At 67.2% G+C, this 115,343-nt stretch carries 108 protein-coding genes and 2 tRNA genes (1 of these 110 running past the window's edge); 73 read left to right on the plus strand and 37 right to left on the minus strand.

The features are described from left to right. A protein-coding gene (locus OHA70_RS24975; RefSeq protein ID WP_328321669.1) for an ABC transporter permease crosses the window boundary here: on the minus strand, nt 1-2,536 show its 5' portion. 569 nt of this gene lie to the left of the window's left edge; 2,536 of the gene's 3,105 nt are visible here — the first part of the coding sequence; the start codon lies at nt 2,534-2,536; its stop codon lies off the left edge, out of view. 136 nt (nt 2,537-2,672) lie between these two features. Here OHA70_RS24975 and OHA70_RS24980 point away from each other — a divergent pair, with 136 nt between their 5' ends. The 3 genes from OHA70_RS24980 to recO are packed head-to-tail and all read left to right on the plus strand — an operon-like array spanning nt 2,673 to nt 5,294. Further along, nucleotides 2,673-3,662, plus strand: coding sequence for an aldo/keto reductase (locus OHA70_RS24980; RefSeq protein WP_328321671.1), 990 nt, complete (start codon nt 2,673-2,675; stop codon nt 3,660-3,662). Beyond that, nucleotides 3,659-4,486 (plus strand): SDR family oxidoreductase, encoded by an 828-nt coding sequence (locus OHA70_RS24985; protein WP_328321673.1) that lies wholly within the window; start codon nt 3,659-3,661, stop codon nt 4,484-4,486. The genes OHA70_RS24980 and OHA70_RS24985 overlap by 4 nt, the downstream gene beginning before the upstream one ends. A 49-nt stretch (nt 4,487-4,535) precedes the next feature. Next, nucleotides 4,536-5,294, plus strand: a complete 759-nt coding sequence (recO, locus tag OHA70_RS24990) for a DNA repair protein RecO (RefSeq protein WP_328321675.1) — start codon at nt 4,536-4,538, stop codon at nt 5,292-5,294. Between the two features lie 486 nt (nt 5,295-5,780). Here recO and OHA70_RS24995 read toward each other — a convergent pair whose 3' ends face one another. Both OHA70_RS24995 and OHA70_RS25000 read right to left on the minus strand, forming a co-directional pair. Further along, the gene (locus OHA70_RS24995) at nt 5,781-6,782 is read right to left on the minus strand and encodes a hypothetical protein (RefSeq protein ID WP_328321677.1); all 1,002 of its coding nucleotides are present in this window, start codon (nt 6,780-6,782) and stop codon (nt 5,781-5,783) included. Further along, nucleotides 6,776-7,381: a hypothetical protein gene (locus OHA70_RS25000; protein ID WP_328321679.1), complete on the minus strand. Its 606-nt coding sequence runs from the start codon at nt 7,379-7,381 to the stop codon at nt 6,776-6,778. Before OHA70_RS25000 ends, OHA70_RS24995 begins: the two co-directional genes overlap by 7 nt. Nucleotides 7,382-7,574: 193 nt before the next feature. Here OHA70_RS25000 and OHA70_RS25005 point away from each other — a divergent pair, with 193 nt between their 5' ends. From OHA70_RS25005 to OHA70_RS25015, 3 genes are all read left to right on the plus strand, one after another. Next, nucleotides 7,575-8,336: an isoprenyl transferase gene (locus tag OHA70_RS25005; protein WP_328335208.1), complete on the plus strand. Its 762-nt coding sequence runs from the start codon at nt 7,575-7,577 to the stop codon at nt 8,334-8,336. An 80-nt stretch (nt 8,337-8,416) separates the two neighbouring features. Further along, nucleotides 8,417-8,674 carry a hypothetical protein gene (locus tag OHA70_RS25010; protein ID WP_328321681.1) on the plus strand — a complete coding sequence of 86 codons (258 nt, stop codon included), beginning with the start codon at nt 8,417-8,419 and terminating at the stop codon, nt 8,672-8,674. After that, on the plus strand, nt 8,671-9,558 hold the full coding sequence (locus OHA70_RS25015) for a hypothetical protein (RefSeq protein WP_328321683.1): 888 nt from the start codon (nt 8,671-8,673) through the stop codon (nt 9,556-9,558). Before OHA70_RS25010 ends, OHA70_RS25015 begins: the two co-directional genes overlap by 4 nt. Before the next feature lie 15 nt (nt 9,559-9,573). Here the strand turns inward: OHA70_RS25015 and OHA70_RS25020 are convergent, their stop codons facing one another. The 4 genes from OHA70_RS25020 to OHA70_RS25035 all read right to left on the minus strand — a co-directional run bounded on the left by OHA70_RS25020 (nt 9,574) and on the right by OHA70_RS25035 (nt 13,230). After that, complete coding sequence (locus OHA70_RS25020; RefSeq protein WP_328321684.1) at nt 9,574-10,218, minus strand: response regulator transcription factor; 645 nt, start codon at nt 10,216-10,218, stop codon at nt 9,574-9,576. Further along, nucleotides 10,218-11,435: a sensor histidine kinase gene (locus OHA70_RS25025; RefSeq protein ID WP_328321686.1), complete on the minus strand. Its 1,218-nt coding sequence runs from the start codon at nt 11,433-11,435 to the stop codon at nt 10,218-10,220. The genes OHA70_RS25020 and OHA70_RS25025 overlap by 1 nt, the downstream gene beginning before the upstream one ends. Nucleotides 11,436-11,512: 77 nt before the next feature. Then, on the minus strand, nt 11,513-12,343 hold the full coding sequence (locus OHA70_RS25030; RefSeq protein WP_328321688.1) for an ABC transporter permease: 831 nt from the start codon (nt 12,341-12,343) through the stop codon (nt 11,513-11,515). Next, complete coding sequence (locus OHA70_RS25035; protein WP_328321690.1) at nt 12,343-13,230, minus strand: ABC transporter ATP-binding protein; 888 nt, start codon at nt 13,228-13,230, stop codon at nt 12,343-12,345. The genes OHA70_RS25030 and OHA70_RS25035 overlap by 1 nt, the downstream gene beginning before the upstream one ends. A gap of 128 nt (nt 13,231-13,358) precedes the next feature. On the opposite strand from OHA70_RS25035, the gene OHA70_RS25040 reads away from it, so the two are divergent. Continuing rightward, nucleotides 13,359-14,453, plus strand: a complete 1,095-nt coding sequence (locus OHA70_RS25040; RefSeq protein WP_328321692.1) for an S-(hydroxymethyl)mycothiol dehydrogenase — start codon at nt 13,359-13,361, stop codon at nt 14,451-14,453. After that, nucleotides 14,453-15,058 (plus strand): MBL fold metallo-hydrolase, encoded by a 606-nt coding sequence (locus tag OHA70_RS25045; protein ID WP_328321694.1) that lies wholly within the window; start codon nt 14,453-14,455, stop codon nt 15,056-15,058. Before OHA70_RS25040 ends, OHA70_RS25045 begins: the two co-directional genes overlap by 1 nt. A 97-nt stretch (nt 15,059-15,155) precedes the next feature. Here the strand turns inward: OHA70_RS25045 and OHA70_RS25050 are convergent, their stop codons facing one another. The 6 genes from OHA70_RS25050 to OHA70_RS25075 all read right to left on the minus strand — a co-directional run bounded on the left by OHA70_RS25050 (nt 15,156) and on the right by OHA70_RS25075 (nt 20,089). After that, a complete protein-coding gene (locus OHA70_RS25050; RefSeq protein ID WP_328321696.1) occupies nt 15,156-16,133 on the minus strand; it encodes an aldo/keto reductase in 978 nt (325 codons plus the stop codon). 73 nt (nt 16,134-16,206) lie between these two features. After that, on the minus strand, nt 16,207-16,695 hold the full coding sequence (locus OHA70_RS25055; RefSeq protein WP_328321698.1) for a MerR family transcriptional regulator: 489 nt from the start codon (nt 16,693-16,695) through the stop codon (nt 16,207-16,209). A 46-nt stretch (nt 16,696-16,741) separates the two neighbouring features. Continuing rightward, nucleotides 16,742-17,137, minus strand: a complete 396-nt coding sequence (locus tag OHA70_RS25060) for a Fur family transcriptional regulator (protein ID WP_328321700.1) — start codon at nt 17,135-17,137, stop codon at nt 16,742-16,744. A 233-nt stretch (nt 17,138-17,370) separates the two neighbouring features. Then, nucleotides 17,371-18,375, minus strand: a complete 1,005-nt coding sequence (locus tag OHA70_RS25065) for a metal ABC transporter permease (RefSeq protein ID WP_328321702.1) — start codon at nt 18,373-18,375, stop codon at nt 17,371-17,373. Continuing rightward, nucleotides 18,372-19,124 carry a metal ABC transporter ATP-binding protein gene (locus OHA70_RS25070; RefSeq protein ID WP_328321703.1) on the minus strand — a complete coding sequence of 251 codons (753 nt, stop codon included), beginning with the start codon at nt 19,122-19,124 and terminating at the stop codon, nt 18,372-18,374. Before OHA70_RS25070 ends, OHA70_RS25065 begins: the two co-directional genes overlap by 4 nt. Next, nucleotides 19,121-20,089, minus strand: a complete 969-nt coding sequence (locus OHA70_RS25075) for a metal ABC transporter substrate-binding protein (protein ID WP_328321705.1) — start codon at nt 20,087-20,089, stop codon at nt 19,121-19,123. The genes OHA70_RS25070 and OHA70_RS25075 overlap by 4 nt, the downstream gene beginning before the upstream one ends. Before the next feature lie 52 nt (nt 20,090-20,141). Between OHA70_RS25075 and OHA70_RS25080 the strand changes: the two genes are divergently transcribed. From OHA70_RS25080 to OHA70_RS25120, 9 genes are all read left to right on the plus strand, one after another. Further along, nucleotides 20,142-21,461 (plus strand): YibE/F family protein, encoded by a 1,320-nt coding sequence (locus OHA70_RS25080; protein WP_328321707.1) that lies wholly within the window; start codon nt 20,142-20,144, stop codon nt 21,459-21,461. A 139-nt stretch (nt 21,462-21,600) separates the two neighbouring features. Continuing rightward, the gene (locus tag OHA70_RS25085) at nt 21,601-22,722 is read left to right on the plus strand and encodes an inositol-3-phosphate synthase (RefSeq protein ID WP_328321709.1); all 1,122 of its coding nucleotides are present in this window, start codon (nt 21,601-21,603) and stop codon (nt 22,720-22,722) included. Then, nucleotides 22,716-23,603, plus strand: a complete 888-nt coding sequence (locus tag OHA70_RS25090; protein WP_328321711.1) for an SCO3242 family prenyltransferase — start codon at nt 22,716-22,718, stop codon at nt 23,601-23,603. The genes OHA70_RS25085 and OHA70_RS25090 overlap by 7 nt, the downstream gene beginning before the upstream one ends. Next, complete coding sequence (locus tag OHA70_RS25095; RefSeq protein ID WP_328321713.1) at nt 23,600-24,424, plus strand: sugar phosphate isomerase/epimerase family protein; 825 nt, start codon at nt 23,600-23,602, stop codon at nt 24,422-24,424. Before OHA70_RS25090 ends, OHA70_RS25095 begins: the two co-directional genes overlap by 4 nt. Continuing rightward, nucleotides 24,421-24,990 carry an EboA domain-containing protein gene (locus tag OHA70_RS25100; protein WP_328321715.1) on the plus strand — a complete coding sequence of 190 codons (570 nt, stop codon included), beginning with the start codon at nt 24,421-24,423 and terminating at the stop codon, nt 24,988-24,990. Before OHA70_RS25095 ends, OHA70_RS25100 begins: the two co-directional genes overlap by 4 nt. A gap of 11 nt (nt 24,991-25,001) precedes the next feature. Next, complete coding sequence (locus tag OHA70_RS25105) at nt 25,002-25,853, plus strand: TatD family hydrolase (RefSeq protein ID WP_328321717.1); 852 nt, start codon at nt 25,002-25,004, stop codon at nt 25,851-25,853. Continuing rightward, a complete protein-coding gene (gene eboE / locus OHA70_RS25110; RefSeq protein WP_328321719.1) occupies nt 25,850-26,998 on the plus strand; it encodes a metabolite traffic protein EboE in 1,149 nt (382 codons plus the stop codon). The genes OHA70_RS25105 and eboE overlap by 4 nt, the downstream gene beginning before the upstream one ends. Next, nucleotides 26,995-28,374, plus strand: coding sequence for an alkaline phosphatase family protein (locus tag OHA70_RS25115; protein ID WP_328321721.1), 1,380 nt, complete (start codon nt 26,995-26,997; stop codon nt 28,372-28,374). Before eboE ends, OHA70_RS25115 begins: the two co-directional genes overlap by 4 nt. Beyond that, nucleotides 28,374-30,518 (plus strand): autotransporter-associated beta strand repeat-containing protein, encoded by a 2,145-nt coding sequence (locus OHA70_RS25120; protein ID WP_328321723.1) that lies wholly within the window; start codon nt 28,374-28,376, stop codon nt 30,516-30,518. The genes OHA70_RS25115 and OHA70_RS25120 overlap by 1 nt, the downstream gene beginning before the upstream one ends. Here the strand turns inward: OHA70_RS25120 and OHA70_RS25125 are convergent. After that, a complete protein-coding gene (locus OHA70_RS25125; protein ID WP_328321725.1) occupies nt 30,510-31,505 on the minus strand; it encodes a LacI family DNA-binding transcriptional regulator in 996 nt (331 codons plus the stop codon). The genes OHA70_RS25120 and OHA70_RS25125 overlap by 9 nt on opposite strands. A gap of 227 nt (nt 31,506-31,732) precedes the next feature. On the opposite strand from OHA70_RS25125, the gene OHA70_RS25130 reads away from it, so the two are divergent. The 4 genes from OHA70_RS25130 (at nt 31,733) to manD (ending at nt 36,687) form a co-directional block, all read left to right on the plus strand. Next, nucleotides 31,733-33,499, plus strand: a complete 1,767-nt coding sequence (locus OHA70_RS25130; RefSeq protein WP_328321727.1) for a discoidin domain-containing protein — start codon at nt 31,733-31,735, stop codon at nt 33,497-33,499. Between the two features lie 8 nt (nt 33,500-33,507). Continuing rightward, nucleotides 33,508-34,770: a DUF1996 domain-containing protein gene (locus tag OHA70_RS25135; RefSeq protein WP_328321729.1), complete on the plus strand. Its 1,263-nt coding sequence runs from the start codon at nt 33,508-33,510 to the stop codon at nt 34,768-34,770. A 134-nt stretch (nt 34,771-34,904) separates the two neighbouring features. After that, the gene (locus OHA70_RS25140) at nt 34,905-35,468 is read left to right on the plus strand and encodes a DUF305 domain-containing protein (RefSeq protein WP_328321731.1); all 564 of its coding nucleotides are present in this window, start codon (nt 34,905-34,907) and stop codon (nt 35,466-35,468) included. Nucleotides 35,469-35,481: 13 nt separating this feature from the next. Next, nucleotides 35,482-36,687, plus strand: coding sequence for a D-mannonate dehydratase ManD (gene manD, locus OHA70_RS25145; RefSeq protein WP_328321733.1), 1,206 nt, complete (start codon nt 35,482-35,484; stop codon nt 36,685-36,687). A gap of 32 nt (nt 36,688-36,719) precedes the next feature. On the opposite strand, the gene OHA70_RS25150 is transcribed toward manD, so the two are convergent. Next, nucleotides 36,720-37,031, minus strand: coding sequence for a DUF6703 family protein (locus OHA70_RS25150; RefSeq protein ID WP_328321734.1), 312 nt, complete (start codon nt 37,029-37,031; stop codon nt 36,720-36,722). Between the two features lie 100 nt (nt 37,032-37,131). Between OHA70_RS25150 and OHA70_RS25155 the strand changes: the two genes are divergently transcribed. From OHA70_RS25155 to dusB, 4 genes are read left to right on the plus strand one after another with little or no spacing between them, the layout of a single operon-like run. After that, entirely contained in the window at nt 37,132-37,428 is a 297-nt protein-coding gene (locus OHA70_RS25155) for an antibiotic biosynthesis monooxygenase family protein (RefSeq protein ID WP_328321735.1), read from the plus strand. Between the two features lie 46 nt (nt 37,429-37,474). Beyond that, on the plus strand, nt 37,475-38,860 hold the full coding sequence (locus tag OHA70_RS25160; protein WP_328321736.1) for a glycine--tRNA ligase: 1,386 nt from the start codon (nt 37,475-37,477) through the stop codon (nt 38,858-38,860). A 2-nt stretch (nt 38,861-38,862) separates the two neighbouring features. Next, nucleotides 38,863-39,564, plus strand: a complete 702-nt coding sequence (locus OHA70_RS25165; protein ID WP_328321737.1) for a hypothetical protein — start codon at nt 38,863-38,865, stop codon at nt 39,562-39,564. 1 nt (nt 39,565) lies between these two features. Next, entirely contained in the window at nt 39,566-40,687 is a 1,122-nt protein-coding gene (dusB, locus tag OHA70_RS25170) for a tRNA dihydrouridine synthase DusB (RefSeq protein ID WP_328321738.1), read from the plus strand. Between the two features lie 230 nt (nt 40,688-40,917). Here dusB and OHA70_RS25175 read toward each other — a convergent pair whose 3' ends face one another. Then, a complete protein-coding gene (locus OHA70_RS25175) occupies nt 40,918-41,919 on the minus strand; it encodes an alpha/beta fold hydrolase (protein ID WP_328321740.1) in 1,002 nt (333 codons plus the stop codon). Nucleotides 41,920-42,041: 122 nt separating this feature from the next. On the opposite strand from OHA70_RS25175, the gene ligD reads away from it, so the two are divergent. Beyond that, nucleotides 42,042-43,016, plus strand: coding sequence for a non-homologous end-joining DNA ligase (ligD, locus tag OHA70_RS25180; protein WP_328321742.1), 975 nt, complete (start codon nt 42,042-42,044; stop codon nt 43,014-43,016). Nucleotides 43,017-43,040: 24 nt separating this feature from the next. On the opposite strand, the gene OHA70_RS25185 is transcribed toward ligD, so the two are convergent. Further along, nucleotides 43,041-46,346, minus strand: coding sequence for a hypothetical protein (locus OHA70_RS25185; protein ID WP_328321744.1), 3,306 nt, complete (start codon nt 46,344-46,346; stop codon nt 43,041-43,043). 50 nt (nt 46,347-46,396) lie between these two features. Next, complete coding sequence (locus OHA70_RS25190; RefSeq protein ID WP_328321746.1) at nt 46,397-46,969, minus strand: TetR/AcrR family transcriptional regulator; 573 nt, start codon at nt 46,967-46,969, stop codon at nt 46,397-46,399. Nucleotides 46,970-47,320: 351 nt separating this feature from the next. Between OHA70_RS25190 and OHA70_RS25195 the strand changes: the two genes are divergently transcribed. Further along, the gene (locus OHA70_RS25195) at nt 47,321-47,701 is read left to right on the plus strand and encodes an alpha/beta hydrolase fold domain-containing protein (protein WP_328321747.1); all 381 of its coding nucleotides are present in this window, start codon (nt 47,321-47,323) and stop codon (nt 47,699-47,701) included. Between the two features lie 89 nt (nt 47,702-47,790). Here OHA70_RS25195 and mug read toward each other — a convergent pair whose 3' ends face one another. The 4 genes from mug to OHA70_RS25215 all read right to left on the minus strand — a co-directional run bounded on the left by mug (nt 47,791) and on the right by OHA70_RS25215 (nt 50,166). Further along, the gene (gene mug / locus OHA70_RS25200; protein ID WP_328321748.1) at nt 47,791-48,300 is read right to left on the minus strand and encodes a G/U mismatch-specific DNA glycosylase; all 510 of its coding nucleotides are present in this window, start codon (nt 48,298-48,300) and stop codon (nt 47,791-47,793) included. A 511-nt stretch (nt 48,301-48,811) separates the two neighbouring features. Continuing rightward, complete coding sequence (locus OHA70_RS25205) at nt 48,812-49,507, minus strand: hypothetical protein (RefSeq protein ID WP_328321750.1); 696 nt, start codon at nt 49,505-49,507, stop codon at nt 48,812-48,814. Next, nucleotides 49,507-49,791, minus strand: a complete 285-nt coding sequence (locus OHA70_RS25210; RefSeq protein WP_328321752.1) for a hypothetical protein — start codon at nt 49,789-49,791, stop codon at nt 49,507-49,509. The genes OHA70_RS25205 and OHA70_RS25210 overlap by 1 nt, the downstream gene beginning before the upstream one ends. A gap of 48 nt (nt 49,792-49,839) precedes the next feature. Beyond that, nucleotides 49,840-50,166, minus strand: coding sequence for a hypothetical protein (locus OHA70_RS25215; protein ID WP_328321754.1), 327 nt, complete (start codon nt 50,164-50,166; stop codon nt 49,840-49,842). Nucleotides 50,167-50,255: 89 nt separating this feature from the next. Here OHA70_RS25215 and OHA70_RS25220 point away from each other — a divergent pair, with 89 nt between their 5' ends. From OHA70_RS25220 to OHA70_RS25265, 10 genes are all read left to right on the plus strand, one after another. Next, nucleotides 50,256-50,813, plus strand: coding sequence for a hypothetical protein (locus OHA70_RS25220; protein ID WP_328321756.1), 558 nt, complete (start codon nt 50,256-50,258; stop codon nt 50,811-50,813). 10 nt (nt 50,814-50,823) lie between these two features. Then, nucleotides 50,824-52,005 carry a serine/threonine protein kinase gene (locus OHA70_RS25225; protein WP_328321758.1) on the plus strand — a complete coding sequence of 394 codons (1,182 nt, stop codon included), beginning with the start codon at nt 50,824-50,826 and terminating at the stop codon, nt 52,003-52,005. Nucleotides 52,006-52,056: 51 nt separating this feature from the next. Further along, entirely contained in the window at nt 52,057-52,788 is a 732-nt protein-coding gene (locus tag OHA70_RS25230) for a Clp protease N-terminal domain-containing protein (protein WP_328321760.1), read from the plus strand. Nucleotides 52,789-52,798: 10 nt separating this feature from the next. Next, nucleotides 52,799-54,088 carry a serine hydrolase domain-containing protein gene (locus OHA70_RS25235; RefSeq protein ID WP_328321762.1) on the plus strand — a complete coding sequence of 430 codons (1,290 nt, stop codon included), beginning with the start codon at nt 52,799-52,801 and terminating at the stop codon, nt 54,086-54,088. Between the two features lie 135 nt (nt 54,089-54,223). Continuing rightward, a complete protein-coding gene (locus tag OHA70_RS25240) occupies nt 54,224-55,621 on the plus strand; it encodes an ATP-binding protein (protein ID WP_328321764.1) in 1,398 nt (465 codons plus the stop codon). Nucleotide 55,622: 1 nt separating this feature from the next. Further along, a complete protein-coding gene (locus tag OHA70_RS25245; protein ID WP_328321766.1) occupies nt 55,623-57,587 on the plus strand; it encodes a VWA domain-containing protein in 1,965 nt (654 codons plus the stop codon). A 254-nt stretch (nt 57,588-57,841) separates the two neighbouring features. Further along, on the plus strand, nt 57,842-58,588 hold the full coding sequence (locus OHA70_RS25250) for a class I SAM-dependent methyltransferase (protein ID WP_328321768.1): 747 nt from the start codon (nt 57,842-57,844) through the stop codon (nt 58,586-58,588). Nucleotides 58,589-58,903: 315 nt separating this feature from the next. After that, nucleotides 58,904-61,570, plus strand: coding sequence for a pyruvate, phosphate dikinase (gene ppdK / locus OHA70_RS25255; protein ID WP_328321770.1), 2,667 nt, complete (start codon nt 58,904-58,906; stop codon nt 61,568-61,570). A 40-nt stretch (nt 61,571-61,610) separates the two neighbouring features. Then, the gene (locus OHA70_RS25260; protein WP_328321772.1) at nt 61,611-62,405 is read left to right on the plus strand and encodes a class I SAM-dependent methyltransferase; all 795 of its coding nucleotides are present in this window, start codon (nt 61,611-61,613) and stop codon (nt 62,403-62,405) included. A gap of 151 nt (nt 62,406-62,556) precedes the next feature. Next, nucleotides 62,557-62,829, plus strand: a complete 273-nt coding sequence (locus tag OHA70_RS25265) for a YciI family protein (RefSeq protein ID WP_328321774.1) — start codon at nt 62,557-62,559, stop codon at nt 62,827-62,829. Nucleotides 62,830-62,852: 23 nt separating this feature from the next. Here the strand turns inward: OHA70_RS25265 and OHA70_RS25270 are convergent, their stop codons facing one another. Next, nucleotides 62,853-64,082, minus strand: a complete 1,230-nt coding sequence (locus tag OHA70_RS25270; protein ID WP_328321776.1) for a hypothetical protein — start codon at nt 64,080-64,082, stop codon at nt 62,853-62,855. A 149-nt stretch (nt 64,083-64,231) separates the two neighbouring features. On the opposite strand from OHA70_RS25270, the gene OHA70_RS25275 reads away from it, so the two are divergent. Next, the gene (locus OHA70_RS25275) at nt 64,232-65,758 is read left to right on the plus strand and encodes a helix-turn-helix domain-containing protein (RefSeq protein ID WP_328321778.1); all 1,527 of its coding nucleotides are present in this window, start codon (nt 64,232-64,234) and stop codon (nt 65,756-65,758) included. Here the strand turns inward: OHA70_RS25275 and OHA70_RS25280 are convergent. After that, complete coding sequence (locus OHA70_RS25280) at nt 65,723-66,580, minus strand: alpha/beta fold hydrolase (protein ID WP_328321780.1); 858 nt, start codon at nt 66,578-66,580, stop codon at nt 65,723-65,725. The two genes, OHA70_RS25275 and OHA70_RS25280, sit on opposite strands and share 36 nt — an antisense overlap. Nucleotides 66,581-66,681: 101 nt before the next feature. On the opposite strand from OHA70_RS25280, the gene OHA70_RS25285 reads away from it, so the two are divergent. Next, entirely contained in the window at nt 66,682-67,314 is a 633-nt protein-coding gene (locus tag OHA70_RS25285; protein WP_328321782.1) for a TetR/AcrR family transcriptional regulator, read from the plus strand. Nucleotides 67,315-67,595: 281 nt separating this feature from the next. Here OHA70_RS25285 and OHA70_RS25290 read toward each other — a convergent pair whose 3' ends face one another. Together OHA70_RS25290 and OHA70_RS25295 are read right to left on the minus strand one after the other, a co-directional pair. Next, a complete protein-coding gene (locus tag OHA70_RS25290; RefSeq protein ID WP_328321784.1) occupies nt 67,596-68,855 on the minus strand; it encodes an MFS transporter in 1,260 nt (419 codons plus the stop codon). 101 nt (nt 68,856-68,956) lie between these two features. Further along, nucleotides 68,957-69,538 carry a winged helix-turn-helix domain-containing protein gene (locus tag OHA70_RS25295; RefSeq protein WP_328321786.1) on the minus strand — a complete coding sequence of 194 codons (582 nt, stop codon included), beginning with the start codon at nt 69,536-69,538 and terminating at the stop codon, nt 68,957-68,959. A gap of 86 nt (nt 69,539-69,624) precedes the next feature. Here OHA70_RS25295 and OHA70_RS25300 point away from each other — a divergent pair, with 86 nt between their 5' ends. Together OHA70_RS25300 and OHA70_RS25305 are read left to right on the plus strand one after the other, a co-directional pair. Then, complete coding sequence (locus tag OHA70_RS25300; RefSeq protein WP_328321789.1) at nt 69,625-70,275, plus strand: RibD family protein; 651 nt, start codon at nt 69,625-69,627, stop codon at nt 70,273-70,275. Between the two features lie 176 nt (nt 70,276-70,451). Continuing rightward, complete coding sequence (locus OHA70_RS25305) at nt 70,452-71,693, plus strand: deoxyguanosinetriphosphate triphosphohydrolase (protein WP_328321791.1); 1,242 nt, start codon at nt 70,452-70,454, stop codon at nt 71,691-71,693. Between the two features lie 49 nt (nt 71,694-71,742). On the opposite strand, the gene OHA70_RS25310 is transcribed toward OHA70_RS25305, so the two are convergent. Then, a complete protein-coding gene (locus OHA70_RS25310) occupies nt 71,743-72,432 on the minus strand; it encodes a FadR/GntR family transcriptional regulator (RefSeq protein WP_328321793.1) in 690 nt (229 codons plus the stop codon). A 135-nt stretch (nt 72,433-72,567) separates the two neighbouring features. On the opposite strand from OHA70_RS25310, the gene OHA70_RS25315 reads away from it, so the two are divergent. From OHA70_RS25315 to OHA70_RS25335, 5 genes are all read left to right on the plus strand, one after another. Further along, entirely contained in the window at nt 72,568-73,809 is a 1,242-nt protein-coding gene (locus tag OHA70_RS25315) for an NAD(P)/FAD-dependent oxidoreductase (protein ID WP_328321795.1), read from the plus strand. A gap of 530 nt (nt 73,810-74,339) precedes the next feature. After that, a complete protein-coding gene (gene dnaG / locus OHA70_RS25320) occupies nt 74,340-76,250 on the plus strand; it encodes a DNA primase (RefSeq protein WP_328321797.1) in 1,911 nt (636 codons plus the stop codon). Nucleotides 76,251-76,334: 84 nt separating this feature from the next. Next, a complete protein-coding gene (locus tag OHA70_RS25325; protein ID WP_328321799.1) occupies nt 76,335-77,219 on the plus strand; it encodes a sigma-70 family RNA polymerase sigma factor in 885 nt (294 codons plus the stop codon). Between the two features lie 50 nt (nt 77,220-77,269). Continuing rightward, complete coding sequence (locus OHA70_RS25330) at nt 77,270-77,812, plus strand: hypothetical protein (RefSeq protein WP_328321801.1); 543 nt, start codon at nt 77,270-77,272, stop codon at nt 77,810-77,812. Nucleotides 77,813-77,905: 93 nt separating this feature from the next. Continuing rightward, nucleotides 77,906-77,978, plus strand: a tRNA-Asn gene (locus OHA70_RS25335). Between the two features lie 133 nt (nt 77,979-78,111). On the opposite strand, the gene OHA70_RS25340 is transcribed toward OHA70_RS25335, so the two are convergent. Then, entirely contained in the window at nt 78,112-78,273 is a 162-nt protein-coding gene (locus OHA70_RS25340) for a hypothetical protein (protein WP_328321803.1), read from the minus strand. A gap of 105 nt (nt 78,274-78,378) precedes the next feature. On the opposite strand from OHA70_RS25340, the gene OHA70_RS25345 reads away from it, so the two are divergent. Continuing rightward, nucleotides 78,379-78,452: transfer RNA gene (locus OHA70_RS25345), tRNA-Ile, on the plus strand. A 194-nt stretch (nt 78,453-78,646) separates the two neighbouring features. Continuing rightward, nucleotides 78,647-80,176 (plus strand): GntR family transcriptional regulator, encoded by a 1,530-nt coding sequence (locus OHA70_RS25350; protein WP_328321805.1) that lies wholly within the window; start codon nt 78,647-78,649, stop codon nt 80,174-80,176. Nucleotides 80,177-80,461: 285 nt separating this feature from the next. Here OHA70_RS25350 and OHA70_RS25355 read toward each other — a convergent pair whose 3' ends face one another. Next, the gene (locus OHA70_RS25355; protein WP_328321807.1) at nt 80,462-81,676 is read right to left on the minus strand and encodes a Fic family protein; all 1,215 of its coding nucleotides are present in this window, start codon (nt 81,674-81,676) and stop codon (nt 80,462-80,464) included. Nucleotides 81,677-81,845: 169 nt separating this feature from the next. On the opposite strand from OHA70_RS25355, the gene OHA70_RS25360 reads away from it, so the two are divergent. Together OHA70_RS25360 and OHA70_RS25365 are read left to right on the plus strand one after the other, a co-directional pair. Beyond that, nucleotides 81,846-83,780: an ATP-dependent nuclease gene (locus OHA70_RS25360; protein WP_328321809.1), complete on the plus strand. Its 1,935-nt coding sequence runs from the start codon at nt 81,846-81,848 to the stop codon at nt 83,778-83,780. Between the two features lie 1,129 nt (nt 83,781-84,909). Beyond that, a complete protein-coding gene (locus tag OHA70_RS25365; protein WP_328321811.1) occupies nt 84,910-85,602 on the plus strand; it encodes a hypothetical protein in 693 nt (230 codons plus the stop codon). 145 nt (nt 85,603-85,747) lie between these two features. Here OHA70_RS25365 and OHA70_RS25370 read toward each other — a convergent pair whose 3' ends face one another. The 3 genes from OHA70_RS25370 to OHA70_RS25380 form a co-directional block, all read right to left on the minus strand. Further along, nucleotides 85,748-86,560, minus strand: a complete 813-nt coding sequence (locus tag OHA70_RS25370) for a hypothetical protein (RefSeq protein WP_328321813.1) — start codon at nt 86,558-86,560, stop codon at nt 85,748-85,750. A 53-nt stretch (nt 86,561-86,613) separates the two neighbouring features. Next, complete coding sequence (locus OHA70_RS25375) at nt 86,614-87,873, minus strand: hypothetical protein (protein WP_328321814.1); 1,260 nt, start codon at nt 87,871-87,873, stop codon at nt 86,614-86,616. A 142-nt stretch (nt 87,874-88,015) separates the two neighbouring features. Then, a complete protein-coding gene (locus OHA70_RS25380; protein ID WP_328321816.1) occupies nt 88,016-88,357 on the minus strand; it encodes a GntR family transcriptional regulator in 342 nt (113 codons plus the stop codon). Nucleotides 88,358-88,472: 115 nt separating this feature from the next. On the opposite strand from OHA70_RS25380, the gene OHA70_RS25385 reads away from it, so the two are divergent. From OHA70_RS25385 to OHA70_RS25490, 22 genes are all read left to right on the plus strand, one after another. Further along, nucleotides 88,473-88,721 carry a helix-turn-helix domain-containing protein gene (locus tag OHA70_RS25385; RefSeq protein WP_328321818.1) on the plus strand — a complete coding sequence of 83 codons (249 nt, stop codon included), beginning with the start codon at nt 88,473-88,475 and terminating at the stop codon, nt 88,719-88,721. Between the two features lie 104 nt (nt 88,722-88,825). Further along, nucleotides 88,826-89,224, plus strand: coding sequence for a hypothetical protein (locus OHA70_RS25390; protein ID WP_328321820.1), 399 nt, complete (start codon nt 88,826-88,828; stop codon nt 89,222-89,224). After that, nucleotides 89,221-89,742, plus strand: coding sequence for a Pycsar system effector family protein (locus tag OHA70_RS25395; protein ID WP_328321821.1), 522 nt, complete (start codon nt 89,221-89,223; stop codon nt 89,740-89,742). The genes OHA70_RS25390 and OHA70_RS25395 overlap by 4 nt, the downstream gene beginning before the upstream one ends. Beyond that, nucleotides 89,739-90,434, plus strand: coding sequence for a hypothetical protein (locus tag OHA70_RS25400; protein WP_328321824.1), 696 nt, complete (start codon nt 89,739-89,741; stop codon nt 90,432-90,434). Before OHA70_RS25395 ends, OHA70_RS25400 begins: the two co-directional genes overlap by 4 nt. Further along, nucleotides 90,431-92,668, plus strand: a complete 2,238-nt coding sequence (locus tag OHA70_RS25405; RefSeq protein ID WP_328321826.1) for a type IV secretory system conjugative DNA transfer family protein — start codon at nt 90,431-90,433, stop codon at nt 92,666-92,668. Before OHA70_RS25400 ends, OHA70_RS25405 begins: the two co-directional genes overlap by 4 nt. Further along, a complete protein-coding gene (locus OHA70_RS25410; protein WP_328321828.1) occupies nt 92,665-93,246 on the plus strand; it encodes a hypothetical protein in 582 nt (193 codons plus the stop codon). The genes OHA70_RS25405 and OHA70_RS25410 overlap by 4 nt, the downstream gene beginning before the upstream one ends. After that, a complete protein-coding gene (locus OHA70_RS25415) occupies nt 93,243-93,911 on the plus strand; it encodes an RRQRL motif-containing zinc-binding protein (protein WP_328321830.1) in 669 nt (222 codons plus the stop codon). Before OHA70_RS25410 ends, OHA70_RS25415 begins: the two co-directional genes overlap by 4 nt. Further along, entirely contained in the window at nt 93,908-94,096 is a 189-nt protein-coding gene (locus OHA70_RS25420) for a hypothetical protein (protein WP_328321832.1), read from the plus strand. Before OHA70_RS25415 ends, OHA70_RS25420 begins: the two co-directional genes overlap by 4 nt. Next, nucleotides 94,096-94,845, plus strand: a complete 750-nt coding sequence (locus OHA70_RS25425) for a hypothetical protein (RefSeq protein ID WP_328321834.1) — start codon at nt 94,096-94,098, stop codon at nt 94,843-94,845. The genes OHA70_RS25420 and OHA70_RS25425 overlap by 1 nt, the downstream gene beginning before the upstream one ends. Then, on the plus strand, nt 94,842-96,278 hold the full coding sequence (locus tag OHA70_RS25430; protein ID WP_328321836.1) for a DUF2637 domain-containing protein: 1,437 nt from the start codon (nt 94,842-94,844) through the stop codon (nt 96,276-96,278). The genes OHA70_RS25425 and OHA70_RS25430 overlap by 4 nt, the downstream gene beginning before the upstream one ends. 238 nt (nt 96,279-96,516) lie before the next feature. Further along, nucleotides 96,517-101,172: a MobF family relaxase gene (gene mobF, locus OHA70_RS25435; protein WP_328321838.1), complete on the plus strand. Its 4,656-nt coding sequence runs from the start codon at nt 96,517-96,519 to the stop codon at nt 101,170-101,172. A 25-nt stretch (nt 101,173-101,197) separates the two neighbouring features. Further along, on the plus strand, nt 101,198-103,300 hold the full coding sequence (locus OHA70_RS25440) for a hypothetical protein (RefSeq protein WP_328321840.1): 2,103 nt from the start codon (nt 101,198-101,200) through the stop codon (nt 103,298-103,300). Nucleotides 103,301-103,816: 516 nt separating this feature from the next. Further along, nucleotides 103,817-105,448, plus strand: coding sequence for a DNA cytosine methyltransferase (locus tag OHA70_RS25445; RefSeq protein WP_328321842.1), 1,632 nt, complete (start codon nt 103,817-103,819; stop codon nt 105,446-105,448). 80 nt (nt 105,449-105,528) lie between these two features. After that, on the plus strand, nt 105,529-105,804 hold the full coding sequence (locus OHA70_RS25450; RefSeq protein ID WP_328321844.1) for a hypothetical protein: 276 nt from the start codon (nt 105,529-105,531) through the stop codon (nt 105,802-105,804). Continuing rightward, nucleotides 105,801-106,070, plus strand: coding sequence for a hypothetical protein (locus OHA70_RS25455; RefSeq protein ID WP_328321846.1), 270 nt, complete (start codon nt 105,801-105,803; stop codon nt 106,068-106,070). The genes OHA70_RS25450 and OHA70_RS25455 overlap by 4 nt, the downstream gene beginning before the upstream one ends. A gap of 77 nt (nt 106,071-106,147) precedes the next feature. Further along, entirely contained in the window at nt 106,148-106,984 is an 837-nt protein-coding gene (locus tag OHA70_RS25460) for a hypothetical protein (RefSeq protein WP_328321848.1), read from the plus strand. Nucleotides 106,985-106,986: 2 nt separating this feature from the next. Continuing rightward, entirely contained in the window at nt 106,987-107,343 is a 357-nt protein-coding gene (locus OHA70_RS25465) for a hypothetical protein (RefSeq protein ID WP_328321850.1), read from the plus strand. Beyond that, nucleotides 107,340-107,561: a DUF3970 family protein gene (locus OHA70_RS25470; RefSeq protein ID WP_328321852.1), complete on the plus strand. Its 222-nt coding sequence runs from the start codon at nt 107,340-107,342 to the stop codon at nt 107,559-107,561. Before OHA70_RS25465 ends, OHA70_RS25470 begins: the two co-directional genes overlap by 4 nt. Nucleotides 107,562-107,596: 35 nt before the next feature. Next, nucleotides 107,597-108,484 carry a bifunctional DNA primase/polymerase gene (locus OHA70_RS25475; RefSeq protein ID WP_328321854.1) on the plus strand — a complete coding sequence of 296 codons (888 nt, stop codon included), beginning with the start codon at nt 107,597-107,599 and terminating at the stop codon, nt 108,482-108,484. Between the two features lie 794 nt (nt 108,485-109,278). After that, nucleotides 109,279-109,515 (plus strand): hypothetical protein, encoded by a 237-nt coding sequence (locus OHA70_RS25480; RefSeq protein WP_328321856.1) that lies wholly within the window; start codon nt 109,279-109,281, stop codon nt 109,513-109,515. Next, the gene (locus OHA70_RS25485) at nt 109,515-109,811 is read left to right on the plus strand and encodes a hypothetical protein (protein ID WP_328321858.1); all 297 of its coding nucleotides are present in this window, start codon (nt 109,515-109,517) and stop codon (nt 109,809-109,811) included. Before OHA70_RS25480 ends, OHA70_RS25485 begins: the two co-directional genes overlap by 1 nt. Nucleotides 109,812-109,819: 8 nt before the next feature. Continuing rightward, nucleotides 109,820-110,200, plus strand: coding sequence for a hypothetical protein (locus tag OHA70_RS25490; RefSeq protein ID WP_328321860.1), 381 nt, complete (start codon nt 109,820-109,822; stop codon nt 110,198-110,200). Here OHA70_RS25490 and OHA70_RS25495 read toward each other — a convergent pair. From OHA70_RS25495 to OHA70_RS25505, 3 genes are all read right to left on the minus strand, one after another. Next, entirely contained in the window at nt 110,197-110,424 is a 228-nt protein-coding gene (locus tag OHA70_RS25495) for a hypothetical protein (protein ID WP_328321862.1), read from the minus strand. The genes OHA70_RS25490 and OHA70_RS25495 overlap by 4 nt on opposite strands. Nucleotides 110,425-110,780: 356 nt before the next feature. Then, nucleotides 110,781-111,974: a M48 family metalloprotease gene (locus tag OHA70_RS25500; protein ID WP_328321864.1), complete on the minus strand. Its 1,194-nt coding sequence runs from the start codon at nt 111,972-111,974 to the stop codon at nt 110,781-110,783. 71 nt (nt 111,975-112,045) lie between these two features. Then, a complete protein-coding gene (locus OHA70_RS25505) occupies nt 112,046-112,480 on the minus strand; it encodes a hypothetical protein (RefSeq protein ID WP_328321866.1) in 435 nt (144 codons plus the stop codon). 84 nt (nt 112,481-112,564) lie between these two features. Here OHA70_RS25505 and OHA70_RS25510 point away from each other — a divergent pair, with 84 nt between their 5' ends. Then, complete coding sequence (locus OHA70_RS25510) at nt 112,565-113,599, plus strand: hypothetical protein (RefSeq protein ID WP_328321868.1); 1,035 nt, start codon at nt 112,565-112,567, stop codon at nt 113,597-113,599. Nucleotides 113,600-114,012: 413 nt separating this feature from the next. On the opposite strand, the gene OHA70_RS25515 is transcribed toward OHA70_RS25510, so the two are convergent. Beyond that, nucleotides 114,013-114,684 carry a hypothetical protein gene (locus OHA70_RS25515; protein WP_328321870.1) on the minus strand — a complete coding sequence of 224 codons (672 nt, stop codon included), beginning with the start codon at nt 114,682-114,684 and terminating at the stop codon, nt 114,013-114,015. A 9-nt stretch (nt 114,685-114,693) separates the two neighbouring features. Continuing rightward, nucleotides 114,694-115,140, minus strand: coding sequence for a hypothetical protein (locus tag OHA70_RS25520; RefSeq protein WP_328321872.1), 447 nt, complete (start codon nt 115,138-115,140; stop codon nt 114,694-114,696). Nucleotides 115,141-115,343: the final 203 nt, after the last annotated feature.

A 115,343-nucleotide genomic window follows, 5' to 3' on the forward strand; every position in this document is an offset into this window, starting at 1 on the left:
CGGTACTCGTATCGGCCACGCTGCCGCCCAGCCGGCGTACCGTCTCCAGATCGACGACCGCGGTGTGCTCGCTGTAGCGCGGGATGGCGGTGCGCAGCCGGTCGAGCCTCTCGACCGGGAACGCGAGCCCGTCCAGGCCGGGCACGGTCTGGGAATCGCTGACCACGTACTCCGGGCTGATCAGCGCCGGTACCGCGATCGGGATCCTGGTGGTCTGGACATCCAGATCGCGGCCGATGCTGGTGATGCCGAGGACCAGGCCGTTCGGCGGGCCGTCGGACGCGGTGATGGTGCCCAGGTTGACGGCGTCGCCTTCGGTCTGGTCGGGCGCGTTCCAGTTGCCCGACTTGCCGAGCGGGATCGACGGCTGGAGGTCGGTGGCGACCTTGTCGATGGTGATCTCGCCGCGGATACCGGCCGAGTCGCTCAGCTCGCGGCCGACGCCCAGCCGGATCAGGTCGCAGGTCTCGGGGCAGACGATCTGCTGGCTGAGCTCGATCGGTTTGCCGGCCACCAGCTGCATCGGCTTGAACTCGACCAGGAACCGGGAGCCGGTCTGATGGCTGAAAAGCGTTGCCTGGAGCACGACGGACTTGGCCGGCGGGCCGACTTCGGCCTCCTGGCCGTCCCCGGTGGGTGGCACGTAGGTCTGCATCGCGCCGGGCGTCGCGGTGATCATCAACCGCCCGCCCTTGACCGTGATCGGCGGCGGCTCGGTCGGGGCCTTCAGCCGGCGGAAGCCGTCGGCGTCGGTCAGTTTGTCGCCGTGGAAGGCCACCCGCTGGTAGCTGTCCGGCTCGATCATCAGCGTGCGCAGGCCGTCCGGGTTCGACGGGGAGGAGAGCACGACCGGGGTCATCCAGCGCCGGTCGTGGTCGATCTTGTCGATCGCGGTGCTGAAGTCGGAGAAGACCCGGACGTCCATCGACAGCACGCCGTCCGCGCCGACCTCGTACCCGGCGCGGAAGTCGCGGTTGCGGTCGGCAACGGATGACGCCTGGCCGGCGAACGAGACCAGTGCCGTCGCCACGGCGACCACCGCGACGATCCGGGTCACGGCCGGTCGCCGAGCTACCTGCAGAGCTCCGAGCGCCAGACCGAGCTGACCGCGGCGGAGCGCCTGCCTGCTGATCAGGCCCGCGGTCGGGAGGAGGAGGTGGGCGAAGGTGAGGCCGACTGCCAAGGCGAGCAGGCTTGGCGTCAGTACCGGCAGTGGACCTCGGCCACCACCGGTCAGCGCGCCCAGCAGCCCCGCCGACGCGATCACGATGACGATGACGTCGATCAGGCCGATGGTCCGGCCCCGGCGCCGCGGCACGATCCGCCGGAGCAGCGTCGAGATCGGCTGCTTGATGACCGCCCGGATCGTCCAGGCCACCACTGCGAGTCCGACGAGGGCCGCGAGGGCAGTAGCCGCCGGTACTGTCCAGGGCAGCTCTATTGGCGCCCCACCGTTCAGCCAGGTACTCCGAACCACCAGCAGCAGCCCGAAGCCGACCAGTGCACCAAGCAGCGTGCCGACCAGCACCGGCACCGCCAGCTCAGTGGCCAACGACCGACCGGTACGCCGGGCGCCGGCACCGCGCAACCGGGAGATGGCCAGCTCCGGCCGGCGCTGGTCGACAACCGCGGCCAGCGCAAGGGCGAGCACCACGACGCCGAACAGGGCCACCTGGACCATCACCAGCGGGATGATCGTGGCGGCCTGCTTGCGCTCGGCGGTGATCCCGTCGATGACGCCGGACAGTGAGGAGGTGTTGGCTGCCGCGAGTTCGGCGCCCTCGACGTTGGAGTCCTCGGTCGCCTGCCGGAGCCGGGCCAGGTCGTCGACCCGGACAGTGCCCGGCAGCGGGTGGACGTCCACCGTCGAGTGAGCGCCCCAGACGCCCTTCTCCAGGGTGTCCCGCGTGGTGAAGATGTAGTCGGAGGTGGCCGGCCGGGTTTCGCTGGCCGGCAGCGAGTGGCCCGTCGGGCCGAGTCCGTACCAGTACCGGTCGTTGTTGTCGGCGCGGTAGATGCCGACTACGCGGAGTGTGCCGCCACCGGCGTACTTGCTGGCTTGGGCGTTCAGGCGGGAGCCGATGGCGGCGCCGAAGTTCTGCACGTCCTTGGTCGAGACGGCGGCCTCGTTCGGGGCGCTCGGACAGCGGCCTTTCGTCAGTACGAGCTTCTCGCAGTAGCCGTCGCGCCAGGCCACCTTGCCGGTCTGATCCGGCTTGCCGAGACCCCAGCCGACCTCGACCGACATGCCGTAGAGCGGTGGACTGAACAGTCGCCGCAGATCCTCGGGGATCAGGGTGGCGATGCGCTCGGGGGCCATCGCGGCGTTGGGGCCGCTGACCAGCGGTGGCGGGCTCGCCTCCAGTTGCCAGCTGGCCGACAGCCACTGGCCGGCCAAGGTCTCCGTGGTGACCGTCTGCTCGACCGCGCGGGAGAACCACGGCGCGAACGCCGCGCAGGCGCCGATCAGCACGCTCACCCCCGCGAGCACCAGCATCTGCGACCACCGGTACCGCAACGCTTGCCTGATGAACATCAGTGGCCCACCCCTAAGCCGTTCCACCCCTTGGACAACGATTCACTTCCCGGCCGAAGATACGGAAAACCGGGGTCGGCCAGCCCGTCAGAGGCCAAATGACACAGAGTCGTTACTGCGGTATAGGTTTTCCGGTATGCGTGAATCCCAGCTCGGAGAACTGACCGTTTCCAGCCTCGGCCTCGGCTGCATGGGGATGTCCCAGTCGTACGGCGTGCAGGCCGACGACGCGGAGTCGATCGCCACCGTGCACGCTGCGATCGACGCCGGCTGCACCTTCATCGACACCGCCGACGTGTACGGCGACGGGGCGAACGAGGAGCTCGTCGGGCGGGCGCTGGCCGGCCGCCGGTCCGAGGTGGTACTGGCGACCAAGTTCGGGTTCCAGCGCTCGTCGACGGATGCGGCGACGCCGACGGTGGTGAACGGGCGGCCGGAGTACGCGGCGACCGCGCTCGACGCGTCCCTGCGGCGGCTCGGGGTCGATTACATCGATCTGTGGTACCTGCACCGGCGCGACCCGGAGGTGCCGATCGAGGAGACGGTCGGGGCGATGGCTTTGGCGGTCGAGGCCGGCAAGGTTCGCTACATCGGGTTGTCGGAGGTGTCGGGGGAGACGGTGCGGGCGGCGCATGCGGTGCACCCGATCAGCGCAGTACAGAGTGAGTGGTCGTTGTGGACGCGCGACCCGGAGACCGGCGTACTGCCGACGCTGCGCGAGCTGGGGATCGGGTTCGTGCCGTTCAGCCCGCTGGGGCGTGGCTTCCTGACCGGGCAGATCACGTCGCCGGATGACTTCGAGCCGGACGACATGCGGCGTGGGTTGCCTCGGTTCAGTGGGGAGAACTTCCAGCGCAATCTGGATCTGGTCGCTCGTGTGCGGTCGCTTGCTGCTTCGAAGGGCGTGCTGCCGAGTCAGCTGGCGCTGGCCTGGTTGCTTGCTCAGGGCAATGATGTCGTGCCGATCCCGGGGACGAAGCGGCGGAAGTACCTGGCTGAGAACCTTGGGGCTGTTGACGTTTCGCTGAATGCCGACGAGCTGGCGGCTTTGGATGCTGCCTTCCCGCCGGATGCGGTCGCGGGGGATCGGTACGCGCCGAGCGGGATGAAGCAGGTCGGCAAGTGATCGGGGTTACCGGGTCGACCGGTCAGCTCGGCTCGCGGATCGCGCGGCTGCTCGCGGCGGACGGGGTACCGCAGCGGCTGATCGTGCGGGATCCGGGGCGGGCGCCTGCACTGGCTGGGGCTGAGGTGGCGCAGGCGGCGTACGGGGAGCACTCCGCGCTGCTGGACGCGCTGGATGGGGTCTCGACGCTGTTGTTGCTGAGTGCGACGGAGTCGGCCGATCGGGTTTCCTTGCATAAGGCAACGGTTGATGCGGCGGTGGCGGCTGGGGTTGAGCGGATCGTTTATACGTCGTTCGTGGGGGCGTCGGCGTCGGCGACGTTTACGTATGCGCGGGATCACTGGCACACCGAGGAGCATGTGCGGTCTACCGGTGTCGACTTCACGTTCTTGCGGGACAACTTGTACCTCGACTTCCTGCCCGGGTTCGTCGGTGAGGACGGGGTGATGCGCGGGCCGGCGGGGGACGGGCGGGTTGCGGCGGTTACGCGTGACGATGTCGCTGAGGTGGCGGCTCGGGTGCTGGTGTCGTCGCAGCACTCGAGGATGACTTATGACCTCACCGGGCCGTCGGCGTTCACGTTGACCGAGGCGGCGGCCTTGATGAGCGCGGCGTGGGGGCGGTCGGTGCGGTACGAGCCGGAGACGCTTGACGAGGCGTATCGGTCGCGCGAGGGGTTCGGCGCGGCGCCGTGGGAGGTGGCTGGGTGGGTCACGTCGTACGCGGCGATCTGCAGCGGCGAACTGAGCGGCGTGAGCAGCGCCGTGGAGGACATCACCGGCCATCCGGCGGTGGGTCTCGCCGACTACCTCGCCAAAGCCTGAGCCGGGGTTGTCGCGGGGGTTTGTCGACGGGACCTGAGATAATGGCTGGATGCCGCTCTATCGTGACGAGGCGATCGTGCTCCGGGTCCAGAAACTGGGCGAAGCCGATCGGATCGCCACGCTCCTGACCCGCAACCACGGCAAAATCCGCGCGGTAGCCAAGGGTGTCCGCCGGACCTCGTCCCGCTTCGGCGCCCGCCTGGAACCCTTCAGCCACGTCGACCTACAACTAGCGACCGGCCGCACCCTGGACGTAGTCACCCAGGCAGTCTCGATCGCCGCCTACGGCGAAGGCATAGTCAGCGACTACGCCCGCTACACGACCGGCACCGTCTTGCTGGAAACCGCCGACCGCCTGGTGGTCGAAGAAAAAGAACCCGCCACCCAACAACACCTTCTCCTAGCGGGTGCCCTAAGAGTCCTCTCCGCCGGCGACCGCACTCCCGGCCTGGTCCTGGACTCTTTCTTCCTACGCTCCCTAGCCATCTCCGGCTACGCCCCGTCCTTCGACGACTGCGCCAAATGCGGCGAACCAGGCCCCCACCGAGCCTTCAACTCCGCCGCCGGCGGCATGGTCTGCAGCACCTGCCGCCCACCAGCCTCCACGATGCCCGCCCCCGCCACAGTCACCCTCCTAGCCGCCCTCCTAACCGGCGACTGGCCCACCGCAGAACGCACAGACCCCAAAACCCGCCGAGAAGCCTCCACCCTGGTAGCCGCCTTCACCACCTACCACCTAGACCGCCTACGCTCCCTCCGCCACCTAGACCTAACCCCCACCACCACCCCCCAACTAAACCTCGGCTAACCACCCCGCACTCCAACAACCGGCCCCCACCCCTGGAAGCGTCGACCGCGGCAGCCGACGATCACGGGAAGCGCCTGCGCCGTCCAACTGGCAGCAATCAACATGGGCGTAGTGCTGGTGAGCGGTTGGTCGCAGGGCTCGGGTGGATATCCCGCCCTCGAGCGAACTGCTGCAGCCTGTGAGAGCCAGCAAAGAGCCCACCTGTACTCCGACGAGCAGCCTGCGCCCGATCACGTGTCAGCAGCCGAGCGCGGGAGCCGACGATCGCCGGGAGCCGACGATCGCCGGGAGCTGCTACCCCGTCCACCCGGACGCAGCCGACGCGGGTGCGCTCTTGCTGCTGATTGGCGCTGGCCAGCTGTTGGTCGGAGTGCTCGGGGTGGGCGTGCCGGCCTCGTGTGAGCTGCCGGGCCGCGAGAGCCAACAAAGGGGTCACCTGTACGGAGAGATCCCGTACGCCGATGAGCAGCGTGCGCCCCGCCACGGTCAGCAGTCGCCGGCCGCCGGGGCAGATGGTTGCGTGCTTCCCGGATCCACCAGGACCGGGACTGCCTCACCGATCCGCAGTTGCGTGGCCGCCTGCTGGGACATGTTGATCTGGCCGGTGTCGCCGAGGGTGCTCTGCCAGGTGATGGTCCACTCGGCGGTCGCACTGACCGGGTACTGACATTTCGGCTGCTCGTGTGAGGTCTTCCGGTACCGGTGACCGCAGTCTGGCGAATCGGCAATCCCCTTCGCCTTGCTGTACGGAGTACCGGCGCCCTCGCACCGGACCGTGTTCCCGTCACCCATCTTCCAGTCGACGGCCTTCACAACCCCCGTAGCCGTCACCCGAAGCCCAGGCACCTCAGCCGACTTCGTAATCGGCCCAAACGTGTTCTCAGACTTCTCCACCCACAACCACACCGGCATATTCACCAACCCAACCTGCCCAACCCCAGGCGCACTCCGCACCTGAGGCGCCTGCAGATTCATCAGCGCGATCGCGCGGTAGGCCAACGTCAACGGATCAGTCACCACCGTGTCGGGAGGACCAGGCAACCAAACGAATCTGGTCACCAGGTGCTTTCCCTCGTCATACCCCTGTTCGCGGACACAAGCCCAGATTGCTCCGTCGGTATGGCCTTGCCAGACGGGATCGGTAAACGGTGGCTGCGGATCCCATCGCTTCAGATAGCACTGCTCGCTGTTGGACCAGTTGCCGAGTTCGGCGTCGGAGCAAGCCTGCGGAGCTCCACCGTGATTGCAGACCCTCTTGACTTGCTTTGCGGGGGTGCCGGGCTTGGTCTTGTCTTTGCCGTTGCCCTTTTCATAGCTGTGCAGAACCCAGATGCAGACGTCGCGCTGTTCGTAGCATCGGAGAACGTAGGTGCCCGGACCACCTGGCTTCGGAGGAATGACCGGCGTGGCGCTGGCTGGTGTCTGAACTGTGAGCAGGGCGCCGAGCGCCAGTATGACCAATCCCAGGTAGCGGGATCGGCTCAGCATGGGCCCGTGCCCTTCTCGTCGATGACGAACCACTTCTTCGTGGTGCTTCCCGCAGCGGCCGCGAATACGAGCTTGGCTGAGAATGTGCGTCGGGTGGCGCTGCTGGCGCCGATCGGCACTGGCTTCTTGGTGGACTGGAAGCGGATGACTGTTTTGGACGAGTCGATACAGGTCACGAGGTCAACCTCGGGCTGCGGGTTGTCCAGCTTGACGCTCTTGACCGTGAGCGACGCGATCTTGGTCGAACCCGTTTGATACCAGCCACTGTCGCGCAACGACCGGACATCTCCGATGACCGCTAGCAGCCAACTACCACCGAGTCCCGCGGCTTCCAGCGGAGCTCGACTCGAAGCGGCGGTGTTCGCCATCACTTGGTCGATTGCCGCCCGGGCAGCCCTGTACCGGGCGGTGGCGGCGGTGATGGCTGCTTGTTCTTCGGGGGTGTAAGCGGGTGTTGACGGAGCTGTTGGGGTGGGGGTTGGGGGTGTTGACGTGGGGGCTGTGTTGGGGTGACCGGCTTCGGGGGAGTTGTTGCAGGACGCCAGGGTGAGGGTGGCGCAGAGGGCAACGGTGGTGATGAGAAGCGGTCGGGGGTGCATGCGGGGAGGGCTCCGATCGTGGGTTGCGGGCGGTACAAGGGTTGCATACGGAGGGTGGTCGGGGTGGGGGTTATCCACAGGGGTGCAGGAAGTTGCAGCCGTGGGGTTTGGGAGGATTTGGGGTATGTCGCCTATTGGTCGTCGTCGGGTTCGGGTTGGGGAAGGTCGGCGGGGGGAGGTGGTGGCTCCTGACATGCATCCGTCGGGGGCTCGGCCGCCGGCGATACCCAAGGAGCTGGTGCCCAATCACGTGGCGATCGTGATGGATGGGAACGGGCGGTGGGCGAAGGCTCGCAATCTGCCGCGGACCGAGGGGCACAAGGCGGGGGAGGCTTCGCTGCTCGATGTGATCAAGGGTGGGATCGAGATCGGGGTGAAGTACCTGTCGGCGTACGCGTTCTCGACGGAGAACTGGGCCCGGTCGCCTGATGAGGTGCGGTTCCTGATGGGGTTCAACCGCGATGTGATCCACCGGCGGCGCGATGAGCTGGACGCGATGGGTGTGCGGGTGGTGTGGTCGGGGCGGCGGCCGCGGTTGTGGAAGAGCGTGATCGACGAGCTCGAATCCGCGCAGGAGCAGACCAAGAACAACGACACCATCACGCTGCAGTTCTGTGTGAACTACGGCGGGCAGGCGGAGATCGCCGATGCGATGCGGTCGATCGGCGCGGAGGTTGCCGCGGGCAAGCTCAACCCGGACCGGATCACCGAGAAGACGATCGCCAAGCATCTCTACAACCCCGGGGTGCCCGAGGTGGACCTGTTCGTCCGGTCGTCGGGGGAGCAGCGCACGTCCAACTTCCTGGTCTGGCAGCTCGCGTACGCCGAGATGGTCTTCCTCGACACGCTGTGGCCCGACTTCGACCGCCGCGACCTCTGGCGCGCGATCGAGCTCTACGCCCAGCGCGACCGTCGCTACGGCGGCGCCATCCCCAACCAGGTCGAGCAGGCCTGACAGCAGCCGGTACTAGGCAACAGCAGCCGGTACTACGTAACGCCCGTGAGCCCGCCGAGGTCTAGGCTCGCCAATCGACCGTGGATGTCGTCCAGGAGGAGTTGCCGACCGTGCAAGAGCAACCGCAGGCACTGGAGCGCGAGTTGCGGGCCGCCCAGGCGCAGATCCGCGACGTCGGATCCGTACTACGGGACGCACTCGCCGAAGACGACCGCCTGGCCGCACTCGCCGCCACCCCGCCAAGCAACATTGCGCAGGGCAACGGCGCGCCGGGTGATGGTGCCCGGCGACACAGTGCGCCGGATGAAAGCGGGCAAGCGGAGGGTGGCTGGCGATGACGGTGGCGGAGGATCGGCAGCAGGCTGCGAACCTGACTGATCAGACGGCGTCGGCGCTGGTGGCGGCGCGGTCGGCGATGATGGCGGCGAGGGATGCGACGGCTGACTTCGATCGCTTGCTCGAGGCAAGGTTGGAGGAGGCGGGGAATTTGGGCGTACCCGCCCAGAGGGCTCGTGAGAGCGAGTACGCAGGCAGGCTGGCCGATAGCCCGGGAGCTCGTGACAATGCCACCGACGACATCCGCAGAGCGCTCTACAGCGCTGGACTGACCAGTGATCAGCTCAACGGCCGGCTCCAGCGGGACATCGGTCAGCTCGAGCAGATCGGGGACGACCTCGATCGGAGTTCGCGGGCGCTCACGCATGGGAAGAGCTCCCTCGACGACCTGGAGCAGTTGCCCGTCGAGCGCGATGAGCAGACCGGCGAGCCGACCCCGGAGGCCGCCGAGCAGCTCAGGCAGACGTCGATCCTGCGGCAGCGCGTCAGCACGATGGAGAACTCGATCGGCACCGCCAGTACTGGAGTGAAGAACGCCGAGACGCAGCTGAAGGCGGCCCGCGAGACGGCCCGTCGTCTGGTCCACGCGCCGCCGAGCGTCGGCACCGACGGCCGGATCTCCAACGCGATCGAGCAGACCCGCGAGGAGCTCGGCAGCAACCTCCGGTCCGCTCGCCAACGGCTGGACGGCGCGAACCAGGATCTCACCGCCGGCCGCCCAGCCGCCACAGAAGCCGCCCAGCGCAGCATCGATCTGGCCAACGCGACCCGGGCCGGCCTCAACCCGACCCCACCCTCACACGACGGTCCGCCCGGAGGCCCCTCCGGGTCGGACCTGAGCCGCCGCCTCAACGGCCCCTCCCAAAACCCAACCCTCGAACGCTAGCCGCGTCGGGCGCGGTCAGCGGCGGGGTGAAGGAAGCAGACCTCGTTCGATGGCGACCGTGACGGCGCGAGTGCGGTCGTCGACGTCGAGCTTGGTGAAGAGGCGTTGGAGGTGGGTTTTGACTGTTGCCTCGCCAATGAACAACTCGCGACCGATTTCGGCATTGCTGAGGCCTCGGGCGACGGCGGCGAGGACCTCTAGTTCGCGAGGGGACGGCTGGACCGCGGCGGGCGTGGCCGGAGTACGGAGTCTGGACATCAGGCGGGCTGCGACCGGCCCGGCCAGGACTGTTTCGCCGCGGGAGGCTGCCCGGATCCCGTCCAGCAGTTCGGCGTGCGGTGTGTCCTTGAGGAGATAGCCGGCGGCGCCTGCCTCGACGGCGTGCAGGATGTCGGTGTCTGTGTCGTACGTCGTCAGCACCAGCACCTTCGTCGCCGGGTAGCCCGAAACGATCGCGCCCGTCGCCGACACCCCGTCGCGGCGCGGCATGCGCAGGTCCATCAGTACTACGTCCGGCCGGGTCGACTCGACCAGCGTGAGGGCCTCCTCGCCGTCAGCCGCCTCGCCGACCACCTCGATGTCGTCGGTCACCGCGAGCATCCCGATCAGCCCCGATCGGACGACCGGGTGGTCGTCCACCACCAGCACCCTGACCGTCATCAGCCCTCCTGCCCCGTCGCCGGAATGAGTACCTGCACCCGCGTACCACGCCCCGGCGCGCTGTCGACCGACACCGTGCCACCGGACTCCTCGACCCGCCCCCGCATCGCCGCCAACCCATACCCACCCGAGCTCGCGGACGGCGTGAAACCGGCCCCGTCATCAATGATCTCGATCGCCACGCCATCAGCCGACATCCCAAGCAGGATCCGCACCCGCGTGGCCCCAGCGTGCTTCCGTACGTTCGCCAGCGACTCCTGAGCCGCCCGCAACAAAACCACCTGCTGCCCCTGAGGCAACGCAGCCACCTCGTCATCAGCCATATCCAACGACACCTGTACGTCCACGCCGGTCTCAGCCGCGAACCGCTCACCGTGCCGTTGCAGTACTTCGGCCAGCGTCGCCCCACTCAACGCGACGGGCGTAAAGGCCGCCACCAAAGCCCGAGCCTCAGCCAAATTCTCGCGGGCCGTGTCCTCGATCGCCGCCAACCGTCCGGCCGCAGGTTCGACCGCACCCCGCGAGAGCTCGACCGCAGCCGTCTGCGAGAGCATCACGATGCTCGTCATCCCCTGCGCGAGCGTGTCGTGGATCTCGCGAGCCATCCGCTCCCGCTCCGCCATCACGCCGGCCGTGTGGTGCGCCTCGGCCAACTCGTCCCGTGCTGCCTCGAGTTGCTCGATCAGGTCGGCCCGCTGCTGGCTCTGGGTGATCACCTTGTCGATCCAGATCCCGAGCAGCAGGCTGACGACCAGGCTGATCACCATCCACGGCAAGATGTCCCAGAAGGCGTCCATCGTCCAGCCGGCCGCCCAGAGCTGGGCCGTGCCGACCGCGAACAGCAGCAGGAAGCTGAGCGGTACCGCATCGTGCATCCGGTCGCTCAGCAGCCAGATCTGCGGCGAGACGATGAACAGGATGAAGACCGACGGCGGGAAGAGCGCGACGGCTCCACTGACGCAGGCGATCATCACCGCGCGGTACAGGTGGGCCTGCCACCGGCTGCGGGAGATCATCGCCGGCATCGCGAGCAGCCGGTAGGACAGGGCCAGTACCGCGACCAGGGCCAGATAGGCGATCCGCCGCGGGGTGGTCAGCTCGGAGGAGAAGAGTGCGGTGATCGCGGTGACGCCGAGCAGCCCGTAGAAGACGATGTGCCAACCGATCAGGGTGCGCACCCAGACAGGCTGGTCCGCCTTGCTACCGGAGAGCTCCATGCGCACCATCTTCCTCCAGAACCACCGGAGGTCGCTCAAGGCGCCTCCGGCAGTCGCGGAGAGAGGGGTGCCGAACATCAGCCGGCGTCTCGCCGGGTCCAGCGGAACACCCGCTGGGCGACGATCAGGCCGACCACCAGCCAGACCGCCAGGACGATCGCGCCGAGGCCGAGGTGCCAGGACTGGCCGGGCTCGGTCTGGACGAAGTCGTCCGGCAGGAAGACCGAGCGCATCCCCGAGGCCAGCCACTTCAGCGGGAAGATCGACGCGACACCGCGCATCCAGCCGGGCAGGCTGCTGTAGACGAAGTACACACCGGACATGAACTGCAGCAGGAGTACCACCGGGGTGACGACCGCGGAGGCCGCCTTGCCGGACTTCGGTACGACGCTGAAGGCGATCCCGAGTACCGACCCCGACGCGGTACCGAGCGCGAAGATCCACAGGAAGTTGAGCCACTTCGACGGCTCGGTCGGCAGGTCGACGCCGAGCAGCAGCCCGGAGATGGCCAGCAGCAAGGCGATCTGAGCGATCGAGGTGATCAGGACCTGGCCGATCTTGCCGATGAAGTAGGACTGCGGCGGCATCGGCGTACCGCGCAGGCGCTTCAGCAGACCTTCGTCACGCTCCAGCGCGATGCTGATCGCGAGCGACTGGAAGCTGCTCAGGAAGATGCCGGAGGCGATCATCCCGGGGGTGAAGTAGGTGGCCGCGTTGACGCCCTGGCCGAAGTCGGTGTCGCCGAAGACGGCGGAGAAGATGGCCAGGAAGATGATCGGGAAGAAGAAGGTGAAGATCAGCGCCTCCCGCTCCCGGAAGAACTCGCGGACCTCGAGCTTGGTGCGGGCCAGGCCGACCGCCATCGTCGACGGCAGCGGCTTGTTGGTGACGTTGTGCGAGGTGGCCATCAGAGTGCTCCAGCTTCGATCGCTTCAGCCTTGGCAGCGGCCGTAGCCGAGATCAGGTCCAGGTAGATGTCTTCCAGGCTCGGCCGCCGTACTTCGAGCTCCGGTACTTCGCCGTCGAAGCGGGCCATCAACGCCGCCACCTCCGCCGTCGGCCGGTCGGTGCGCAGCTCGTGCTGGCCGTCCGCGTCGGACCAGGAGACCCTTGCGGTCCGGGCTCCACGGCCGCCGAGCGTTTCCGGCGTACCGACCTCGATCATCCGTCCGTCGGCGATGACGCCGACCCGGTCGGCCAGGTGCTCGGCCTCGTCCAGGTAGTGGGTGGTGAGCAGGATCGTCGTACCGCCGGTGCGGAGGTTCTCGATCAGCGTCCAGAACTGCCGGCGCGCCTCGGGGTCGAACCCGGTGGTCGGCTCGTCCAGGAACAGCAGCTCCGGGTTGCCGATCACGCCGAGCGCCACATCGAGCCGGCGACGCTGACCGCCGGACAGCTTGCGCGGTCGGGTCTTGCGCTTGTCCTCGAGCCCGACGGCGGCGATCACCTCGTCGGGGTCGCGCGGGTTGGGGTAGTACGAGGCGTAGTGCCGGACCAGCTCGGAGACCGACGACTCGGCTTCGTCGCGCGAGGTCTGCAGCACGATCCCGATCCGGCTCCGCCACAGGCGGTCGGCGTGAGCCGGGTCCGTACCCAGCACGCTGATCTCACCCTCGTCTGCACGGCGGTACCCCTCCAGCACCTCCGTGGTCGTGGTCTTGCCGGCGCCGTTGGGGCCGAGGAGCGCGAACACCTCACCGCGGAGGATGTCCAGGTCGCCGCCACCGACGGCGACCTTGTCCGGGTACCGCTTGACGAGTCCTCGGACCCGTACCGCGAAGTCTGTCTCTGTCATGGCTCAAGCTTCCCGTCCGGAGGGGGTTCCGGAGGAGCATCGGACGACGGACCGGCTGTCCCCCGACCGGTGGACAGACACTCGTAGTACGGGGTGCTTACGGCAGTTTTTCGGGTTAGCGTCTGGGCATGAGTCAGACCGTGCGTGGAGTCGTCGCCCTGAGCAAGGGCGCACCCGTAACCATCGAAGAGATCACCATTCCCGACCCCGGCCCGGGCGAGGCGGTCGTGAAGGTCCAGGCGTGCGGCGTCTGCCATACCGACCTGCACTACCGCGAGGGCGGTATCAACGACGAGTTCCCGTTCTTGCTCGGCCACGAGGCCGCCGGCATCGTCGAGTCGGTCGGCGAGGGGGTGACGGACGTCGAGCCTGGTGACTTCGTCGTCCTGAACTGGCGCGCCGTCTGCGGCAACTGTCGGGCCTGCCTGCGCGGGCGGCCGTGGTACTGCTTCAACACCCACAACGCGAAGCAGAAGATGACCCTTGCCGACGGCACCGAGCTGTCGCCCGCGCTGGGCATCGGCGCGTTCGCCGAGAAGACGCTGGTCGCGGCGGGGCAGTGCACGAAGGTCGACCCGGCGGCGAAGCCCGAGGTGGCCGGCCTGCTCGGCTGTGGCGTGATGGCCGGCCTCGGCGCTGCGGTGAACACCGGCAACGTCGGTCGTGGCGACACCGTCGCGGTGATTGGTTGTGGCGGTGTCGGTACTGCGGCAGTCGTGGGCGCCCGTCTCGCCGGGGCTGCCCGGGTGATCGCGCTCGACATCGATCAGCGCAAGCTGGACGTCGCGGCCGAGCTGGGCGCGACGCACACGATCAACTCGAAGGGGCTGGACCACGACGGTGTCGTCGAGGCGGTCCAGGAGCTGACCGGTGGGTTCGGCGCGGATGTCGTGATCGACGCGGTCGGTCGTCCGGAGACGTGGAAGCAGGCCTTCTACGCGCGCGACCTCGCCGGGACCGTGGTGCTCGTCGGCGTACCGACGCCCGAGATGACGCTCGACATGCCGCTGCTCGACTTCTTCGGCCGGGGCGGCTCGCTCAAGTCGAGCTGGTACGGCGACTGCCTGCCGTCGCGTGACTTCCCGTTGCTGATCGACCTGCATCTACAGGGGCGGTTGCCGCTGGACCGGTTCGTGTCCGAGACGATCGCGCTGGACCAGGTCGAGGCGGCCTTCGACAAGATGCACCACGGCGACGTCCTGCGATCGGTGGTGCTGTTCTGATGCCGGCCCGGATCGAGCGGGTGATCACGTCCGGCACGTTCAGCCTCGACGGCGGCACCTGGGACGTCGACAACAACGTCTGGCTGGTGGGCGACGACGAGGAAGTACTCGTCATCGACGCCGCCCACTCGGCCTCCGCAATCGTCGAGGCGGTCGGTGATCGCCGGGTGGTCGCCCTGGTCTGCACGCACGGCCACAACGACCACATCAACGCAGCGGTCGACTTCCGCGACGCCACGAAGGCGCCGATCTGGCTCAACCCGGCCGACCGCATGCTGTGGGACGCCGTCTACGACGTCTCACCCGACCACGACCTAACCGACGGCACGACCTTCGAGGTAGCCGGTACGACGTTGCGCGCGATCCAGACTCCAGGCCACAGCCCCGGAAGCACCTGCCTGTACGCCGAAGACCTCAACTCCGTCTTCACCGGCGACACCCTCTTCCACGGCGGCCCCGGCGCCACCGGCCGCTCCTACTCCGACAAACCCACCATCCTCGACTCCATCACCACCAAACTCCTGACGCTCCCGCCGGACACGGTGGTCCACACCGGCCACGGGGACACCACCACCATCGCGGCGGAGGTCGACAACATCAGCTGAAGGCGACCGCCAGCCCATCAATGGGCGCAGCTGGAGAGGCGGTACCGCGGGAGAGCTCGGTCTGGCGGCGCGATTGATGGCGTGGCGGTGCGCCTCGTTACACAGCCGGGGTGGTCCCCGCGACCCAATCCATGTCCGGGTAGCGGGTGCCCACCGGCTGGAGCTTGGAGAGGGAGGCAACGTCCTCGGGGGAGAGCTCGACCGCGAGGGCGCCTGCGTTCTCCTCCAGGTAGGTGCGGCGTTTGGTGCCTGGGATCGGGGCGATGTCGTTGCCCTGGGCAAGGAGCCAGGCGAGGGCGACCTGGCCGGGGGTTGCGTGGTTGCGAGCTGCGATGGTGCGGATCTGCTCGACCAGGGTGAGGTTGGCTTCGAGGTTCTCGGCGTCGAAGCGGGGGAGGGTCTTGCGGAAGTCGTTGTCCGCAAGATCTTCCTGGCCGACGATCCTGCCGGTCAGCATGCCGCGGCCGAGTGGGCTGTACGGTACGACGCCGATCCCGAGTTCGCGGCAGACCGCCAGCACCTCGGCCTCGATGTCACGGCTGAAGAGTGAGTACTCGCTCTGGACCGCGGCGATCGGATGCACGGCGTGCGCCCGGCGAATCGTGTCCGCGGACGGCTCGGACAGACCGAGGTGCTTCACCTTGCCCGCCTCGACCAGCTCGGCCATCGCGCCGACGGTCTCCTCGATCGGTACCGAAGGATCGGCGCGGTGTTGGTAGTACAGGTCGAGGTGGTCGACGCCAAGGCGGCTCAGCGAGGCATCGATCGCCGACCGCACGTACGTCGGTGAGCTGTCGAGCCGGATGAGCTTGTACGTCGCCGGGTCCATCACGATGCCGAACTTGCTGGCCAGCACCACCTCGTCGCGCCGGCCCGCGATGGCCTTGCCGACCAGCTCCTCATTTGAGCCGGCGGCGTACATGTCAGCGGTATCGAGGAAGTTGATGCCGAGGTCGAGCGCACGCCGGAGGGTGGCGATCGACTCGGTGTCGTCACCGGGTCCGTAGCCGAAGCTCATCCCCATGCAGCCGAGTCCGAGCCGGCTGACGTCAGGTCCATTGGTACCGAGAATCACAGTTTCTCCTCGTGGAAGGCATGGCTCCGCCCACCGACATCCACAGGAATGCAGCCAGGCGTCGAGCGAAGGGTTAGGGAGTGCAGTCGCCGCCGTACGTGGCGATCTTGTAGTCGGTGACCGCGAGGGCCGCCTGCAGTTCGCGCAGCCGGCGCTGGATCGTGGCCCGGTGCTCCAGCATCAGCGCGAGCCGCTGCGGGGCAGTCGACTCGCCCTGGTACACCAGCTCCATGTAGTGGCTGATCGTGCCGATCGACATGTCCGACAGCCGCAGCCGGGTGATGAACACGATCCGGGCGAGAGCCTGCCGGTCGTACTGCCGGTAGCCGGCCTCGTCCCGCCCGGCGGTGATGAGGCCTGCGCGTTCGTAGTACCGGAGGGTGTGGGCGGTGAGCCCGGTCGCCGCGGCGGCCTCGGCGATCGTCAGGACGTCGGGGAGTTCATCCGGGAGCTCGAGCAACTGCAGCAGCTCGGGGTCCATCGGCGACAGCTGCGGGGTCTCGTAGCGCTCCGCGAACGCGTGACGGCGGTCGGAGGAGCTGAGGACACCCGTTGTGTTCATGACTACGAACGTACGGGTTAGAGCGCGCTCTAACGCAAGCCCCGGGTCAGGCGGGTTGCTGGCAGTCGGAGCAGGTGCCGAAGATTTCGAGGGTGTGGCTGACGTCGGCGTAGCCGTGTTCGGCGGCGACCTTGTCGGCCCAGCGCTCGACGGCAGGGCCTTCCACCTCGACGGTGCGGCCGCAGTTGCGGCAGACGAGGTGATGGTGGTGACCCTTCGAGCAGCGCCGGTACGCCGTTTCGCCGTCGGCGGTGCGGAGTACGTCGACCTCACGGGAGTCGGCGAGAGCCTGCAGGGTCCGGTAGACCGTGGTCAGGCCGACGGCCTCACCAGCGCCCCGGAGTTCCTGGTGGATCTCCTGGGCCGTCCGGAAGTCGTCGAGATTGTCGAGCGCGGAAGCAACCGCCGCGCGCTGACGGGTCGAGCGTGTTCCGATGGCCACCGTTCCTCCTGTCATCCCTTGCACCGTGATTTCCGCGGTAACTCGCCAATTCTCTCAGAAGTCAACAAGTAAGTCGCCCGGGGTGAGGATCGCTCGGCGCTTGCGGCGCCCAGGCACGCACCTCGCGGCACTGGCGAAGCATCCACGATGCTCCGCATCGAGGACGCTCCTCCAGCACCGCGATGCACGCACCTGGACACCGCAATCACTCGAGCGCTCCCCACCCCGGGCGACTAGTGCTCATCCCAGTGGTCTCCGTGTGCCGCGTGGAGGTGTCCGTCGTGGACGTAGTCGACGTGATCGCCGTGTTCGATCTTGGGGTGACCGCATTTCGGGTCGTGGGCGTGCTGGTGGGCGGTGCTCACGACGTGCGGTTCCGGGACCGGGAGATCGATCTCCGGCTCCTCATCGGTGAGGGGAGCGAGGACGCCGCGGCGACGGCGTACCAGGGTGCCGGCGATCGCGGCTACGACGAAGCCGGCCAGGGCCAGGACGACGATCGTGGCGCCGGGGGCGACGTTGGCGTTGTACGACGTGATGATGCCGGCCAGACAGGCAGCGACTCCGATGGCACAGGCGGTCACGAACGTACTCCGGAACGACCGCGTGAACTGCTGAGCCGTGGCAACCGGCACCACCATCAGCGCACTGACTAGCAGCAGCCCGACAGTCCGCATGGCGACCGTGACAGTCACCGCGGCCATCACTGCGATCAGCAGGTTCAGCAACTGCACCCGGAGACCAGTGACGCGAGCGAACTCCTCGTCCTGGCACACCGCGAACAGTTGCGGGCCCAGCCCGATCGCCACGACCAGTACCGTCACAGCCAGCCCGACTACGACGTACAGGTCGGAGGGCGAGACAGTGGTGAGTGACCCGAACAAGTAGGTGTTCAGAGTCGCTGCGCCCTGCCCTGCCAGGCCTATCAGCAGTACGCCGCCCGCTATGCCGCCGTAGAAGAGCAGCGCCAGCGCCACATCCCCACTGGCCTTACCCCGCGCCCGGACGAGCTCAATAGCCGTAGCACCAGCGATAGCGACCAGTACTGCGGTGAGCACCGGCGCAGTCCCGGTCAAGAGCCCCAGCGCGACACCGGTGATCGCGATATGTCCGATCCCATCGCCCATCAACGACAGCCGCCGCTGGACCAGATACGTGCCGATCGCCGGAGCCGACAACCCAGTGAGCAGCCCGGCGATCAGCGCCCGCTGCATGAACTCGAGCTCGAACAACGTCATGACAGCCACCCCGGCTCGTCGTCGGACCCGTGCGGGTGGACGTGCGCATGCGTCTGCGAGGCGTGCGGCGGACCGTCGTACACGATCCGGCCGCGGCGCAGGACGACCGAGCGCTCGATCAGCGCGTCCATCGGGCCGAGGTCGTGGCTGACCATCACCACCGTCGTACCGCGCGACACCCGCTCGCGGATCGCGTCGGCGAAGATAGCTTGGCTCGCCAGGTCGACGCCGGCGGTGGGCTCGTCGAGGATCAGCAGGTCGGGATCCGAGACCAGTGCGCGGGCGATCAGCACCCGCTGCTGCTGGCCGCCGGAGAGTTCGGCGACGCCGTCCTTGCGCCGGTCGGCCATGTCGACGATCTCCAGCGCCTCGTCGATCGCAGCCCGGTCAGCAGCCGTCATCGGGCGGAACAGCTTCCGCTTCGAGAGCAGCCCGGACGACACAACCTCGGCCACGGTCGCCGGTACACCGCCTGCCGCGGTGATGCGTTGCGGCACGTAGCCGATCCGGTTCCAGTGACGGAAGCGCGGTACCGGCGTACCGAAGAGCTGGACCTGGCCACGAGCCGCGGGCAGCAGGCCGACGATCGTCTTGATCAGCGTGGACTTGCCTGAGCCGTTGGTGCCGAGCACGGCGACCACCTCGCCGGCCCGGATCTGCAGGTCGACGCCGCGCAATACGAGACGACCGCCCAGGTCCACCGACAAATCGGTGACCTGGACGGCCTCAGAGATTTGTGAAGATGTCACGCGCAGCTGTTCGCCTTCCGGAGCTCCTGCAGATTCTCGCGCATCAGCGAGAGATAGGTCTCCTGGGAGTTCCCGTCCGACAGGCCCTCGACCGGGCTCAGGACGGCGGTCTTGACGTGGACGTCGCGAGCGATCGACTCGGCCACCTTCGGGCTGACCAGTTCCTCGTAGAAGATCGTGGTGACCTGCTCCTTCTGCACGATCTCCTGGACCTCCTTGATCCGCGACGGGGTGGGCTCGGCGTCAGGGGTGAACCCGGCGATGCCGACCATCGTCAGACCGTACCGCTTCGCCAGGTAGGCGAACGCCTGATGGCTCGTCACGAAGGTTTTCAGTTTGCAGTCGGTCAGCCCGGTCTTGAACTCGGTGTCGAGCTTGCCCAGTTCGCCGAGCAGCGTCGCGGAGCGTTGCTTGTAGCCGTCCGCGTTGCCGGGGTCGGCCGAGACGAGCTTGTCCGTGACGGCCTGTACTACGCCCTTGTACCGGACCGGGTCGAGCCAGAAATGTGGGTCGAGGTCATCGGAGGTGTAGGCCGCGGGCTGGACGCTGTCGCTCGGAGTACCGGCTGCCTCGCCCTCGCCGTGCTCCTCGAAGTCGGCGCCGGTGGCCTCGAGCTGGGCGGCCGGCGCGATGTCGAAACCGGTGTCCTTCGCGTTCTGCGCGACCGCCTCGTCGACGGCCGGCTGCAAGTTCTTCTCGTAGACGACCAGCTTCGCCTGCGCGATACCGCCGACCTGCTTCGGGGTCAGCTCCAGGTCGTGCGGCTCGACTCCGGGCGCGGTCAGGGTGGTCACGTTCACGGCGTCGCCGCCCACCGAGCGGGCGATGAACTCCAGCGGGTAGAACGAAGCGACCACGTCCAGCTTGCCGTCGGAGCCGCCCGCGGCAGTGTTGCCGCAGCCTGCCAGAGTTACCACCGTGAGGGCGGCGAGCCCGGCGACGACAGCACGCATACTGGATCTCATGACAATCATTTTCATTTAAGTGGGGATGGTTGTCAAAACAGGGAGTGGATGAATGGCCAAGCGGACCGTAGGACGGCGGCGCGCCGACACCAAGCCGAACCGCGGGCGCCGGCTGGAAATTCCGCGCGGTCACGGCCATGGGCACGGTCACGGGCATGGCTCCGAGGTGATCGACACGTCGGTCGTCGACGCCGACGCGATCGTCGCCCGACGGGTCCGGATCGTGGTCGCGGCGGTGCTGATCCCGCTGATCGCGGCCGCCGTGATCGCCATGATCGTGCTCTGGCCGGGCGGTGACCTGAAGATCGCGGCGGCCGAGCAGACCGGCGCGAGCGGCACGGTCACCGCGCTCAAGGCCTGTCCCGAGACGCCCGCCGACTGCGACGAGGCGACGGTCAAGCTGCGCTCCGCGCCCGGCTCGGACAAGGGGCTGGAGGTGCCGGTCGAGGTCCCCAAGGGCAAGAACGCGGCCGTCCAGATCAAGGTCGGCGACCGGCTCATCCTCGGGGTCCAGAAGGGCGCCGCAATCGCGGATCGGTACCAGTACGTCGACCACGACCGGTCCATCCCGCTGGTCGCCCTCGCGGTGATCTTCGGGATCGCGGTGATCGCGTTGTCGCGCTGGCGTGGGGTCGCCGCGCTCGGTGCGCTCGGCATCACGGCACTGACGCTGACCCAGTTCATCTTGCCGGCCATCCTGAAGGGGGCGAATCCGCTGCTGGTGGCGGTGGTCGGCGGCTCGGTCATCATGGTGATAGCGCTCTATCTGACGCACGGGATCAACGCTCAGTCGTCGGTGGCGCTGGCGGGGACGATCGCCTCATTGGGGCTGACTGCGTTGCTGGGTTGGGTGTTCGTCAAGGTGAGTGCGTTCTCCGGGCTCGCCAGCGAAGGTGCGTCCGCGGTGAAGGCTTACGTGCCGGGGCTCGATCTCACCGGGTTGCTGGTCGCGGGCATTGTGATCGGCTCACTCGGCGTACTCGACGACGTGACTGTCACGCAGGCGAGCGCGGTCTGGGAGTTGTCGGCCGCCAACCCAGCGGCGAGCCGGGCGTCGCTGATCGGAGCTGGACTGCGGATCGGCCGGGCGCATGTCGCCTCCGTCGTGAACACGCTGGTGCTCGCGTACGCCGGTGCCGCGCTGCCGATCCTGATGGTCTTCGCGATCGGCGGGGTATCGACCGGGTATCTGCTCAGTACCGAGATCGTCGCGGTCGAAGTCGTCCGAGGTCTGGTCGGCAGCCTCGGCATCATCGCGGCCGTCCCGTTGACCACCGCGCTGGCCGCAATGGCTGTCGCCGATCGGTCGCGTGACCTGGTCGGCGGGCCGGAGTCCGTTGCCAGGGCAGGAGAATCTGCGGGATCCGCGTAATTTCAGACTTTGGCGGTTGCCCCAACAAAGTCCCCGGCAAGCTCTTCCCAAGCGGTCCTGAGGCGATCTAGAGTTCCGATCTGTCACGGACTGGCCGACCCAGATCACTGTCCGTGGCTGGACTCGTGAGGAGCCGCGGATGCGTCGACGCGTTGGTGTCTGGCTGTTCGGAGCAAGAGGATCGGTCGCGACCACGACCATCGCCGGGGCAGCGGCACTCCACCACGGAATCCCACCCGCCGGAGTAGTCACCGAACTCGCCGACTTCGCCGGTACGGACCTGATCCCCCTGGACGCCCTCGTCTTCGGCGGCCACGACGTAGTCGAGACTCCACTGACCAAACAGGTCGAACGCCTGATGGCCGGCGGCGTCCTCCCATCGGGCCTAGACCGCCTAATAGCCACCGAACTAGCCGAAGCAGAACGCAACATCGTGGTACTGCCGACCGGCGGTGCGCAGTCCGAGCTGGTTCATCGGATGGCTGAAGACATCCGCGCCTTCCGCCTGCGCAACGACCTCAGCCAGGTAGTCGCCATCAACGTCGCGTCGACTGAGGCGCCATACGAGGTGCCTATTTCCACCGCCGCAGAGTTGCGGGAGGCGCTGGCGCATCGGCAGGTACTGCCGGCTAGCTCAGTGGGTGCTTTGGCAGCGTTCGAGGCGGGTGCGGCGTATATCGACTTCACGCCATCGACCTCGATCCGGCCGGCCGCGGTGCGGGAGTGGGCGGTCGAGAAGGGCTTGCCGTACGGCGGGCAGGATGCAAAGACGGGGGAGACCCTGGTCAAGAGCGTGCTCGCCCCGATGTTCGCGGCCCGCGCCCTCCCCGTGCACGCCTGGTCCGGTACCAACCTCCTCGGCGGCGGTGACGGCGCGACCCTCGCCGACCCACGCGCCGCGGAGTCGAAGAGCATCTCCAAGGAACGTGGTCTCGCCGAAATGCTCGGCAACGTCGCAGGTGACGTCCACATCGACTACGTGGACGCCATGGGCGACTGGAAGACCGCTTGGGACCACGTGCTCTTCTCCGGCTTCCTCGGCGTCCGGATGACGCTGCAGTTCACCTGGCAGGGCTGCGACTCCGCCCTCGCCGCCCCGCTCGTACTAGACCTGGCGCGCCTCTCAGCCCTGGCCCTGGATCGCAACCACGTCGGCGCGATGCCCTTCCTCGGCTTCTACTTCAAAGACCCCATCGAGTCGACCGAACACTCCCTGGCCCGCCAGTACGACGAACTGCTCCGCTGGACCCGCTCATGCTGAGGCGCACCACGAAGCGCCCCCGCCTGGCCGACCTGGCCGAACTAGTACGAGCCCCAGCCGCCCTCACCGTCCCCGGCGACGTACTGGCTGGCGCAGTAGCCGCAGGCAACCTCCGCCCCACCCGCCTAGCCGGCCTGGCCGCCTCGTCGGTAGCCCTCTACTGGGCCGGTATGGCCCTCAACGACTGGTCCGACCGAGACCTAGACGCAGTGGAGCGTCCCGAACGCCCCATCCCGTCCGGCCGAGTCACACCCCGTACTGCGCTGTCCCTAGCCTCATCACTGACCGCAGCCGGCCTAGCCCTGTCGGGATTGGCTGGCGACCGCCACACCTTCCGTACGTCGGCCGCCCTCGCCGCAACCGCGTGGACCTACGACCTGAAGGCCAAGAACACTCCGCTCGGCCCAGTAGTCATGGCGGCAGCCCGCTCCCTGGACGTACTGGTAGGCGCAGGCAACAACCGCCGAGCCGCCCTCCCCGCAGCCGCCGCCATCGGCGCCCACATCCTCACCACCACCTACATCTCCCAAGGCGAAGTCCACGGCAGCACCCCCACCTCCTCCCGAGCCGCCCTAGCCACCACCACCGCAATAACCGCCGCCACCGCCCGCCCCGCCTCCACCTTGCCCGGCGCTATCGGGACCTTGCTCTCCGCGGCGTTCGCCGGACTCTTCGCTCGCTCGGTCGGGCAGGCTCAGCTAGTCGCCGCAGGCGACCCGAGCGCGGCGAACCTTCGCAAAGCCGTCGGGGCAGGGATCCACGGGCTGGTACCGCTTCAGGCCGCATGGTGCGCGCGCGGCGGCGCGCCCGCAGTAGGCGCGGGTCTGCTCGCCGCATTTCCGCTGGCCAAAGCCCTCGCCAGGAAGGTGTCGCCGACATGAGATTCGGTTACGGGACCAACGGGTTCGCCAACCACCGGTTGCCCGAAGCGCTCAAGGTGATCGCGGATCTCGGGTACGACGGGGTCGCGCTGACCCTCGACCACAACCACCTCGACCCGTTCGGCCCGGACCTTCGTCAGCGCACCGCCGAGGTTGGCAAACTACTTGCTGCCAGCAACCTTGCAGTGGTGATCGAGACCGGCGGCCGCTACGTGCTCGACCCGTATCGCAAGCACGAACCCACCCTCCTCCACACCCACGGCTCCGAGTGGCGGATCGCGCTGCTCGAACGCGCCATCGAGGTCGCCGCAGACCTAGGCGCCGAAGCAGTCTCCTTCTGGTCCGGAACCCTCCCGCCGGACGTGACACCCGAGCTCGGCTGGCAACGACTCATCGGCAGCTGCAACCAACTCGTCGCCTACGCCGCCGACCGAGGCGTCCAGCTAGCCCTCGAACCAGAACCCGGCATGCTCATCGACGACCTGTCCGGCTACCTCAAACTCCAGGCCGAGATAGGCAGCGAGACTCTAGGCCTAACGCTCGACATCGGCCACCTGGTCTGCAACGAGCCCCAATCCCCACCAGCCTGCATCACCGCCGCCGCCCAATACCTCGTCAACCTCCAGATCGACGACATGCGCCGAGGCGTCCACGAACACCTCGAGTTCGGCACCGGCGAGGTCGACTTCCCACCAGTCCTCCAAGCCCTCAAAGACATCCAGTACCAAGGCCTAGTAGCAGTAGAACTCCCACGCCACTCCCACGCCGCCCCCACCATCGCGCGCGACTCCCTCGAATTCCTCCGCAAGGCATCGGTATGACGCCCGCGATGGTTCTGGAGGAGCTGCTCCCGACAGCGGCTCGTGCCTGGCTGATCGAGGCCCGGCAACAACCTCTCTCTGTCGCCTTCCCCGCAGCAGCCCGCAAGGTCGGCCGTGACCGCTTGAGCCCGAGCTGGACCACCGACCAAGCAACCCGCGCGCTCCTTCTCGTCAAAGCGTCAGCAGCAGACGTACTAGACGTCTATCGGTACGGCGACGCCGTCGAGAAGTTGGCCGTACTGCATGCACTCTCGCTGGCCGACGTCGCGGACGCTCTTGAAGACCATGCTGTTCCGATCATCGAGGATGCGTTGCGGACGAACGACAAGCGGCTGGTTGCTGCCGCGCTCGGGCCGTACGCAACGCAGCACCTACCCCAACACGCCTTCCGGCATGCAGTGCTGAAGTGCGTGTTCGCCGACATCCCGCTGGCCGTGGTCGACGGCCTGCCGAAGCGGGTGGATCCGGAGCTGATCCGGATGATGACCGATTTCGCCGCCGAACGGAGCGCAGCCGGCCGGGCCATCCCAGCCGACTTGGAGGCGTACCTCAACAGCCCGCCCTAAGAGGTGTTGCTATGCGCATCTTCGATCCGCACATCCACATGACGTCCCGGACGACCGACGACTACGCCGCGATGGCGGCCCACGGAGTGCAGGCACTGGTGGAGCCTGCGTTCTGGTTGGGGCAGCCGCGGACCAGTGTCGGCTCGTTCGTCGACTACTTCGACGCGTTGATCGGCTGGGAGCCGTTCCGCGCAGCGCAGTACGGGATCAAGCATCACTGCACGATTGCGCTCAACCCCAAGGAGGCGAACGACCCGCGCTGCCGCGAAGTCCTCGCAGTACTGCCCCGGTACCTGGCCAAGGACGGCGTCGTCGCGGTCGGCGAGGTCGGCTACGACTCGATGACGCCCGAAGAGGACGAGGTGTTCAGCCACCAACTCCAACTGGCGAAGCAGTTCGAGCTGCCGGTACTCGTCCACACCCCGCATCGCGACAAAGCAGCCGGTACCACCCGCACGCTCGACGTCGTCAAGGAATCTGGACTCGCGCCGGAGTTCGTCGTGGTGGACCACCTCAACGAGGTGACGGTCAAGGAGGTCGCCGACTCGGGGTGCTGGATGGGCTTCTCCATCTACCCCGACACCAAGATGGACCCCGACCGTATGGTCGTGATCCTTCAGCAGTTCGGCACCGAGCGCGTGCTGGTCAACTCGGCCGCCGACTGGGGCAAGTCCGATCCGCTGCGCACCCACGCGACAGGCCAGGCGATGCTCGCCGCAGGCTTCACCGAGGACGACGTCGACCAGGTGCTCTGGCGCAATCCGGTCGCCTTCTACGGCCAGTCCCAACGCCTCGACCTCGGAGACACCACACCCGCCGACACCTTCGAGGGCAACTCGATCCTGCGCGGGGTCAAACCATGAGGTTCCGGCACCCCGACGGCTCGATCGTCCACCTCGCGTACTGCACGAACGTCCACCCCGCCGAGGACCTCGAAGGCGTCATCGCCCAGCTCGACGGCTGCTCCGCCCTGGTCCGCAAGGAACTCAACGTCCCGGTACTAGGCGTCGGACTCTGGCTCGCCAACACCCTCGCCGACCGCCTCGCCAAGTCGTCGGTCGCCCTCAACCACCTCCGCCGCGCGCTCGACCGCAACAACCTCGAGGTCGTCACGCTCAACGGTTTCCCGTACGCCGGGTTCCACGACCGCGTCGTCGGCAAGAAGGTCTACTCGCCCGACTGGACCGAGCCGGACCGACTGCAGTACACCCTCGACCTGGTCGACGTACTCGCCAAGCTGCTGCCCGCCGACGCGTCGTACGGATCGATCTCGACCCTGCCCCTGGCCTGGCGTACGCCGTGGGACCGGACCCGCGACGCCGCCGCCCGCGACGCCTTCAACCGCTTGGAACTCCGGCTCGCCAAGACGCAGGAGACCACCGGCCGCCGCATCCGCGTCGCGATCGAACCCGAACCCGGCTGCATCCTCGAAATGGTCCCGCAAGCCGCCGACTGGCTCACCCCGTACGCCGCTCAGTCGCTGGTCGGTCTCTGCCTCGACACCTGCCATCTCGCGGTGCAGTTCGAGCAACCGGCCGAGGCGTTCAGCACGCTCCAGCGGGCCGGCGTCGAAGTCGTCAAGAGCCAGGTCTCGGCTGCTCTGCATGTCCCGGACCCGGAAGATCCCGCAGCGCGCGAGCTGCTCAACGAGTTCGCCGAACCCAAGTTCCTGCACCAGACCCGCGAGTACGGCGGCCCCGGCATCGACGACCTCGACATGATCGACCAACTATCCGGGCACGCGTCCTGGCGAGTGCACTTCCACGTCCCCGTGCACGCAGCCCCACGTCCTCCACTGACCAGTACGACGGACGTACTCGAGGAGAGCCTGCAACACCTCGTCGGCGGACCGCATCCGCTGACCCATCATCTGGAGTCCGAGACCTACACCTGGTCCGTACTTCCCAGCGCCCCCAAGTCCACGCAAGAACTCGCCGAAGGCATCGCCGGAGAGCTCGGTTGGCTCCGCGACCGCCTGATCGGCCTCGGCCTGGAGGAAGTCAAGTGAGCAAGCAAGTCGTAGTCATCGATGTCGTCGGACTGACCCCGCGCCTTCTCCGTAAGATGCCCAGGTTGCGCCAGCTCCCGCTCAACCGCGAGCTGGGCACAGTACTGCCGGCCGTCACCTGCTCGGCCCAGGCGACCTTCCTCACCGGCACGATGCCGTCCGAACACGGTGTCGTCGGCAACGGCTGGTACTTCCGTGATCTCGGGGAGGTCTTCCTCTGGCGCCAGCACAACAAGCTCGTCCAGGGGGAGAAGGTCTGGGATGTCGCCCGGCGGGAGAACCCGCAGTACAAGGTGGCCAATGTCTGTTGGTGGTACGCGATGGGCGCGGACACGGATCTGCTCGTCACGCCGCGGCCGATCTACTACGCGGACGGACGGAAGGCGCCGGACTGCTACACGAGGCCGGTCGAGTTGCATGATCGTTTGACCGACAAGCTGGGTGCGTTCCCGCTCTTTCACTACTGGGGGCCGACGGCATCGATCAAGTCGAGCAAGTGGATCGTTGCCGCGTCGCGGCAGATCCTTGCCCAGGACAACCCTGACCTGCTCCTCACCTACATCCCGCATCTCGATTACGACCTGCAGCGGTACGGCGCTTCGTCGGTCGAGGCGACCCGCGCGGCGATCGAGCTCGATGCGGTACTCGCTCCGCTGCTCGACGATGCGGCGGCGAAGGGCGCGACGGTGATCGTACTGTCGGAGTACGGAATCACCGACGTCTCGCGACCGGTCGACATCAACCGCTTACTGCGGAGCGAAGGCCTTCTGGAGGTACACACCCAGGACGGCATGGAGTACCTCGACCCGTGGGCATCCCGCGCATTCGCGGTCGCGGATCACCAATTGGCCCACGTATACGTGAAGGACCCGGCCGACATCGATGCCGTCAGCAAGTTTCTCGGTGGGCTCCCGGGCGTCGCCGAAGTACTCGATGCCGAAGGCAAACGTGCCCATGGCCTGGACCACGAGCGCGCCGGCGAACTTGTCGCCGTCGCCGAGCCGGATTCCTGGTTCACCTATTACTACTGGCTGGACGACGCGAGAGCACCCGACTTCGCCAAGGGTGTCGAGATCCACCGCAAACCCGGCTACGACCCCGCCGAGCTCTTCTTCGACCCCTCCGACCGCTTCGTCAAACCCCGCGCGGCCTCGTACCTCCTCCGCAAGAAGGTCGGCCTGCGCTACGCGATGTCGGTCGTCCCGCTCGACCCGTCGATCGTCCGCGGCTCCCACGGCCGCCTGCCGTCCAACCCCGAGGACGGCCCGGTCTTCCTCAGCACCGACGCCGAGCTGGCGCCAGAAGGAAAGGTGGAGGCAACTACAGTACGAGACTTGTTGCTCAAGGCGGCAGGTCTAGGAGGCGCCGGATCGTGATGAACAGACGTCGCGCAGTAATGCTCGCGACGCTCGGACTGCTGGGCGCTCTGGTGCAGCCGGGGCCGGCGGTGGCCGTGGGAACCGGGGACATCACGGCCGAGATCATCGCCGGCCGGAACGTCACGTTGTCCGGCGATGCCGTCGTGAGGGTGCCGGCCGGCACGACGAAGTACGACGGCGTGATCACCGGCGAGGGCACGCTCCGGATCAGTGGGCGCGGCACCCTGATCCTCAGCAGGGACAGCGATTTCACAGTGCCGAAGGCCAAGCAACGGCAGGCCGTCGAGATCCTGGGCGGGAACCATCCGTACGTCGTGGTCAGGCACTCCGATCCGCCGGCCGTCATCGTCGATCGGGGTGCCACGCTCCAGTACGGGACGGGCGGCAGCACCGGGCTGATCGGGAGGTTTCCGTACAACACCCCGGGTTACCAGCTCAATCAGGACAACATCGAGGTCAACGGCACCCTGCGGCTGTCCCTCGTCCGGACCTTCAATCTCGGCACCATCAGCGGCTCCGGGCTGGTCAGCCAGCCACGCTTCCTGTGGGGCACGCTCGATCTCGCCGGGACCCACCCGTTCTCCGGTGTGATCGACAACGGGACCGGGACGGCCGCAGGCAAGCCCGAGTCCGCCGTGGCGCTGCCCAACGCCCGGGCCGTCGTCAACCAGGGCACCTGGACGATCGACACCCCGCTGGACCAAACCATCACACTGCGGCAGAACTTCTACCAGCGTGAGTACGGCAGTGACATCAACGTCCAGTCGCGCCCGGGCAGCAAGGTCGTGCTCACCGGGCAGTACAGCTATTCCGACCGCGGTGGCGACACCGATCCGTCGCTCAGCGACCCCGCCATCAACTGGCGGAAGATCGCGCACGACCTCAACAAACGGGGCACCAACATCAAGGGCGCCAACGTCCAGTGGGGTGACGGCTCCACGCACCAGATCTTCATGCCGGGCACCGCGGAGACCGTTTACATCAACTTGCTGGCGGCCCGGTCCCGTTCCAAGCTGGCCTTCGCCTACAACGGCCCGGTGACGCTGGGCGCCCCGATCGGCGGCGGCGTCTTCCACGACACGCTCAAGGCGCCAGGGGCCGGCGACATCGTGATCAAGTCGGTGCGGGGCAACGACGTGACGTTCGCGGCAGACCAGTACTACGACGGCTCCACGACGATAGAGAAGGGCGCGATCCTCCGGCTCGGCAGCGGGCGACCGGGCGGTGACGGCAGCCTGCTGACGAAGGCCGCGCTGTACAAGGTCGCCAACTTCGGTTCGCTGGTCGTGCAGAACACCAGGAAGACGACCTCGCTCTCGAAGATCAGCGGAAGCGGATCCTTGATCCAGGCCGGCGCAGCCACCACCCGCCTCACCGGAGCTCTCAGCTATACGGGGAAGACGACAATCTCGCAGGGCGTCCTTGCCCTCACCGGCGGCAGTCTGAAGTCCAGTACCGCCGTGGCGCTCACGAAGGCGGGCGCCAAGCTCGACCTGACCAAGGCGGGGAACCAGACGCTGCGCAACCTCACGATGCTCGGCGGTACGACGGTCCTGGCCGGCAGCGACTCGACTGTCACCCTGTCGCAGGCATCCACGCTCGCCGGCACCTTCAAGGGGGGCAAGCTGCTCAACACCGGCGTACTGGATGGGTCGTTCTCGGTGAACGGGGACTTCGCGCAAACCAGGAACGGCCGGTTGACGACCCGCGCGGACGGCAAGCCGCTGAACGTCACCGGCACGGTGTCACTCGCGGGGGCGCTTGCCCCAGTTGCAGGGGCCAAGCCTGAGCGCTCCGCCCAGGAGATCACCATCATCGACAACTCCGGTTCTGACCAGGTCGCCGGTACCTTCACGGGTCTCGCCGAAGGCGCCGAGGTGCCGGTCGGCGGCACGAAGTACGCCATCACCTACCGCGGCGGCGACGGCAACGACGTCACCCTGAAACCAGTGAAGGTGAACGCCGCCGTAGCAGTGCCGAACCAGCCAGCGGCAGAAAACATGCCCCAGGCAACCACTTCTCCGGCCGGCAACTCGTCTGTCTTGCGGACAGCAGGCCTTGCCACCGCGGCCGGGGCGATCCTTGGGCTGGGCCTGTTCCTCCTTCGCCGACGCCGTCGGCCATCCAGCTCTTCAGGCTGATTCGCGGAGGATCAGTTCGGTCGGCAGGATGACTGAGTCGGCGGAGCCATTGGCTAGGAGGTCGAGCAGGAGTCGGACTGTGCTTGCTGCTTGTTCGCCCATCGGGCTGCGGACTGTTGTCAGCGGGGGAGCGGTGTAGAGGGCTGCTTCGATGTCGTCGAAGCCGACGACCGCGACATCGTCGGGGACTCGGCGCCCTGCTTCGCGCAAGGTGCGCAGGGCGCCGATCGCCATCAGGTCGTTGGCGGCGAAGACCGCGTCGAGGTGCGGATCGTCCTGCAGGAGCTGGCGCATCGCGTCCGCACCGGAGATCCGGGTGAAGTCGCCCAGGGCAACGATCGATCGGCGATCGCTGTCCTGCAACGACTGCCGGTACGCGTTCAACCGCTCCTGCGCAGCCTGCATGTCGAGCGGCCCGGAGATGGTCGCAATCCGCTGCCGGCCCTGGTCGAGCAGGTGCTGCACAGCCTTCGTCGCACCGCCGACGTTGTCGTTGTCGACGTACGGCATCAACCCCGGCGTCGCGAGCCGCCCATGCGAGACGACCGGCAAACCAGTGCGAGCCAGTACTGCGGGCAGCGGGTCCGATCCATCCATCGACACGAGCATCGCGCCATCCACATGACCCGCTGCCAGGTACTGCTCGACCCGCGACCGGCTCTCGGCCGACCCCGCGAGTGCCAGCGACACCTGCTTGCCCGCAGCCTCCAATGCACGCGAAGCGGCTCGGACGACCATCGCGAACATCGGGTCGTCCGAGACCAGACCGGCCGGCGGATCGGAGACGATGATCGCGATCGTGTTCGTCTTCTGGGTGACCAGGTTGCGGGCCGCGCCGTTCGGCACGTAGCCCAGCTCGGTCACCGCGGCCATCACGATCTGCCGGATCTCGGGCGCGACGGTGGGCTCGCCGTTGATCACCCGCGAGACGCTCGACTTCGACACGCCCGCTCGCGCCGCGACGGCATGCAGAGTCGGTCGTCGCACGCGTACCCCCTCCGTGAACCCAGGCGTCGGGGAGCGCTCCCCACGACTGAGCATCCCGGCGGTTCCGGAACCTTGTCAAGGCGTACCCCAGTGTTACGTCAAGGTTGCGGCCGGGTGACTACGAGGTCTTGACACCGTTCCCTCAGCACGGTTTTCTCAGACTCAGGGAACGTTCCCCCGTCCCACTCTTGACTGCGCAGTTCATCGTCCCGCCCCAGGAGATGCCCATGCCGTCCCTTTCCCCACCCCTGCCCAGATTCCGAGCGCCAAGAATCAGAGCGCGCTTCAAGATCGCCGGGCTCATCGCGATTGCAGTCAGCTTCGTGGTCGCGCTGATCGTCAGCCCACCCGCCGGCGCCGCCGACACCTTGCTGTCCCAGGGCAAGACCGCCACCGCCTCCTCCACCGAGAACGCCGTCTTCACCGCCGCCTCCGCAGTCGACGGAGACGCAGGCACCCGCTGGTCGAGCGCGCACGCCGTTGACCCGCAATGGATCCAGGTCGACCTCGGCCAGACCGCCACCGTCAACCAGGTCGTCCTCAATTGGGAGACCGCGGCCGCGAAGGCCTTCCAGATCCAGGTCTCGGCCGACGGTACGAACTGGAACTCCATCTACACGACCATCACGAGCACCGGCGGCAACCAGACACTGACCGTCTCCGGCTCCGGCCGGTACGTCCGGATGCTCGGCACCCAACGCACGACCCAGTGGGGCTACTCGCTCTGGGAGTTCAAGGTATTCGGTACCATCTCAGGAACCGGCCCCGGCCCCGGCAGCAAGCTGCTGTCCTACGGCAAGACCGGCGCCGCCTCGTCGCAGCAGAGCGACGGCAACTGCTGGGAGTGCACCCCGGCTCGCGCGTTCGACCTCGACCCGGCCAGCCGCTGGGCGACCACGACCGACACCGGCTGGGTCGACCCGGGCTGGATCTCCGTCGACCTCGGCGCCACGGCCCAGATCGACAAGGTGATCCTGCAGTGGGATCCCGCGTCGGCGAAGTCGTACCAGATCCAGGTTTCCAACGACAACGTCAACTGGAACCCGATCTACACCACCACGAACGGCCCGGGCTTCAAGGAGACGCTCAACATCACCGGCACCGGCCGGTACGTCCGGATGTACGGCACCCAGCGCAATACGCCGTACGGGTACTCGCTGTGGGAGTTCCAGGTCTACGGCACCGGTGGTGCACCGACCACTCCGCCGACCCCGCCGGCCGACCCGGCGAACCCGCCGCAGCTGGTCTGGTCCGACGAGTTCAACGGCGCCAACGGCACCAAGCCCGACGCCAACAAGTGGCGCCCTGACCCAGGCAACGGCCAGAACGGCGAACTGCAGGTCTACACCAACCAGAACAACACGCAGATGGACGGCGCCGGGCACCTGGTGCTCGAGGCTCGTCGAGAGGTCACGCCGGGTTCGGCTTGCCCGATCGACCCGGTCAGCGGTAGCGGCACCTGCCAGTACACGTCCGCCCGGATGAACACCGGCACCAAGTTCGACACGACGTACGGCAAGATCGAGGCGCGGATCCAGGTGCCCAAGGGCAATGGTCTGTGGCCGGCCTTCTGGATGATGGGTTCGGACTTCCTGACCGGCCGTCCATGGCCCTACAACGGCGAGATCGACATCATGGAGATCCTCGGCCGGGAGACCACCAAGGCGTACTCGACGCTGCACGCCCCGGCCTACAACGGCGCCGGCGGGTACGGCGGTTCGTACGGCCTGCCGGGTGGCGCCGACTTCTCGGCCGGCTTCCACACCTGGACGATGCTCTGGAACAGCACGAGCATCACCTACCAGGTCGACGGCACCACGGTGTTCGTCGTCGACAAGGCCCAGCTCGAGGCGACCAGGGGGCCGTGGATCTACGACCACCCGTTCTACTTGATCCTCAACCTGGCCGTCGGCGGCGACTTCCCCGGCCCGCCCAACGCAGCGACGCCGTTCCCGGCCCGCATGCTCGTCGACTACGTGCGCGTCTACCACTAGGAGCTGCAGTGAAAGCCTCCAGTGTTCTCAGAATCAGTACTTTGTTCCTGACCCTCCTAGGCCTCCTCGCCGCCTATCTCGTGATCGTGAGCCGCCCGGCTCAGGCGGCCGAAACCCTGCTGTCACAGGGCAAACCGACGCTCGCCTCCTCGGTGGAGAGCGACGCCTTCCCCGCTGCCGCAGCGGTCGACGGTGACAACGGCACCCGCTGGGCGAGCAGCTTCGCCGACAACCAGTGGCTCCAGGTCGACCTGGGTTCGTCCCAGGCCGTCAACCGGGTCCTCCTCCGCTGGGAAGCCGCATACGCCAAGGGTTTCCAGCTCCAGACCTCCGACAACGGCACCAGCTGGACCACGATCCAGACCACCACGAACGGCACCGGCGGCGAGCAGAGTCTCGTTGTCAACGGCAACGGCCGGTACGTGCGGATCCTGGTCACCCAGCGCGCGACCCAGTGGGGCTCGTCGCTGTTCGAGTTCCAGGTGTACGGCGGTGCGCCGGGTGGCGGCCCGATCGTCCGGGTCGCCGAGTTCCTGGCCGACTGCGCGTACACGCACCGGCTGCCCGACGACCCGATCGTGTTCCCGAACATGCCGGGCGCCTCGCACATGCACAGCTTCTTCGGTGCGACCGTGACGAACGCGAACACCACCGTGCAGGACCTGGTCAACTCGCCGACCTCGTGCAACCCGGCCGAGGACAAGTCGTCGTACTGGGTGCCCACGCTGTACGTGAACAACCAGCCGGTCGAGCCGACCGGGACGACGTTCTACTACCTCGGTGAAGGCGTCCGGGACGACGTCATCGCACAGACCCAGCCGCTGCCGTTCGGGCTGCGGATCGTGGCCGGCAACGCGAAGGCGACCGGGCCGAACGACAACACCATCTCCCGCTGGTCCTGCCTGCATGCCGGTGACGCCGGCGCCGGGCACGACTTCATCAACTGTCCGGCCGGCACGATGCTGGAATCCTACCTGGACTTCCCGCAGTGCTGGAACGGGCGCGACCTCGACTCGCCCGATCACAAGAGCCACATGGCCTACCCGGTCAACGGCGAGTGCCCGGCCAGCCACCCGGTGCCGGTACCGAAGCTGCGCCAGGTACTGCGGTACCCGGTGAACGGTCCGACGGCCGGCTTCCGGCTCGCTTCGGGCGGCGGCTTCACCATGCACGGTGACTTCTTCAACGCTTGGCCGCCGGCCGAGATGGAGCGCCGCGTCAACGACTGCATCCGCCCGATCATCAAGTGCGGGGCCAACGGGCACCCGTAAACCCGGTAACAACCACTGACAGCCGGGCGGGTCCCCCGTCCCAGGACCCGCCCGGCCGCTGTTCGTAGTACCCGGATCTCTGCTTTGCTGGTGGGGAGCTCTCCACCGCCCCCGTATTTCGAGGAGTTCACCTCATGAAGGCCTTTGCCTGCGCAGTTCTGCTCGTCGCCTTGACCGGCTGTGGCGCCTCCGCTGCCAGTACGCCGGCCGCGCCGCCGCCGCAGCCGCCGACGGTCAGCAAGTTCGCGGTCAACCCGTCGTTCAACGCGACCGACCTGGCCTGGATCGAGCTGATGATCCCGATGGACGACCAGCTCCTGCGGGTACTCGGGATGGCGCAGAAGCAGGCCACCGACCCGGCGGTACGGACGTTCGCGACCCAGGTGAGCGCCGGGCACAAGACCGAGGTCGCCCAGTTCGTCGCCATCCGCACCCGGGCCAACTGGCCGGCGAAGAACCCGCACGAAGGCCATGACATGCCAGGCATGATGACCGAGCCGGAGATCGTCACCCTGGGCAAGACCAAGGGCGCCGCCTTCGACCAGCTCTTCGAGAAGAACCTCAAGGAGCACCTGGACCAGTCGATCGTGCTGGCCCGCAGCATCACCCTCGATGGCAAGGACGCCGAGACGAAGAAACTGGCCGCCTCGATCATGACCAGCCGGGCCGCCCAGCTGAAGCAGCTTGCGGCACTCTGACTAAAGTACTGAGGTGAAGATCGTCGACGCCTCAGTCATCGTCACCAGCCCGGGCCGGAACTTCGTCACGTTGCGGATCACCACCGACGACGGCGTGACCGGTCTGGGGGACGCCACCCTCAACGGCCGCGAGCTCGCGGTGGTCGGCTACCTGCGGGATCACGTCGCTCCGCTGCTCATTGGGCTTGATCCGCACAAGATCGAGGACACCTGGCAGTCGCTGTACCGCGGCGCGTACTGGCGGCGTGGGCCGGTCACGATGGCTGCGATCGCCGCGGTCGACGTGGCGTTGTGGGACATCAAGGCGAAGGTCGCGAACCTGCCGCTGTACCAGCTGCTCGGTGGTGCGAGTCGGGAGCGCGTACGGACGTACGGGCACGCCAGCGGGCGCGATGTACCGGAGCTGTTCGACTCGGTGCGGGCGCGGCTCGAGCAGGGGTACAAGTCGATCCGGATCCAGACCGGAATCCCTGGCCTGCAACGGGTCTACGGCGTCGGCGGCGAGCCGGACGTCACCCCGGACGGACGAGTGCGGCCGCTCGTGGAGGACTGGGACACTGCTGCTTATCTGCGGCACATGCCGACGGTGTTCGAGGCTGTGCGCAACGAGTTCGGTGCGGAACTGCCGTTGCTGCACGATGCTCACCACCGGCTGACGCCGCAGCAGGCCGCTCGATTCGGCAAGGACCTGGAGCCGTACGACTTGTTCTGGCTCGAGGACTGCACGCCCGCTGAGAATCAGGAAGGGCTGCGGTTGGTTCGCAGTCACACCACGACGCCGCTGGCCATCGGCGAGGTCTTCAACACGGTCTTCGACTTCCGGACGCTCGTGAACGAGCAGCTCATCGACTACGTTCGCGCCGCGGTCACTCACTTCGGTGGGGTCTCGCCGATCAAGAAGCTCTTCGACTTCGCGGCCCAGCAGCAGATCAAGAGCGCGATCCACGGGCCGGAGGACATCTCTCCGGTCGGGATGGCTGCCGCGATCCACCTCGACCTGGCGATCCACAACTTCGGCATCCAGGAATACGCCGGTTACACCGCGGCCACCGAAGAGGTGTTCCGGCACGCGTACACGTTCACCGACGGCCATCTCCACCCTGGCGAAGCCCCGGGGCTGGGCGTGGAGCTCGACGATGACCTGGCCGCCGCCCACCCCTACGCCCCGGCGTACCTCCCCGTGAACCGTCTGGCCGACGGCACGGTCCACGACTGGTGACGATCAGGCCCTGACGAGATCGGCAGCAGACCTCAGCTGTTCGCGATCCGCGAGGCGGCGAACAGGAGGATGACGAGGACCGAGAAGATCCGCATGCCGCGGGCTCCGGTGCTGACGACCGGCCAGGACAGGAAGCCGAGCCAGCCGAGGAGCAGGGCCAGCAGGATCAGGGCGGGGATGCCGACGGTGACCGGGGCGAAGACGCCGACCAGGGCGAGTACCAGGGTGATACCCGGCGGGGTCAGCTTCGGCATGGCGTGCAACCGGGCCACGATCGGGTAGCTGGCCTTGGTGATCCGTGCCCGGAGCGGGCTGACCGGCTGACTGCTGGGTGTGCTGCTCATTCGGCCATTGTTCCAGGCCGCCGGAGAAGCTTTGCCGGAGCGGGCCGTTCGAGCAGGGCCAGCGACTGGTGACCGGGCGTGACGCCGTACGCTGTCGCGGGTGTTCGTGGTGATCAGGTTCCGGGTCGAAGAGACCGCGCAGCCGGAGTTCATAGACCGGCTGGAGACCGCCGTCGAGGTGCTGTCGCGGCAGAAGGGTTTCGTCGCGGCCAGGACCGGGCGGAACGCCGATGAGCCCGACCTGCTCGCGCTGAGCATGGAGTGGGTGAACATCGGCAGCTACCGCCGCGCGCTCTCGCCGTACGAGGTGAAGCTGGCCGCCGTACCGCTGCTGTCGCAGGCAATCGACGAGCCGACGGCGTACGACGATCTCGCAGAGTTCGCGCCGCACCGCTGACCCGATAGCCTTGACCTTTGCCGTACCACCAATCTGGAGTCGAAAAGTGCCCGTGGATACCGTCGATGCCGTCGTCAGCCTCAGTAAGCGGAGAGGCTTTGTGTACCCGTGCGGCGAGATCTACGGTGGGACCAAGTCGGCCTGGGACTACGGCCCGCTCGGCGTCGAGCTGAAGAACAACGTGCGGACCCAGTGGTGGCGCTCGATGGTGACGAGCCGCGACGACATCGTCGGGCTGGACTCGTCGGTCATCCTGCCGACCCGGGTCTGGGAGGCGTCCGGCCACCTGCAGGAGTTCGTCGACCCGCTGACCGAGTGCCAGTCCTGCCACAAACGCTTCCGCGACGACCACCTGCGCGAGGAGTTCGCCGCCCGGAAGGGTCGCGACGCCGACGAGGTGAAGCTCGCCGAGATCCCGTGCCCGAACTGCGGCAACAAGGGCACCTTCACCGAGCCGCGGATGTTCAACGGCCTGCTGAAGACGTACCTCGGCCCGGTCGAGTCCGAGGAAGGCCTGCACTACCTGCGGCCGGAGACGGCGCAGGGCATCTTCATCAACTTCGCCAACGTGATGGGCACGGCCCGGAAGAAGCCGCCGTTCGGCATCGCGCAGGTCGGCAAGAGCTTCCGCAACGAGATCACCCCGGGCAACTTCATCTTCCGGACCCGTGAGTTCGAGCAGATGGAGATGGAGTTCTTCGTCGCGCCCGGCTCGGACGAGGAGTGGCACGAGTACTGGCTGAAGGCGCGCTGGGACTGGTACACCGGCCTCGGGCTGAACCCGGACAACATGCGGCTGTACGAGCACCCGAAGGAGAAGCTGAGCCACTACTCGAAGCGCACCGTCGACATCGAGTACAAGTTCCACTTCGGCGGCAAGGAGTTCGACGAGCTCGAGGGCATCGCGAACCGGACCGACTTCGACCTGTCCACGCACTCCAAGCACTCCGGCGTCGACCTGTCCTACTTCGACCAGGAGAAGGGCGAGCGCTGGACGCCGTACGTGATCGAGCCGGCCGCCGGGCTGACCCGCAACGTGCTCGCGTTCCTGCTCGACGCGTACACCGAGGACGAGGCGCCGAACGCCAAGGGCGGCGTGGACAAGCGGACGGTACTGCGCTTCGACCCGCGGCTCGCCCCGGTCAAGGCGGCCGTGCTGCCGCTGTCCCGCAACGCCGACCTGTCCCCGAAGGCGAAGGACCTGGCCGGCGAGCTGCGCAAGAACTGGAACGTCGACTTCGACGACGCCGGCGCGATCGGCCGCCGCTACCGCCGCCAGGACGAGATCGGTACGCCGTACTGCATCACCGTCGACTTCGACACCCTCGAGGACCAGGCGGTGACGATCCGTGAGCGCGACTCGATGAAGCAGGAGCGGGTCGCCCTGACCGAGGTGACCGGGTACCTCGCGCAGCGTCTGGTGGGTTGCTGACGATGCCTGCTTTGTCGTTGCGGGGGATCCTCACGCCGGGGCGCGCCAAGTTCGGCGTGGCCGTCTTCGGTCTGAGCGCGCTGCTGGTCTTCCTGGTGGCGGGCTGCTCGGACAGCTCACCGGACGCCGGGAGTACTCCCTCGACGACTGGTTCTTCGTCGACGCCGCCGCCTTCCAGTATTCCGACTGCTTCGAAGCCGACGCTGACCCCGTTGCCGACGCCGTCGAAGCCGTGGCCGACGCCATCGGTGAAGGGCGAGCCCGCGTCGGATGCTCCGCTGGCTCAGCGGATCCGCTTCGCGATCTCGAAGCAGGCGCAGATCACCGCCGGTAAGGCTGCGACGACGACGGTGAACTGCCCCGGGATCGACAAGGCGGAGACGGCCGGCAAGCACACGCTGACCTGCACGGTGACGTACGCGGGCAAGGCGTACACGGGTCAGCTGACGGTCGACGCGAAGCAGTACTCGGCGTCGTACAAGTTCACCTCCGATTCGGTGGCGATCGTTCGTGCGAAGGTTGTCGACGCTGTTCTGCGGACCGTGCCTGGTGCCGCCAAGGTCACCTGCACGATGGACGACGTTGCGGTCGTCAAGCAGACCTCGGACGGCATCGCATGTGACGTGACGACGACGGCGAACGCGGTCCAGCCGTACAAGGCGCAGGTCTCCGGCAACGGCCAGGTCCTGGTGGCGAAGGCCTGACATGTTGAAGCTCGGTGACCTGACGATCGATACGCCGGTGGTGCTCGCGCCGATGGCGGGGATCACCAATGCGGCGTACCGGCGGTTGTGTGCCGAGCAGGGTGCCGGGCTGTACGTGTGCGAGATGATCACGTCGCGCGGGATCGTCGAGGGGGACCAGAAGAGTCTGGACATGCTCACCTTCGATGAGCGCGAGACTGTTCGGTCGGTGCAGTTGTACGGCGTCGATCCGGTGTACGTCGGGCGCGCGGTGGAGCTGCTCTGCTCGGAGTACGGGGTGGCGCACGTCGACCTCAACTTCGGGTGCCCGGTGCCGAAGGTGACGCGCAAGGGCGGTGGCGGAGCCCTTCCGTGGAAGCGGAATCTGCTCGGCGCGATCCTCGAGGCGGCGGTGCGCGCTGCGACGCCGTACGGGATCCCGGTCACGATGAAGACCCGGATCGGCATCGACAGCTCGCACCAGACCTACCTCGATGCGGGCAAGATCGCCGAGGAGTCGGGCGCGGCCGCGATCGGATTGCACGGCCGTACCGTGGCGCAGGCGTACTCCGGCCAGGCAGACTGGACCAAGATCGCTGAACTCGTCGAACACGTCAGCATCCCGGTACTAGGCAACGGCGACATCTGGGAGGCGTCCGACGCCCTCCGGATGGTCGCCGAGACCGGTTGCGCCGGCGTCATCGTCGGCCGCGGCTGCCTGGGCCGCCCCTGGCTCTTCCGCGACCTGGCTGTCGCCTTCGATGGCGGCGAGGCGTTGAACCTGCCGACCCTGGGCGAAGTCGCCACCGTCATGCGCCGCCACGGCGAACTCCTCGCCGGCCTGATGGGCGAACAACGCGGCCTCCGCGACTTCCGCAAACACGTCCCCTGGTACCTCAAAGGCTTCCCCGCCGGCGGCGAACTCCGCGCCGCCCTAGGCATGGTCGACTCGCTGGCCCGCCTGGACGAGCTGCTCTCCCAACTCGACCCCTCTGCACCATTCCCGGTCCAGGAACTCGGCTCCCCCCGAGGCCGCCAAGGCAGCCCCCGCGACCACGTCGTCCTCCCACACGGCTGGCTAGACGACACAGACGGCCTCAACACCGACATGGCCGAAGCCGAAATCGGAGTATCCGGCGGCTGACCGCCTCCAGCGCGTCCACGCGCACTCTTACGTCGCCCGCCTACTCCCGCGCCTCGATGACCGGGCTGGACCTGCGTGGGGTTGAGCGGAAACAAACTTGCAGCTGGCGACGATTAGTTACCAGATAGCCTCGACCCCCGACCCCCGGCAGTGGGACGAGCGGCGGAGGAGCACGCGTGGGTGTCGTCTGAGGTCGGTGGTGAGTGATCGGCCGTGGGAGCGCCGCGCGGTCAGCGGTGACCTGAGGTTCTTGCGATCGGCTCGGCCAGCCGGGCGGTGGCATCCTGCTGTTCCAGCCACTTCGAGATCACTTGGTTTGCTTCTTCGGGCAGCTCCTCCTGGATCCAGTGACCGCAGTCCAGGCCGACCACTTCCACGTTGGGCACGAACTCTGTCAGGTTTTCGGACCTCGGGATCGCCCAGTCCCGGTCGCCGTAGATCATCAGAGCGGGCTGTTGGATGATCGGGTCCACGTCCGCCAGCAAGCGCCAGTTGCGGTCGAGGTTCCGGTACCAGTTGATGCTGCCCGTGAATCCGGATGAGTTGAACGCGGAAACGTAGACGGCCAGTTCGCTGTCGCTCATGACGGGCTCACCTAGTGGTGTTTTCGCTCTGGCGAGATTGATCATTGCCATGCCCGGCTCAGGGGGCGCGGGGGGCATGTTCTTCCGGTAAAGGTTGCGGAGGAACTGGAATGCGTTCTCGTCGAACACGGCGTCCGCAACGCCCGGCTGTCGATTGAAGTGGACGAAGTAGAAGTCGGGGCCGAGGAATTCTTCCATGACCTCGGTCCACGGCTTTTCTCCGCGCGCCTGGTAAGGCAGGCTCAGGCTGATCAGCTTGTTCACCCGGTTGGGGTGCAACAGGGCCAGTCCCCAGACGACGAACGCACCCCAGTCATGGCCGACGAATGTGGCGTCTTCGTAGCCATAGTGATCGAGTAGCGCGACGAGATCACCCGATAGGTGCTCGATGTCGTAGTCCGTCACTTCGGTCGGGTGGGATGACTTGCCGTAGCCCCGCTGGTTCGGTGCGATGACGTGGTAGCCGGCTGCGGCGAGGGTGGGCATCAGGTGACGCCACGAGAAGGCATGCTCCGGCCAGCCGTGGCAGAGCACGATGGGCTTTCCCTCGTTTTCTCGACCGGCTTCGAAGACTTCGAGTTCCACACCGTTGACCGGAACAATGGTGGGCTTGGGGAAATTGGCCGGCTTGAGCATCGCGTTCCTCATAAACCGGAGACTAGAGGCCTTATAGGACAGCTGCTGACCTATTCGAGCGCACCGCGGCCGCGCTCGCGAACAGCCGCACGCCGCGCTAGTCGCCTGACCGTTCGACGTCGTACTCTCCTGCTATGGCGAGCAAGCCGGACGAGACGCGTGATGGGGTACCGCTGACCAACCTGGCTGCGGTGTTGTTCGACGGTGCTGAGGCGACCAAGCGGGACTTGGTCGACTACCTCGACGCGGTGCATGAGGTGATGTTGCCGGGGTTGGCGGAGCGGCCGTTGTCGGTGGTGCGGATCCGGCCGGGGCAGCCATCTTTTATGCAGAAGAACGTTCCGAAGTACACGCCGGAGTGGGTGCGGACCGTGCCGGTATGGGCGGAGGCGTCCAAGCGGGAGGTCTCGTACGCCGTCTGCGACGACCGACGCACCCTGCTGTGGTTCGCGAATCAACGGGCCGTCGAGTACCACCCAACGCTGATGCGACTCGATCGGCCGGACCGGGTCACCCACCTGGTACTGGACCTGGACCCGCCAGAGGGCGACGACACCTTCGCGCTGGCCGTGCAGGCGGCGCTACTGGTCCGCCAAGCGCTGGCCGATCTCGGGCTGGATGGCGCGGTCAAGACGAGCGGCGCCAAGGGCGTGCACGTGTACGTCCCGATCGACGACACCGCGACGATCGAGGACGCGGCCGCCGCAACCCGCGCGATCGCCGCCCGAGCCGCACGCATCGACCCGGTGCTCGCCACGACGGCGTACGTGAAGGAAGAACGCCACGGCAAGGTCTTCGTCGACTCCACCCGAGCCGGCGGCGCCACCGTCGTCGCCGCCTACAGCCCCCGCATCCGCCCCGGCGCCTCGGTCTCGTACCCGGTCGGCTGGGCCGACGTCGAGCAGGTCACCCCACACGACTTCACCATCCGTACCGTCCCCGCCCTGCTCGCCAAGGCAACCCCCTGGGCTGACCAACTCCCAGCCCCACAAGCCCTCCCGGCCGACCTGATCGCCGAAGGCCACGAAATCCCGATCGCCCGAGTAGTAGCCATGCATGAAGGCAAACGCCGCAAAGCCGCCGCCCGCAAAGCCGCCGAAGGCAACTAACCCGAACGCAACGGACCCCGACGGCTAATACTCGCTGGCAGTAGTCAGATCCAGGGCGGCGTAGCGGACATCTGCGTCCGGGTGGTTGCGGAGGTCGGCCAGCAAGGTGCGCCACTCGGGTGACCAGGCCGAGTTGTCGGCTGCGGCTGAAACCATCGCCAGTGCGAAGTGGCCGTCCACCGCGCGACCGGTCCTGGCCAATTCGCTCGCTGGGGCGAGGGTTTTGGTGGCGGTTCGGTGGGATGGGCTGTGCAGGCGGAAGCGGAGCTGTTGGGCGGAGGCGGCGATCACCAGCGGGCGGTCGGCGATCAGGTCCGCGACCGCGGTCAGCCCCACGAGCGGTTCGGTCCAGTCGAGCGCCCAGATCATCGGCTGCACGCGAAGAGCCAGGTACTCGGGTGCAACCAGCTCGGCGGCCGCGTCGAGGAGCGGTTGTTTGCTGCTCCAGTCGACGGCCCCGCCCACCTTCGCCATCACCAGCGTCAGCCGCTGACGGGCGGGGTGGTCGCGGTCGGCCTCCGCATTCGGTACGTCAGGCTTGCTCTCCAAGCGGATCAGCAACCTGACAACCGAGATCAGCTCGTCCCGGCCGTGCCCAGCGGCGATCATGGCGGACAGCGCGGTGGCTGCGTCGCTCCAGTTCTGGCTGCGGTTGGTGAGGTCGGTGATGAAGGCGGCGCAGACGGGCGCCACTGCCGAGTTGTAGGGAGCCCAGCCTGCTAGGGATCGCAGGGCAGCGCCAACGGTCGGCGGCTCCGGGCGGTTGGTCACTGCGATCAGCAGGTCGGCATACCGGGACCTGTACTGCGTGGCGATGCTCAACGGCGGCCGCCGCACCAGCGCCTCAGCAGTAGCCGGCGAATCGTGCACTGCCTCCTGCAGCAACGCCCAAGCCTCTGGCTCATGCAGCAGGTGCTGCGAGGCCGCACTGGTGATCGCCGCCCGCACATCCCGATGCGCATCAGCCCAGGCCTCAGCCAGTACCTCACTAGCCCCCTCTGCCCGCAGTACTCCGAGCAGCCGCGCTGCCTCCTTGCGCGACGTCACCTTCACGCCCTCACCCAGCAGCACCGGGCGGAACGTCTCGGCCAACGTGCTGGGCCTAGCGAACCGTGCAGCCCGACCGGCCGCATACAGAGCCACCCGCGCCCGGTCATCACCCGCATGGCTCAGCAGTACCGGCAACGCCAGCTCCGGCTGGTCAATCCACGCCAGCGCGCCAAGGGCCGCCTCCTGCAAAACCACTAGCTCGCTGCCAAGGAACGGCTCGACCGCGACCCGGCCGACGCCGGGGATGCGGCCCAAGGTCGACACAGCCCGGGAACGCGCCCACTCGGGCATGCGGGTGTCGTTGGCGGCGGCTGCCACCAGTTCGGCGTACCGGCGGTGCTGGCGGGGGAGCCAGCGTTGGAAGGCGGCCGGGGAAACCTGCCAGGCGGGGTGGTTGCGGTTGAAGCGGCGTATCCGATCCGGCTTGGCCAGTACCTTGTCGAGGAGATCGGTGCGGACCTCAGTGACGCCTGCCCAGATTGAGTCCCAGCGCGCCATCCCGACCTCGCGGCCGATGATCCGGCCGACGCGTTCCGCCCGGGTCGCCGGGGGAGCGAGCCAGAGCCTGGCGGCCTGGTCGACGGTGTACTCCTGGTTAGACCAGACTGCTCGTTCGAGCACCAGGTGGAGGTCCTCGATGGCCCAGCCCCGGCGGCCGAATCCCTCGGCGACCGCGAAGGCGAGCCCGTACTCCTGACGCTTGGCCGCCGCCTCGACGTACGGACGCAACGCGTCGTAGACGGCGAGCTCGCGGCCGCGCGGGAGACCGTCGATGAGTCCGTCCAGCCGGACCGCGCCGGTACTGTCCGCGAGTCGTGCCTGAGCCTGGAGACCCCAGTCGAGCAAGGCGAAGTGGTTGCCTAGGGCACCTTGCCGGACCGCCGTCTCGGCGAGGCGGTTGAGCGATGCGCGGGAGCCCCAGGAGAGGTCGCGAGCTTCGAGCGCATCCGTCAGCAACGTCTGCAGCGCGTCGACATGAAGGTCGGTCAGCTGTGATGGCGGCAACGACGCGGCCTCGTCCAGCACCGCCTCGCGTACCGGGTCCTGGTCGTTGCGGACCTTGGTCGCCCAGCTCAACGCCTTCTCGATCGACTCCGGCTCACGCGAATGGCCGGCGCTCGCGATCACGGCGCGATAGACGACGGTGCGTGCCTGTGCCTCCGGCTGATTGACCTCCCGTTCGAGCCGGGCGATCGCCTCGGCGAAGGGCAGATAGCCGCTGTAGAACCACTGCCGTTGCGGGTCCCGATCCTCGAACAGGTCGATCATGCGACGGGCGTATGCGTGCCGGAGCGGCCGGGGGAGGACGGTCGCGACGTCATCGGACAGTTCCGTCCGGCCGAGGTCGATGGTGGCGGTCACGCCTTCGAAGATCGTCGATCGCCGTGCGGGCGGGAGGTCGCTCAGCAGACCGGAGACGTTCGGCCAGAGGTTGCGGCCGAGGGCGATCAGATCGTCGTCGGCGAACCGGTACAACCGCCGACGGAGAGCAGGAGTGAGAGCACGATGGAGTACCTGGGTCCGGTCGGGCGCCAGCAGGAGCTGGAGCAGCCCGGCCGGGTCGAGGTCGGCGAGCCGTCCGATGATGGTGACGACGGGCCAGGGGAGGTCGTAGCGCGGTATCGCCGTTCGGATCAGCTCGAGCACGCGCTCCGGATGAGTGTCGATCGCGGCGACCACGCCGTGAGCAACGCTGTCCCACCACTCGGTCCGGTAGATGGTTTCGGCCGGCAGTGTCCGGGACGCGTGGTCCAGGACGGCCTCAGGGTGACGGGCGGCGAGACGCGCCCAGTCGCCTGGCGAGAGGGTGTAGGCCAAGTCCGGCAGCAGCCGTTCGACGGTGGCCGAGTCGGTGCTGCTCAGGAGGCCGGCCGCGGCGTGGTCGCCCCAACGCTCGCGCTGTTCCTCGATCAGGCGGGTGGCGAGTGCTTGCCGCCGGGTCCGCCGGATGACTCCGAGGATGCGGGTGCGTAGGGCCGCGGGCGCATCGGAGTACAGGTTGTAGAGGGCATCGTCGGACACCGGTACTCCGCGCCCTGCGGCGGCCAGCGCGCGCCATTGGAGCAGTGGGTCGCTGAGGAGTTTGGTGACGTGCTCGACGTCGCCGCCGATCCAGGCCAACTGGAGGCCGATGGTACGGGCGAAGGTGTCGCCCGCGTCGAGCTCGGCGATCAGCGCGGACAGGTCGGGGGAGTCGCGGCGTGCCTCGCGGGCGACCAGCTGGACGCGTTCGCCGTACGGGAGTTTGTCCAGGGCGTTCAGCAGTTTGGTCGCTCGCATCTCCCCATCCTGCCGAACCGGGGAGTCAGCGGGCTGCCGAATCGCAGGGGTCAGGCGGGGAGTTGGGCCGCCATGAGGAGTTCGGCCGCCTCGCGGGCGCGGGTCGCGGGGGCGGCGGACTCGGAGAAGACCGAGGTGGTGATCGCGCCTTCGCTGAGCAGGATCAGGTAGTCGGCGAGGCGCTGTGGATCTTTTGCGCCGGCTGCCGCAGACAGTTCAGTCAATGCGTCGCGGAAGCCCGACTTGTGCTTGCGGGCCATCTCGGCGACGTCGGGGGAGACCGTGCCGAGCTCGCCGAAGGAGTTGATGAACGCGCAGCCGCGGAAGCTCTTCTCCTGGAACCAGTCGTGCAGGAAGTCGAAGATCGCGAGGATGCGCTCGCGCGGATCGGTCTCCGCCTCCACGTGCTCGGCGAGCATCTGCTTCCACTGCAGGTCGCGCTTGTGCAGGTACGCCGCGATCAGGTGGTCCTTGGACGGGAAGAGCTGGTAGAGCCGCTTGAGCGAGACGCCGGAGGCCGTCCGGATCGCGTCCATCCCGACCGCCTGGACGCCGCGTTCGTAGAAGAGCGCGTCCGCCGCGTCGAGCACCTGCTGCTGCGCGGTCGCTGTGTCGATCGTCATATCGCCTTCCTCGAGATCACCGCTTGCGGAGAGAACCAACGTTCTCCTAGCGTACTCCAGATCGACGGAGAACCAGCGTGCCGCCGTTCCTGTTCCAGTTGCCGTCGGACGAAGGCCGCAAGGCGGTCGACGACGTGCAGGCCACCGACTACCCGAAGCTGCCGATCGACGAGCAGTGGCTGACCGTTCCGAACGGTGACGGCAAGGTCGACGTGCGGATCGTCCGTCCGGCCGGCGTCACGGGTCCGCTGCCGGTGATCCTCTACATCCACGGCGCGGGCTGGGTCTTCGGCGACGCGCACACGCATGACCGGCTGGTCCGTGAACTGGCGATCGCGGGGGACTCGGTGGGTGGCAACGGCCGCTGTCACGTTGCTCGCGAAGGAGCGTGGCGACGTCACGTTCAGCCAGCAGGTGCTGTTCTACCCGGTCACCGATGCGTCGTTCGACACCGCGTCGTACCGGGAGTTCGCCGAGGGGTACTTCCTGCAGCGGGACGGGATGAAGTGGTTCTGGGATCAGTACACGACCGACGAGGCGCAGCGCAACGAGATCACCGCGTCACCGCTGCGGGCGACCCTCGAACAGCTCCGCGGCCTGCCCCAGGCGCTCGTCATCACCGGCGAGGCCGACGTACTGCGCGACGAGGGTGAGGCGTATGCCGCCAAGCTTCGCGAGGCCGGCGTCGAGGTCACCGCGGTCCGGCTGGGCGGCACATCCACGACTTCGTGATGGTCGACGCGCTCCGCGACACCCACGCGGCCGAGACCGCGATCAACCTCGCCGTGAGCACGTTGCGCAAGGCCCTCGCCTGAAAGCCGTCAACCGCCTGCGCTGACCTTCTCCAACTCGGCGTAGGCGGCCGCGAGCTTGGGCAACGTGTAATGCGCATTCAACCCACTCGGATTAGGCAGGATCCACACCCGCGTCTCCCCGATCCGCCTGTCCTGCGCACCCATCGTCGCCTTCCGCTCATTGAAAGCATCCCGGTACGCCGTAACGCCCACCACCGCAAGCCACCGAGGCTGAAACTCGAGCACCTTCTTCACCAGGTTCTCGCCCCCAGCCACCAACTCAGCCTTGGTCAACTCATCAGCCCGAGCCGACGGCTTATCCACCACATTGGTAATCCCCAGCCCCAACCGGAGCAACTCCCGCTGCTCATCCGGCCGAAACTGCCGAGGCGTAAACCCAGCCAAATGCAACGCCGGCCAAAACCGATTCCCCGGCCGCGCAAAATGATGCCCCGTCTCCGCCGACACCAGCCCAGGGTTGATCCCACAGAACAACACCCGCAACCCCGCCCCGATCACATCACCCAATGCCTGCACCCCAGAACCCTAGCCCCCACCCCGCACCCGCCCAGCGCCCCAACACCCAGCGCCCCAAGCCCTCCATTGCCGCGGCAAGCGGACCTTGTGCACGACGTGAGCGTCTGGGAGGAGCTGAAACGCTCACGTGGTGCACAAGGCGACGGGGCGGGCGCCGTTTGGGGCGGGTGCGCTGGACCGCCAGCACACAGCAAGCCCACCGGGGCGGCTGGTGCGAAGCGGGCTGAGCGCGATCGCTAGCAGCTGGAGGCAGGTTGATTTGTGGTGGCGGTCCGCCCTCCCGTGCTTGTGCGTGACCTGGGTGGGCAACTGGATCACTCACACCGCGCGGTGGGTGGATAGGGGACGGCTACCGGCGCTGGGGTAGGCGCCCGCCCGGCGCCCCCGGGGCGGAGGGGGCGGCGGGCGAGCGGAGCGAGCCACGCCGAGCACCCGCTCAGCGGATGCGGCTCATGCGGACCTCGCCTTCCCTTGCTCCGTGAGCCGGCCGCAGGGCCGGCTCACGGAGTTGTCAGTCGTTGTCGTTGTTGAGGTTTGGTGGGAGTTGGGAGTTGATGCAGGAGCGGGAGACGAAGAGCCAGATGGTTTCGCCGTTGGCGTCGTCGACTCGGATCATCGAGGCGCCGCCGTTGGCGGTGGTGTAGCGGTAGCCGCCGGTGGTGGGGAGGGCGAAGCCGACCGGGTCGTGCAGCGAGCCGGTGGTGTACGTGCTGTCGGTGAAGTAGTTGTAGTAGCCGGTGCACGCCGACGGATTGATCCGTACGACGATCGCGCCGTTGCCCGTATGGGGAGCGACGTCGAAGTCGCGCCCGAAGGTACGGCGATGGACCAGCCGGTCGCTCGTCGCGCTGCTGCAACTGTCGGCGATCGGCGTCGAGTGCGAAGTGTCGAGCGCCCCCGGCACCAGATAGGCGCAGAAGCTCGTACCGTCACCCGCGCGCCAGCGCCCGAAGTGGAAGTTGTTCGCGGTCGTGGTGCTCACGTCGAACCGGGTACCGGCGATCGCCGTCCCCATCACGTAGCCGCACGACTTGTTGGCGAGCCAGCCGCCGGCCGGCATCAGCCCGTGGTTGTTGCAGGCGGCAGCCGGCTTCGGCACATTGCCGATCGTCACGTACTGATTGATTGCCTGAGCGGGTTGGCTCAACCCGAGGACGGCCAGCGCACCGGTGGCCAGCGCGACGAGCGCGCGCTTCACGACGGGCATCAGCAGAACCAGCCGTCCTGGACCCAGCCGTTGTGGTTGATCGTGCCGTAGGCGAAGCCATGGACCCAGCCCGGGATGATCTGGTCGATCTTGAAGGTCTCGCCGTAGTGCAGGGTGCCGGCCCGGGCGCCACCCGGCTCGGTGCGGAACTGCAGGTCCTGCGCGCAGACGGTTTCCCGTACGCCGAGATGCCCATCGGCGGCCTGGGCCTGCGTGGTGTTGACGGCTAGCCCGATGACGACCAGTGCGGCACCGGCGGCGGCGGTACGAAGTACTCGGTTCATTGCAGTCTCTCCTCTAAAACGGGGCGGAATTTCAGAGCGGTTGCCGGATCACCAGCTGTCGTAGCCGCCGATGCACTCCTCGCGGATGAAGCCCCAGTCGTTCGGGCCGAAGTCCTGGATCGAGGCCCAGCCGTTGTAGACCGGGTGCTTGCCCGGGGTGTGGCCGATCTTGTCGCCGTAGGCCAGCGTGCGGATGTAGGTGACCGGGCCGGGGATCGAGAAGTTGTAGTTCTCGTACATGGTCGCGCTCTGGCAGATGTTGATCGCGTGCCGCGGGACCTCGACCGCGGAGGCGGCCGGGGCACCGGTGCCGAGAGCGAGCCCGGCCGCCGCCAGGGCGGTGACGGCGAGCGCGATGGGAGCCTTGCGTGTCATCTCAACCTCCATGGGTTTGTAATCTGAAATGACAGTAAGCCGTGTCGTCAGAGATGGCAATAGGTGTACTCAGTGGATACGCTGACCCGGTGAACAGCACACGTCCGCTGCCTGGCGAGGAGGGTGACCCGTACCGCAAGGGCTTCTACGGGATCGCCGAGATCGCCGAGGCACTCGGCCTGAACCGGCAACTGGTGACCGCCTGGCGCCGGCGCCGCAGCCATGGCATTCCCGAGCCTGACGCCGAGTTGTCGTCCGGCCCGATCTGGCGCGGCGAGACCGTCGAGCCGTGGATCGACCAGATCCGCGACCGGAGCGAGACGCAGCCGATCACCGGCGAGATCGCGCTGAAGGCCGGCCGGCGGATGCTCCGGATCGCCGCATTGCTGCTCGAGCAACCGATCCGGCTCCGGCTGCTCAGCCAGGCCCTGGCCGAGGCGCGCGAGCTGCTCCCGATCGTCGACGAGGCCGACGACGACCCGCTCGGCCGGGCTGTCCGGCAACTGCTCACGCCACTGCGCAAAGTTGGTGACGAACCCAAGGATCTGCAGGCGTTCCGGCAGCTCGTGCTCGCCGAGCTGGCACAGCTGGAACCACTGATCGGGATGGCAGCAGAATCCCTTCCGGATCCGGAGAGTGGGGGTTAGTGTGCGAGCCGTGATCGTCGAAGTACCTGGCTACCGCCTGGCGGAGCCGCTGGGTGCGGGTGCGACAGGGGTGGTGTACGAAGCGAGCCGACTGGCCGATGGGGCGGCCGTCGCGGTCAAACTGGTGCATCCCGAGCTGGTCGACCCGCAGTACCGTGACCGGCTTCGCCGGGAGGCGCGACTGGCCGGTGCCGTCGTCCATCCCGGGGTCGTCCGGGTCCACGAGGTGGGCGGAGAGGGCGATCAGGCCTGGCTGGTGATGGACAGGCTGAGCGGCCCGGATCTCCAGCAGCTGCTGGAGAATCACGGCCCGCTGCCCATTGATCGCGCGGTCGGGCTGATGACCCAGGTGGCCGAGGCGGTAGACGTGCTGCATCGGGCCGGCGTGATCCACCGCGACCTGAAACCGGCCAACATCATCCTCGACGGCGATCGCCCGATGGTCGCCGACTTCGGCGTCGCCCGGCAGCTCGTCAGCCTCGAGTCGAGCACCGGGATGGACCTCAGCGGCGGCGCCGGCTGGCTGCAGAGCGGCTCACCGTCCGGTCCTTCGCTCGGCTCGGTCGCCGGGACCGTCGCCTACATGGCGCCCGAGCAGTGGCGTGGCGATCCGGTCTCGGCCGCCACGGACGTCTATGCGCTCGGCGGCACACTCTTCACCTTGCTCACCGGCGAGCGGCCGTTCAATCGCAGGACCTTGCCGGAGCTGGCGTACGCGGTGGCGATCCTTCCGCCGCCGATGCCGAGCCTGTACGGCGTACCGGCAGCCTTCGATGAGGTGGTCCGTCGGGCGATGGCCAAGGAGCCGGGGGAGCGGTACGCGACTGCAGCCGAATTCGGCGAGGCGCTCCAGGCTGCAGCTGATGGTGAGGTTGCTGCGGTGGCCCCGGTACGCCGTCGGCGCCGGGTTGCGTGGTGGGCCACGATCGCCGTGCCGGTCGTGGTGGTCGCTGGAGTTGGGGCGACTGTGCTTGCGCAGGGCCATGAGACGCCGGAGACCAAGCTGACCGTCTGCGCGCAGGATGCGACCGTACGGGACGCGCCGCGCAGCAAGACGGTGATCGCCAAGGTCTATCGCGGCGACCAGCTGACCCCGATCGCCGAACGCGATGGCGCCTCCTGGGTGCACGTCCAGCTCCCGGATGGCCGGAGCGGCTGGGCGCTGACCGACTTCGTCCGGCACCAGTGCTGAACCGTCAACCCAAGGTTGACTTAGCTAGAAAGTCAACCTAGCGTTGACGGCATGACTCCTGGGCCCGATCTTCAGCAACTCATCGACACCATCCGCGAGGACGCTGCGAGTGATGACGTCCTCGACCAGCTCGGCACCGCAGCCGGCACGATCAACGAACTGACCAACACCAGCGACGCCGCCCTCGGGTACTTCGTCGATCGCGCCCGTGGTGCCGGCAAGTCCTGGGTCGAGATCAGCGCGGTGCTCGGCGTGAGCAAGCAGGCCGCGCACAAACGCTTTGCCGACTCCTGGACGGCCCAGCCGGCTCTCGACCGCTACACCCCGCGCACCAAGGCCGTGCTGACCGGTGCGAAGGAGGTCGCCCGCGGCATGAACCACCCGTTCATCGGTACCGAGCACCTGCTGCTCGCTCTGTTCAGCCAGCCTGAGTCGCTCGCGACCCGCGTGCTGATCGGGCGCGGCATCACCGAGGAAGCGGTAGCCGCGGCCGTCGCCGTACAGAGTCCGGCCAAGGCGGCCGGTGCGCCGAGGGACGTCGAGGCCGCGCTGAACGCCGACAATCCGCCGTACACGCGCAAGGCCGCGCACGTGCTCCAGGGCGCGGTGGCCGAGGCGCTTGTGCTCGGCCACAACTACGTCGGCACCGAGCACCTGTTGCTCGCCTTCTATCGCGATTCGGCCAGCGTCGCCACCGAGGTCCTGACCGAGCTCGGCCTGGACGAAACGGCCGCTTGGGCGGCGATCCGGGCCATTCTCGAAGAGGTGACGAAGGACGAGTAAGTTTGGCTGTATGCCTGACTGGAACTCCCGCCTGGAAGAGCTCGCCGCCGGGACCGCGGTACCGGGTGCGGTGCTCGGGATCTTGGCCGACGGTGAGCAGACCATCGCGCCGTACGGCGTCCTGAACCGCGCCACCGGTGTCGAGGTGACGGCCGACTCGCTCTTCCAGGTCGGGTCGATCACCAAGACCTGGACCGCGACGCTGATCGCGCAACTCGTTGCCGAAGGCAAGCTGTCTCTGGATGACCCGGTGGTGAAGCTGTTGCCCGAGGCGCCGATCGACGCGCGGATCACCGTCCGGCACCTGCTCACCCACCAGAGCGGCATCGACGGCGACCTCTTCACCGACACCGGCCGGGGCGACGACTGCCTGGAGCGGTACGTCGCCCTGCTGGCCGATGTGGAGCAACTCTTCGAGCCCGGTACTGCGTACTCCTACTGCAACTCCGGTTTCGTCCTCCTCGGCCGCCTCATCGAGGTCCTCGACAACTGCACCTGGGACGAATCCCTTACCAAGCGTTTGGTCGAGCCACTCGGCCTGACCCAGACCACGACTCTCCCCGAGCAAGCCATCCTGCACCGCAACGCGCTCGGCCACACGGCGGACGGCGTACCGGTGAAAACCTGGAACCTGCCCCGCAGCATCGGCCCCGCCGGCCTGATCACCCAGAGCGCTGCCGACCTGCTCACCTTCGCCCAACTTCACCTGGATCAGTACTCCGAAATGCGCCAGCCCCAGGTCGCCGTCCCCGGTGCGACCGGCGGATTCGAGGCGGTCGGTCAGGCGTGGCGACTCTACGACTGGTCTGGCCGCAAACTCTTCGGCCACGACGGCACAACGGTCGGACAACTCGCCTTCCTCCGGATCGACCCGGAAGCCCGCTTGGCCGTCTGCCTGCTGACCAACTCGGCCAACGCCCCAGCCCTCTTCGACCAGCTCGCCTCCGAGGTCTTCACCCACTACGTAGGCGCCGCCGTACCGCTCCCGCCGGAGCCGATCGACGGCATTTCCGCAGGTGAGGAGCATGTTGGAGTCTACGAACGGGCCAGCGTCCGGATGGAGGTCGTCTGCCGTGACGACCGGCTGAGCTTGAGGTACCAGGCCACCGGCGACCGCCTCGCCTTCGCTGAGGAGCCCGTCGTCGAGTACGACCTCTACCCAACTATCCCCGCCGACGGCAACCACTTCGTTGCTCGCAGCGCACCGGACCAACCCTGGACCACCGTCACCTTCACCCCGACCTATCTGTTCAACTCAGGGCGGGTCACTCCACGGTCTGTCCCGACCGACAGGACATAGTCGGCATCTCGGCCAGGCGTCACGCTCACGGGAACGGCGCGCGGCCGCAGGTCGGGGACTATGTCCTGTCGTTCGGGACGAGATCAGCTGAGATTTCACGGGCGTGCTTGGCGTGAGCGAGCTAACGTCGTCTGAGTGACCAGTGCACCTGTTGATCTTCCCCGTAAGGCCGGCGAGCTGCGCGCCGCCGGATTCGTCCGCCGTTCGGTCAAGGCCGAGATCCGCGACAACCTGCTGACGGAGTTGCGCGCGGGTCGCGACCCCTGGCCCGGCATCGTCGGTTTCTCCCGCACGGTGATTCCCCAGCTCGAACGCGCCCTGATCGCGGGGCACGACGTAGTACTCCTCGGTGAACGAGGACAAGGCAAGACCCGGCTGCTCCGCACCATGGTCGGTCTGCTCGACGAGTGGACGCCCGTGATCGAAGGCGCCGAGCTGCCCGAGCACCCACTCGACCCGATCACGCCCGCGTCCAAGCGCCGCGCCGCCGAGCTCGGCGACGACCTGCCGGTCGCCTGGCTGCACCGCAGCCTCCGGTACGCCGAGAAGCTCGCGACCCCCGACACGTCGGTCGGTGACCTGATCGGCGACGTCGACCCGGTCAAGGTGGCCGAGGGCCGCAGCCTTGGCGACCCCGAGACCATCCACTTCGGACTCGTCCCGCGCGCGCATCGCGGCATCGTCGCGATCAACGAGCTGCCCGACCTGGCCGAGCGGATCCAGGTCGCGCTGCTCAACGTGATGGAGGAGCGCGACATCCAGGTCCGTGGGTACACCCTGCGGCTCCCGCTCGATGTGTTGCTGGTGGCAACGGCCAACCCCGAGGACTACACCAACCGCGGCCGGATCATCACCCCGCTGAAGGACCGCTTCGGCGCCGAGGTCCGGACCCACTACCCGCTCGACATCGACGCCGAGGTGGACGTCGTCCGGCAGGAGAGCCACCTCACCGCCGAGGTGGGGGAGCCGCTGCTCGAAGTACTGGCTCGGTTCGTACGGCACCTGCGCGAGTCGACCGCGATCGACCAGCGTTCGGGTGTGTCCGCGCGCTTCGCCGTCGCTGCCGCCGAGACGGTTGCCGCCGCTGCGCTTCGCCGGTCCGCGATCACGGGTGAGGAGCCGGCTGTCGCACGGCCGGTCGACCTCGAGGCTGTTCCCGCCGTACTGCGGGGCAAGCTGGAGTTCGAGCCAGGCGAGGAAGGGCGCGAAACCGAGCTGCTCGAGTACCTGCTGCGTCGCTCGGTTGCTGACACCGCTCGGGAGCGGTTCGCCGGACTCGACCTCACGCCACTCGCTGATGCTGTTGCTCAAGGCAACATGGTGACGACGGGCGAGCGGATCCCCGGTCGCGATGTCCTGGCTGCTCTGCCAGAGCTGCCCGTACTGCACGACGTGGCGGCGCGCGCGGGCGTCGAGCCCGATGATTCACCCGGCCGGATCGCCGCCGCGGTCGAGCTAGCACTCGAGGCCCTCTACTTGTCTAAGCGATTGGCCAAGGACGCGGACGACGACACGACCGTCTACGGGGCCTGAGATGTCGCAACTACCGGAAGGTTGGTCGTACGGGCCGTGGCACGACGGTCCTGACCCGCTCGCCCCGCCGGTGGATCTGCGGGACGCGCTGGACGAGCTCGGCCGTGATGTCATGGGCGGCTCGTCACCGCGGTCCGCGCTGGAGGAGTTGCTCCGGCGCGGGACTCGCAACACCGAAGGACTCGACGATCTGACTCGCAGGTTGTGGGAGCGCCGCCGCGAGATCCAGCAGCGGCACAATCTCGACGGCACCTTGCGCGACGTACAGCGACTGCTCGACGAGGCGCTTGAGGCCGAGCGGCATGACCTGTTCCCGAACCCGTCCGACGATGCCCGCTTCCGCGAGATGCAGCTCGACGCGCTCCCGTCCGGCACGGCGGCCGCGGTGCGGGAGCTGGCCGACTACGAATGGCAGTCGAGTGAGGCGCGGCAGAAGTACGAGGAGATCCGCGAGCTGCTCGGTCGTGAGCTGCTCGGGTCGCGGTTCGAGGGCATGAAGGAGGCCTTGCAGAACACGACGCCGGAGGACGTCGAGCGGATCAACGAGATGCTGTCCGATCTCAACGCGCTGCTCGCGGCTCATGCGCAGGGGCATCCGCAGATCGATGAGCTCTTCGGCGAGTTCATGGCCAAGCATGGCGAGTTCTTCCCGGAGAATCCGCGCACTGTCGATGAGCTGATCGACGTACTGGCTGCCCGTGCGGCGGCGGCGCAACGGATGCTCAACTCGATGACGCCGGAGCAACGGGCCGAGTTGGCTCAGCTCTCGCAGCAGGCGTTCGGCAATCCGCAGTTGTCGCAGCAGTTGGCGAATCTCGATGCGCAATTGCAGGCGTTGCGGCCGGGCGAGGACTGGTCTGGGTCCGAGCAGATGAGTGGTGACGATCCGCTCGGGCTGGCCGAGGGCGCTCGGGCGATGTCGGATCTGGCTGAGCTGGATGCGTTGGCCGAGCAGTTGGCGCAGTCGTATCCGGGGGCACGGTTGGAGGACATCGATCTCGATGCGCTGACCCGGCAGCTCGGTGACGAGGCGACGGTTGATGCGCGCCGGCTGTCGGAGCTCGAGCGTGAGCTGCGCAAGCAGGGTCTGCTGGAGCGTGCGCCTGACGGGACGTTGCAGTTGTCTCCGAAGGCGTTGCGGCAACTCGGGCAGACGGCGCTTTCCGACGTACTGCGGACCGCGCGCGGCCAGTCCGGTGAGCGCGATGCGGCGTCGGCGGGAGCGGCCGGCGAGCTGAGTGGGTCCACCCGGGCCTGGCAGTTCGGCGACACCCAGCCGTGGGACGTACCTCGAACGGTGCGTAACGCAGTACTGCGAACTGCTGGCGCTGACCGTGACGGCTCGGTGCGGCTCGACGTAGCCGACGTCGAGATCGCCGAAACAGAGCACCGGGCCCGAGCCGCGGTCGCATTGCTGGTCGACACGTCGTGGTCGATGGTGCAGGAGGGCCGCTGGCTGCCGATGAAGCGGACGGCGCTCGCCCTGCATCAACTCATCTCAACCCGCTACCGCAACGACGCACTCCAGCTGATCACCTTCGGCCGGTACGCCGGGGTGGTGGAACTACCGCAACTCATCGGCATGGAAGGCACCTGGGAGCAAGGCACCAACGCCCACCACGCCCTCCTGCTGGCCGGCCGCCACCTGCGGCGTCACCCCGACGCCCAGCCGGTGGTCCTGATGGTCACCGACGGCGAACCAACCGCCCACCTGGAACCAGACGGCACCGCCGAGTTCGACTACCCACCCCGCCCAGCAACCCTCCGCAAAACAATCTTCGAAGTAGACCGCCTAGCCAAACTAGGCGCCACCGTCTCCATCTTCCGCCTAGGCGACGACCCCCGCCTGACCTCCTTCGTAGACCTACTAGCTCGCCGCAGCGGCGGCCGAGTCCTAGCCCCCGACCCCGACGGCCTAGGCGCAGCCGTCGTAGGCGACTACCTAAGAACCCGCCGCCGCTTGTAGCGACAGCAAAGTTACCCGGACCGCCACCACTCACAAACCTCAACTGATCGCATCGGGCCAAGCAGGCGCAGGCGTGCTCCGGGGTGGAACGGCAGGTTTGTGAGTGGTGGCGGTCCGGGCCTGCCGCCCAACACCACAAACTCCGGCTGTAGTACGAGGGCCACTCCTCTCGCGTTCTATACCGGGTAAATGGCAGGCGCTCCGGTGGTGGGTGGGCGTGAATCGGTGGGCCACCTCGGAGAAGGAGATGCTTGATGAGTGATGCGTTCTACTCGCACGCGCGGTTGTACGACCTGATGTTTCCGGGTGGTGGGCCTGCGGTGGACTTCTATCGGGGTGAGGTCGGTCGGCACGGTGGCAGCGTGTTGGAGCTCGGGTGCGGGACCGGGCAGAAGCTGATTCCGATCGCGGGCGATGGGCATCCGTGTGTTGGCGTGGACTTCTCGGCGGAGATGTTGGCTGAGGGGAGGCGTAAGGCGGACGAGCGCGGTGTGGCGGTGGAGTGGGTGCAGGGGGATATGCGGGACTTCGACCTGGGACGCACCTTCGACTTTGTGTTCATCACGGCCAACTCGCTGCTGCACCTGCAGGAGGGTGAGGATCTGGTGAGCTGCTTCCGGGCGGTTCGACGGCACCTGGCACCTGGAGCGCGGTTCGTCTTCGATGTGTTCAACCCGAGTGTGGGCCTACTTGCAGGGGCCGACGGCGTGAGGCGCGCAAGGGAGGCGTTGGCGTTTAGGGATCCGGTACGTGGTGAGGTCAGCGTCGATGTCGCTGAGACCTACGATGCGCCGGCGCAGGTCACCCGCGGGACGTGGTACCTCTCGACCGACTCCGAGCCCGACTTCGTCGTCGCGCCGCTCGACATCAGGAGCATCTTCCCGCAGGAGCTGCCACTACTGCTCGAGCTCGGCGGCCTGAGGCTGGTCGAGCGCTTCGGCGACTGGTCCGGCCGGCCGTTCGCCACGGATTCGCAACTCCAACTCTGCATCTGCGAGTAGTCGGCACCTTGAACACCCAACGGCGACCTTGAACAAGTTATTACCTGTTCAAGGTCGCCGTTTGGTGTTCAAGGTCACGCCTTCCTGTCCGGCGTCGGTTTCCACGGGAAAACCCTCGTTTGTCCTGCGTTGTCAACGTGGCAAGGGTTTTCCAGCCGATGGATGTGGGCAGCATCACCCGTCTCAACGTGAGACCAGTGTTCAACTGGACTGGTTTTCTGCCTTACTCTGAAAAGACGCCCTCGCCAGTGGAGTCGTCGGGCCAGCGGTCACCACGCCGCGACAGTCACGCCGCCCAAACCTCAGGGAGTCACCGTGCCGAAACTCGTCTACGACTTCGCCGAAGGCAACAAGTCCATGAAGGAACTGCTCGGCGGCAAGGGGGCCAACCTCGCCGAGATGACCAACCTGGGCCTGCCGGTACCGCCCGGCTTCACCATCACCGCCGACGCCTGCAAGGTGTTCCTCACGACAGGTTCGGTACCGCCCGAGCTGGCCGACGAGATCGACCATCACGTCGCCGAGCTCGAGCAGAAGATGGGCAAGAAGCTCGGCCAGGCCGACGACCCGCTGCTCGTCTCGGTCCGCTCCGGCGCCGCGGTGTCGATGCCCGGGATGATGGAGACGGTGCTCAACGTCGGCCTCAATGACGACTCGGTGAACGGTCTCGCGCACCACTCCGGCAACCCGCGGTTCGCCTGGGACGCCTACCGGCGGCTGATCCAGATGTTCGGCAAGACTGTGCTCGGGATGGAAGGCGACGTCTTCGAGGACGCGATCGAGGCGGCCAAGCAAGCCAAGGGGACCAAGAACGACCTCGACCTGGACGCCGACGACCTCAAGACGCTGGTACAGACCTTCAAGACGGCCGTGCACGAGCACACTGGCCGCGAGTTCCCGCAGGACCCGCGCGAGCAGATGGACCTCGCGACCGAGGCCGTCTTCGGCTCCTGGAACTCCGAGCGCGCGATCCTGTACCGCCGCCAGGAGCGGATCGCCGCCGACCTCGGTACGGCGGTGAGCGTCTGCTCGATGGTGTTCGGCAACCTCGGGATGGACTCCGGGACGGGTGTCGCGTTCACCCGTGACCCGTCGAGCGGCCAGCCCGGCGTGTACGGCGACTACCTGCAGAACGCCCAGGGCGAGGACGTCGTCGCCGGCATCCGCAACACGGTCCCGCTCGCCGATCTGGAGCAGATCGACAAGGCCTCGTACGACGCCCTGATGGCGATCATGGCCAAACTCGAAGGCCACTACCGCGACCTGTGCGACATCGAGTTCACCGTCGAGCGCGGCAAGCTGTGGATGCTGCAGACCCGGGTCGGCAAGCGGACCGCGGGCGCGGCGTTCCGGATCGCGACCAGCCTGGTCGACGAAGGCGTGATCGACATCGACGAGGCGCTGCGTCGCGTGAAGGGTGCGCAACTGGCCCAGCTGATGTTCCCGCATTTCGACGACGACGCGGCGAAAGACCTTGTCACCAAGGCGATCGGCGCTTCGCCGGGTGCCGCCTCCGGCAAGGTGGTCTTCACGTCCGCCGCTGCTGTCGAGGCCGCCGACCGCGGCGAGAAGGTCATCCTGGTACGCCGGGAGACGAACCCCGACGACCTGCACGGCATGATCGCCGCCCAGGGCGTACTGACCAGCCGCGGCGGCAAGACGTCGCACGCGGCAGTCGTTGCCCGAGGCATGGGAAAGACGTGTGTCTGCGGCGCCGAGGACCTCGAGGTCAACGTCACGGCCCGCACGATCAAGGTCAAGGACCGGGCGATCGCCGAGGGCGACGTGATCTCGATCGACGGCACCACGGGCGAGGTGTTCCTCGGCGAGGTACCGGTCGTGCCGTCGCCGGTTGTCCAGTACTTCGAGGGGTCGCTCGAGGCCGACGCCGGTGACGAGTTGGTGACCGCCGTGGACCGGCTGATCACGCATGCTGATGAGATCCGGCGTCTCGACGTACGGACGAATGCGGACACCGGGGACGATGCGGCCCGAGCTCGCCGGTTCGGTGCCCAGGGCATCGGTCTCTGCCGGACCGAGCACATGTTCCTGGGGGAGCGTCGCGAGGCCGTCGAGCGGTTGATCCTGGCGGACTCGGCGGAGGAGAGCGACGCGGCGCTCGCAGTACTGGAACCCCTGCAGCGTAAGGACTTCCTGGAACTGCTCGGCGCGATGGACGGGCTGCCGGTGACGATCCGGTTGATCGACCCGCCGCTGCACGAGTTCCTGCCGCCGCTGACCGAGCTGACCGTGAAGGTCGCGCTCGCCAAGGAGCGCGGCGAGGATCCGGGACGCGACGCCGTCCTGCTCACCGCGGTCGAGCGGCTGGCCGAGCAGAACCCGATGCTCGGGCTGCGCGGCGTACGACTCGGGCTGATGATCCCGGGCTTGTTCAAGATGCAGGTACGGGCGATCGCCTCCGCGGCTGCCGAGCTGAAGAAGGCCGGTAAGGATCCGCGGCCGGAGATCATGATCCCGCTCGTCGGCGCGGTCCAGGAGCTCCAGTTCACCCGCGACGAGGTGGAAGCGGTGCTGGCCGATGTGGCCAAGGCCGAGGGCGTGGAGTGGTCGACGCCGATCGGCACCATGATCGAGCTGCCCCGGGCCGCGGTGACGGCGGAGCAGATCGCCGAGGCGGCTGAGTTCTTCTCCTTCGGTACCAACGACCTGACCCAGATGACATGGGGCTTCAGTCGCGACGACGTGGAGGGCTCGTTCTTCTCGAAGTACCTGGAGAAGGGGATCTTCGCGGTCTCACCGTTCGAGTCGATCGACCGCGAGGGCGTCGGCGCGCTGGTCCGGATGGGCGCCGAGCGCGGCCGCTCCACCCGCCCCGACCTCAAGCTCGGCATCTGCGGCGAACACGGCGGCGACCCGGAGAGCATCCACTTCTTCCATGAGGTGGGCCTCGACTACGTCTCCTGCTCCCCGTTCCGCGTCCCAGTGGCCCGCCTCGAAGCGGGCCGCGCGGCGCTGGATTAACCCCTGACCCTTCCCGTACGTCGGGCGCTAGCCTTCAGCAATGAGCCGCGAGAGCTTGCGCCAGACGTTCGGGGAGGACGCGGAACTCTACGACCGGGTCCGGCCGACCTATCCACCTCGCCTGTACGACGATGTCGCGAGGTTGCTCGGAGATCCGCAGCGCCCTCGGGTGCTGGAGATCGGCTGCGGAACGGGCCAGGCGACGAAGCCGATGCTGGAGCGTGGCTGGTCGGTGAAGGCCGTCGAGCTGAGTCCCGAGCTGGGCCGGGTAGCTCGGGCCAACCTGGCCGAGCTCGAGGTGATCACGGCTGCCTTCGAGGACTGGCCGTTGCCGGCGGAGAAGTTCGACCTGGTGCTGTCGGCGACCGCGTTCCACTGGATCGATCCGGAGGTACGGGTGCCGAAGTCGGCCGATGCGTTGCGGCCGGGTGGACTGCTCGCGATCGTCTCGACGCATCACATCGCCGGTGGCTCCGAGCAGTTCTGGATCGATGTGCAGGACTGCTACCGGCGCTTCACCGAGGATGCGGTCGAGGTCAGGATGCTGACAGCGGCCGAAGTACCGCAGGAGGACTCCGGCGAGATCGGCGCAAGTGGCCGGTTCGGGCCGGTCGTTGTCCGTCAGTACGAGTGGGAACAGCGCTACACGGCCGCCGAGTACCTCGATCTGCTGAGTTCTTACTCCGGTCATCGGGCCTTGACTTCTGCGCGGCGTAACGGACTGTACGGGTGTGTAAGCGCTCTCATCAACGCGGCCGGGGGGTCGATCACTAAGCGTTACCTGACGAGACTGACCGCTGCAAATCGCCTTAACCAACCTCTTGCATCCGGGTGATCCGGTGGTCAAAATAACCGAGCGGGAAGGGCGATCACCGTCGACTTTAGGGTCCGACCTGAACCAGCCGCTGTGGCGGCTCGTGACTCCCTTCCCGCACCAACGTTGAGATGGCGAGCGGGCCGTGACCTCCCTGAGTAGGGTTGAGGTCATGGCCCTTTTCGCACTCACGCTGAAGTTCACCGATCTCGAACGCCGCTTGGAGGTCATGCCGGCCCACCGGGCGTACCTCGACGAGCTGTACGCCGCGGGCAAGCTGCACGCCGCCGGACCGTTCGTCGATGCGACCGGTGCCCTGCTGATCTACGACGTCGCCGACGAGGCGGAGGTCCGGGACATCCTCGCCAAGGACCCCTACACCGCGGCTGACATCTACGAGATCGTCACGCTGCAGGAGTGGGAGAAGCGCTTCCCGCCGGCCTGAGCACCGGCGGTACGTAGTACAGGTCAGACCTCGGTCGGCTCGAGCTCGAGGTAGTCGACGTAGGCCCACAGCCAGACGAGCGGGGCGAGCACCATCTCGGGCTCGCCTGTCTCGTCGTCGGCGACGAACAGCATCGACGCGTCGCCGTTCGAAATGTCCTCGAGCACGGCCGGGCAGACCGCGACGGCGGCGTCGAACGGGATCACCTCGGGGCCGTCGTCCCACAGCGGCGCGGGCAGCGGCAGGACCGGCGCCTCCTCGGTGCCGTCCATCTCGACCGAGACCTTCTGCAGCATCTCGTACAGGTCGTAGGAGATCAGGCCGGCCAGCGGGCTGCCGTCGATGCCGATCAGGTACGGATCGTCGGCGCCGGAACGGAACGCGTCGCGGACCTCGGGGAACGCGGCCGGTAGGTCCGCCACCTCGATGTACGGCGCCTCGGCCTCCTCCTCGAGCTCGGCTTCCTCCTCCGCCAGTGCACCGCTGCGCATCTGGTCGAACGAGTGCAGCAGATCGTTCAGCTCGTCGTACGCGCCACCGCCCGGAGCTGCCTGCGCCCGGTTCTCCAGGTCGCGCAGGTGCTCGATCAGGTCGTCCTCGAAGTGCAGGTCGTACTTCGGCAGCCCAGGCTCGCGTCCGGCGTTGATCCGCGCGACGAGCTGGGTGGAGATCGGCCCGAGCCGCTCGGCGAGCACCTCGAGCGGGGTGGTCGGCTTGTCCTCCTCGTCGTACGCGCAGGAGTCGTCCTCGGTCTTGCCGTCGCTCTCCATCGCGAGCAGCACCGAGAACGCGGGGAACGCGATCAGGGCCGCGGTCGCGAGCATCCCGTCGCCGATCAGCATCAGCGGGTTGCCGCCCGCCTCGGTCCGGCGCAGGTGGTCGGGCAGCAGGACGGCGGCCTGCTCGACGTTCACCTGGCTGGCCAGCGAGGACAGGCCGTGATCGGCGTCCACCCCGAGCTGCTCGACGAGCGTCTCGGAGCTCATGTCGAAGGTGGAGCGGAGGTAGTAGCGCAACCAGCCGGCGTCGACCGGGTTGCCCAGCAGTTCGGCGATCCGGGCGCGGAAGTCGGCGAGATCGGCGATCGCGAGCACGACCAGCACCGGCTGATCGCCGTCGCCGATCACCAGCGGCCGGGTATCGCCGTTCTGGAAGCCGTCGATGACCTGGTGCAAGCCTTCGGCAGCCGCTTCAAGCGGCCAGGACTCCGCCTCGAACTCGGTCACACCCGCGGTGTGAACGTCGTCGGGCATCGATGGTTCCTCTCCGGGCGGTCGGAATGGCTAAGACTATGACGCTGGGGAAGCACCGGGGGCTGGCGGCCGGTGCGTCGTGACCTTGACTACGCTGTAGGCGGCGGGTCGGTGCAGAGGTATCTCACATGTGAGATAAGGTCCGGCGCATGACTGATGACTACCTGAGCCGGATCGGCAATCTCATCCGGGACGCCCGCAAGCACCGTGGCTGGACGCAGACCCAGCTCGCCGACGTGCTGGGCACCAGTCAAAGTGCGGTGAACCGGATCGAAAAGGGCCATCAGAACCTCACTCTCGAGATGCTCGCCCGGATCGGCGAAGCACTCGACTCCGAGATTGTCTCTCTCGGTGGCGGTCCGGTCCACCTCCGTGTCGTCGGTGGACGCCAACTGTCCGGATCCATCGATGTGAAGTCGTCCAAGAACGCCGGTGTGGCGCTGCTTTGCGCGTCCTTGCTCAACAAGGGCCGGACCACGCTGCGCAAGGTCGCCCGGATCGAAGAGGTCAACCGGCTGCTCGAAGTACTGAACTCGATCGGCGTGAAGACCACCTGGCTGAACGACGCCGGCGACCTGGAGATCGTGCCGCCGGAGCACCTCGACCTGGCCGGGATGGACGCCGAGGCGGCCCGCCGGACCCGCAGCATCATCATGTTCCTCGGCCCGCTGCTGCACCGCGAGGACACCTTCGCGCTGCCGTACGCCGGTGGCTGCGACCTCGGCACCCGGACCGTCGAGCCGCACATGTCGGCTCTGCGCCCGTTCGGTCTGGAGATCAAGGCGACCGCGGGGGAGTACCACGCGCTGGTCAACCGCGCGATCACGCCGGGCAAGCCGATCGTACTGACCGAGCGCGGCGACACCGTGACCGAGAACGCGATCATGGCCGCCGCCCGGTACGACGGTGTCACGGTGATCCGCAACGCCTCGTCGAACTACATGGTCCAGGACCTGTGCTTCTACCTCGACCTGCTCGGGGTGAAGATCGACGGCGTCGGCTCGACCACGCTGACCGTGCACGGCACGCCGGACATCGACGTCGACGTCGACTACGCGCCGTCCGAGGACCCGATCGAGGCGATGAGCCTGCTCACCGCGGCGATCGTGACGAGCTCGGAGATCACCATCCGGCGGGCGCCGATCGAGTTCCTGGAGATCGAGCTGGCGCTGCTGGAGGAGATGGGTCTCGACTACAGCCGCAGCGACGAGTACCTGGCCGAGAACGGCCGGACCCGGCTGGTCGACCTGACCACCCGGCCGTCCACGCTGCACGCGCCGATCGACAAGATCCACCCGATGCCCTTCCCGGGCCTGAACATCGACAACCTGCCGTTCTTCGCGGTGATCGCGGCGACGGCGACCGGGCAGACGCTGATCCACGACTGGGTCTACGAGAACCGCGCGATCTACCTGACCGACCTGAACAAGCTCGGCGGCCGGGTCAAGCTGCTCGACCCGCACCGGGTGATGGTCGAGGGTCCGACGCACTTCTCCGGCGCCGAGATCATGTGCCCGCCGGCGCTGCGGCCGGCGGTCGTCACGCTGATCGCGATGATGGCGGCGAAGGGTACGTCGGTGCTGCGCTCGGTCTACGTGATCAACCGCGGCTACGAGGAACTCGCCACCCGCCTCAACTCGCTAGGCGCCCAGATCGAGACGTTCCGCGACATCTGAGTCCTGGATGCTGTGCTGGTCTTGTATGTAGGCCACGGCCTCGGTGATCACCTCCGGATCGACCATGATCCCGCGGTGCCCGAGGCCGTTCGTCTGCAGGAAGTGCGCCTTCGCTCCGTACCTCTTGAGGAGGATCGGCGCCTGACTCGGATCGACCACGTCATCCTCGTCGTTGTGGATCGCCAGCAGCTCTGTCGCGCCTTCGGAGACCGAGTACTTCGCCCAGATCGTCTCGTCGCCGTCGAACAGTCCGCGCTCGATCGCCTTCCTCAGCTCGGCGTTGACCTTGGGGCCGAGTTCCAGCTCGCGGCAGAAGGCGTCGACCAGGTAGCCGAACTCGGCCGGCCCGCTGATCGTCACCACCCGCCGGGCCTGGACGCCTTCGCGGAGCGCGTACAGCACGAACGGGACGCCGAGCGAATGCGCGATCACGCCCTCGAAGGCCCCGTACCTGTCCGCCAGCCGCTTGATGATCCGCTGGTGATCGAGGATCGTCCCCGCCTTGAGCTGAGTGTCGCCGTGCCCGGGGGCGTCGTACGAGACCGGGCTGTACCCGAGTTCGAGCAGCCGCTCGACGAAGGCGTAGAACCGCGAAGCCCGCGACCGCCACCCGTGCACGAGCAGCACGGGCCGCTCGCCATCACCCCACGCGTAGGTGACCACTCCATCGACCATTTGGACGCTGGCTGCGTCGTGGACCGCGCGCTCCGCCGTCCGCACCTTGCCGCGCGCCATCGGCCGACGCCACAACTCGAACGCCACCCGCCCCGCGACCCTCGGCGGCAACACCTTCAAACTCGCCCGCACCACCTCGACGATCACCGCGCGCCCCTTTGCTAGGAAAACTATACGAACGGTCGTATTATTAGTTTGTGCAGCTGGTGGCGTCAAGCGAACTAGGATCTCCGGCACAGGAGGTGGCGGTGGAGACGCGTGTCGACGGACGGCTGGTGCGGGGCGACCAGACCCGGCGGATCGTGCTGCGCAAAGCGGTCGACATCGCCTCGGTGGATGGCCTGGAAGGTCTGTCGATCGGACGGCTGGCCAAGGAGCTCGAGCTGAGCAAGGGCGGGGTGTTCGCGCACTTCGGGTCCAAGGAAGAGCTGCAGCTGGCGACGGTTCGCGCGGCTCGCCGGATCTACGCCGACGCGGTCGTCGAGCCGGCCTTCAAGGTCCCGCCCGGGCTCGGGCGGGTCTGGGCGTTGAGTGAGTGCTGGCTCGACTATTCCGAGCGCCGGGTGTTTCCGGGCGGATGCTTCTTCGCCAAGGCTTCGCATGAGTACGGCGCACGGGGTGGAGCAGTCCACGACTACCTGGCCGAGGTCAACCACGAGTGGATCCAGCTCGTCGAACAGACCGTCGCCGAAGCGATTGCGGCCGGCGAGTTAGCGGCGGATGCAGCACAACTCGCCTTCGAGTTAAACGCCTACTACGACTCGGCGAACCTCGCCTCCCTCCTCCGCAACGACGACGGCGCCATCTACGACCGAGCCCGTCAGTCGATTCGCGCCCGACTCGAATCAGCAGCGACCGCCGGTACTGCGCTGCCCTGGTAATCCCGGATACACCGGCCCGGGTTGGTGTGGTTGCGGGGTGCTGATCGCGAGGTGCTCTTGATCGGGTTGGGGGCCCCGATCCGGGCGACTTTGTGCATGACGTGAGTGGATCTGCTACCGGGAAATGCTCAGGTGGTGCACAAAGTGCCTCAGGCGACTGCTCTTGTGGGGTCGGCTGGCGGGTTTTGGTGCTGCTGGTGTGATGCTTCAGACCATCGGTACGAAAACCTGCCACTGGCCGAGTAAGCAGGACGCAGCCCGGCGACGCGATCCACAGTCCGTTACCGCGGCAGCCTCGAATCCACTGAGCCAACCGCCACCAACTCACCGCTCGGCAGGTCGCGCTGACGCCGGATGGGGGAGAAGAGGAGTACCAGGCCGGCGAGGGGTACGCCTGCTGTGGTGATCCACAGGGCAGTACGGAGACCTAGTACTTGGCCCAGCGCGCCGCCTAGCAAGGCGCCCAATGGGATCGTGCCGTAGTTGAGGAATGACGTGCTGGCGGCGAGGCGGCCGCGGAGTTCGGGTGGGCAGTAGGACTGGCGGAACGTCGACTTGATCGTGTTGCCGGCGACCACGCCGACGCCGATGCAGAAGGCGCCGACCGTGTAGAGCGCCAGGCCTGGGCCTTTGCTGGTCAGGGGAATCAGCATGGCGAGGGCCGGGAGGGCCAGCTCGAAGAAGAGGGTTGCGCGCGCAGTACCGATCGCAGTGGCGACGCGGCGGCCGAGGAACGCGCCGACGACTCCGCCGCTGCTGGCGATGGCGATCAGGGCGCCGACGACGCCGGGGGAGACGCCGATCTCGCGGACGAGGAAGACGACGATGATCGACTGGTACCCCATTAAGCCGAGGTTGGAGACGGCGCCGAAGATGGTGAGTGTCCGGAGCCAGACGTCACCGGCCACTAGTCGAAGGCCGGCCAGGACCTCGGTGGCTAGTGGGGTGTGCGTGGTGTTTTGCTGGCGTGGTTCGCGGTACCGGATTGCGGAGATGCAGAGCAGGGCGATCAGGAAGGTCGAGGCGTCGACGTACATACCGTTGACGGCTCCCGCTGCCTGCACGATCAGGCCGCCGCAGCCGACCCCGGCGATCTGCGCGGCCGAGGCGCTGCCGTGGAGCTTGGCGTTGCCCTCGGCTTGATCCGCTTGTGGGAGGAGGTTTGGGAGGTACGCCGTGTAGGCGGTCTGGAAGAAGACGGAGGCGATGCCGGTCAGTACTGCGATGGCGAGCAGCCACTCGATCGTCAGTACTTCGGCGCGCGCGGCCAAGGGGATGCTCGCGAAGAGGACCAGCGAGATCGCCGAGCTGAGCTGCATGATCGGCCGGCGTGACCAGCGGTCCACCCAGGCGCCGACCGGCAACCCGATCAGCAGCCACGGCAGCCAGGCGGCCGCGCTCAACAGGCCGACCTGGAAAGTCGTTGCCTGAAGCACCGAAACCGCGATCAGCGGCAACGCGACGGTCGACACCGAACTACCGAACCGATTGACCGTCTCCCCAACCCAGAACCACCGGAAATCCCGATGCCTCAGGAGCAAACTCCTGCCGGCGCCCGCTGCCCTCGAGCCCGGGGCCCTCGCCGCCCCCGAGTCTGGGGCGCCCGTTGTCCCCGAGTCCGGGGCGCCCGCTGTCCGCCCGCTCATCCCGGCCGCCGCGGGAACGACTGCAGTTGCACGATGACCGGCATCGCTCGACTGTCCCCGACCGTGCCGTCCTCGACGGCGAGCGCGCTCTCGGTGTAGCGGTCGATGACCTCGCCCAGCTCTTCGTTGAGGGCGACCAGTTGCTCGGGCGTCAGCTTGAGGTCCCGCCAATCGGAGAGGGCCGCGGCGTGTTGCCATTCGCCTGACCAGTTCTCGGCGACGTACCGGCGTACCCGGTCGTAGTAGCGCTCGACCAGATCCTCCAGGTACACCTTCAGCGCCCCGCTCGTCTCCGGGTCGTCGCGGAAGTCGGCCGGGTTGAGGACCGTACGGCCCGGCGGGATCCGCCACCAGCGTTCGCGCTTGGTGCCGCGGTCGCTCTCCTCCTCGATGTACCCGTGCTCGGCGAGCAGCCGCAGATGCCAGCTGATCGTCCCCGTGCTCTCGCCCAGCCGCGCCGACAGGCCGGTCGAGGTCGCGGCGCCGTCGAGCTCCAGCGCCTCGATGATCCGCATCCGCAGCGGGTGCGCGAGCCCTCGCAGGCTGCGCGCGTCGATCCTGCGCATCGGCTTGTCCATGCTGGTGACTCTAACTTTGCAGAGACTCCTCTGCAAAGACTCCTCTGTAAATATTTCTGTCGGTGCCGACTTTTAGGGTCGAAGACATGCGGCCTCATGTGGTGGCTCAACTCGCGGTCTCGCTCGACGGTGCGACAACCGGCTTCGAGGCCGATCAAGCGCGCCTGTATGCGCTGGCGACGCTCTGGCAGGAGGACGTGACGCTCGTCGGCGCCGACACTCTGCTCGCCCAAGAGAGTTCAGTCCGTACTGCGCTACGCCCCGGCCCCCGCGAGGCCGGCCCCCTCCTCGCGGTCGTCGACAGCCGGCACCGCGTCCACACTCTCCCGGAGCTGCGCGACCTCGGGTACTGGTCCGACGTACTGGCCCTGTACTCCGAACTCACGCCCGCGCGCCAACCAGACAGCGTGATCCGCGAACTCGTCACCGGCTACGACCACGTCGACCTGGCCGAGTGCCTCGAGATGCTCGGCCGTCGAGGCGCCAAACTCGTCCGCGTCGACAGCGGCGGCGGGTTGCTCGGAGCAATGATCGAGCAAGGTCTCGTGGATGAGCTCTGCCTGCTCGTCCATCCCGTCCTGATCGGTGACGCTCCCCGCTGGCACGACTCCTTCACCCGCCACCTCGACCTCTCGCTGGCGAACGTCGAGACCTTCCTCCCCGGCGTCACCTGGCTCCGGTACTGCGTGGCCGAGAGTTCCGTCGAAGTTGGCGAAACTGTCGGTGGCGATGGCTAGCGCCCTGTGTCCGACATTGTTCGGCGCTTGCGGCGCCCAGGCACGCACCTCGCGGCAGCGGAGGAACGGCCACGATGGAAAAACATCGAGGCCGCCCCTCCGCCACCGCGATGCACGCACCTGAACACCGCAATCACTCGAACAATGTCGGACACAGGGCACTAGTGTGAGGAGTAATGAGAAAGCAGCATGAGTGGTACGACGAGCACGACGCCGAGCGTTGGGTCCCGGAGCCGGTCAAGCGGCCGGGCCGGACAGCGTTCGCGCGCGATCGTGCGCGCGTGCTGCACAGCGCCGCGCTTCGGCGGCTGGCCGCGAAGACGCAGGTCGCGACCGCCGGCAGCGACGACTTCGTTCGGAACCGGTTGACGCACAGCCTCGAGGTCGCGCAGATCGGCCGCGAACTGGCCAGCACGCTCGGCTGCGATCCGGACATCGTCGACGCGGCCTGCCTCGCACATGACCTCGGCCATCCGCCGTACGGGCACAACGGGGAGCGCGCGCTCGACCAGCTCGCGGAGAAGATCGGCGGGTTCGAGGGCAATGCGCAGACGCTGCGGTTGCTGACTCGGCTGGAGTCCAAGACCTTCGACGCGGCCGGTCGCAGCGTCGGGCTGAACCTCAGCCGGGCGACGCTCGACGCGGCGACGAAGTATCCGTGGCAGCGGCAACCAGGGCAACGGAAGTTCGGTGTATACGACGACGACGCGGCGGTCTTCGACTGGCTGCGGCAGGGCGTCGAGGCCGGCGGGCGGCGCTGTCTCGAGGCGCAGGTGATGGACTTCGCCGACGACGTCGCCTACTCGGTGCACGACGTCGAGGACGGGATCGTTGCCCACCACATCGACCTCGGCCAGGTGGATGCCGAGCGGACGCCGTACTGGGAGACGGTCCGGAGGATCTACTTGCCGGAGGCAACCGATGCGGAGCTGGATGAGAGCTGGGAGCGGCTCACCGCGCTGCCGTACTGGCCTCGTGCGGTCTTCGATGAAAGTCGGCGTGCGCTCGGTGGGCTGAAGGATCTGACCAGCCAGCTCATCGGTCGGCTGGTCACCGCGGCAGAGCAGGCGACGCACTCGCGGTTCGGCCGGTCGCGGCTGATCCGCTACGAGGCGGATCTGGTCGTACCGGACGGTGTCCGGACGGAGATCGCGCTGCTGAAGAGCATCGGGATGTTCCACGTGCTCAACTCGCCTGAACGCCAAGCCCGGCGCGCCAGTCAGCGCGAGCTGCTCACCGAGTTGGTCGAGGCGCTGTGGGCGTCGGCGCCGCGAGATCTGGACGCCGGGTTCGCCGCCGACTTCAAGGACGCAGCCGACGATGACGCCCGCCTGCGCGTGATCATCGACCAGGTCGCCTCCCTCACCGACCCCTCAGCCCTCAGCTGGCACACAAGGTTGGTCGACTCAAACCGCTGAGCCCGCGCTCGGCGCACGTCCCCTCTCGCCTCGCCGGGGACGTGGGACGTCAGGACGCCTCGGTGCTCGCAGCCTCTTCCTCGGCACGGCTGATCCGCGCCCGAACATCACGGAAATGCAGCCGCATCGCATCACGAGCAGCCTTCGAGTCACGCTCACGCAAGGCGTCGACAATCCGCCGGTGATTGGCGATCAGATCGCCCGTACGATCGGCCGGCTCGCCGAGCAGCTCCTCCACCTCGTGGTACGTGTCCCAGAACAACCCGATCAACTGCAGCACCAACTCGTTGCCACAGTTCTCGTAAAGCAACGCATGGAACGCCCGATCGGCCCCCGAGTCGTGCGCCATCGCCGTCACCAGCGCGTCGAGCGCGGACAGCTTCGGCTCGCTCGTCCGCGCCTTCGCCACCTCACCGATCAGCCCGGTCTCCAGCAACTCCCGGACCTCGACCAGTTCGCGGATCGCCTGGATCCCGTCGCTGGACCGCACCCGGAAGGCAAGGGACGTCGTCAATCCGGTCAGCGACGCCTGCCCCACGAAGGTCCCGTACCCATGCCGGATGTCCACGATGCCCAACGCCTGCAGGGCGCGAATCGCCTCCCGCACGCTGTTCCGGCTCGCGCCGAGCAACTCCATCAGCTGCGGCTCGGTCGGCATCGCGGCTCCGGACGCCAGCCCGCGTTCATGGATCAGCTCGATGATCCGCTCCTCCAGAGCAGCCCCCGCCCGTACCCGCATCGCGCCTCCCGTAGTACGCCGAACTCCGGCTGATTCATCCTATGTCCGGCGCCGGCCGTCACCGTTCACGTACGCCGGACATACCGCCGCGCACCTGCCTGACGTGTGGTTGCCGGAAGGCTTAATCTCAGTGCCATGACCGACTCGGAACGCATTGTCATCATCGGAGCGAGCCTGGCCGGTGCCAGAGCCGCCGACTTCTTGCGCAGGGAAGAGTGGCCCGGCCAGATCGTACTGATCGGCGACGAGCCGGAGCTGCCGTACGAGCGCCCGCCGCTGTCCAAGACCGTCCTGCTCGGCAAGGACCAGCCTGAGGTCGCCCAGCTGCACGACCAGGCTTGGTACGACGAGCGCAACATCGAGCTGCGACTCGGCGTCGAGGCGACCGCGATCGACACCGCCGCGCGCACGGTCGCGTTGGCCGATGGCTCCGAGGTCGGGTACGACAAGCTGCTGATTGCGACGGGGAGCCGGGTCCGCAAACTCGACGTACCGGGTGCTGACCTCGCTGGCGTGCACTACCTCCGTACGGCGGCCGAGTCGAAGGCGCTCAGCGACGCGTACGCAGCCAAGCCGCGGGTAGTCGTCGTCGGCGCCGGCTGGATCGGCCTCGAGACCGCCGCGACTGCACGCGAACGGGGCTGCGAGGTCACCGTCGTCGAGCCGCAGGCCACCGCGCTCGCCTCGGTGATGGGCCAGGAGATCGGTGACCTGTACGCCGAACTGCACCGCAGCCACGGCGTCGACCTGCGCTTCAACACCGGCGTCGAGGGCTTCGAGGGCGACTCCCAGGTCACCGGCGTCAAGCTGTCGGACGGCGAGGTACTGCCCGCGGACCTGGTGATCGTCGGCGTCGGCGTCCAGCCCAACACCGAGCTCGCGGAGGCCGCCGGGATCAAGGTGGCCAGCCGCGAGGAAGGCTCAGGCATCCTCACCGGCCCCGACCTCCAGACATCTGCACCGGGCGTCTACGCCGCTGGCGACGTGGTCCGCTGGGACCACCCGGTCCTCGGCCACTCGATCCGCGTCGAGCACTGGCAGAACGCCATGGACAGCGGCAAGGCAGCCGCCCAGGCAATGGTCGGCAAGGACGTCTCACAAGAGGCCCTCCCGTACTTCTTCTCCGACCAGTACGACCTAGGCATGGAGTACACCGGCGACGTCCCCCGCGGCACCTCCACCAAGGTCATCTTCCGCGGCGACCCGTCCACCGGCGCCTACCTGGCCTTCTGGCTCTCCGACGACAACCACGTCCTAGCCGGCACCCAAGTCAACACCTGGGACACCATCGACGCCATCAAGTCCCTGATCACCTCCAAGAAGCCCGTCGACCCAACCCGCCTCGCAGACACCTCGGTGGACCTCGCCGACGTCTGACCGTTGCCCAACCGCCCGGACCCGCTCAGTCGGGTCCGGCGCGTTGGGGTCGTTCAGCCGGTCGGTGATGAGGAAGTCCGGCAGCTCGAACGCAGCATGCTCGCGCTCGGTCAGTACGAAGGTCCCGCCGACCTCATCCGCCTCCCAGCCGTTGACCAACGCGTACTCGACGACCGCGCGAACATCCCCCGATGTCGGGTAGGCGGTGTCTGTCGCGCACGCACCCCACGGCCCAGGCGGCGTGGTGGACAGCAGGTCCACCTGCAGCGCGCGGCTGTTCTTGCCGTTGCCCCAGACCCGCAGCCGAATGGCCCGATAGCAGTCGTGCTCCCCGGGCGCATGCGTGATCCGGGCGGTCCACGCACACCGTCGACCGCCGATCTGCAGGGTCCGCAGTCTCGTCTTCATCCGATTCCACCTCACTCCGCAGGCGAGTATCTCTTGGCGTGCCCGCGATCCGAACTGCTTTTTCGGGCGGTCGTAGTACCGCCGTTGTGTCACTGGCTTCTGGTGGACCGTAGACTCGGCGCGTGGCGGGCAGGATCAAGGAAGAGGACATCGCGCTGGTGCGCGAGCGGGCTCGGATCGACGAGATCGTCGGCTCCTACGTGACCCTGAAGAACGCGGGTGGCGGATCGCTCAAGGGGCTGTGCCCGTTCCACGACGAGAAGTCGCCGTCGTTCAACGTCACCCCGGCCCGCGGCTTCTTCTACTGCTTCGGCTGCCAAGAGGGCGGCGACGTGATCGACTTCATCCAGAAGATCGATCAGATCACCTTCCACGAAGCCGTCGAGACGCTGGCCGCCAAGGTCGGCATCCAGCTCCGGTACGACGAATCCGGCGCGCCGATCCAGCGCTCGCAGAACAACCAGCGACCGCGGCTCGTCGAGGCGCACAAGGTCGCAGCGGAGTACTACTCCGAGCAGCTCTTCACCGCCCCCGAGGCGATGCCCGGGCGGCAGTTCCTCGACAAGCGCGGCTTCGACCGCGACGCCGCGGTGACCTTCGGCGTCGGCTTCTCGCCGCGCGGAGGTGAGTCGCTGGTGGCGCATCTGCGCGGTCGCGGCTTCACCAACGCCGAGCTGGTCGCGTCCGGGTTGTGCTCGGACGGTCAGCGTGGACTGTACGACCGCTTCCGCGGCCGGCTCATGTGGCCGATCCGCGACGCCGGCGGGGACGTGATCGGGTTCGGGGCGCGCCGGCTCTTCGACGACGACAAGATCGAGGCGAAGTACCTCAACACGGGTGAGACCGCGATCTACAAGAAGTCGAAGGTCCTGTACGGCGTGGACCTGGCTCGACGCGAGATCGCCAAGGGCAAGCAGGCGGTCGTCGTCGAGGGGTACACCGACGTGATGGCTTGCCACCTGGCCGGAGTACAGACTGCTGTTGCTACCTGTGGGACGTCGTTCGGTGAGGACCACTCGCGGGTGCTGCGGCAGTTGTTGCTGGACCATGACCAGTTCCGCGGTGAGGTCATCTTCACCTTCGACGGGGACAGCGCTGGCCAGCGGGCTGCTTTGAAGGCCTTCGAGGGGGACCAGGCGTTTGCGTCGCAGACCTATGTGGCTGTGGAGCCGGATGGGCTCGACCCGTGCGACCTGCGGCTGCAGAAGGGCGATGCGGCGGTACGCGAGCTGATCGGGCGGCGGGTGCCGCTGTACCGGTTCGTACTGTCCAACGTGCTGTCGAAGTACGACCTCGACCGGGCCGACACCCGGATCGATGCGTTGCGCGACGCGGCCCGGCTCGTGGTGAGCATCCGCGACCGGTCGAAGGTCGACGCGTTCACACGCGAGCTGGCCGGGCATCTGGGGATGGAGGTGGACCAGGTGCGTACCGAAGTACATCGTGCTGCTTCTCGTCCTGCTCCGGCTCCCACTGCTGTGGTTGACCGTGGACCGGTGCGGGGGACGAGTGAGGCGCCTGCCGCGCCGCCGCCTCGGGTCGACCTGCCATCGCCGCGCGATCAGCGGTTCTCGATCGAATGGGACGTGCTGAAGATCGCGATGCAGCACCCGCATCTGATGGGCGTCGCCTTCGACGAACTGGACGACAACGACTTCACCCACCCTTGGCTGGCTGCTGTGCGCGGTGCGATGGAGAAGACTGGCGGACCGGCGAATGCGGCGCCGGGCGAGGCATGGGTGGTAGCGGTCCGCGAGGCGATGGGGATCGACCCGGCCGCGGCTGTGGTGAGCGCCCTCGCTGTCGACCCGGTGCGGCTTGATCGCGCCCCTGACGAGATCTATGCGCGGGCATATCTGGCGCGGCTGCAGGAGCTCACCTGTCTGCGCCGGATCGCCGACCTGAAGTCGAAGCTGCAACGGACGAACCCGGTCGATCGGCTCGATGACTACAACCGGATGTTCGGTGAACTGATCGCGCTCGAACGCTATCGCGCCGAACTCCGCGAACAGGCGATCAGCGGGGCACTGTGAGGGCCGTTATCCACAGCCTTTGAATTACATGGCGGTGACCAAGGGTGATCGCGGCAGTATTCCTAGTGACAGAGGGAGACTGCCATGCCTGATCTGGACTGCGACCCGGCCGACATGCACGCCTTGATCGCGTACCTCCGCGACATCGGCCGCCACGAACTACTGACCACCGAGGAGGTCACCACCCACGCCACCTGGATAGAGGCCGGCCTGCTGGCCGCCGATCGCCTGACCTGTGATCCTTCGGTCGAATCCCGCGACGACCTGCAAGCTGTCGTCGTGCTGGGGGAGCAGGCGCGGCGGCGGATGATCGAGGGCAACCTGCGGCTCGTGGTGTCGCTCGCCAAGCGCTACACGGGCAAGGGCATCTCGCTGCTCGACCTGATCCAGGAGGGCAATCTCGGGTTGATGCGGGCGGTCGAGCGGTTCGACCACAAGCTCGGCAATCGCTTCTCGACGTACGCGATCTGGTGGATCCGGCAGGCGATCGGGCGGGCTATCTCCGACCGCTCGAGGCTGGTACGGATGCCTGCTCAGGCGTACACGGATGCCGGCCGGGTGATCGCGGTCCAGCGCGACCTCACCCAACGGCTGGGTCGCGAGCCGACGACCGCCGAGGTGGCCGCGGGTGCTTGCCTCACCATCGCCCGGGTCGAGCGCGCTCACGCCTGGAAGATCCGGCCCGAGTCACTCGATCTGGAGGAGACGGATCAGTACGTCGACGATGAGGCGCTTGTACTGCAGGCCGCTCTGCGACGTGATCTGCATTACCAACTGGAGTTTCTGGAGGATCTGCAACGGGCGGTGGTCATCCTCCGCTTCGGCCTGACCAGACCGGCCGCCGCCTCGGTCGAGGAGACGGCCGCTCTGCTGCGAATCGACGCCGATGAGGTCGTTCTTTTGGAGGCTGAGGCTCTGCGGGTGCTCCGGCGTCGCTGTGCGATCGGATTGCGTGACTATGCCGCCTGACTTTGGGACGGCGCCGTCCGGCGGTTGGAACGGGCTGCGATCATGGCGTTGTGCTGAGACTTCGTCGTACGTCGTGGCCGCGCGAACTGACCGAGGCGGTCGCTATCGCCTCCAGGCACTCTCCGGGCGGCAAAGAGGACATCCTGGCTGCCGTCCAGCTGATCGACGGCAACTGGGTGGCCGGCAGCCGTGCAGCGCTCTACCTGCCGACCGAGACCGAAGGCGCAGTACGCCGGGTCGGCTGGGAGAAGATCGAGCGCGCCGGCTGGGACTCGGAGGAGTCGGTCCTGCGCGTCTACGAGACCACCGCCTTCGGTACTCCGCTACGCGCCACCGAACTCAAGGTCGAAGACCCAGGCCGCTTCGGCCAGCTGCTGCGCGAACGCATCGACGCCAGCGTCCTCGTCCAGCGCCACGTCCCGCTCGCCGGCAAGAAGGGCGTCCGCGTCGTGGGCCGCCGCAACCCCTCCGAACCCGACGCCCCAGTGAGCTGGAACTTCGTTCTGGACAAGGGATTGGAGCCCACCCAACCAGGCCTCGTCGAGCGCGCCGAAGCGGCGCTGGCAGCGGTCCGGGACGAGTTCGGAATCTGAGCTGGAAGCGATCCCAAATCCCATTTTTGTAGTTGGTCCCAGTCCTGCTAACCTACTCAAGTCCTCGGGATCGAGGACGAAGAAGCACTTCGATCCCGCGTAGCTCAATTGGCAGAGCAGCCGGCTGTTAACCGGCAGGTTACTGGTTCGAGTCCAGTCGCGGGAGCAACAAAAAGGCCGGTTCCACACAGGAACCGGCCTTCCGCATGTTCTGCGCCACCAAGTCAGCCGACGCGCCCCAGCTGACCCCGCCGCGCCGCGGCAACCTACCGCCGGCGCAGCCGAGCTTCCGCGGCACCTCAGCGCCGCTTGTTCTCCTTACGCCGCTCGATCGCCCGCTGAATCCGGTGCTGCGGCTGCCCGGTCAGCTTCGCGATCAACGGCACCCGGTACTTGTACGCCGCCACGGCACCCACTACGAGCACCAGAAAGATGAACCAGCCCATCGAACTTCCCTTCATCGGACCTAGCCCCCATCATCCCCCACCCCCCAACCAAAACCCCTCCGTAATCCCCCTGACCCACCCCTGGAATCCGATACCATCACCACGCGGCACCGCCGCACGGGGGCGGTAGCTCAGCCGGTTAGAGCAAGGGACTCATAATCCCTGGGTCGTGGGTTCGAGTCCCACCCGCCCCACACCAAGAAACCCCAGGTCAGAGCGTGTTTGCTCGATTGGTTGAGAGTCAAGCCTTGGCCGTCGTGACATGATTCGTGACATGAAGCCGTGCTAGCTTGCTGCCATGGCTCGTCCAGCTCAGGCACGCAAACGCCCCCGTGGGAACATAACTGCCTTGGCGTCGGGCTCTCTTCGGGTGCGGGTGTACGCCGGCGTGGACCCGGTCACCAAGAAGAACCTCTATCTGGATGAGGTCGTCCCACCGGGTCCCAAGCAGGCGAAGGAGGCCGAGCAAGTCCGAACCAGGCTCCTGAACCAGGTCGACGAGAAGCGCAACCCCAAAACGAGGGCTACCGTCGACCAACTCATCGAGAAATACTTCTCTGCCGCTGATTTGGACGTGCAGACCCTGCGTGGCTACAGGTCCAAGCACAAGACACACATCAGCCCGCTCCTCGGCACGCTGCCGCTGAGCCGCCTAGACATTGAGACGCTCGACTCGTTCTATGCGCAGCTGCGAACGTGTCGAGACCATTGCCGCGGCCGCAAGTACGTGCAACACCGAACGTCCAAGCCGCACGACTGCGACGAGCACGAAGGTGAACGATGCCCGCGCAACAACCCCGAAGGCTGTCGCCGTTGCAGGCGTATGTGCAAAGCGCACGTCTGCAAGCCATTGGGTGACTCGACGATCCGCCAGATCCACTGGATTCTCAGCGGTGCATTGGATCGTGCCGTGGTGTGGCACTACATCTCAGTCAACCCAGCTGAGCACGCCACCAAGCCGGGCCTGCCGACGCCGAACCCACAAGCGCCGAGCGCCGATGAGATCGCGGCGTTGATTCTCAGCGCCTGGGACGCAGACCCCGATTGGGGAGCTTTTCTATGGCTGAAAGCAACCACGGGCAACCGCCGCGGTGAGATGTGTGCCCTGCGTTGGAGTGATCGCGAGCGGCGTCGTGGCGAGCCATCCGCCCTCCGGGTAGAGCGCGCGCTCTACTACGCCGACGGCGGTGAACTCGCCGAGAAGGACACCAAGACTCACCAGCACCGCCGCCTGGTCCTCGATGTCGAGACAGACGCCGTTCTCGATGAGCACGAAGCCAGGGCGCGAGCACGAGCTGAAGCCATCGGTGTGCCGTTCAACCCAGCTGGATACATGTTCTCCTCCGTACCGGACGCGAGCCGTCCGCTCGACATCAATGGAGTTTCGAAGCGCTACGCCGGCCTGGCGAGGCGCCTCGGCATCAGTACCTCTATCAAGAACATGCGTCACTACAACGCGACTGAGCTGATCCATGCTGACTACAAGCTGCTTACAGTCGCAGCCAGACTGGGACATGGGGGCGGGGGCACGACAACCCTCAAGTTCTACACAGCGAGACTCTCGGAAGCGGACCAGCGGGCCGCAGGCCCAATTACCGCCCGAATGCCGCCGAGGCCGACTGCGACCGAGGATACAAAGCTGCCGAGGCCGCTGGCCCTGCCTGATCCGGCCGACAAGGATCTTCAGATCTATGAACGAATCGCAGCAGATCTCCGCGGCGCGATCGATAGCGGAGTGCTTCTCCCCGGCGACGCGTTGCCGACGGAGAAGGCTCTGGCGACTCGCTACGGCGTAGCCGCGAGCACGGCACACCGCGCGGTCGCCTTGCTGGTTGCCGCCGGCGCTGTCACTGCATCCCGCGGCCGACGCGCCACGGTGGCTGGCGCCGGTTGCGGCGGATCGCACGCCGACAACTGAACTCAGGCCCAACCTTGGGCGTAGGTGCTAGCCGCTCGATGAGATGCCGTGGCCAACCAGTGTTCCGGCGGACGCTGCACTGATGTGCCGCAGTTGGTAAGGGGCCACAATGAGCGCTTGCCCGCGGCGGGCTTCTCAAAACGTCTAATGCGACCTAACGGGAGCGCTCGCAGCTGGAGTTCTGAGTGTTTTGAGTGCGAGGACGGCTGCTGAACCGAGAGGTTGAGACCAGGCGCGTACGAGCATGATCACGGTGTGGCCGATCACCAGTTCCGGTGGTGGCGCCTAGCTGCCGGGCGTTGGTGCCGCTTCCGGCGGCTCCGCCCGAGCGGCCAGGAATGCTCGTATCAGGTCGCGATTCGGGAGGATTCCTCGTGGGGTCCTGATGACTAGTCCAGCGCGTGTCAGTTCGTTGAGGTCGCGAGCGACAGTCTTGCTGGTCTTCCCTGCGTACTCAGCGGCTACTCGCGCGCTCAGCACCCGAAGCTTCGCTCGGGGAGTCGGCTCGTCAATTGGGAGGTCAAGTGCGATGTGTCTCTGCCGTCTCCGAGCCGGTGTGTCCTGATCTCGGTAAACGTCGTGAACGTAGTTCTGCCAAGTCACGTCCATCTGATGATCGCGGACAAGAGACAGCTGCTCTCGGAGCTCGTCAACGAATCCCTGGATGGCGTACTGAATGAAGACCTCAACTGGGTAGCCGTCTTCGCGGCTCGTTCGGGCGAGCGCCGCGTAGTACGCCTCGCGGGTGCGATTGTAGTGATCCGACAGGACGTGGCAGGCTGGCAGAGGCACGCCTGCCTGGACTAAGAATTCGAACTCCAGCATCCGCGAGACTCGTCCGTTGCCGTCACCGAACGGGTGAATCCAGGCGATGTAGAGATGGGCCATCAAGGCCTTCATGACATTCAGCGCCCAGTGCATATCGGAGTGCTCATCGGACACGGTGAAGTCGTTGCTGAGCCACGAGCATAGGCGGTTGAGCAGGTACGGGATGTCCTCGGCCGGCGCGCCTCGATAGTTCGCTACTCCTACCGAGTGGTTACGGAACTGTCCCGGCTCCACGTCGGGCTTGCGTGGCTGTCCTCGCAGGATCATGGCATGGTGGCCGAGTAGGTGCTCTGGCGTAACGCGCACCGGCTCGCCTTTCAGAATTCGACGCACGGTGCCGTTGTAAGCCTCGACAATGTTGTCGATCTCCTGACCTAGATACTCGCGGCTTACGGGAAGATCGAGATCGCCCTCGACGCGGCGCATGACCTCACCCTCGGACAGGGTGTTGCCTTCGATGCTCGTCGTACCATGTGCTCCTTTGCTCAGATAGACAGCCATAAGTTGCTTGGCAATCTCAGGCCGTAGCGGGACGCCTGCGATGTGCTCACACTTCGACTGGGCCTCGCCCAAGAGCATCCATGTGCGGTGGCTGAGCCTGTTTAGGTCCAGCTTAAAGGTGAGCCAAGGATGGGTTTCCTCGTAGCGGCGTACGCCGACAGTCGTGGCCATACCGCGACCATACGCCCTGTAGATCGATTTTGAGCCAATTTCTGTCCACCGATGTTGTCCTGTAACCTTGTCCGTGCAGTTGGCCCCGGCCTTCACTCCGACGGTCCGGGAACTGGTGCCCCCAGTGGGACACCACGGGACAACGTGGTCCCAGCGATTGGAGTATGTGGTGCAGCTCAAGTCAGTGCGTGTCCAGAACTATCGGAGCATCGACGACTCCGGTGTGGTGCCGATCGACGACATCACCTGCATGGTCGGGAAGAACGAAGCTGGCAAGACCGCGTTCCTCCAAGCGCTTCACCTTCTCAACCCGCTGAACCCGATCAACGGCAAGACCAAGTACGACGACGTCATGGACTACCCCAGCAAGAGGTTTTCCGCGTACAAGAAGGTGCGCGAGGATAAGCCAGCCAACGTCGTGACGGCTGTATTCGAGCTGACGGACGACGAGATCGGCAAGATCGAGGAAGCCCTCGGCGCTGGCGTGATGACGAGCCGGAAAGTCACGGTGACGAAGGGGTACAGCGGCACGACTTACTACACGTCTAGCTCGGACGTGCAGGTTGCCATCGCGCACCTGACTACATCGGTCGAGGCACCGGACCAACACAAGAAGACCATCAAGGAAGCCACGTCAGAGGACGAGCTGATCGCCGCACTCCGCGCCGTGGATGAGCCGCACTCCTCCGTTACGGACCTGCTCGAGGAGGTGACCGGATGGCGGGAGCAGACTCTCAGCCTGCACATCCTCAAAACGTACCTTGCGCCCTGGCTACCGCGGTTCTTCTACTTCTCGGACTACAGCACCATGAAGGGCAGGGTCTCGCTCCCCGATCTCAAGGCGAAGGAAGCTGCTGGGACACTCAGCGAGTCGGACAAGACTTTCCTGTCTCTGCTGGAGACCGTCGACGCCGATCTCGGCGACTTCGAGCAAGTCGACTTCGAGGCACTGACGCGCGAGCTTGAAGGTGCAGCGAACGGCATCACGGAAGATGCCTTCACTTATTGGCGGCAGAACCCTGGGTTGCGCGTGACGATCCAAATGTCCCAGGGAAACCCGAGCGACCCTGCACCGCTCAACACCGGTCCGGTTGTCAACGTCCGGATCTATAACCCCAAGCACGCTGTGACGGTTCCGTTTGATGAGCGATCACGGGGCTTTGTGTGGTTCTTCTCGTTCTACGCGTACTTCAGCAACCTCAAGGCCGATCACAACCGAGACACCATCCTCCTTCTCGACGAGCCGGGACTGAGCCTGCACGCGTCGGGTCAGGCTGACGTGCTGAACTTCATCGAGGACAAGCTCGCGCCCAGCAACCAGGTCGTCTACACCACGCACTCGCCGTTTCTCATTGACACCCAGCGGATTGACCGGGTGCGCACGGTTCAGGATCTCGACGACGCCGGAACGACGGTCAGTGCGGATGCCTTCAGATCCGACCGTGACACGGTCTTTCCGCTGCAGACGGCGCTGGGCTACGACCTGGCCCAAACGCTGTTTGTTGGGCCGCACTGCCTGCTGGTCGAGGGCCCGTCTGACTACATCTATCTTCAGCTCCTGAGCCAGGCCTGCGAAAGCGACGGGCGCGCTGGCCTCGACCCCCGTTGGGTCGTCACGCCTGTAGGTGGTGCGGACAAGGTATCGACCTTCGTGAGTTTGCTTGGGGCCAACAAACTCAATGTGGCAGTACTGATCGATGCCAACCCGCGCGATCAGCAGCGCATCAAGTCGCTCCAGCAGAACGGTCACCTTGGGGCCAACTCCCTCATCCAGGTGAGTGAGTTTGTCTCCGGTTCGGAGGCCGACTTGGAGGACCTGTTCGACCCGTCCTTCTATTGCAAGCTCGTCACTGGCGCATACGCAGGCGACCTGCCAAAGGCCGGCCTGAAGGTCGGAAGCCTCTCATCCCAGGCTCCGCGCATCACCGCTCGCGTGGAGCACTACTTCAAGGCCAACAGCGTCGCGGGCGGACGGTTGAACCACTACCGGCCCTCTGCCTACTTCCTGTCTGAGCAAAGCAAGCTTCTGCCAGGGCTGAGCAGTGGGACGCTCGACCGCGCCAGCGAGCTCTTCAAGCGTGTGAACGCCTGCTTGGCGAGTTAGTCCGACACGGGTCAGGCTGCCGACTGCTGGAGGGTACCGCGAGATCGGCGGCGCAGACGACTGGAGTGCATTGCTCAATCGCCTCCGAAGACCTATGGATTAAGAGGGCGCGCGAGTCTATAAACCATGCCTCTTTAGGCGTCAGCGGCATCGCCGAAGGCCACACGGGTCGACTTGTGCAGCGCTGGTTGACGCGAGTTCGTGTCACGAACCGTGTCACGCGCAGGCCAGGGTCTGCAGAAGCCGATCCGCGGAAGGGCGGTGCGCAGTGCGGAATTCGGCGCGTTGCTTGGAGACCCAATGACACCGCAACATGCCCTCAATGTCAGTTAAGCCCCAGGTAATGTAGCCGCAGCAGTGCTTACAAACTGGTTCACCGCGAGCTGCGCACGCCTGGTCCGGTCCTCTCGCTCGGTCGCACATGAAGCTTCCGATATGTCACTTGTTATCTCTACGATGTCCGCCGCGAGACGGTGCAGGTTGGGGTCGGATGCTACTAGCTGTAGTCGAAGTTGCGCGTCGATGACTTCGGCGCGAATCCGAAACGATTCTGCCTTGGCCAGACGGTAGCCCTCTCCGTACGGATCCTCGTCACGGCGATGCCAGCGATCGAGGGACACGAGCCGATACCGCACAGCTGCGCCGGCGAATGATGCGCAGGCGTCCAAACGCTCTTGGCGTGACCGCTCCGCAGCGGCCAGAGCTGCAGCATGCTCAGAAGACCGCAACTGCAGCAGATGCGAGACAGCCACGCCGAGCAATGTGCCAATCACAGCGATGCTCGCTGTCACTGCAGCATCCATCCAGGAAGTGCACCACTTTCGGCTGCAACTTGGCCAGACTTCGCGCCGTGCATTTGAATAGGAGAACGAGATCCCGCGCGGTTCTCAGGAACGGACCTGTGGCTCTGGACGATGACGGTCGGTGAGGCGAAGCTCTTGCTGCCGACGCTTCAGAGGCCATCGTGTGTTCGCCGCGCGGATCGAGGCAGACTGTTTGGTGTCGTCAGGCCCGGCCCGGAGCCACAGCCGGTTGTAGCCGCCGCCCGCATAGCGTCGAGGTGCGAGGCCCCGCCGGCAGGCAGGCCCGTGCTGGCGGCGCCAACCAGATGTACGCCAGACTCGCGCTCGTGACAGTTCAGCAGCCTCCGGAGACGCCGAAGTCAGCCCTGGTAGATAAGGCCTTGGCTGGCGGGCTCAGCTCGATCCCGTTGGTGGGCGGCGTCGTCGGCGCCTTCTATCAGGAGTACATGGAGCGCCCGTACGCCAAGCGCCTGGAGCGCTGGCAGCAGGAGCTGACGGAGGTCGTGAACGAGCTGGCCTGGAAGTACGACACTTTGCCGGATGATGACGTTCTGCTCGACGCCATGATCAATGCCACCCGCGTTGCGCAAGCCACGAGCCAGCAGGAGAAGATCGCCGCACTCAGGAACGGCGTAGTGAACTCGGTGGCGTCAGACGCGCCTGACCCGGACGAACAAGCTCGGTTCTTCCGTTTGGTCGATCAGCTCTCGGTGACTCATCTGCGGATGCTCAGGGTTGTCGAGGATCCCGTGTTGTCATACGACACGGCAACTGGCGCCCCGACGCCGAGCCTGAGCGTGGGCGGGGCACCTCTGTTGCTCGGAGATGTGTTTGTGCGCACCATCCCCGAACTCGCAGGGAGGAAGGACCGGCGCGACCTGTTGTTCGATGATCTAGCTAGCGCTCGACTAGTGATTACTGCCGCTTCGGTGGACACCGTGCCGGTGAACCACGAAAACTACCGGATGATGACTGACCTCGGTCGGCGCTTTCTCCGGTTCATCGACGAAACCGGGTGAACGCAAATCATGGCCCACCTCCCGTGCGGGTGGGCCGCTGAGCGATGCACTCTAGATGCTCTGAGTGGGGTCCTTCGGCCTGGCCCGCGAGGAACGGAAGCAGTTCTGCAGTTCGTGGTTAGGGCGAGGAGGTGCTTCGCGGTAATCACGTCGCCGGCCGCGCGGCTAAGTCGGCGCCGGGCTGCGGAAAGCGCGACGGAGTGCTCGTACTGGTGCACCACATTGCGAGCGTTGCGTCATCGTGGCGTTTCGTGCGGGGGTATCGAGCCCCGTCCGGGTCAGACGTTTCGATCTCGCGGACATGAGCGATCAGGCCGTCCGGGCCGAGTTTGTCGAGCATGTCCAAGTATTCCGCCCAGCTGTACAGCTCCATCTGATCGACGGGTCGCGTGGCGCCGTCGGAGGAGATCATCATGCGCCGTACCTCATGGCGGGGGTAAGAGTTGACGACTGCGTGACACGCAGCCTCGGGGTTGGCAGCGGCGACCCACCAGCCGTCGCTGCGGTTTCGGGTGCGAGTCTGGTTCGCGACTAGCGCAGCGATAGCAGCCTTGTGCTCAGGAGTATTGAAGAGGAGGCCAGCAACTGCTGCTGGTTCAGTTCCCGAAATCTCCTCGATTCGTAAGTCGCAGGTCACCTGAGGACCGGCGGCCGTCTCGACAACCACGGCGACGTCAGAGAGGGCTAGCGTGTCGACACTCTCGTCGCCGATCCGGAGGATACCCACCGCGGCGCATGGAGTTCCAGGGTCGCTCAGATCGCATGTGTCGGCGTGTGAAGCGGCCACAGCGGCAAGGCCTTCGTAGAGGCCGTCCGAGAGGGAGAGAGTCGGGCGGCAGGCGAGCGCAGCGAGCGTGCGTGCGCCGAGCTGCTGTGCGTACCAGGCGACGCCGTGGTGGCAGCCGCCCATCGGTACGCCTGCACCGTCCACAACGATCGTGAGGTCGGGTGTTGCCACCACGAAGTCCTCGTTCGGCCGGCCCGGCGCTGCGTCTGTCGTCAGTGAGAACACTAGTTTCCGCCAATCTCTGGTTCGACCGCGTCGAGCATGGCACAGAACCGCTGTACCTCGGGAATGTGGGACCACGGGGCTAGGCCGGATGGCATGGTGCGGCGCAGATCGTCTAGCGTCCGGGTCGAGCCAGTGGCGAGCGCGATGCTGTATGCCTCTTCAGCAGCAGCGGCTGCGAATTCAGGCTGCTCGGCCAGGATGTGTGCGCGGGCCAGAGATCCCAGGTATTGACCGCGGTCGCGGTGGTACTCCCGAGGCAGGCTGTCGAGGACATCAGAGAATGCGTCCACTGCCGCACCGGCTCGGCCTAGCTCGAGTACGCATTTCGCGCGGGCGATCTTCGTGTACAGGCCTAGCTCGCAGTACCGGTCTGCTGTGGGGTCGCCCTCGATGATCTCGCCGTTGTACTGCTCAAGCAGACCAGCGGCGTTGTCGAGCGCTCGGTCCGATTCGCCGCCGTCGCCGGCAATGGCATGACCGTGTGCCTCCGTGACGGCAGCGATGATCCGTATACGGCCAGTCTCGGGAGTGTTGAACCGTTGGGCTGATTGGGCAAAGCGGACGGCGTACTCACCGTGACGTGCCGTGAGAGCTGCAGCTGCTCGCCGCATCATCACGAACGCCGTCATCCGGTCGTCCATGCCGCCCTGAGCCCATTCGAGAGCGCGGGTCGCCCACGTGGTGGCACCTCGAAGGTCTCCGGCGTCCTGGTGCAGCCAGCCAGTGAATTCTGCATAGCCGGCGCCGACGCGCAGAAGCCTGTCCAGTACGGGGCCGCGGGCAGTCTGTTGCATCTGCTCAATGGCGCCAACGTAGGTCTGCATGAGCGGCATAAGAGCTCGCGGACCAAGAAGGTTGTCTGCCGTGTATTGGCTTCGCAAGTTCTGCTCGAACCATGCGAGCGTATCGCTGGTCGGAGCGATGAATTTGCTGCTTGGACTCACAAGGGAGGGGATAGCAAGATTCGGCATGATGCTCGGCTGAGGTGCAACGATTTCAGCCGGGCCGTTGCTCGGCTGTTCCAGGTCGCCGACGAGCACCGCAAACCGCGCTTGTTCGTCGGGACTCGCTTTGCTGAGGAGATAGTCCAGATCCCGCTGGCTGACCATGGACGGGACCATGTTGGGCTCGTGATCCCATCGCCTGACGCCACTCGGTGATATGCCGCCGATCTGGCTGGCGAGTTCTTCCATCGTCAGACGGAGTGCAAAGCGGAGGGCGCTTGCCTTCGCGCCGGTCCAGAGAGCGACCACCGCCACTATCGGCCTCCCCAGTCCGTGCCGTGCAGTCGAGTGCGGTTCAGTGCGGATCAGTGCGGTTGAGTTGCTGTCGCCCTGATCACCACCAGTATTCACTAGTTCCCATGACAACAAGGGCTACCAAGAGGCAGCGGGGACCCGCTCAGTTGGCGGTCCCATCGCTGGTACGCAGACGTTCCTCGATTGCTCCGAGTCTGCGGCTGAGGTCATCGACAGTCGCTCGGAGGCTGGCCACATCGTTCTCCGGCTCGTTGCCGGCCGCCACAAAGACGCCGACGCCGTGCGTTGAGTGGAGGAGGCCCTCGGCGCGTAATGAATCGATGGCACGCCGCACAGTCATGAGCGCGACCCCGAACTCCTGCGCGAGCTTGGGGCCGGCAGGAAGCTGCTGACCCGGTGCTAGCTCGCCTGTGCGGATGGCGTCGCGGATCGCGTCCGCGACCTTGATGTAGGTCGCCGCGGGAGAACTGCTGTTCAACTCCATACCTGAACCGTAGTCCAGCCTAGGTCAGCTAGTCATGGCTGACCGCGAACTCTTGTAGACAACTGCAGCCTAGTCTAGTCTAGACAAGACTAGAGTACTTCAAAGGAGATTCCAGATGAGCGAAGTGAAAAGCGCGAGCGAGGGACACCGGAAGTTCCTCAGTGTGGCCGGCGCAGCGAAGGCGCTCGGGCTGTCTGAGATGACGCTCTATCGAGTCATCTCGGCGAACGCGTTCCCCGCCGTACGCATCGGCCGGAGGTTGTTCATTCCGAGTCAAGCGCTCGACGACATGGCCGCCGCAGCCATTGCAAGCGGGGGAGTAGTCGACGCGGCTGAATGGCGGCCGACGCAGGCCGCGGGATGAGTCGCGCGGATCGAGAAGTACTTCAAGACCGGCCCCGCACAGGCGCCAACCAGAACAGGGCCGGTTCTCCCATCACTCAGGTACGAGTTCGAGAGGTCTACAGCATGACTGACGAGGTGCAGGGCGGCACGGAGTGGGTGCCGCGGTTTGGGATGTTGGAGGTGCCGGCCGAGCGCGCGGCGCTGATCCGGGGGCTGTTCGAGCTGGCCGCGTTTGTGGCCGATCACCCGGAAGTGCCGTTGCCGAGGGTCGAGGCTTTCGTTGTTCCGGGGTGCGGCGACTATGTCGCTGATGTTGACCTGGTCAACGAGGTGGCCGAGGCGCTGGGCGTGACGGCCGGCTTCGGCACGGGGGCGCACTACTCCGCCAAACGCCAGTTCGGGCCGGTCAAGTTCACCAGCGCGGCGATCACGCAGGAAGCCATGGCCGCCCACGACGCGCTCATGTCTTACAGCGACAGCGTGGAGCCCAGCGACGCCGCGAAGGCCGGTGAGGTCGTATGAACGGGCGCACAGAGCTGGAGCTGGCGCTGGCGTGGCGGATGCACGACGCGAACAAAGAGGCGATCGACAAGGCCGACACGAAGGCGGGTTTCGCGGCGACCGTGGAGACCGCGCTGGCGGCGGTGGTGCTGACGCTGGTGTCGCAGTCGGAGGCCGAACCGCTGCCCGCGCGGGTCTTGTTCGGTATCGCGCTGGTCGCGTTGGCGGTGGCGCTGGGGTCGGCGCTGCTGGTGGTGGTTCCGCGCTTCTACAAGCCCGGTGATGTGTTGCTGCCGGGGGAGTTCTTGTACTTCGGCGCGGTCCGCCGCCGCACGGTCGAGCAACTGGTCGACAACCACCTGGCGCCGACGTACGGCCCGAATCGGGTCGCCGAGCCGCTGGTAGCGGTCGTTCATCACGCCAAGCGCCTGGCGGGGATCGCGTGGACCAAGCATCAGTGGCTACGTGTGTCGTTCCTGGCGGCGGCGCTGGGTGTGGTGTTCGCGGTCGCCGGCGTGCTGATCGGTGGTGCGCGATGACGGCGCGGGGCGGATCGTTCGGGCCGGTGCAGTTGGCGCGGTACCTAGGTTGGTGGGAGTTCCAGGTAGCGCGGGCGGTCCGGCGTGGCCTGTTCCCGGCGCCGGATCTGGGCAGCCGTTGGTCGGCCGGTCTCGTGGAACGGTTCGCTGCGCGCGCAGATGAGATCCGTGCCGAGGTGGGGTCGTTGCCGGACATGGGAGCGGCTCGGGCGGCTCGGGTGCTGGCCGAGCGGTTCGGCTGCGAGGTCGCCGCTGATGCGGTGTTCGAGCTGGGGCGCCGCGAGGTGTTCCCGATCACCGATTGGTACAAGGGCAACCCGCTGTTCGACGGCCACGCGGTCGAGGTGTTCAGCGACCGGGCCGTGCTGGACGAGGCGCTGGTGGCAGGTGTTTGTGTGACGGCCGACGACGCCGCAACGCATCTGCGGGTTCGTCGAGTCGACTTCGACCACCTGGTCCGCGCCGGGCTGGTCGCGCCGTCGAGGTGGGTTAGGTCGGGCTGGCAGCGCCGGCGTTCCGCACCGGAGGTCGCACTGTATCGGGTGGCCGAGCTGGACGCGCTGGTCGAGGTCGAGGCGATCGACTGGCCCGCTGTGAGGGCGACGCTGGGCGGCCGGGTGTCGCTTCTGGCCGCGTTGCCCACCGCAACCAACAAGGACATGCACGGCGATGACGGGGAGGTGCAGGGATGAACCGGCGGCCGACGACGACCGAGGGTGCGATGGCGCCGAGGTTCGCGGGCGTGATGATGGCGCTGCTGGCCGGCGGTGTGGCGGCGGTTTGGTTTGACCGCTCGGCGTTGCTGACTGAGGTTGGCTATTGGGCAGCTGCAACCGGGGTTGTGGGTTTGGTGACCGCCGGACTGCTGTTTTGGCGGCTGATGCACGGCGCGCTGGTTGCAGCTCCGTTGTGGGTGCTGCTGGCCGGCGCGGTTGCTCTGCGGCTGAAGGCTCCGGGCGGTACTGCGGGGTGGGTGATCGCTGGTGGGGTTCTGCTGCTGATCACGTTGGGCCTGGTCGCGGTGAACGGACGGCTCGGCTCCGGGGTCGCGACGACCGCCTGGCTTGTGTTCGCCAGCCTGGTACTGCGGGCGCTGCCGGACTCCGTCGCGGTGTCGGCACGGTGGTGGCAGCCGCTGCTTATGGCCGTCGTGGTGCTGGCGGTGACGGTGACGTGGGGGCTGCGGTCGCAGTCGAGTTCGCGGGGTCTGCTGCGCAAGCTGGGGCGCGCGGGCCGGGTCACGGACGGGCTCGCGTCGGGTCGCGACGTGTACCGCACGTCGTCGGCGCGGATGCTGCGTAAGAACGCCAAGCAGGTCCGCCCGTCACTTGCTGAGGTCCCGGCGTGGCGGCGGCGCTTCGTGCCGTTGACGGAGCTGGGCGCGACGATCGCGACCGTCGGCTGGGTCAAGGTTCGCTCCAGCGCGGAGGACCACACCGCGACGTTCGCGGGTCCTCGAGTCGGCAAGACCGGTCTGGTGATGAACCATCTGCTGGATGCTCCGGGCGCGGTGATCGCGACGTCGACCAAGACCGACATCTTGACCGTGACGCGTGGGCAGCGGTCGAAGCGTGGCCCGGTGTACGTGTTCGACCCGGACGGTTTGACCGACGAGGGTTCGACGATCACGTTCGACCCGCTGTCCGGCTGTGAGTCGGCGGCCACCGCGATGGACCGTGCGTCGGATCTGCTGGACGGTACTGGCTCGAAGTCCGAGGACGCCGAGCACTGGGTCGATCTGGCCCGTCAGGCGCTGACTGCGCTGCTGCACGCTGCGGCGTTGGGTGGCTACTCGATGCACGATGTGCAGCGGTGGGTTGCTCACCCGGACTCGGGTAAGGACGACGTGTTGTGGGAGCTGCGGGTCGCGAAGGCGACCGGGCTGGAGCAGCAGGCCAAGCAGTTCTTCACCAATAACGACCGGACCCGTTCGTCGATCTCGACGACGATCATGCCCGCGTTGTCGTGGCTGTCGGTGCCCGCTGCGGCTGCTTCGGCGGCACCGGGCGGGGTCGCGTTCGATGTCCAGCGGCTGCTGGACGAGCGTGGCACGGTCTACCTGCTGGGCTCTGACGATCGCAAGACCGCGCCGCTGGTGACCGCGCTGACCGCGCATATCGCGCGGCAGGCGAAGGCGATCGCGGTCCGGATGCCGGGTGGCCGGCTGGACCCGCAGCTCACGATGGTGCTCGACGAGGCGGCGCTGATCTGCTTGATCCCGTTGGACAAGTGGTCGGGTGACTTCGGGTCGCGCGGGATCACGATGCACATCTCGGTGCAGTCGCGCGCGCAGCTGATCGAGCGGTTCGGAAAGGCCGCCGCCGATGCGCTGATGACGAACGTGACGACCAAGGTCGTGATGGCTGGGTGTGCCGCCGAGGACGATCTCCAGTTCTGGTCGACGCTGTGCGGGCAGCGCCTCGAAGTCGCCGCGACCCGCGACCCGAGCGGCGCCAAGTCGATCAGTGACCGGCACGTGCCGGTCCTGACGCCGGGCCAGGTCGCGCAGCTGCGCACCGGGCAGGCCCTGATCATCCGGCGGGGGATGCCGCCCGCGATCGGGCGGGTCAAGATGGCGTGGACGCGCCGCGACCTGCGCCGCGAGCGGTTCCACAACCGGCCGATTGTGCAGTGGGTGACCCGGCACGGCGAAGCGCTGGAACTCAAGGCTGGTGGCCGTCTCGTCGCCGCTGTGGCCGCGTTCCGCGACGGGAGTTTCGCTGCCGCCGAGCAGCTCGACGCGTGGGTTCGTGGCGGGTTCGCTACCGCGCTTGGCTGGCTCGACTCCCACGATCCGGCCCGCGAGCTGGTGGCACGGCTGCGGCTGGCCGGCGCGATGCGCACCGCGCGTGCCGCACTCGCCGACCGCGACACAGCCCGCTCCGTCGCGTCGGAGGAGCCAGCGGATCGGCAGGTGCAGCGGTGAGCCGCCGACGCACCGGCCGGCATGCCACGCCCAACTGCACGGCGTGCGGAGTCCGCGAGAACACGATCGTGATCCAGCGCGCCCAGCTGGCGGAGCTGCGCCGTGACCTGGCTGCCGTACGGGCCGCTGCCCGCCAGGTCGCAGAGCAGGCGGTGCAGAACCTGCACGGCTTGTTCACGCTGCCGCTGGCCGAGCAGGCCGCGGAGCGCTTCGAGCAGACCGGCTTCGACCTCGACGCCCCGCAGCGCATCCGCGACTACGCACTGGTGTTCATGGCCGAGTGCGCCGGCCTCGAACTGCACCAGCGCGTCAACGTCGCATACGCCCCGTCCGGCAATGACGGCCCGATCGGGGTCGGGGGGATGGTCGTCGACGTGCGGCTCGACCGCGACGGCGAACCGGTCCTGCTGGTTCGCCTCGACGACCGCACTGCCACTTCGACGCTCGTTGCCGCAGGCTACGACCTCGCCGAGGTGGAGACCGACGGTCCGCTGGCCGGGCAACTGCTGATCATCGTGCCGTTCCCGACCCAGAGCCGAGCGATCGCCGACGGCGGCTGGATCGAGGCCACGTCATGACCGGCCGCAATGACCAGGTGAGCAGCCGGGGCATGGAATGGGTGGTGCTGCCGGATGGGCGGCGGTGGCCGGGCCGGGTGCGCAACGGCCTGCCTGAGTTCAAGTTCGGTCAGGCCCCGTCGGGGCTGTCGACGCGTCGACAACTGCGGGAACGGGGGCTGTGCCGCGGTGGCCAGGAGCCGTTCGCGCGGTTGACGTGGAAGCACGATCAGCGGTTCGCGTGGCTGTACGTCGACGCGTTGGCGAAGGCGAAGCGGACGCCGAGCGACAAGCAGCTCGCGGCGGTCGAGAAGGCGCTGGCGGCCAGGAAGGTGTGCGCCGAGTGCGGCCCGGTCGACCACTTCGTGCGCACGACCGACCAGCTGTGCGGCGACTGCCACGAGGCCGGCATCGCCCCCACCGCAGGCGGTACCGACGGGTGGCGCACCGTCCAGGCCTGGGACACCGCCGCCGGCGCAGAGGCCGAGGACGCGTCGATGGCGGCCAGCCGGGCGGCCGAGGCGCTAGCCCGCGCGGCCGACCGCATCAATGCCGCCCGACAGCACGACGAGCGGGCCGAAGAGCTGGCGCGCTGGCACGCCGACGACGCCGCGCAACGAGCCACCGAGGAGGCCCACGCCGGCGCTGATGAGGACTGGACCTACGACGAGAGAGGTGTCGCATGACGACCCCGGCCGGGTCACCCGGTGACGAGCTGCGCGCCTACTACGGCTGCCAGCAGCTGGACGACGCAGGACTGCGCGCGGTGCCTGCCTACGACGAGCACGGCCGCCCGACCGGGCTGGTCGCCATTGACCCCGGCGAGTTCGCCGACTGGCTCGAAGCCCTCTACGAGGAAGGAGACGACTGATGCGCCACGACGACGAGCAAGACCCCGGCACCGCCGCCCTAGCAGCGGTCGCCGGGCTCGCCCGCACGGTCGACTCGCTCGGCCGTGACGTCTACACGCTCAACCAGGCCGCCAAGTCCACCGCGGCTAAGGCCGACCTGAAGGCCCTGGCCCGCACGGTCGAGTCGCTCGGCAACACGGTGACGTCGTTCGAGGATCTGCTCGCGCGGCTGACCGCCAAACCCGCCAAGACCAAGGCCTCCGGTCACGGCGAGGCCGAGCCGGTGCGGTCGTGGCTGTGCCTGCCCGAGAACGACGTCGCGGCGGTCGAGGCGGTGCTGACCGAGCTGCTGCCGTGGATGGGGTTGGTCTATCTGCGCTACGCGACCGCCCGCGAGGAGCTGCCGCCGTGCTGGCTGTGGCATCCCGAGATGGTCGAGGAGCTCGTGTGGCTGATGGACGCCTGGACCGCCGCCTACGAAGGCCCGGAGGCGTCGAACAAGCTCGTCGGTGACTGGCATGACCGGCAGCGCCCCGGCGTGACCCGCCGCATTGGCGAGTACGCGCCGAGCTGTGACGTGCTCAAGCACCGCGACGATGCCGGCCAGGCCGCGGTCACCGTGCCGCTCGCGGCTGAGGCCGACCCGTTCGTGACCTGGTGGGCCACCGACCGCCACAAGACCGGCCCCGAGCCGACCGCAGCACAGATCAAGGCCGGACGCCGTGGCGCCCTGGCCGCCGTACCCGACACCGCTGGAGGCCAGCGATGAACCCCGCACGTTTCTCCCTGCCTGATCTGACCGACCCGAGCACGATCACGTGGCCGATGATCGCCGCCGGCGCCGCCGCACTGCTGATCGCCGTGGCGCTGATCGTCTTGGCGACGCGGGCGATCCGCCGCGCAGTACGGGGCGTCAGTGCAGCGGTCGAGGCCGGGCGGTTGACGACCCGCAGCGTGCTGATCGTGGTCGCGATCGTGGCTGCGCTCGGCGTCGCCGGGATCGGCGGCGCGCGTTCGTTCAACGCGGTCTCAGTGAAGTTCGACAGCCCGCTGGTGCCGTTGGTTGCCGACGGCATGATCATCGCCTGCACCGCGCTGCGCTTGGCGGCGTTGACGCGCGGCTGGCGGATTCCCGGCGCACTCGTCACGACGTATGTGTTCATCGGCGGCACGGTGTGGCTGAACATCGACACCGCGACCGGGATCGCCGACGCTCTCGCGCACGCGCTCGCGCCACTGGCCTACGCCGTGCTGGTCGAGATGCTCGCGCACCTGCTGCGCCTGCACATGAAGCTCGCACAACCGGCGAAGCCGCGCCTGTCCGCACTGACCTGGCTCACCTCCCCGGTGATCACGACCCGCGTCTGGTTGCACCTGTCGCGGACCGGCGAGGACGACCCCGCCACCGCGCGGGCACTGGTGCAGCAGGTCGTGCGGATGGCGTCGCGGCTGGCGACGCTGTGCCCGAGCTACAAGCTGTGGCCGTTCGACGCCGCCCGCGCCGCCCGGACGGCGTGCCTGCAAACGATCCGCGACGGACTGCTGTCGGCCAGCGAACTGGCCGCGCTGCTCCCAACTGCCAACCGGTTAACCCCTGGCGAGCTACTCGCGTTGGTCGACTCCGCCGCCCTTGGCACCACTGGGCGCGCCGGCCAGCCGACCCCGGCGGTCGAGGACAGTCGCGGCGAGCAGCCCGGTGCGCCGGTGTGGTTGATCGCCTACCTACTCGGTGCGCTCCGGACCAGCACGGCCCAGCAAACGATCCAGCCCGGTGCAGCCAGCCCGGCCCAATGGCTGCCCCAGCCCGGTGCAGCCAGCCCGGTGCAGGCACCGGCCCAGCCCGGTGCAGAACCCGTCTCGGGCTGCTCGGATCACAGCGAGGTGCACAGCCCGGCTGCACCGACCGACGAGGAACTGCTGGTCGAGCTGCGCCAGATCGCCGACACCGAACACGCGGGCGCGGCGCTGAGCCAGCAGCAGATCCGCCGCGCGCTCGGCGTCGGCTCTGGCCGTGCGCGACGGCTGGCCGAGATGACCGGGTGGGTCGAACCGGCTCCCTCCCCGGCGACCGACGGCGCGGGGGACCGGCAGCCGCAGACGCGCGGCCAGCTCCTGCTCGTCACGGCTGCCGGAGAAAACAGCGCCGACACCGGACTCGACGACCCCACCGAACTCGATCTCGAAACGAGCAGCAACCGATGACCAAACCCACCAAGGAGCAATCGACCATCAGTCAGCACGAAGCCATCACCTCAGCACCCAGCAACTCGACAACAGTCCTCGCAACAGCCAGTAGCACAAACCCAACCCCAAAGATCGATCATGCACACCCAGGCATCACGATCAAGTGGAGCCTCGACTCCGCTTCGCGTCGTCTGGTCGGCCTGCGCCCGAGGGCGGATTCTGGCCCCGTCGGTCCGATCACGGCAGGCGGTGCGGCATGGCTGTGATGGGCATCCACAGCGGCCACAGCGCCAGCTATCTGACCGGGTCGGTTGCGACCGGCCGGGAGAACTACTACACCGGCGCGGTCGCGGCCGGCGAACCGCCGGGCCGTTGGTCCGGGCGAGGCGCTGCGGCCCTCGGCCTGTCCGGCGAGGTCGACAACCAGGACATGACCGCGCTGTATGAGCGCTACCTCGACCCGCGCGACGAGCGCTTCCGTGACCCCGCCCTGTGGGACGAGGCCGACACGCTCGGCCACACGGGCCGGGCGTACAAGACCGAGGCCGAGGTGTACGCGGCTGCACTGGCCAAGGAGCCCGGTGCATCAGCGGAGCGCCGCAACGAGCTCCGGGCTGAGGCGGGCCGGTCCGTACGCAACAACGTGTCCTTCCACGACGCGACGTTCAGCCCGCAGAAATCGATCACGGTGCTGCACACGGCGTTCGAGGCCGAGGAAGTGCAGGCGCTCGGTGCGGCCGAGGCAGCCCGCGGTGCACTCGCACAGGCGCAGCGGGCCGGTGACCGGCCTGCGGTGCACCGCTACCGCACCGCGGTGCGGGTCGCTGAGTCCGAGGCGGTGCAGTGGGGTCAGCGGAGGCAGATCGTCGAAGATGCGATCTGGGCCGGGAACAGCGCCGCCCTGTCGTATCTGCAGGACAACGCCGGATACACCCGCGTCGGGCACCACGGCGGCGCGGCCGGCCGATGGGCCGAAACCCGCGACTGGACGATCGCATCGTTCTTCCAGCACGACTCGCGCGACCACGACCCGCAGCTGCACATCCACAACGCGATCCTCAACCGCGTTCAGGGACCCGATGGGAAGTGGCGCACTCTCGACTCCAAGGCACTGCACCGGGTCCGCCCGGCCGCCGCGGCCGTCGGTGAGCGGGTGATGGAACAGCACCTCGTGAACGCGCTCGGGGTCCAGTTCGTGATGCGCCCGGACGGCAAGTCGCGCGAGATCGCAGGCGTCGACCAGGCCGTGATGGATCTGTTCAGCTCACGCCGACGGGCGATCACAAAGAAGACCGCGCCGCTGGTGGCCGCGTTCGAGAAGAAGTTCGGACGCGAACCCAACAACCTCGAACTCGCCCGGTTGCAGGAGACCGCGACACTGGCGACCCGCCGGGCAAAGTCGCACGACGGCGAAACCTACGAAGCCCGGTTGCAACGATGGGACGCGCAGCTGCGTGCCGAGGTCCGCGGGGGACTCGGCAAGGTCGCCGCCGACGTGCTCGCCACCCGGCGGCGGCAATGGCTACCGGGCCGGGTCAACAAGACCAAGGTCCTCGAGTTGGCGCTGGCCGACGTGCAGTCCAAGCACGCCACCTGGCGCGCGGCCGATCTGACCCGAGCGATCAGCGACGCGCTGCCCGACAACCTCGGCACCATGAAGCCCGCGAAGGTCGCTCGGCTGCTGGACAAGCTGACCGAACGCGGTCTGGCCATGGCGCAGGAGGTCGACACCAAGAACCGGGGCCAGGCCGGCGCGCTGCCCACCGAGCTGGTCCGCTCCGACGGGTCCTCGGCGTACTCGGCGCCGGGCGCAGCCCGGTACGTGACACCTGACCATGTGCGGGCTGAGCGACAGCTTGCGACCGCGGGCTACGCGCGCGGAGCAGCAGCGATGGCGTGGAGCGACGCGATGGTGTTCGTGCAGAAAATGGCCGAGGACGGCCTAAAACTCGGCGAGGACCAGGCCGAGGCTGTGCGCAACATTCTCTCCTCCGGCGCGAGCGTCGAGACGCTGGTCGGTCCCGCAGGCACCGGCAAGTCCCGTGTCGTAGGCGCATTGGCGAGAGCGTGGGAGGACCCGGCCCTGTGGCAGGGGCAGCGGCACCGGATGGTGGGACTTGCCGCGTCCCAGGTCGCGACCGAGGTACTGGCCGCCGACGGCGTCTCCGCGATGAACATCACCCGCTGGTTGCAGACCCAGCAGCATCTTGCCGACGAGTCCGCGCGCCCCGAGCAGGAGGCGTGGCGGCTGCGCGCCGGTGACCTGGTGGTGGTCGACGAGTCGGCGATGGCCAACACCACCGACCTGGCCGAGATCCAGGCGCGCTGCGCCGATGCCGATGCGAAGCTGTTGCTGGTCGGCGATCACCGGCAGCTTGCCGCAGTCGGTGCCGGTGGCGGCATGGAGCTGGTCACGCAGAACGCGCCAACCCGCGAGCTGGTCGAGACGCGCCGCTTCTCCCAGCCCTGGGAGGGGCCGGCGTCGCTGCGGCTGCGCAACGGTGACACAGCGGTCCTGGCGGACTATCACAAACAGGGCCGCATCCTCGACGGCGGCCACATCGAGTCCGCGCAACGATCGGCGGCCGACGCGTGGCTGGCCGACCACCTCGACGGCCGGCACACGCTGCTGATCGTCGACACGAACCAGCAAGCCGCCGAGCTGTCCGCGCAGCTACGCGCCCGACTGGTCGCCCACGGTCAGGTCGACGACGACCGCACCGTGGCGCTGGCGTCTTCGGGCAACCGGGTGGGGCGTGGCGACCTGATCCAGACCAGGCTCAACGCGTGGCATCTGAAGGGGTATCTCGGGAACATCCGAGCAGCGTTCAACCGCGACGAGTTCGTGGTGGACGCCGTTCTGGATGACGGTGGGCTGCGGGTCGTCCCGCTGATCCAAGGGACCCGGACGCGCGCGCCGGGCCGAGAGATGTATCTGCCCGGCAGCTATGTCCGCGAGCACGTCGCTCTCGGCTACGCCGCCACCGTCCACTCCTCCCAAGGCATGACGGTCGATACCAGCCATCTGGTCGCGACCCAGACCACTTCCCTGCACGCGCTGTATGTTGCGATGACCCGCGGCCGGGCCAGCAACACCGCCCACGTCGTGACCAAGGCTCTGGCCTCCGAGGCCGAGTTCGGCGAGACCAACGATGCCGCGCAGCGGTCAGCGTTGTCGGTGCTGCGGGCAACGTTCGAGCTGGACAACCCGCAACTGTCGGCACTGCAAACAGCGGCCGAGTCCGCCGCCGAAGCACAGCGCCTGCGGACACCGGCCGAGCTGCTGGCCGACGGGATCGCGCTTGCGACCGCAGGCCGCACGGCCGGGTGGCTCGACGAACTCACCGACGCAGGAGTCCTCACACAAGACCAGCGCTACGCGCTGGCCACCGACGACGGTGCCGGGACACTGGCGAGCCTGCTGCGCCAGGTGGAACTCGCAGGCAAGGACCCGCGCCAGGTCCTCTCCGAGGCCATCCAGCAGCGGAGTCTCGACGACGCCCGCAACGTCAGCTTCGTAATCCAGGACCGGATCAAGCAAGCGACTGTGCTGGACACCGTGGGCGAAACCTACGCGGAGCGGCTCCCGCAGATCGACGACCCGCAATGGGCCTCCTATCTGGCCGACCTGGCCCGCGAAGCCGATGCCCGCGCGGAAGAACTCGGCGCTGAGGTCGCGACTGAGCAGCCTCAGTGGGCCGAAACCCTCGGCCCGCTTCCCGCCGAAGACGACCCGCTGCGCGCCGACTGGATCAAGCGCGCCGCCCAGGTCGCCGCACACCGCGAGGTGATCGGACACGACGCCGCCGACGACGCGCTCGGCCCACCGCCCAAGCCAGGGCAAGTCGAGGCGTATGCGTCTTGGCGGACCGCCTGGCGCGCGCTCGGCCGGCCCGAGGCCGACCGCGCCGAAGCCGAGATGTCGCCCGGCCAGCTCCGCGTCCGGGTCCGTGCCTACGAACGCGAGAAGGCCTGGGCGCCGCCCTATGTCGGAGAGGAACTGGCCGGAACCCGCCAGGCCGCCGAGCAGGAGCGCCGGACCGCGACCCTGCGCAACGCCGAGGCCGATGCGAGCCCCGACGAGGACACCCGCGCGCAGCTACGTACCGAAGCCGAACAGGCCAAAGCGCTGGCCGAGGCGCTCGACCTGCGCGCCACCGAGCTGCAGAAAGCCGACGACGCGCGGGCGGTGTGGCTGGCCCACACCGCCGAGACCCAGGCCGCCGCGATGCGCGCCGCCGACGAGCTGCAGCAACGCGGCATCGACAACACCGACACCGGCCCCACCAGCGACGAGCTGCTTGACCAGCTCGAAACCGAGGACCGAGACGACACCGACGATCTGCGGTTCCTCGACGAGCACGACCTGACCGAGGTCGCTGAAGCCCGCGAACGCGATCTGGCGACCGCTCGGCCCGGCGACGAGTTCGTTGAGGCCGAACTGGTGGACGACCAACTCGCCACCGGCCCGGCCGAACAGGTCAACGAGGCCGAGTTCGTCGACGCCGAGATCGTTGCCGACGGCATTGACACGGACGAAGGTGCCGACCACCGAGCCGTCCAGCGGTCGGCCGACCCGGCCGAGCAGCAGGCGGCACGGGAAAGCCAGGTACCGGCCGACGTTCGCGAGATCGCATCGACCGAAGACAAGGTCGCCGAGTCCGATACCCCGCGGGTGCCGAGCGCGGAGGAAACCGCCGAGGCGGCACGACGGGCGCAGCGGGCGCTGATCGAGATTCAGCACCGCAGCACGACCGAACAGCACCACGAGGCCGACGAGGCCGCCCGCGAAGAGGAACTCGCCCGCTGGCACGACGACGACCAGGCCCGCGCCAGTGAGGCCACCGCAACTGCCAGCCACGACGACACAGCACACGACGCCGGCCCGGTCATGGACCGGTACGACGACTAACCACCCCCAGAACAGGAGCAAAACGATGACCGACCGACCCCGCTGGACGCAGCGACTGACCCAGCTCATCCGGCCCACACAACAGGCGACCACGCCCGAACGAGACGACGAGCTGGCGCCCTTCACCGACCAGCTCGACCATCTGCGGACGCTCGCCGAGACCGCAACCGACTCGTTGACGGCTTCCTACTACGAGTCGGTCTGGCGCGAGATGGGGGAAGAGCTCGGTTACGTCGCCGACGACCTCGCACAGCAGAAGATCACCGCGGCCGATCTACCCGGAGCCCTTGAAGAGTGGAGGGCCAAGGGACGGGCGCACCTGCGCCACCACACCAAGGCCGCGCAGGTCTTTCGGTCCGACCCCGAGCCGATCGACCTCGGGGACGGAGCCAGGTTCTACCCACCGACGGACGGCCACGCTTCCGCGGGAAGCGACCAAACCGCAACGCCCGAGATGGACCAGATCTCCGACCTGGCCTCGAAGGCCGAACGGGCCGAGTTCGACGCCGAAAGGCTCGACGACGCCGACCTGCCCGAGCAAGCCGCGAGCCTGCGGCAGCAGGCCGCGCAGATGCGCGAGCAGGCCGACCAGCTCGCCCGCACAGCCGGCCTCGGCAGCCTCTACACCGACACCGACACCGACACCGACACCGACACCGACACCGACACCGACACCGCTGCCGGCGGCGATGACTCGTGGGCGAGCGTTGATGACTGGCTGGAGCACGGAACCACACCCGACCTAGGCCACAGCGAGTTCATTCGTCGACTCGCGCGGCAGGCCGACGCCATGGTCGCGGCCGGTGATCTCGACACGGCCGGTCGGCTGCGAACCGTCGCCGACCAGATCACCGACCACGCGCAAACCGAAGAGTGGTGGGCTATGAGCCACGCGATCGCCGCCCCCGATCGACAGGCGTCCATCGAGCAGTCCCGCGCCGCCGCGCAGGCGGACATGGAGAACCTCCTTGACCGCTACGGCCTCCAACTTCCGCCCAACCTGCCAGACGAGCAGCACGACGAGCGCGCCGACGGTCAGCAGGCCAGCAACGCCACGGAAGAGAGCGACTACGAGGCCGGGGCAAGGTTGCAGCGTGAACGCGGCATTGAACGGGCCGTGCAGCACGCCTACGGGATGGCCGACGTCGAGACCGACTTCCCGTCGGCGTGGCTCGACCTCGAGTCGCTGCACGGCGAGCTGCTACGAGAGGCCCGACAGGCCGGCCGCGAACCCTACAGCCGCGAAGACGTCGACGCAGCCGTGACTCGGATGACCCGTGACGGAGCAACCGACGGCAGCACCGTACGGCTGAGCACCGATCCAGACACCGGCCGTGCCCGCGTGATCTTCGAGGACGCAGCCCCTGCGGCCCGCGACGATCTCACCGACACACCGGCCGATACCGACCACCAGGTCGCCGATGATGTCGTTGCCGACGAGTCGTCGTCCGATGACGGCGATGAGTTCGTGGAGAAGTCCCGCGAAGAACACTTCGAGGACTGGATGGACCACGAAGCCGCCCTGCACTACGGCGACCGCGACAACACCGAGAACCTCGACGCCGCCGATGACACCGACGACCCGGTGCCCGTGGAGCTGCGGGGAAAAGGCTGGCTCGGTGACCCGCTGACCGACGCGGACAAAGAGGCCGCGTGGAAGGCCGGCAGCGGTCCAACCGCCGAACGGGAGCGCCCGCCGTACGGGGACTGGGCAGCTCCCGGCTCCCACCAGGGCCAGGAACAAGCCAGCCAAGTCGGAGATCAGGCCGCCGAGCACAGCCGCGACAACAGGGAGAACAACAACGCCGTCACGGACGGCGCCGGAGTCTCGGAACCGATCGAGGCAGCCGAGGCTGCACCTGCCGCGGAGAAGCCGGCGGATGCGAAGACGGCCGATGAGCCGGTTGCGGTGACCGAGACGACGGCGTGTGCGGTCGCGGCGGCGCGTGCCCAGTGTGTCGTCGATCAGGCGCGGCAGCAGCTCGACGCCGCGCAGCAGGCATCCGCGAACGAGCGCGATGAGGAGCTGGCGCGCTGGCACCGCGACGACACCGCAGCACAGACCGACAACGAGCACCACAAGGACACAGCCGCGGAGCAGGCCGACGACCCGGCCGCCGGTCTGTAGCGCGAAGCGCTGCCCAGGCTCTCCCGCCCCTGGCGGGCGGGAGAGCGACCCGGCCCTAGGGGGCCGGAGCAAGAACAGCCTGGCGCGGGTATGGCGGGCGGCTAAACAGACCGTCCCCCTCCACCCGAATTGGTGCCGGCAGTTCTCACCTGGAGGACGGCGGCGCTCGCTTCGCTCACCGGTCGCTGCGCTCCCTCGCACTTGTCCACCACGTGACAACGGCCGGCACCAATTCGCGCGGAGCCTCTTGGACGGCCTGTTAGGCGGCAGTAGCCGGCAGGCCCCCAAGAACGGGGCTGCCGCCAACACAACGCCCACCAGCGACCAGGCGCCAGGGAGCACACCATGACCAAGAACAAGCCCGCCGGAACCCCCACCCCATGCCAGCCGTGGTGCAACCCAAGCAAGCACCTCCTGTGCGGAGGACCCCTCTGCTGCGGCCACCTCTACGAGAAGCCGCGCCCGGCCCGCAAGACCCGCACGAAGCTGTTCTCCCGGTCGGGTTGGTGACGGCCGATGATGGCGACGAAGCGCACCCGCACTGCGGCGCACCGGCCAGCGGTCCGGCAGCGCCGGTTCCGGCACGACACCCTGACCGCCCTTGACCTCTTCTCCGGATTCGGGGGCCTGACGCAGGGCATCGAGCGGGCCGGGTTCGACGTGATCATGGCCGCCAACCACAACTCCTACAAGGTCGAGGTCCACGAGGCCAACCACCCCACCACCGAGCACTGGATCGCCGATCTCGCCAACCAGGACTCGGCCGACTACCACGATGTGCGGGACCTTCCTGCTGCGGATCTTGTCGCCGCCGGCGTCTCGTGTGTGAACCACTCTCCGGCGAACACGATGAAGGCCTACGAAGAGGGCCTGACGTTGTTCGACATGGACGACCCCGACTACGACGACCGCGTGACCCGGTCGGAACGTGACCGGGCGACGGCCAACTGCGTCTTGCACTACGCCCAGAAGCACCACCCGCGGATGATCCTCATCGAGTGCACGACCCAGCTGCAGTCGTGGGGCAATCTCGTGCCGGGCAAGCGAAAGGTCGGCGACGGCTCGACGTACCGCTGGTGGCTCAAGCAGTTCGACATCGAGGGCTACGACCACAAGGTCGTGTTCCTGAACTCGATGTTCTTCGAGGTCGGCCAGTCCCGTGACCGCGCCTACTGGATCTTCTGGGACAAGAAGCTTGAAGCCCCCGACCTGGAACACCGCCCGATCGCCTGGTGCTCGTTCTGCAGCACGGTGGTGGAGTCACAGCAAAGGTGGAAGACAGGGATCCCGCCGACCGGGACGGTCTGCTACGGCAAGCAGTACGAATACAGCTGCCCGTCGTGCCGCTTCCCCGTGGTTCCGCAGTTCACGCCGTCGCTGGCCGCTCTGGACCTGTCCAACCTGGGCACCCGGATCGGTGACCGCGACAAGCCCCTGGCGCCGTCGACCATGGCCCGCATCGAACGAGCCCGCCAACGGCTCGGTGAGTTCCCCGCGGTGCTCATGCCCGCCAAGGCGACGCGCGGCTCGGAGCGGCACCCGTGGCAGCCGATGTCCACCCAGACCAGCCAGCAAGAAACCGCAATCCTCAGCACCGGTGCAGTCGTGGCCATCGACAACTTCCAGGGCGCTCCACGCGGCGCTGGTGATCCGCTGCCGACGCAGGGCGGCTCGGAAACGATGGCGCTCCTGTCGAGTGCGGTCCTTCCGTTCAGGAAGAACACCAGGCCCACGATGCACGCTGAGGCGATGCCGACCGTGACGGCCGAGCAGATCCCCGGTCTGCTGTTCGCGAGCTGGTACAAGCAGAACGGTTCGACCGGCACCGAGACCGCACCGCATCCGCTGACCGACCCGTTCGGCGCGCTGACATCTCGCGACACCACCGCGCTCGTGTTCGCCGAATGGCAGCAGACCCTGGCTGAGCGGCGAGTTGAGGATCTCAAGTTCCGGATGATGGGGCCACACGAGATCGGTCGCGGCTGCGGCTTCGATCCCGACTTCGGCGACCACCACGGCACCTACAAGGTCTGGGGATCAGCCCGCGACCAGGTCGACGGCTACGGCAACGCCGTCACCCCTGCGGTCGGCGAGTGGATCGGTACCCGGCTGCGCGCAGTACTCCACCGCGAAGACACCGCCGCATAAGCCCACATCGCCTATTCACCCCTGGGGAGGGGCCGAGCGTGACGACCCCTCCCCAACCTCCAACCACACCAGGAGATCCGGTGACTGAACCACAGCACGACCTGGCCAACGCTGTACAGCTGGACCTGCTCGCCGAACTCGACCCCGGCAACTTCCACGTCATGCTCACCCCGCACGGGGAGCGCTGGCTAGTGTCTTCGATGACCGAGCTGACCGGGCCGAGCCGCTGCAACGACCTCTACACCAGCAGCGTGCACGCCCGGAAATGGGTCAACGCTGCACGCGGCGCCTATTGGGGTCCAGAACTCTCGTTCCACGTCAACACCGACGGCTGGATCGAAGAGGCCGGCCAATGAGCGACCTGAGCAACGGTCTCACACCCGACCTCGCGACCGAACCCGAGGTGATGCTGGAGCCGTTGCGTTGCGTCTACCCCGAATGCGACGGTCTGACGTTCTCCACTCGGCTGGCCCGGAACGAACACGGTTACGCGACTCACCTGCAGGCCGCTCTCGCAGCCATCCAGCAGCCGAACCCCGACTTGTTCAAACCCAGCCCGCAACTCGAGCCGGTCGCCGAGCTACCACTCGACTGGGCAGACCGAGAAGTGCCGCATGGCTGACGTCGATCCGACTCGCCTCTCATCCCTCAGCAAGACCTAGAGATCCCAACCAAGCAACCCACAAAGGAGAACCCGAGATGATCACACCACCCGCCAACACCACTGATGCTCAGGGCAACGGCCCCGCACAGCCTGACGACTTCGAGGTCGCCCATACCGCGATCACCCGCGCGATCCGCGCGATCAACAACGAGCAACGCCCTGGCGACGGCGCCGAGTTCATCACTCACGTGCTCGCCACGGTCGCCGCCAACCTCGGCAGCAGCTACGCCGTGATCCAGGGGCGCCCGGGGTCGTGGGAAGCCTCCGGCGTTGGTCAACTGCTGAGCAGCACCGTCGGTTGCGACGACGAGTTCCTGATGACGTACCGCACCGAACCGGTCGAGATCGTTGCCAGCAGCACCTACGAACTCGACGAACTCGGCATCTACGAGACCTATGAAGCCAGCTTGGCCCACATCCGTCAGACGCTGTTCGGAGATCGTTGGACGCCGGCGCGCGACCAACTGACCGATGCCGAGCTGGAACAGATCGACGACGTTGAAATTGCTCTGATCGACCTCGAAGACAGCGACGCCGCCGAGTACGAGCAGCGGTTCGCTGCCATGGTCGCGGCACGGTGGGAGCAACTGCGGACCGAGAATCCATTGGGCTATCCCACCGAGCTGGGTGTCACCGTCCAATTTGTCACCAGCAGCGACACCCGCGCCCGGACCGATGGGTGGGGTACCGACCTGGCCAGCAGGCTCTACCAGCACGCCCGCGAGAACACGCTGCTGCCCGGCAGCGACACCTTGCCCGACTGGTCGCCCGGATTCGTCGACACCGTCCTGGTCGACGGCCACTGGCCACACCTGCGCATCCCCGAACTCGCCCACTACGGCGTCCCCACAGAGACCCCGAAGGAGAACTGATCATGACCGGCACACCGAACCAGGACACGACCCTAGGAGAAGCTGTGACCGACAAGATCCCCAACGGCGCTGTACTCACTCTCGTCGCCGAGCTGGACAGGCTGGTCTGGGAGGCCGACGGCACCACACCGGTGCTGCTCGATTCCAACGCCGATGTCTGGGTCCTGTACTTCACTGAGGAGGGCGACCCCTACGCCTGCACGCTGCCGATCGAGGGCGAACCCTCGACGTCCCACATCGTCGACCTGGCAACGGTCGCCGGGCACGGGCCACTGCGGGTCCTGTGGAACGGCGACCCCAGGCACCGCTCCCTGACTAGCCCCACCGACGCCACAAGCGTGAAGGGCCTTCAGGAGTGACGATCAAGGTCAGGCTGTCCGGAGAGGCCGACGAGATCGCCCGCCTCCTGGCGCACCTTCGCGAGCACTTCGAGGTCGCCGGCGGGGACCGCACCTACGCCAACCGTGGGTCGTTCGGAGTCCGGGCCTACGCCGAGCTGCGCGAACCAGACGCCGAGACGCCGCACCGGGTCCAGTCTGAAAGAGTCCGCCCCACTGCCAAGGAGGTCGAGCCGTGAGCTTGCCGACCAGGCGGCGACGCAAACCAGAGCCGGTGACCGACGCCGCGCACCAGATGCTCAGCCGGGCAGCGCACTGGCATGCCGATCAAGGACTGTTCGTATTCCCTCTCGCCCCAGGCCGCAAGGTGCCCGCCGTTGCCAAGGACTGGGAAGCTGCCGCGACGACCAATCACCTCACGATCGCGCGCACCTGGCGAGAAGCCCCCTACAACATCGGCGTCGCGACCGGCCCGTCCGGGCTGCTGGTTGTGGACCTCGACTTGCCCAAGACGCCCGACGATCTGCCACCGGCGGAATGGGGTTCTCGAGGAGCCGCCAGCGGCGCAGAAGTGCTCGCGTTGATCGCGGCCGATCACTCAGCGAGCGTGCCGGCCACCTACACCGTGACCACACCGTCGGGAGGACGACACCTCTATTTCCAGCAGCCCAGCGATCGGCAACTGTCCAACACCGCCGGGCGGATCGGCTGGAAGGTCGACACCAGAGGCCACGGCGGATACGTCGTCGGGGCCGGATCACTGATCGGGCAGCGTTACTACCAGGGCACCGGCACCCTGCCAGCTCAGCCCTTACCCGACTGGATCACCCAGGCCCTCGCCACACCCGAACCCGCCGAACCAAGCCCCCGGTCCGGCCCCGTTTCCAGGCACACCGACGCCTACGCGATGGCGGCACTGACCGGCGAACTCGACAAACTGCTGAAGGCAACGGAGGGTCGACGCAACCACGCGCTCAACGCCGCCGCGTTCGCACTCGGGCAACTGGTTGGCGCAGACATGCTCGACGAAGCCACCACCCGCGACGAGCTGATATCGGCGGCCGGCCGGATCGGACTGCCCAGGACTGAGGCCGAACGCACCATCACCTCAGGACTCGCAGCAGGCACCCGACACCCCCGCAAATCCAAGCGCACACCTTGAGTCGCAACCATGCGCGGGTAGGCCTCAGAAGCAGCTAGAGGTGGGTCAAAAGGGGTAGAGTCGGCGCTCAGTCGACTAGATCTCACTTGCTTGTGGAAAATTGACTCATAGTTGTAGCGTGCTTAACGTATACACGCTTAAGGCCGCTCGAGTGGAACCGCCAGCGCTCCGTGAAAGCACTGACGGCCCACCCACTTCAGGGCTAGTGGTTCTCTAACCACCAGTCGACCACTACGCGGATTAGCACGGTGAGTACCCAGGGTCCGGACCGACGCCAACGGCGTTGAGCCGGACCCTTCCGCTTGCCACGCCCGTCGTCCTGAGACGACTTCTTGAGCACAGCCATGAGGTCTTCGCTCTCCTTCCTGGACCTCGGTCGAGGCCCTGCAGGATCCCCGAAAGGTCTGGTGCAGAAGGCGAGCTATCCGACGGCGAATCTAGCTCAAACAGGTCACGATGCAAACGCTCAGATGCGCAGAGACCCTCTGGAAAGGCCCTGAGCGGCTCTCTGACGACTCAACGATCCAGGGTGAGCACCAGGTGTCCTAACCGTGCCTAAGCGCGTCTGAAATGGCCACAGAGCGTATCTAAGTGACTCCGCTCACATTGAGAAGTCGCTTTCTGTGACAACGAGCACAGTGTGTGTTCAGGTCACCCTAAAACCCATGTGCCGGCGCCGACACTGACGGCAGGTTGCGCTCTAATCGAACACGTGTTCTACCCTGGGTTTCATGGGTGGCAATAAGCGATACCCGCGATACCCAGGTCCGGATCGAGCGCGCCGGCACTGTTGGGTGCTGGCGACCGCGCATGAGCGCGGCCCGTGGCCCGGCCTGATCCTCGAATGGCGTCGGACCAACTCCGACGACTGGCAGGCTCGCGTCATCTACGTACCGAATCCCCGCGATACCCGAACCGTCGAGATGTGGTTCGCGCAGCAGCTGCTTCGTCCACTCGAAATACCAGCAGCGCCGCCGCCCGCCCCGGACTCATCCGGCGCCTATACGACCCCAGCTAGGGAGGCGTTCTGATGGCCAGTAATTTGTCGACGATCACGCTCGACGGCGGCCCTGACCACGGTCAGGTCTATTTCGAGGACGAGTTTCGCGGACGGATCAGGGCGGCGCAGCGTATGGGCCACACTCATCCCGACGCGGCCGGGTCGGCGCTCGGCTACGCACCGGGCGGGGTCACCCTGAGTGGCGGCAAGTTGTGGGCCTGGCAGGGCGTTAACTGCCACCCCGCGGACCCGGCCGATCCGGACCTGGCGCCATTCGGCGCTGCCTTCGCAGCCGAGTTCCACGCCTCCTCCACCGCGGCGGCCTAGGTCGCACCGTGGCACGAAGACAGCGGGGTGCGGCACCGCCGCCAACCGGCCAGCCACCCGCGCGACGCCCCCTGCTCAGCGGGCACAGTACGGCCGGGTTCGACCGCGAGAAGGTCCCAGACCAAGACGTCACCAACGAGCACTGGCCACCACCAGCAGTGGCCCGGACCCTGCAACCGTTCCCTTCGGACTATCGCATCGACGTTGACGCCCGACTTGTGTGGGAGGTCGACGGAGAGGAATGGGTCGAGGCGACTGCGATCGCGTGGACACAGCACCACGTCAAGCTGTTCTGCCAGGACCCGCGGCTGCTCGTGCCCTACGTGTGGCTCGCCCCGGCCGACGTCCGTCGCCGACCACTTGCCGACGATGCACCAGCCATCGGCTAGTTGACGCGGTGGCCGACGTTGAGCTGTGCGGTCAGGTCGCCTGCCGGACCGCGGACGGTGGCCAGATAGCGATCGCCGCCGATGGCCATCGGCTCCCCGATCACCTCGAACCGGTCGCCGTCGGCAACGAAGACCAGGCCGGCAACGACACGTTCGGCTGCCAGCAGGAACTGGCCTATACCGACCCGGACTGCGCTCACCGGTTCCGCCGCGTCGTCGCTCATTCCGCCACCGTCGCCCGCGCTCCCGCTCGACGGCAAGATCCTCCGCATGTAGATCTGAGCTCGCAGCCGCCTCGCCATTGGACCCTTGCGACCGCGCGGTCCGGCCCAGGCGGCCCTGTGGATAACTCCGACCGGGTGACGCTCGATTACGGCAGTCTGTCTGTAGGGCCTCGGGCGAGGCCGCGACCACTGGACCCGTCACGAGCCGCCAGATAGCCGGCTTCGGGGCCACCAATTGGTCGCAGGCCACCCGAGGTCTCTCCGAGCCTCGACAACTCTTGCTGTGCCACGGCGCCGCCAGCAGCGGGCTCCCTGACCAGCTGGACCTGCGGTAGGTGCCTCGTGCTCTGCCCTGCCTAGGCCGAGTCGATCCGGTACGGCTGATGGGTGCCCTCGGCAAGCTTCTTGAGGTACTTCTCCAACCTCCGCTGACGGGCAGTTTCGATCGGCTGGGTGTCGCCCACGCCGAAGCGCTGCGGGCGCCAGGTCGAGCTTGAGCTTGCCCGCTCGAACTCACGGCCAGCGAACACCTCCACTAGAGGTTTGCCGTAGCCGAGATCGGCGGCGGTCCGGTCCGCGGCCTGCTCGCCGTGGCGCGACAGCCACGGAATCAGCAGCGGTGCTGACCAGGCCGACAACAAGAGCACTGTGTGGTAGTCGAACTCGGTCACGAACCACAGCACGAACACCCCGAAGGTCAAGACACCGATGGTGATCCCCACGACCTTTTGCCAGAAGTGGTGCTTGAGGCCGGCCCGCAGTACGACGCCGGTCATCCGGGCGGGCAACGAGAGCCAGTACAAGAACATCGACACCTTCGGGGGCAGCGCCAGGTGGTGCGCCAGCTCGTGCGCGAGAACCGCCTCCAGGTGACGCTGAGGCAGCGTGTAGAGGCTCCAATTGGTCACTGCGACCGTTCGGCCGACCGTGGCCGGCGCGGTCGGCTCTGGACCTTCGTAGACCCATACCCTGAAGCGGTTGGGGTCAACGCCCGCGGCCCGGCAAACCGCCAGCCAGGCGGGCGCGACCCGCGCCAGCTCTTGATCGGACGGCTCCCGCAACCGCCACCATTTCGTGGCCAGGAATGCCTCGGCCTGGTGGAAGAAGATCCCAATGCCGGATGCGAGCGCGACCGTCAGTACCACCCGGTAGGCGGTGGTGCTGAACAGGCCGATGAACTGGATCGACATCCACGACCACCACAGCCACGGCAGCGCCATGGCCAGCTCCGCTACGCCGGCGAACTGCTTCCACCCGCGCCGGGCGGGCTCCGGGCGTGATTCCGCTACGTGGGTCGAGGCAGGCCGCGCAGGCCATGGCGCGACCGACTGCGAGTCAGCGACCGCCGGGCTGGGATGCAGCATGGGCGGGGCTAGTGGCTGGGTGGTCCTTGGAAGTACCGAAGGCGGGTTCGCAAGCGGCTGCTGGGCGGCCTGATGGATCGCGGCAGGCGGCGGTTTGATCTGCCAGCCAGGATTGTGGCTGGCGACGGCGCCGGGCGGTGCTGGCCACGCCGGGCGCTGCGGGTCGTTGCTTCGAGCACCATTCATCCCTGCACAGTAAGCAGCCCCACGGACACCCAGCTAGCGCTTTTGCAGCTACCTGCAACGCGCAGTGGACGTCAGCGAGCCTGCTTCTGTGGTAGCTCGATCGGCGGCACACCCAACCCGCGCCAGGCCCAGAGCAGTGTCGCCAGCACGCCGTCAGGAAAACCTGGCTTGCCAGGCGGACTGCCGGCGACGACCTGCTCGGCAGCGACGGTTTCGGCCGCGATCAGCTCCTCGTACGCCTTCACGTTGCCGTAGCCCGCCGTCAGCGGAGCCGGCCGAAGCGTCATCCGTGGCTGCCCGCCACGGCCAGGCACCTTGATGTACGCGCCGGCGAGCCACTCGCACGTCGCGCACACCCCACTCAAGTACCCGTCCTCGGGCTCACCTGCAGCCGCCGACTCATCGGAGCGGATCTCTGCCCGCAACCACACACGAGCGAACTCACGCACTGGTATCCGTAGATTCGCCCGCGGAATCTCCTCCAGATGCCGCTCAGTGATCCTCATACCACAAAACGATCCCACCACTCGCCGACAGTTTCCACAGACCGGGTCTGGGCGAGTCGGTGCAAGGTCATACCCTCTCCTGTCATGAATCTCCAGCAGATCGAGGCTTGGGCAATCAGCGTTGTGGACGCCGTCGCGGCAGGCGAGCGGGTTGAAGATGACCGAGTCGAGTGCAAAGCCGAATGGCCTCAGGATCGTCAACGCGCGGCGCGAAGGATTGCCGCAAACGCCAACGCAGCGCGAGGGACCTCGATCCTATGGCTGATAGGCGTCGACGAGAGTTCGGGGACGGTTGTCGGTGTCGATAACACGGATCCAGCGGAGTGGTGGACCCAGGTAGAAGCGCGGTTCGATGAGGGTGCTGCTCCAACACTGCGGGCTCTCAACGTCGGCATCGGAGAAGCCCGCCTGGTCGCGCTCCACTTTGAGACGGACCGCGCACCGTACCTCGTGAAAACTGGAATTCAGGGCGTCGATCGAGAGATTCCAATCCGCGAGGCAACGCGGGTTAGAACTGCGCGTCGCCACGAGGTACTACGTATGGTCGTCCCGGCCGCCAACCTGCCGGTTCTGGAGCTGATCAGCTTCAACTTCAGCTGCACACTCAAAACCGCCAAGGACGGTACACAGACGGTTCACGCGCAGGGAAGCGGCGAGGCGTTCTTCGAGTCAGTTGGCCGCGCGATGCTGCCCACCCATCGCGCACGAGCTGAGATCCGCATGACTGGTCCCGGGGGCACGATTGATCTGCCGTTCACTTTGCGGTTCTCCAACGGTGGAGCGCCCTACTTCGGGGCCTTCCGCAGGCCGGGCGAGGCGGCGCCGCCGGCGGACTTCGTGCCGCCTGACGGTGTAGACGCGCGAAGGGGCGGCCTCTACATCGGTGGATCCGGCACAACAGAGATTCGTCTGGGAGAACCGCCTCACGAGCCGATTCCCGCTGCGGCATTCTCAGTGATACGGGCCGCACAGTCAGCGACCTTCGACTGCACCTGCGGGGTTGCTGGAACCGACCGGTTAGTGACTGGTGCTCTCAACTTGACGCGAGGTCAATGGACCCGACCGGCAGACAACGAAGAGGTGGTGGTGTGGGAGGGCGAACATTCCGGGAGCCAGTAACCCGGCCCGGCGGCGTAGGGCCGCGTACCTGGCGACCCAGGAGGGCGCAACTTCTGTACTGAGTGCCGACGGTGCGGATGTCATCGGCCGGCCGTGGTCCGTGCGCGGTTGAATTGCTGCGGTCATCTTGGTCGCCAGGTACGCCGTCACTCGTTGGTCGGCGGCCGGTAATGGAAGAACCACTCGCCCGGCCGCGCGGGGCACCTCGACGGGGATTGAGCAGAGGGTCAGCGGCTCGAGGAAGTCTCTAGCCTCAGAGGCCACGTTCGGGTCGCACACATCCGTCGCGTTGTGACCCGAGCTGTGTAGGCCTCGATGTTCGCGAGCCGACTCACGAGACCAAGGGTTGTCCTCCGCATCGCCCTCCGGCGAGGCGGCCGCTTGTTCAGTTCGCTTGCTATGTGTCGCCGCGGTCAATCTGCCGGATCGTTGCTGCCAACATTCTCTGGTTTGGAGCCTGCCCGCAGTTTGTCGTCTTCGATGAGGCGCCGCAGCTGCGCCGGTATCTCCGGGCTGCCGGACAACGTGGCCAGCATCTGCCGGACGTTGGTCAGCTGCTCGTTGATGCTGTCGCGACGGTGGATCGCCGCCGCGAGCTCGCGCTCGGACTCGGCGCGGATCCGCTCGGACTTGTCCTTCGCGGCGGCCACAATCTCCACCGCCTGACGATTCGCGTCGGCCAGCTGCTGCTGGGCCAGGTGCTCCGCCTCGGAACGGGCGTGGTCGACCTCGCGCTGCAGCTCGGCCCTACGGTAGGTGACCGCCGCCAGATGCTGCTCGGCGCGTGCGGTCCGGGCGGCGAACTCCTGCTCGACCTTGCGGCGGCGCTCGGCCAGGGTGGTTTCGAGTTCGGCCGCGGCCTGGTCCGCCATGGCCCGTTCCTCTGGCTCGTCGTGCCGTGTTTCGACGGCGATGGCCGCCGAGTCAGTTTGGGAGGTGGTCAGGTTGGCAGCAGACCTCTTGTCCACGTCTTCAGCGGCGTCGAGCAGCTCCCGTGCTGCCTTCGTGGCTTTTTTCCACGTGCGTTTCTCGCCGGGGATGAGGAATGGGCCCCAGCCGACTGTTCGTCCCGACCTGCTAGCCATACTTATAGTCTAGGCGGCACCGGCGGTGAACAGGGAGACTGCTGCTAAGACCCCGGCTGCCACGGACGCAGATACCTGTAAGGCGAGAGCGCCTCTGATGACGGGCAGCCAGCGCAGGTTGTAGTCAGCGGCTGAAATCACCTCGTGCCGCAGCTCAGCCATCAGTTTGGCATCGTTCCATCCTTGCAACTTTGCTTCTATGATGAGGGCCGCGTGGTCAGCCTCCTTTGTGCGGTCGAGCAGGAGGACGGCCAGCGCGAGGACGACGGCCGCCCCCAAGAACCAAGTGGCGACCCGATCGATTGTATTGGTGGGACTGACCTGAAGGGCCGTGCCGACGAGTGTTGCGGCGACGCCGGCCATGAAAGTCGCGATCAGTTTTGCGATATCAGCTCGCGCGCGTTGCCGAGCAGACAGACGATCAGCGTGATTCTCGAGCCACTCTGCTACCCCCATCGCAGTATTGTCACCCACTCCTTGTGCTGTTGCTCGCTGTCGGCTGGTTCGGTGCGTACCGCTTAATGCTTGGCGAGCCGTTGGCGAGTCTCGTCGATCCTGCGCACCCTAGTCGCTGGCCGGCGAACCTTCCATGCATCGACCGCGCCTGTGATATGTAAGGCACTATCCCAGAATTGAACCTTACATAAGAGTTGCTATCG

Origin of the sequence: Kribbella sp. NBC_00382, assembly GCF_036067295.1 — a bacterium.
Lineage (GTDB): Bacteria > Actinomycetota > Actinomycetes > Propionibacteriales > Kribbellaceae > Kribbella.

Bases quoted from the DNA above. Each gene is read 5' to 3' on its own strand.
- OHA70_RS25210 (WP_328321752.1), bottom strand. From the start codon at position 49,791: ATGAACCGAGTACTTCGTACCGCCGCCGCCGGTGCCGCACTGGTCGTC.
- OHA70_RS25095 (WP_328321713.1), top strand. From the start codon at position 23,600: ATGAGATTCGGTTACGGGACCAACGGGTTCGCCAACCACCGGTTGCCC.
- eboE (WP_328321719.1), top strand. From the start codon at position 25,850: ATGAGGTTCCGGCACCCCGACGGCTCGATCGTCCACCTCGCGTACTGC.
- OHA70_RS25120 (WP_328321723.1), top strand. From the start codon at position 28,374: ATGAACAGACGTCGCGCAGTAATGCTCGCGACGCTCGGACTGCTGGGC.
- OHA70_RS25265 (WP_328321774.1), top strand. From the start codon at position 62,557: ATGGCCCTTTTCGCACTCACGCTGAAGTTCACCGATCTCGAACGCCGC.
- OHA70_RS25405 (WP_328321826.1), top strand. From the start codon at position 90,431: ATGAACCGGCGGCCGACGACGACCGAGGGTGCGATGGCGCCGAGGTTC.
- OHA70_RS25215 (WP_328321754.1), bottom strand. From the start codon at position 50,166: ATGACACGCAAGGCTCCCATCGCGCTCGCCGTCACCGCCCTGGCGGCG.
- OHA70_RS25420 (WP_328321832.1), top strand. From the start codon at position 93,908: ATGACGACCCCGGCCGGGTCACCCGGTGACGAGCTGCGCGCCTACTAC.
- OHA70_RS25295 (WP_328321786.1), bottom strand. From the start codon at position 69,538: ATGGACAAGCCGATGCGCAGGATCGACGCGCGCAGCCTGCGAGGGCTC.
- OHA70_RS25205 (WP_328321750.1), bottom strand. From the start codon at position 49,507: ATGCCCGTCGTGAAGCGCGCGCTCGTCGCGCTGGCCACCGGTGCGCTG.
- OHA70_RS25230 (WP_328321760.1), top strand. From the start codon at position 52,057: ATGACTCCTGGGCCCGATCTTCAGCAACTCATCGACACCATCCGCGAG.
- OHA70_RS25500 (WP_328321864.1), bottom strand. From the start codon at position 111,974: ATGAATGGTGCTCGAAGCAACGACCCGCAGCGCCCGGCGTGGCCAGCA.
- OHA70_RS25105 (WP_328321717.1), top strand. From the start codon at position 25,002: ATGCGCATCTTCGATCCGCACATCCACATGACGTCCCGGACGACCGAC.
- OHA70_RS25235 (WP_328321762.1), top strand. From the start codon at position 52,799: ATGCCTGACTGGAACTCCCGCCTGGAAGAGCTCGCCGCCGGGACCGCG.
- OHA70_RS25390 (WP_328321820.1), top strand. From the start codon at position 88,826: ATGACTGACGAGGTGCAGGGCGGCACGGAGTGGGTGCCGCGGTTTGGG.
- OHA70_RS25065 (WP_328321702.1), bottom strand. From the start codon at position 18,375: ATGACGTTGTTCGAGCTCGAGTTCATGCAGCGGGCGCTGATCGCCGGG.
- OHA70_RS25005 (WP_328335208.1), top strand. From the start codon at position 7,575: ATGCATCCGTCGGGGGCTCGGCCGCCGGCGATACCCAAGGAGCTGGTG.
- OHA70_RS25395 (WP_328321821.1), top strand. From the start codon at position 89,221: ATGAACGGGCGCACAGAGCTGGAGCTGGCGCTGGCGTGGCGGATGCAC.
- OHA70_RS25385 (WP_328321818.1), top strand. From the start codon at position 88,473: ATGAGCGAAGTGAAAAGCGCGAGCGAGGGACACCGGAAGTTCCTCAGT.
- OHA70_RS25515 (WP_328321870.1), bottom strand. From the start codon at position 114,684: ATGGCTAGCAGGTCGGGACGAACAGTCGGCTGGGGCCCATTCCTCATC.
- OHA70_RS25460 (WP_328321848.1), top strand. From the start codon at position 106,148: ATGATCACACCACCCGCCAACACCACTGATGCTCAGGGCAACGGCCCC.
- OHA70_RS25040 (WP_328321692.1), top strand. From the start codon at position 13,359: ATGAGTCAGACCGTGCGTGGAGTCGTCGCCCTGAGCAAGGGCGCACCC.
- OHA70_RS25445 (WP_328321842.1), top strand. From the start codon at position 103,817: ATGATGGCGACGAAGCGCACCCGCACTGCGGCGCACCGGCCAGCGGTC.
- OHA70_RS25520 (WP_328321872.1), bottom strand. From the start codon at position 115,140: ATGGGGGTAGCAGAGTGGCTCGAGAATCACGCTGATCGTCTGTCTGCT.
- OHA70_RS25355 (WP_328321807.1), bottom strand. From the start codon at position 81,676: ATGGCCACGACTGTCGGCGTACGCCGCTACGAGGAAACCCATCCTTGG.
- OHA70_RS25485 (WP_328321858.1), top strand. From the start codon at position 109,515: ATGGCCAGTAATTTGTCGACGATCACGCTCGACGGCGGCCCTGACCAC.
- ligD (WP_328321742.1), top strand. From the start codon at position 42,042: ATGGCGAGCAAGCCGGACGAGACGCGTGATGGGGTACCGCTGACCAAC.
- OHA70_RS25510 (WP_328321868.1), top strand. From the start codon at position 112,565: ATGAATCTCCAGCAGATCGAGGCTTGGGCAATCAGCGTTGTGGACGCC.
- OHA70_RS25055 (WP_328321698.1), bottom strand. From the start codon at position 16,695: ATGAACACAACGGGTGTCCTCAGCTCCTCCGACCGCCGTCACGCGTTC.
- OHA70_RS25440 (WP_328321840.1), top strand. From the start codon at position 101,198: ATGACCGACCGACCCCGCTGGACGCAGCGACTGACCCAGCTCATCCGG.
- OHA70_RS25310 (WP_328321793.1), bottom strand. From the start codon at position 72,432: ATGCGGGTACGGGCGGGGGCTGCTCTGGAGGAGCGGATCATCGAGCTG.
- OHA70_RS25505 (WP_328321866.1), bottom strand. From the start codon at position 112,480: ATGAGGATCACTGAGCGGCATCTGGAGGAGATTCCGCGGGCGAATCTA.
- OHA70_RS25300 (WP_328321789.1), top strand. From the start codon at position 69,625: ATGCGGCCTCATGTGGTGGCTCAACTCGCGGTCTCGCTCGACGGTGCG.
- OHA70_RS25130 (WP_328321727.1), top strand. From the start codon at position 31,733: ATGCCGTCCCTTTCCCCACCCCTGCCCAGATTCCGAGCGCCAAGAATC.
- OHA70_RS25185 (WP_328321744.1), bottom strand. From the start codon at position 46,346: ATGCGAGCGACCAAACTGCTGAACGCCCTGGACAAACTCCCGTACGGC.
- OHA70_RS25045 (WP_328321694.1), top strand. From the start codon at position 14,453: ATGCCGGCCCGGATCGAGCGGGTGATCACGTCCGGCACGTTCAGCCTC.
- OHA70_RS25425 (WP_328321834.1), top strand. From the start codon at position 94,096: ATGCGCCACGACGACGAGCAAGACCCCGGCACCGCCGCCCTAGCAGCG.
- OHA70_RS25465 (WP_328321850.1), top strand. From the start codon at position 106,987: ATGACCGGCACACCGAACCAGGACACGACCCTAGGAGAAGCTGTGACC.
- dusB (WP_328321738.1), top strand. From the start codon at position 39,566: ATGTTGAAGCTCGGTGACCTGACGATCGATACGCCGGTGGTGCTCGCG.
- OHA70_RS25260 (WP_328321772.1), top strand. From the start codon at position 61,611: ATGAGCCGCGAGAGCTTGCGCCAGACGTTCGGGGAGGACGCGGAACTC.
- OHA70_RS25025 (WP_328321686.1), bottom strand. From the start codon at position 11,435: ATGGAGCTCTCCGGTAGCAAGGCGGACCAGCCTGTCTGGGTGCGCACC.
- OHA70_RS25305 (WP_328321791.1), top strand. From the start codon at position 70,452: ATGAGAAAGCAGCATGAGTGGTACGACGAGCACGACGCCGAGCGTTGG.
- OHA70_RS25190 (WP_328321746.1), bottom strand. From the start codon at position 46,969: ATGACGATCGACACAGCGACCGCGCAGCAGCAGGTGCTCGACGCGGCG.
- OHA70_RS25315 (WP_328321795.1), top strand. From the start codon at position 72,568: ATGACCGACTCGGAACGCATTGTCATCATCGGAGCGAGCCTGGCCGGT.
- OHA70_RS25380 (WP_328321816.1), bottom strand. From the start codon at position 88,357: ATGGAGTTGAACAGCAGTTCTCCCGCGGCGACCTACATCAAGGTCGCG.
- OHA70_RS25015 (WP_328321683.1), top strand. From the start codon at position 8,671: ATGACGGTGGCGGAGGATCGGCAGCAGGCTGCGAACCTGACTGATCAG.
- OHA70_RS25085 (WP_328321709.1), top strand. From the start codon at position 21,601: ATGCGTCGACGCGTTGGTGTCTGGCTGTTCGGAGCAAGAGGATCGGTC.
- OHA70_RS25140 (WP_328321731.1), top strand. From the start codon at position 34,905: ATGAAGGCCTTTGCCTGCGCAGTTCTGCTCGTCGCCTTGACCGGCTGT.
- OHA70_RS25165 (WP_328321737.1), top strand. From the start codon at position 38,863: ATGCCTGCTTTGTCGTTGCGGGGGATCCTCACGCCGGGGCGCGCCAAG.
- OHA70_RS25150 (WP_328321734.1), bottom strand. From the start codon at position 37,031: ATGAGCAGCACACCCAGCAGTCAGCCGGTCAGCCCGCTCCGGGCACGG.
- OHA70_RS25090 (WP_328321711.1), top strand. From the start codon at position 22,716: ATGCTGAGGCGCACCACGAAGCGCCCCCGCCTGGCCGACCTGGCCGAA.
- OHA70_RS25035 (WP_328321690.1), bottom strand. From the start codon at position 13,230: ATGACAGAGACAGACTTCGCGGTACGGGTCCGAGGACTCGTCAAGCGG.
- OHA70_RS25175 (WP_328321740.1), bottom strand. From the start codon at position 41,919: ATGAGGAACGCGATGCTCAAGCCGGCCAATTTCCCCAAGCCCACCATT.
- OHA70_RS25325 (WP_328321799.1), top strand. From the start codon at position 76,335: ATGCCTGATCTGGACTGCGACCCGGCCGACATGCACGCCTTGATCGCG.
- OHA70_RS25245 (WP_328321766.1), top strand. From the start codon at position 55,623: ATGTCGCAACTACCGGAAGGTTGGTCGTACGGGCCGTGGCACGACGGT.
- recO (WP_328321675.1), top strand. From the start codon at position 4,536: ATGCCGCTCTATCGTGACGAGGCGATCGTGCTCCGGGTCCAGAAACTG.
- OHA70_RS25455 (WP_328321846.1), top strand. From the start codon at position 105,801: ATGAGCGACCTGAGCAACGGTCTCACACCCGACCTCGCGACCGAACCC.
- OHA70_RS25495 (WP_328321862.1), bottom strand. From the start codon at position 110,424: ATGAGCGACGACGCGGCGGAACCGGTGAGCGCAGTCCGGGTCGGTATA.
- OHA70_RS25415 (WP_328321830.1), top strand. From the start codon at position 93,243: ATGACCGGCCGCAATGACCAGGTGAGCAGCCGGGGCATGGAATGGGTG.
- OHA70_RS25275 (WP_328321778.1), top strand. From the start codon at position 64,232: ATGACTGATGACTACCTGAGCCGGATCGGCAATCTCATCCGGGACGCC.
- OHA70_RS25100 (WP_328321715.1), top strand. From the start codon at position 24,421: ATGACGCCCGCGATGGTTCTGGAGGAGCTGCTCCCGACAGCGGCTCGT.
- OHA70_RS25250 (WP_328321768.1), top strand. From the start codon at position 57,842: ATGAGTGATGCGTTCTACTCGCACGCGCGGTTGTACGACCTGATGTTT.
- OHA70_RS25400 (WP_328321824.1), top strand. From the start codon at position 89,739: ATGACGGCGCGGGGCGGATCGTTCGGGCCGGTGCAGTTGGCGCGGTAC.
- OHA70_RS25075 (WP_328321705.1), bottom strand. From the start codon at position 20,089: ATGAGATCCAGTATGCGTGCTGTCGTCGCCGGGCTCGCCGCCCTCACG.
- OHA70_RS24995 (WP_328321677.1), bottom strand. From the start codon at position 6,782: ATGCTGAGCCGATCCCGCTACCTGGGATTGGTCATACTGGCGCTCGGC.
- OHA70_RS25030 (WP_328321688.1), bottom strand. From the start codon at position 12,343: ATGGCCACCTCGCACAACGTCACCAACAAGCCGCTGCCGTCGACGATG.
- mobF (WP_328321838.1), top strand. From the start codon at position 96,517: ATGGCTGTGATGGGCATCCACAGCGGCCACAGCGCCAGCTATCTGACC.
- OHA70_RS25080 (WP_328321707.1), top strand. From the start codon at position 20,142: ATGGCCAAGCGGACCGTAGGACGGCGGCGCGCCGACACCAAGCCGAAC.
- OHA70_RS25020 (WP_328321684.1), bottom strand. From the start codon at position 10,218: ATGACGGTCAGGGTGCTGGTGGTGGACGACCACCCGGTCGTCCGATCG.
- OHA70_RS25000 (WP_328321679.1), bottom strand. From the start codon at position 7,381: ATGCACCCCCGACCGCTTCTCATCACCACCGTTGCCCTCTGCGCCACC.
- OHA70_RS25270 (WP_328321776.1), bottom strand. From the start codon at position 64,082: ATGCCCGACGACGTTCACACCGCGGGTGTGACCGAGTTCGAGGCGGAG.
- OHA70_RS25430 (WP_328321836.1), top strand. From the start codon at position 94,842: ATGAACCCCGCACGTTTCTCCCTGCCTGATCTGACCGACCCGAGCACG.
- OHA70_RS25340 (WP_328321803.1), bottom strand. From the start codon at position 78,273: ATGAAGGGAAGTTCGATGGGCTGGTTCATCTTTCTGGTGCTCGTAGTG.
- OHA70_RS24980 (WP_328321671.1), top strand. From the start codon at position 2,673: ATGCGTGAATCCCAGCTCGGAGAACTGACCGTTTCCAGCCTCGGCCTC.